General features: G+C 70.2%; 103 protein-coding genes and 3 pseudogenes (2 of these 106 running past the window's edge). 58 read left to right on the forward strand and 48 right to left on the reverse strand.

What is annotated here, in order from left to right; genetic code table 11:
* The 3 genes from OG787_RS27350 to OG787_RS27360 form a co-directional block, all read right to left on the reverse strand.
* On the reverse strand, positions 1–39 hold the 5' end (the start) of the coding sequence (locus OG787_RS27350) for a transporter (protein WP_405536718.1). 1,560 nt of this gene lie to the left of the window's left edge; only the first 39 of its 1,599 coding nucleotides appear in the window; the start codon lies at positions 37–39; its stop codon lies off the left edge, out of view.
* Complete coding sequence (locus OG787_RS27355) at positions 36–812, reverse strand: ABC transporter ATP-binding protein (RefSeq protein ID WP_369033032.1); 777 nt, start codon at positions 810–812, stop codon at positions 36–38. The genes OG787_RS27350 and OG787_RS27355 overlap by 4 nt, the downstream gene beginning before the upstream one ends.
* A 189-nt stretch (positions 813–1,001) precedes the next feature.
* On the reverse strand, positions 1,002–1,655 hold the full coding sequence (locus OG787_RS27360; RefSeq protein WP_369033031.1) for a bifunctional DNA primase/polymerase: 654 nt from the start codon (positions 1,653–1,655) through the stop codon (positions 1,002–1,004).
* A 339-nt stretch (positions 1,656–1,994) separates the two neighbouring features.
* On the opposite strand from OG787_RS27360, the gene OG787_RS27365 reads away from it, so the two are divergent.
* Positions 1,995–3,380, forward strand: a complete 1,386-nt coding sequence (locus OG787_RS27365) for a transcriptional regulator (protein WP_369033030.1) — start codon at positions 1,995–1,997, stop codon at positions 3,378–3,380.
* Positions 3,381–3,521: 141 nt separating this feature from the next.
* Positions 3,522–5,540 (forward strand): hypothetical protein, encoded by a 2,019-nt coding sequence (locus OG787_RS27370; protein WP_405536719.1) that lies wholly within the window; start codon positions 3,522–3,524, stop codon positions 5,538–5,540.
* A gap of 22 nt (positions 5,541–5,562) precedes the next feature.
* Here the strand turns inward: OG787_RS27370 and OG787_RS27375 are convergent, their stop codons facing one another.
* On the reverse strand, positions 5,563–6,879 hold the full coding sequence (locus OG787_RS27375) for an ABC transporter substrate-binding protein (protein WP_405536720.1): 1,317 nt from the start codon (positions 6,877–6,879) through the stop codon (positions 5,563–5,565).
* Positions 6,880–6,996: 117 nt separating this feature from the next.
* On the opposite strand from OG787_RS27375, the gene OG787_RS27380 reads away from it, so the two are divergent.
* The 6 genes from OG787_RS27380 to OG787_RS27405 all read left to right on the forward strand — a co-directional run bounded on the left by OG787_RS27380 (position 6,997) and on the right by OG787_RS27405 (position 11,426).
* Positions 6,997–7,497, forward strand: coding sequence for an SCO4402 family protein (locus OG787_RS27380; RefSeq protein ID WP_369033027.1), 501 nt, complete (start codon positions 6,997–6,999; stop codon positions 7,495–7,497).
* Positions 7,498–7,589: 92 nt separating this feature from the next.
* Positions 7,590–8,495 carry a formyltetrahydrofolate deformylase gene (gene purU / locus OG787_RS27385; RefSeq protein ID WP_369033026.1) on the forward strand — a complete coding sequence of 302 codons (906 nt, stop codon included), beginning with the start codon at positions 7,590–7,592 and terminating at the stop codon, positions 8,493–8,495.
* Positions 8,496–8,595: 100 nt separating this feature from the next.
* Positions 8,596–9,498 (forward strand): endonuclease/exonuclease/phosphatase family protein, encoded by a 903-nt coding sequence (locus OG787_RS27390; protein ID WP_405536721.1) that lies wholly within the window; start codon positions 8,596–8,598, stop codon positions 9,496–9,498.
* A 73-nt stretch (positions 9,499–9,571) separates the two neighbouring features.
* Entirely contained in the window at positions 9,572–10,156 is a 585-nt protein-coding gene (locus OG787_RS27395; RefSeq protein ID WP_405536723.1) for a dihydrofolate reductase family protein, read from the forward strand.
* A gap of 58 nt (positions 10,157–10,214) precedes the next feature.
* The gene (locus OG787_RS27400; protein ID WP_369033024.1) at positions 10,215–10,778 is read left to right on the forward strand and encodes a dihydrofolate reductase family protein; all 564 of its coding nucleotides are present in this window, start codon (positions 10,215–10,217) and stop codon (positions 10,776–10,778) included.
* 294 nt (positions 10,779–11,072) lie between these two features.
* Positions 11,073–11,426, forward strand: coding sequence for a DUF2750 domain-containing protein (locus OG787_RS27405; RefSeq protein ID WP_405536724.1), 354 nt, complete (start codon positions 11,073–11,075; stop codon positions 11,424–11,426).
* On the opposite strand, the pseudogene OG787_RS27410 reads toward OG787_RS27405, so the two are convergent.
* The 3 genes and pseudogenes from OG787_RS27410 to OG787_RS27420 form a co-directional block, all read right to left on the reverse strand.
* Positions 11,392–12,219: pseudogene (locus tag OG787_RS27410) on the reverse strand (IS5 family transposase). The gene OG787_RS27405 and the pseudogene OG787_RS27410 sit on opposite strands and share 35 nt — an antisense overlap.
* 542 nt (positions 12,220–12,761) lie before the next feature.
* Positions 12,762–13,397 carry a hypothetical protein gene (locus OG787_RS27415; protein ID WP_405536725.1) on the reverse strand — a complete coding sequence of 212 codons (636 nt, stop codon included), beginning with the start codon at positions 13,395–13,397 and terminating at the stop codon, positions 12,762–12,764.
* Between the two features lie 702 nt (positions 13,398–14,099).
* The gene (locus OG787_RS27420; RefSeq protein ID WP_405536726.1) at positions 14,100–14,369 is read right to left on the reverse strand and encodes a GntR family transcriptional regulator; all 270 of its coding nucleotides are present in this window, start codon (positions 14,367–14,369) and stop codon (positions 14,100–14,102) included.
* A 981-nt stretch (positions 14,370–15,350) separates the two neighbouring features.
* Here OG787_RS27420 and OG787_RS27425 point away from each other — a divergent pair.
* On the forward strand, positions 15,351–15,488 hold the full coding sequence (locus OG787_RS27425) for a hypothetical protein (RefSeq protein ID WP_405536727.1): 138 nt from the start codon (positions 15,351–15,353) through the stop codon (positions 15,486–15,488).
* 65 nt (positions 15,489–15,553) lie between these two features.
* On the opposite strand, the gene OG787_RS27430 is transcribed toward OG787_RS27425, so the two are convergent.
* Positions 15,554–16,405 carry a helix-turn-helix domain-containing protein gene (locus tag OG787_RS27430; protein ID WP_405536728.1) on the reverse strand — a complete coding sequence of 284 codons (852 nt, stop codon included), beginning with the start codon at positions 16,403–16,405 and terminating at the stop codon, positions 15,554–15,556.
* Positions 16,406–16,417: 12 nt separating this feature from the next.
* Entirely contained in the window at positions 16,418–17,170 is a 753-nt protein-coding gene (locus tag OG787_RS27435; protein WP_405540596.1) for a DUF6879 family protein, read from the reverse strand.
* A 172-nt stretch (positions 17,171–17,342) separates the two neighbouring features.
* Here OG787_RS27435 and OG787_RS27440 point away from each other — a divergent pair, with 172 nt between their 5' ends.
* The 4 genes from OG787_RS27440 to OG787_RS27455 all read left to right on the forward strand — a co-directional run bounded on the left by OG787_RS27440 (position 17,343) and on the right by OG787_RS27455 (position 18,903).
* Positions 17,343–17,552 carry a hypothetical protein gene (locus tag OG787_RS27440; protein WP_405536729.1) on the forward strand — a complete coding sequence of 70 codons (210 nt, stop codon included), beginning with the start codon at positions 17,343–17,345 and terminating at the stop codon, positions 17,550–17,552.
* Positions 17,549–17,947 (forward strand): DUF6415 family natural product biosynthesis protein, encoded by a 399-nt coding sequence (locus OG787_RS27445; protein ID WP_405536730.1) that lies wholly within the window; start codon positions 17,549–17,551, stop codon positions 17,945–17,947. Before OG787_RS27440 ends, OG787_RS27445 begins: the two co-directional genes overlap by 4 nt.
* 258 nt (positions 17,948–18,205) lie before the next feature.
* Entirely contained in the window at positions 18,206–18,589 is a 384-nt protein-coding gene (locus OG787_RS27450; RefSeq protein ID WP_369033020.1) for a type II toxin-antitoxin system RelE/ParE family toxin, read from the forward strand.
* A complete protein-coding gene (locus OG787_RS27455; protein ID WP_369033019.1) occupies positions 18,589–18,903 on the forward strand; it encodes a helix-turn-helix domain-containing protein in 315 nt (104 codons plus the stop codon). Before OG787_RS27450 ends, OG787_RS27455 begins: the two co-directional genes overlap by 1 nt.
* An 84-nt stretch (positions 18,904–18,987) precedes the next feature.
* Here OG787_RS27455 and OG787_RS27460 read toward each other — a convergent pair whose 3' ends face one another.
* Both OG787_RS27460 and OG787_RS27465 read right to left on the reverse strand, forming a co-directional pair.
* Positions 18,988–20,292, reverse strand: coding sequence for an MDMPI N domain containing protein (locus OG787_RS27460; protein ID WP_405536731.1), 1,305 nt, complete (start codon positions 20,290–20,292; stop codon positions 18,988–18,990).
* A complete protein-coding gene (locus OG787_RS27465; RefSeq protein WP_405536732.1) occupies positions 20,289–20,900 on the reverse strand; it encodes a sigma-70 family RNA polymerase sigma factor in 612 nt (203 codons plus the stop codon). The genes OG787_RS27460 and OG787_RS27465 overlap by 4 nt, the downstream gene beginning before the upstream one ends.
* Positions 20,901–21,275: 375 nt before the next feature.
* On the opposite strand from OG787_RS27465, the gene OG787_RS27470 reads away from it, so the two are divergent.
* Positions 21,276–21,677: an STAS domain-containing protein gene (locus OG787_RS27470; RefSeq protein WP_369033017.1), complete on the forward strand. Its 402-nt coding sequence runs from the start codon at positions 21,276–21,278 to the stop codon at positions 21,675–21,677.
* A 210-nt stretch (positions 21,678–21,887) separates the two neighbouring features.
* Positions 21,888–22,430, forward strand: coding sequence for an EF-hand domain-containing protein (locus OG787_RS27475; protein WP_405536733.1), 543 nt, complete (start codon positions 21,888–21,890; stop codon positions 22,428–22,430).
* Here OG787_RS27475 and OG787_RS27480 read toward each other — a convergent pair.
* Positions 22,379–23,929: a class I adenylate-forming enzyme family protein gene (locus tag OG787_RS27480; protein ID WP_405536734.1), complete on the reverse strand. Its 1,551-nt coding sequence runs from the start codon at positions 23,927–23,929 to the stop codon at positions 22,379–22,381. The genes OG787_RS27475 and OG787_RS27480 overlap by 52 nt on opposite strands.
* Before the next feature lie 172 nt (positions 23,930–24,101).
* Between OG787_RS27480 and OG787_RS27485 the strand changes: the two genes are divergently transcribed.
* The 4 genes from OG787_RS27485 (at position 24,102) to OG787_RS27500 (ending at position 28,439) form a co-directional block, all read left to right on the forward strand.
* Positions 24,102–25,295 (forward strand): amidohydrolase family protein, encoded by a 1,194-nt coding sequence (locus OG787_RS27485; protein WP_369033014.1) that lies wholly within the window; start codon positions 24,102–24,104, stop codon positions 25,293–25,295.
* Positions 25,295–26,425 (forward strand): acyl-CoA dehydrogenase, encoded by a 1,131-nt coding sequence (locus tag OG787_RS27490; protein ID WP_405536736.1) that lies wholly within the window; start codon positions 25,295–25,297, stop codon positions 26,423–26,425. Before OG787_RS27485 ends, OG787_RS27490 begins: the two co-directional genes overlap by 1 nt.
* Before the next feature lie 8 nt (positions 26,426–26,433).
* Positions 26,434–27,324, forward strand: coding sequence for an acyl-CoA dehydrogenase family protein (locus tag OG787_RS27495; protein ID WP_369033012.1), 891 nt, complete (start codon positions 26,434–26,436; stop codon positions 27,322–27,324).
* Between the two features lie 536 nt (positions 27,325–27,860).
* Positions 27,861–28,439 carry an ATP-binding protein gene (locus OG787_RS27500; protein WP_369033011.1) on the forward strand — a complete coding sequence of 193 codons (579 nt, stop codon included), beginning with the start codon at positions 27,861–27,863 and terminating at the stop codon, positions 28,437–28,439.
* Positions 28,440–28,814: 375 nt separating this feature from the next.
* On the opposite strand, the gene OG787_RS27505 is transcribed toward OG787_RS27500, so the two are convergent.
* Positions 28,815–29,750: a cyclase family protein gene (locus OG787_RS27505; protein ID WP_405536739.1), complete on the reverse strand. Its 936-nt coding sequence runs from the start codon at positions 29,748–29,750 to the stop codon at positions 28,815–28,817.
* Positions 29,751–29,838: 88 nt separating this feature from the next.
* On the opposite strand from OG787_RS27505, the gene OG787_RS27510 reads away from it, so the two are divergent.
* From OG787_RS27510 to OG787_RS27525, 4 genes and pseudogenes are all read left to right on the forward strand, one after another.
* The gene (locus OG787_RS27510; RefSeq protein WP_405536740.1) at positions 29,839–30,759 is read left to right on the forward strand and encodes an SDR family NAD(P)-dependent oxidoreductase; all 921 of its coding nucleotides are present in this window, start codon (positions 29,839–29,841) and stop codon (positions 30,757–30,759) included.
* Between the two features lie 106 nt (positions 30,760–30,865).
* On the forward strand, positions 30,866–32,038 hold the full coding sequence (locus tag OG787_RS27515) for an acyl-CoA dehydrogenase family protein (protein ID WP_405536742.1): 1,173 nt from the start codon (positions 30,866–30,868) through the stop codon (positions 32,036–32,038).
* Complete coding sequence (locus OG787_RS27520) at positions 32,038–33,087, forward strand: Zn-dependent alcohol dehydrogenase (RefSeq protein WP_405536744.1); 1,050 nt, start codon at positions 32,038–32,040, stop codon at positions 33,085–33,087. Before OG787_RS27515 ends, OG787_RS27520 begins: the two co-directional genes overlap by 1 nt.
* Positions 33,088–33,244: 157 nt before the next feature.
* Positions 33,245–34,412: pseudogene (locus OG787_RS27525) on the forward strand (MFS transporter); the annotation flags it as partial.
* Between the two features lie 23 nt (positions 34,413–34,435).
* Here the strand turns inward: OG787_RS27525 and OG787_RS27530 are convergent.
* On the reverse strand, positions 34,436–35,533 hold the full coding sequence (locus tag OG787_RS27530; protein ID WP_405536746.1) for a GlxA family transcriptional regulator: 1,098 nt from the start codon (positions 35,531–35,533) through the stop codon (positions 34,436–34,438).
* Between the two features lie 71 nt (positions 35,534–35,604).
* Between OG787_RS27530 and OG787_RS27535 the strand changes: the two genes are divergently transcribed.
* Positions 35,605–36,957 carry an MFS transporter gene (locus OG787_RS27535; RefSeq protein ID WP_405536747.1) on the forward strand — a complete coding sequence of 451 codons (1,353 nt, stop codon included), beginning with the start codon at positions 35,605–35,607 and terminating at the stop codon, positions 36,955–36,957.
* Between the two features lie 30 nt (positions 36,958–36,987).
* Here OG787_RS27535 and OG787_RS27540 read toward each other — a convergent pair whose 3' ends face one another.
* Complete coding sequence (locus OG787_RS27540) at positions 36,988–37,734, reverse strand: nucleotidyltransferase domain-containing protein (protein WP_405536748.1); 747 nt, start codon at positions 37,732–37,734, stop codon at positions 36,988–36,990.
* Between the two features lie 421 nt (positions 37,735–38,155).
* Between OG787_RS27540 and OG787_RS27545 the strand changes: the two genes are divergently transcribed.
* Positions 38,156–39,220, forward strand: a complete 1,065-nt coding sequence (locus OG787_RS27545) for a methyltransferase (RefSeq protein ID WP_369033003.1) — start codon at positions 38,156–38,158, stop codon at positions 39,218–39,220.
* Here OG787_RS27545 and OG787_RS27550 read toward each other — a convergent pair.
* The 4 genes from OG787_RS27550 to OG787_RS27565 form a co-directional block, all read right to left on the reverse strand.
* A complete protein-coding gene (locus OG787_RS27550; RefSeq protein WP_405536749.1) occupies positions 39,189–39,854 on the reverse strand; it encodes a flavin reductase family protein in 666 nt (221 codons plus the stop codon). The genes OG787_RS27545 and OG787_RS27550 overlap by 32 nt on opposite strands.
* A gap of 50 nt (positions 39,855–39,904) precedes the next feature.
* Complete coding sequence (locus OG787_RS27555; protein ID WP_405536750.1) at positions 39,905–40,720, reverse strand: enoyl-CoA hydratase/isomerase family protein; 816 nt, start codon at positions 40,718–40,720, stop codon at positions 39,905–39,907.
* Between the two features lie 28 nt (positions 40,721–40,748).
* Entirely contained in the window at positions 40,749–43,010 is a 2,262-nt protein-coding gene (locus tag OG787_RS27560) for an acetate--CoA ligase family protein (RefSeq protein ID WP_405536751.1), read from the reverse strand.
* Positions 43,011–43,187: 177 nt separating this feature from the next.
* Positions 43,188–44,366 carry a flavin-containing monooxygenase gene (locus OG787_RS27565; protein WP_369032999.1) on the reverse strand — a complete coding sequence of 393 codons (1,179 nt, stop codon included), beginning with the start codon at positions 44,364–44,366 and terminating at the stop codon, positions 43,188–43,190.
* A 163-nt stretch (positions 44,367–44,529) separates the two neighbouring features.
* Between OG787_RS27565 and OG787_RS27570 the strand changes: the two genes are divergently transcribed.
* Both OG787_RS27570 and OG787_RS27575 read left to right on the forward strand, forming a co-directional pair.
* Positions 44,530–45,000 (forward strand): Zn-ribbon domain-containing OB-fold protein, encoded by a 471-nt coding sequence (locus OG787_RS27570; protein WP_405536753.1) that lies wholly within the window; start codon positions 44,530–44,532, stop codon positions 44,998–45,000.
* 4 nt (positions 45,001–45,004) lie between these two features.
* On the forward strand, positions 45,005–45,634 hold the full coding sequence (locus OG787_RS27575; protein ID WP_405536754.1) for a GNAT family N-acetyltransferase: 630 nt from the start codon (positions 45,005–45,007) through the stop codon (positions 45,632–45,634).
* Here OG787_RS27575 and OG787_RS27580 read toward each other — a convergent pair.
* Together OG787_RS27580 and katG are read right to left on the reverse strand one after the other, a co-directional pair.
* Entirely contained in the window at positions 45,612–46,283 is a 672-nt protein-coding gene (locus tag OG787_RS27580) for a pyridoxal 5'-phosphate synthase (RefSeq protein WP_405536755.1), read from the reverse strand. The genes OG787_RS27575 and OG787_RS27580 overlap by 23 nt on opposite strands.
* 78 nt (positions 46,284–46,361) lie before the next feature.
* A complete protein-coding gene (gene katG, locus OG787_RS27585; protein WP_369032996.1) occupies positions 46,362–48,584 on the reverse strand; it encodes a catalase/peroxidase HPI in 2,223 nt (740 codons plus the stop codon).
* 285 nt (positions 48,585–48,869) lie between these two features.
* On the opposite strand from katG, the gene OG787_RS27590 reads away from it, so the two are divergent.
* Entirely contained in the window at positions 48,870–49,280 is a 411-nt protein-coding gene (locus OG787_RS27590; RefSeq protein ID WP_369033075.1) for a Fur family transcriptional regulator, read from the forward strand.
* Between the two features lie 111 nt (positions 49,281–49,391).
* Here the strand turns inward: OG787_RS27590 and OG787_RS27595 are convergent, their stop codons facing one another.
* Positions 49,392–49,964, reverse strand: a complete 573-nt coding sequence (locus OG787_RS27595) for a TetR/AcrR family transcriptional regulator (protein ID WP_405536756.1) — start codon at positions 49,962–49,964, stop codon at positions 49,392–49,394.
* A 130-nt stretch (positions 49,965–50,094) separates the two neighbouring features.
* Here OG787_RS27595 and OG787_RS27600 point away from each other — a divergent pair, with 130 nt between their 5' ends.
* Together OG787_RS27600 and OG787_RS27605 are read left to right on the forward strand one after the other, a co-directional pair.
* Positions 50,095–50,607, forward strand: a complete 513-nt coding sequence (locus OG787_RS27600; RefSeq protein WP_369032994.1) for an isochorismatase family cysteine hydrolase — start codon at positions 50,095–50,097, stop codon at positions 50,605–50,607.
* 283 nt (positions 50,608–50,890) lie between these two features.
* Positions 50,891–52,061 (forward strand): annotated as a pseudogene (locus OG787_RS27605) (RNA-guided endonuclease InsQ/TnpB family protein); the annotation flags it as partial.
* Between the two features lie 211 nt (positions 52,062–52,272).
* Here the strand turns inward: OG787_RS27605 and OG787_RS27610 are convergent.
* Positions 52,273–53,448 carry a thiolase C-terminal domain-containing protein gene (locus OG787_RS27610; RefSeq protein WP_405536757.1) on the reverse strand — a complete coding sequence of 392 codons (1,176 nt, stop codon included), beginning with the start codon at positions 53,446–53,448 and terminating at the stop codon, positions 52,273–52,275.
* Between the two features lie 123 nt (positions 53,449–53,571).
* Here OG787_RS27610 and OG787_RS27615 point away from each other — a divergent pair, with 123 nt between their 5' ends.
* Positions 53,572–54,867, forward strand: a complete 1,296-nt coding sequence (locus tag OG787_RS27615) for an acyl-CoA dehydrogenase family protein (RefSeq protein WP_405536758.1) — start codon at positions 53,572–53,574, stop codon at positions 54,865–54,867.
* Entirely contained in the window at positions 54,867–55,355 is a 489-nt protein-coding gene (locus OG787_RS27620; protein WP_369032991.1) for a nitroreductase family deazaflavin-dependent oxidoreductase, read from the forward strand. The genes OG787_RS27615 and OG787_RS27620 overlap by 1 nt, the downstream gene beginning before the upstream one ends.
* 132 nt (positions 55,356–55,487) lie before the next feature.
* On the opposite strand, the gene OG787_RS27625 is transcribed toward OG787_RS27620, so the two are convergent.
* Positions 55,488–56,135, reverse strand: coding sequence for a TetR family transcriptional regulator (locus tag OG787_RS27625; RefSeq protein ID WP_105972865.1), 648 nt, complete (start codon positions 56,133–56,135; stop codon positions 55,488–55,490).
* Positions 56,136–56,315: 180 nt separating this feature from the next.
* Between OG787_RS27625 and OG787_RS27630 the strand changes: the two genes are divergently transcribed.
* The 4 genes from OG787_RS27630 to OG787_RS27645 all read left to right on the forward strand — a co-directional run bounded on the left by OG787_RS27630 (position 56,316) and on the right by OG787_RS27645 (position 61,736).
* Positions 56,316–57,035, forward strand: a complete 720-nt coding sequence (locus OG787_RS27630) for a VOC family protein (protein WP_405536759.1) — start codon at positions 56,316–56,318, stop codon at positions 57,033–57,035.
* A 232-nt stretch (positions 57,036–57,267) separates the two neighbouring features.
* A complete protein-coding gene (locus tag OG787_RS27635) occupies positions 57,268–59,649 on the forward strand; it encodes a PQQ-binding-like beta-propeller repeat protein (RefSeq protein WP_369032989.1) in 2,382 nt (793 codons plus the stop codon).
* 330 nt (positions 59,650–59,979) lie between these two features.
* Positions 59,980–60,945 (forward strand): ATP-binding cassette domain-containing protein, encoded by a 966-nt coding sequence (locus OG787_RS27640; RefSeq protein ID WP_405536760.1) that lies wholly within the window; start codon positions 59,980–59,982, stop codon positions 60,943–60,945.
* On the forward strand, positions 60,942–61,736 hold the full coding sequence (locus OG787_RS27645; protein ID WP_369032987.1) for an ABC transporter permease: 795 nt from the start codon (positions 60,942–60,944) through the stop codon (positions 61,734–61,736). The genes OG787_RS27640 and OG787_RS27645 overlap by 4 nt, the downstream gene beginning before the upstream one ends.
* Here OG787_RS27645 and OG787_RS27650 read toward each other — a convergent pair.
* Positions 61,717–64,845 carry an ATP-binding protein gene (locus OG787_RS27650; RefSeq protein WP_405536761.1) on the reverse strand — a complete coding sequence of 1,043 codons (3,129 nt, stop codon included), beginning with the start codon at positions 64,843–64,845 and terminating at the stop codon, positions 61,717–61,719. The genes OG787_RS27645 and OG787_RS27650 overlap by 20 nt on opposite strands.
* A 395-nt stretch (positions 64,846–65,240) precedes the next feature.
* Between OG787_RS27650 and OG787_RS27655 the strand changes: the two genes are divergently transcribed.
* On the forward strand, positions 65,241–66,089 hold the full coding sequence (locus OG787_RS27655; RefSeq protein WP_405536763.1) for a PIG-L family deacetylase: 849 nt from the start codon (positions 65,241–65,243) through the stop codon (positions 66,087–66,089).
* A gap of 37 nt (positions 66,090–66,126) precedes the next feature.
* Here the strand turns inward: OG787_RS27655 and OG787_RS27660 are convergent, their stop codons facing one another.
* Positions 66,127–67,272 (reverse strand): FAD-dependent oxidoreductase, encoded by a 1,146-nt coding sequence (locus tag OG787_RS27660; protein ID WP_405536764.1) that lies wholly within the window; start codon positions 67,270–67,272, stop codon positions 66,127–66,129.
* A 129-nt stretch (positions 67,273–67,401) separates the two neighbouring features.
* On the opposite strand from OG787_RS27660, the gene OG787_RS27665 reads away from it, so the two are divergent.
* Positions 67,402–68,082, forward strand: a complete 681-nt coding sequence (locus OG787_RS27665; protein WP_405536765.1) for a TetR/AcrR family transcriptional regulator — start codon at positions 67,402–67,404, stop codon at positions 68,080–68,082.
* A gap of 165 nt (positions 68,083–68,247) precedes the next feature.
* Here OG787_RS27665 and OG787_RS27670 read toward each other — a convergent pair whose 3' ends face one another.
* The 6 genes from OG787_RS27670 to OG787_RS27695 form a co-directional block, all read right to left on the reverse strand.
* Positions 68,248–68,817: a hypothetical protein gene (locus OG787_RS27670; protein WP_369032981.1), complete on the reverse strand. Its 570-nt coding sequence runs from the start codon at positions 68,815–68,817 to the stop codon at positions 68,248–68,250.
* Positions 68,814–69,818, reverse strand: coding sequence for a helix-turn-helix domain-containing protein (locus OG787_RS27675; protein WP_405536766.1), 1,005 nt, complete (start codon positions 69,816–69,818; stop codon positions 68,814–68,816). Before OG787_RS27675 ends, OG787_RS27670 begins: the two co-directional genes overlap by 4 nt.
* An 85-nt stretch (positions 69,819–69,903) precedes the next feature.
* A complete protein-coding gene (locus tag OG787_RS27680; RefSeq protein WP_405536767.1) occupies positions 69,904–70,470 on the reverse strand; it encodes a hypothetical protein in 567 nt (188 codons plus the stop codon).
* The gene (locus tag OG787_RS27685) at positions 70,454–70,945 is read right to left on the reverse strand and encodes an RNA polymerase sigma factor (protein ID WP_369032978.1); all 492 of its coding nucleotides are present in this window, start codon (positions 70,943–70,945) and stop codon (positions 70,454–70,456) included. Before OG787_RS27685 ends, OG787_RS27680 begins: the two co-directional genes overlap by 17 nt.
* A 143-nt stretch (positions 70,946–71,088) precedes the next feature.
* The gene (locus tag OG787_RS27690; protein ID WP_405536768.1) at positions 71,089–71,733 is read right to left on the reverse strand and encodes a class F sortase; all 645 of its coding nucleotides are present in this window, start codon (positions 71,731–71,733) and stop codon (positions 71,089–71,091) included.
* On the reverse strand, positions 71,730–72,113 hold the full coding sequence (locus OG787_RS27695; protein WP_405540598.1) for a sortase-dependent protein: 384 nt from the start codon (positions 72,111–72,113) through the stop codon (positions 71,730–71,732). Before OG787_RS27695 ends, OG787_RS27690 begins: the two co-directional genes overlap by 4 nt.
* Before the next feature lie 285 nt (positions 72,114–72,398).
* Here OG787_RS27695 and OG787_RS27700 point away from each other — a divergent pair, with 285 nt between their 5' ends.
* Entirely contained in the window at positions 72,399–72,827 is a 429-nt protein-coding gene (locus OG787_RS27700) for a hypothetical protein (protein ID WP_405536770.1), read from the forward strand.
* Here the strand turns inward: OG787_RS27700 and OG787_RS27705 are convergent.
* Together OG787_RS27705 and OG787_RS27710 are read right to left on the reverse strand one after the other, a co-directional pair.
* The gene (locus OG787_RS27705) at positions 72,821–73,510 is read right to left on the reverse strand and encodes a response regulator (protein WP_405536771.1); all 690 of its coding nucleotides are present in this window, start codon (positions 73,508–73,510) and stop codon (positions 72,821–72,823) included. The two genes, OG787_RS27700 and OG787_RS27705, sit on opposite strands and share 7 nt — an antisense overlap.
* A gap of 10 nt (positions 73,511–73,520) precedes the next feature.
* Positions 73,521–74,672, reverse strand: a complete 1,152-nt coding sequence (locus tag OG787_RS27710; protein ID WP_405536773.1) for a sensor histidine kinase — start codon at positions 74,670–74,672, stop codon at positions 73,521–73,523.
* A 235-nt stretch (positions 74,673–74,907) separates the two neighbouring features.
* On the opposite strand from OG787_RS27710, the gene OG787_RS27715 reads away from it, so the two are divergent.
* Positions 74,908–75,375, forward strand: a complete 468-nt coding sequence (locus OG787_RS27715) for a hypothetical protein (protein ID WP_369032973.1) — start codon at positions 74,908–74,910, stop codon at positions 75,373–75,375.
* A 46-nt stretch (positions 75,376–75,421) separates the two neighbouring features.
* Here the strand turns inward: OG787_RS27715 and OG787_RS27720 are convergent, their stop codons facing one another.
* From OG787_RS27720 to OG787_RS27735, 4 genes are read right to left on the reverse strand one after another with little or no spacing between them, the layout of a single operon-like run.
* Complete coding sequence (locus OG787_RS27720) at positions 75,422–76,192, reverse strand: alpha/beta fold hydrolase (protein ID WP_405536774.1); 771 nt, start codon at positions 76,190–76,192, stop codon at positions 75,422–75,424.
* A 45-nt stretch (positions 76,193–76,237) separates the two neighbouring features.
* The gene (locus OG787_RS27725; protein WP_405536776.1) at positions 76,238–77,011 is read right to left on the reverse strand and encodes an enoyl-CoA hydratase/isomerase family protein; all 774 of its coding nucleotides are present in this window, start codon (positions 77,009–77,011) and stop codon (positions 76,238–76,240) included.
* Positions 77,008–77,424 carry a Zn-ribbon domain-containing OB-fold protein gene (locus tag OG787_RS27730; RefSeq protein ID WP_405536777.1) on the reverse strand — a complete coding sequence of 139 codons (417 nt, stop codon included), beginning with the start codon at positions 77,422–77,424 and terminating at the stop codon, positions 77,008–77,010. Before OG787_RS27730 ends, OG787_RS27725 begins: the two co-directional genes overlap by 4 nt.
* Before the next feature lie 18 nt (positions 77,425–77,442).
* Positions 77,443–78,600 carry a lipid-transfer protein gene (locus tag OG787_RS27735; protein WP_405536779.1) on the reverse strand — a complete coding sequence of 386 codons (1,158 nt, stop codon included), beginning with the start codon at positions 78,598–78,600 and terminating at the stop codon, positions 77,443–77,445.
* Between the two features lie 115 nt (positions 78,601–78,715).
* Between OG787_RS27735 and OG787_RS27740 the strand changes: the two genes are divergently transcribed.
* Entirely contained in the window at positions 78,716–80,299 is a 1,584-nt protein-coding gene (locus tag OG787_RS27740) for a FadD3 family acyl-CoA ligase (protein ID WP_405536781.1), read from the forward strand.
* 20 nt (positions 80,300–80,319) lie between these two features.
* On the opposite strand, the gene OG787_RS27745 is transcribed toward OG787_RS27740, so the two are convergent.
* Positions 80,320–81,210, reverse strand: coding sequence for a hypothetical protein (locus OG787_RS27745; protein WP_405536782.1), 891 nt, complete (start codon positions 81,208–81,210; stop codon positions 80,320–80,322).
* Between the two features lie 342 nt (positions 81,211–81,552).
* On the opposite strand from OG787_RS27745, the gene OG787_RS27750 reads away from it, so the two are divergent.
* On the forward strand, positions 81,553–82,227 hold the full coding sequence (locus OG787_RS27750; RefSeq protein WP_405536783.1) for a 2-phosphosulfolactate phosphatase: 675 nt from the start codon (positions 81,553–81,555) through the stop codon (positions 82,225–82,227).
* Positions 82,228–82,393: 166 nt separating this feature from the next.
* Here OG787_RS27750 and OG787_RS27755 read toward each other — a convergent pair whose 3' ends face one another.
* The 4 genes from OG787_RS27755 to OG787_RS27770 all read right to left on the reverse strand — a co-directional run bounded on the left by OG787_RS27755 (position 82,394) and on the right by OG787_RS27770 (position 85,722).
* Positions 82,394–83,137: a hypothetical protein gene (locus OG787_RS27755; RefSeq protein ID WP_405536784.1), complete on the reverse strand. Its 744-nt coding sequence runs from the start codon at positions 83,135–83,137 to the stop codon at positions 82,394–82,396.
* A 1,005-nt stretch (positions 83,138–84,142) separates the two neighbouring features.
* On the reverse strand, positions 84,143–84,649 hold the full coding sequence (locus OG787_RS27760; protein ID WP_405536785.1) for a DUF6584 family protein: 507 nt from the start codon (positions 84,647–84,649) through the stop codon (positions 84,143–84,145).
* A 37-nt stretch (positions 84,650–84,686) separates the two neighbouring features.
* Positions 84,687–84,890, reverse strand: a complete 204-nt coding sequence (locus OG787_RS27765; RefSeq protein ID WP_369037743.1) for a DUF397 domain-containing protein — start codon at positions 84,888–84,890, stop codon at positions 84,687–84,689.
* The gene (locus OG787_RS27770; protein WP_405536787.1) at positions 84,871–85,722 is read right to left on the reverse strand and encodes a helix-turn-helix domain-containing protein; all 852 of its coding nucleotides are present in this window, start codon (positions 85,720–85,722) and stop codon (positions 84,871–84,873) included. The genes OG787_RS27765 and OG787_RS27770 overlap by 20 nt, the downstream gene beginning before the upstream one ends.
* A 133-nt stretch (positions 85,723–85,855) precedes the next feature.
* Between OG787_RS27770 and OG787_RS27775 the strand changes: the two genes are divergently transcribed.
* The 3 genes from OG787_RS27775 to OG787_RS27785 all read left to right on the forward strand — a co-directional run bounded on the left by OG787_RS27775 (position 85,856) and on the right by OG787_RS27785 (position 86,852).
* The gene (locus OG787_RS27775; RefSeq protein ID WP_369037745.1) at positions 85,856–86,083 is read left to right on the forward strand and encodes a hypothetical protein; all 228 of its coding nucleotides are present in this window, start codon (positions 85,856–85,858) and stop codon (positions 86,081–86,083) included.
* Between the two features lie 95 nt (positions 86,084–86,178).
* Positions 86,179–86,457: a hypothetical protein gene (locus tag OG787_RS27780; RefSeq protein ID WP_405536789.1), complete on the forward strand. Its 279-nt coding sequence runs from the start codon at positions 86,179–86,181 to the stop codon at positions 86,455–86,457.
* Positions 86,458–86,459: 2 nt separating this feature from the next.
* The gene (locus OG787_RS27785; protein ID WP_369037747.1) at positions 86,460–86,852 is read left to right on the forward strand and encodes a type II toxin-antitoxin system VapC family toxin; all 393 of its coding nucleotides are present in this window, start codon (positions 86,460–86,462) and stop codon (positions 86,850–86,852) included.
* Positions 86,853–86,946: 94 nt separating this feature from the next.
* On the opposite strand, the gene OG787_RS27790 is transcribed toward OG787_RS27785, so the two are convergent.
* Positions 86,947–87,144, reverse strand: coding sequence for a hypothetical protein (locus OG787_RS27790; RefSeq protein WP_369037748.1), 198 nt, complete (start codon positions 87,142–87,144; stop codon positions 86,947–86,949).
* Positions 87,145–87,364: 220 nt separating this feature from the next.
* On the reverse strand, positions 87,365–90,376 hold the full coding sequence (locus OG787_RS27795) for an AfsR/SARP family transcriptional regulator (protein WP_405536791.1): 3,012 nt from the start codon (positions 90,374–90,376) through the stop codon (positions 87,365–87,367).
* 200 nt (positions 90,377–90,576) lie between these two features.
* Here OG787_RS27795 and OG787_RS27800 point away from each other — a divergent pair, with 200 nt between their 5' ends.
* The 6 genes from OG787_RS27800 (at position 90,577) to OG787_RS27825 (ending at position 98,025) form a co-directional block, all read left to right on the forward strand.
* Complete coding sequence (locus OG787_RS27800; RefSeq protein ID WP_369037750.1) at positions 90,577–91,818, forward strand: amidohydrolase family protein; 1,242 nt, start codon at positions 90,577–90,579, stop codon at positions 91,816–91,818.
* A 181-nt stretch (positions 91,819–91,999) separates the two neighbouring features.
* Positions 92,000–92,842 carry a vWA domain-containing protein gene (locus tag OG787_RS27805; RefSeq protein ID WP_369037751.1) on the forward strand — a complete coding sequence of 281 codons (843 nt, stop codon included), beginning with the start codon at positions 92,000–92,002 and terminating at the stop codon, positions 92,840–92,842.
* A gap of 2 nt (positions 92,843–92,844) precedes the next feature.
* Complete coding sequence (locus tag OG787_RS27810) at positions 92,845–93,687, forward strand: hypothetical protein (protein ID WP_369037752.1); 843 nt, start codon at positions 92,845–92,847, stop codon at positions 93,685–93,687.
* Complete coding sequence (locus OG787_RS27815; RefSeq protein WP_405536794.1) at positions 93,688–95,964, forward strand: hypothetical protein; 2,277 nt, start codon at positions 93,688–93,690, stop codon at positions 95,962–95,964.
* Between the two features lie 310 nt (positions 95,965–96,274).
* On the forward strand, positions 96,275–97,186 hold the full coding sequence (locus tag OG787_RS27820) for an LLM class F420-dependent oxidoreductase (protein WP_405540599.1): 912 nt from the start codon (positions 96,275–96,277) through the stop codon (positions 97,184–97,186).
* A 125-nt stretch (positions 97,187–97,311) separates the two neighbouring features.
* A complete protein-coding gene (locus OG787_RS27825) occupies positions 97,312–98,025 on the forward strand; it encodes a response regulator transcription factor (protein WP_405536795.1) in 714 nt (237 codons plus the stop codon).
* Positions 98,026–98,074: 49 nt separating this feature from the next.
* Here OG787_RS27825 and OG787_RS27830 read toward each other — a convergent pair whose 3' ends face one another.
* Complete coding sequence (locus tag OG787_RS27830) at positions 98,075–98,866, reverse strand: hypothetical protein (protein ID WP_369032267.1); 792 nt, start codon at positions 98,864–98,866, stop codon at positions 98,075–98,077.
* A 113-nt stretch (positions 98,867–98,979) separates the two neighbouring features.
* Positions 98,980–99,714, reverse strand: a complete 735-nt coding sequence (locus OG787_RS27835) for a hypothetical protein (RefSeq protein ID WP_369032268.1) — start codon at positions 99,712–99,714, stop codon at positions 98,980–98,982.
* Positions 99,715–99,953: 239 nt separating this feature from the next.
* Between OG787_RS27835 and OG787_RS27840 the strand changes: the two genes are divergently transcribed.
* The 5 genes from OG787_RS27840 (at position 99,954) to OG787_RS27860 (ending at position 106,439) form a co-directional block, all read left to right on the forward strand.
* On the forward strand, positions 99,954–100,730 hold the full coding sequence (locus tag OG787_RS27840; protein WP_405536797.1) for an SDR family NAD(P)-dependent oxidoreductase: 777 nt from the start codon (positions 99,954–99,956) through the stop codon (positions 100,728–100,730).
* 108 nt (positions 100,731–100,838) lie between these two features.
* The gene (locus OG787_RS27845; protein ID WP_389351963.1) at positions 100,839–101,957 is read left to right on the forward strand and encodes an LLM class flavin-dependent oxidoreductase; all 1,119 of its coding nucleotides are present in this window, start codon (positions 100,839–100,841) and stop codon (positions 101,955–101,957) included.
* A gap of 79 nt (positions 101,958–102,036) precedes the next feature.
* The gene (locus tag OG787_RS27850; RefSeq protein ID WP_369032271.1) at positions 102,037–103,767 is read left to right on the forward strand and encodes an amidohydrolase family protein; all 1,731 of its coding nucleotides are present in this window, start codon (positions 102,037–102,039) and stop codon (positions 103,765–103,767) included.
* On the forward strand, positions 103,764–105,215 hold the full coding sequence (locus tag OG787_RS27855; protein ID WP_405536799.1) for an aldehyde dehydrogenase family protein: 1,452 nt from the start codon (positions 103,764–103,766) through the stop codon (positions 105,213–105,215). Before OG787_RS27850 ends, OG787_RS27855 begins: the two co-directional genes overlap by 4 nt.
* 126 nt (positions 105,216–105,341) lie before the next feature.
* Entirely contained in the window at positions 105,342–106,439 is a 1,098-nt protein-coding gene (locus tag OG787_RS27860) for a hypothetical protein (RefSeq protein ID WP_405536801.1), read from the forward strand.
* Between the two features lie 65 nt (positions 106,440–106,504).
* Here the strand turns inward: OG787_RS27860 and OG787_RS27865 are convergent, their stop codons facing one another.
* A complete protein-coding gene (locus OG787_RS27865) occupies positions 106,505–106,939 on the reverse strand; it encodes a hypothetical protein (RefSeq protein WP_405536803.1) in 435 nt (144 codons plus the stop codon).
* 166 nt (positions 106,940–107,105) lie between these two features.
* Between OG787_RS27865 and OG787_RS27870 the strand changes: the two genes are divergently transcribed.
* Both OG787_RS27870 and OG787_RS27875 read left to right on the forward strand, forming a co-directional pair.
* Complete coding sequence (locus OG787_RS27870; protein ID WP_405536805.1) at positions 107,106–110,972, forward strand: helix-turn-helix domain-containing protein; 3,867 nt, start codon at positions 107,106–107,108, stop codon at positions 110,970–110,972.
* A gap of 436 nt (positions 110,973–111,408) precedes the next feature.
* Positions 111,409–113,392: the 5' portion of a choice-of-anchor D domain-containing protein gene (locus OG787_RS27875; protein WP_405540600.1), read on the forward strand. The gene runs 113 nt beyond the window's last position; 1,984 of the gene's 2,097 nt are visible here — the first part of the coding sequence; the start codon lies at positions 111,409–111,411; its stop codon lies off the right edge, out of view.

Here is a 113,392-nt window from a genome sequence, read left to right on the forward strand (position 1 = left end):
CCGTACGACGACAGGGGTGATGGACCCCGCCGTACTCATCGGGCGCCGCCGCCCAGCCAGTCGAGGTGGGACCCGTGGTCGCGCCCGCCCGCGCCGACGAGTTCGAGGAACGCGTGCTGGAGGGAGGGCGAGTCACCCCGTACGTCGGCCAGCGGCCCGTGCGCCCGGATGCGCCCCGCCGCCATCACCGCGACCCAGTCGCACAGCGACTCGACCAGCTCCATCACATGGGAGGAGAAGACGACGGTGGCGCCGGAGGCGGTGTACCGCTCCAGCACACCCCTGATGATCTGCGCCGACACCGGGTCCACGCCCTCGAACGGCTCGTCGAGGAACAGGACTTCGGGATTGTGGAGGAGAGCGGCGGCGAGGCCGATCTTCTTGCGCATACCGGTCGAGTAGTCGACGACGAGCTTGTGCTGCGCGCCGGCCAGGTCGAGGACGTCGAGCAGTTGGGCGGCCCGCTTGTCGACCTCGGCACCGGGCAGCCCGCGCAACCGCCCCGAGTAGGCGAGGAGTTCACGCCCCGACAGCCGCTCGAAGAGCCGAAGCCCCTCGGGCAGCACCCCGATCCGCGCCTTCACCTCGACGGGGTCCCGCCACACGTCGTGCCCCACGACCTCCACGGTGCCCTGATCGGGCCGCAGCAGCCCGGTCACCATGGAGAGAGTCGTGGTCTTCCCGGCCCCATTGGGCCCGACAAGCCCCACGAACTTCCCCGCAGGCAACTCCAGATCGATCCCAGCAACAGCAACCTGCTGCCCGAACCGCTTCCAGAGCCCCTGCACGCGCACGGCAGCACCATCGACCATGCGAGAGACCCTAGGCGAGTCTCCCTGTTTTTTGGCTTCCGGAGACGCGGGTGGCTGTGATCGGGGGCCGCGGGAGGTGCCTTCAGGGGCGCGGGGCTGTGTCTGATCTGCGGCTCCGCCGCGGGGCGCGACCAGCCCCCACCGGCCCGCAGCCGCCACACAACAGATCCAGGCACCCCAGAAGGCGACTTACCGATCCCGCCCGCAAGCGTAAGCAAGCGGCGAGATCAACTCCTCCGCATCCGGCAGCCACCGATTCGCAGGCGTAGGCCGGCAGGCCCACTGCACAGCCCCCCGAGACCCGTACCGAGTAGGCGGAGCGGCCACATACGCCCCCTCCCCCAGCGCGACCAGGTCGAGAGAAGCCGGCGCCCACCCCAACTTGCGCACCAGATCAGGCACCTTCACAGACGCCCCCGGAAGAACGAAGAACCGCATCCGCCGATCCGGCGTCAACGTCACCGGCCCCAGCGTCAGTTCCATCCGCTCCATGCGCGCGAGCGCGAGGAACCCCGCGGTCTCGGGCACATCGATCGCGTCGAACGTGTGGCCGGTAGGCAGCAGGATCGACGCCGTCGGCTGCTCGGTCCACAGCCGGCGCGCGACGGTCGCACTGCCCGTGGCCTGTGTGATCCAGTCGGGCCGTGTCGGGTGTGCGCCGGGCAGCGCGCACGCGGCGTCGCCGCAGGAGCAGCACTGCACCCCGTCGACTGCTTCCAGCCACGTACCGGGAAACACGTCCCAGTGGCGCTCTTCGGCGTACCGGACGGCGGTTTCCAAGAGGGATTCGCCGCGTTGCTTGGGGATTTGGGCAGCATCAGGGCCCGCGATGGTCTCTTCCACGATGAACTCAACTCTAGTGGGAATCATGAGTTACGCATGTCACATGCGCGGGGGAGGAGCATCGATTCCGCATCTGGGGCGCATGGATGCATGTGCGGGGGCGCGCGGGAGGATCCGCGGCGGGGCTGGGTAGGCAGGTGAGGGGCTGGGCATCCGCCTTTACCCCGGCAATCCTCACAAGCCTCGCATTTTCGGCATGCGTGCGGGGCACTGATCTTCAAGGCCGGATCTTTTCGCCGTGCTCGTCCGCTTCCAGGACGCGCACGGCAGGAGTTCCGGGCACGGAAGACACGTCAACTCGGTGCGTGGGCAGGGCACCGCAGCCACAGGGGGTACGCCATGGCCGCAAGGCCTCTCGTCGCGCGGCAGCCGAACGAACGGTTGCAGGCGCTCATCCAGGAAGCGGGCTGCTCGAACGCCGGGCTGGCCCGCCGGGTCAACATGTGCGGTGCCGAGCACGGCCACGATCTGCGGTACGACAAGACGTCCGTGGCCCGTTGGCTGCGCGGGCAGCAGCCCCGGGGCCGGGCGCCCGCGATCATCGCCGAGGCCCTCGGCCGCAAACTGGGCCGTACGGTCACGATCGACGAGATCGGCATGGCCAACGGCAAGAACCTCGCCTCGGGCGTCGGGCTCCAGTTCTCCCCGACCGTCCTCGGCGCCATCGAGCAGGTGTGTGAGCTGTGGCGCAGTGACGTGGGCCGGCGGGACTTCCTCTCCGGTTCGTCCGTCGCCGCGTCCGCGCTCGTGGAGCCCAGCCGCGACTGGCTGATCTCGTCCCCGGACTCCCAGGTGGCGCGCCAGGCGGGGCCGCGCGTGGGGCCGTCGGACGTGGCGGCGGTGCGCGCGATGACCCAGGCGCTCACGGACCTCGACCACCAGTACGGCAGCGGGCATGTGCGTCCGGTCGTCGTGCACTACCTCAACAGCGTCGTCTCCGGGCTGCTGGCGGGCTCGTACCGGGAGGCGGTGGGGCGTGATCTCTTCGCCGCCGTCGCACGGCTGACCGAACTCGCCGGGTACATGGCCGTCGACACCGGTCAGCCCGGTCTCGCCCAGCGCTACTACATCCAGGCGCTCCGCCTCGCCCAGGCGGCCGGGGACAGAGGGTACGGCGGGTACGTACTCGCCGCGTCCATGAGCCATCTCGCCGCGCAGCTCGGAAACCCGCGGGAGATCGCGCAGTTGGCGCGGGCGGCGCAGGAGGGGGCGCGTGGGAGGGTCACCCCGCGCGCGGAGGCCATGTTCTACGCGGCGGAGGCCCGCGGGCACGCGTTGATGGGCGACGCACGGGCGGCCCAGCTGGCGTCCGGGCGCGCGGTGAACGCCCTGGAGGCGGCCGATCCGGAGTCCGGGGACGACCCGGCGTGGATCGCGCACTTCGACCAGGCCTACCTGGCCGACGAGTTGGCGCACTGCCACCGGGACCTCGGCCAGGCCGAGGCGGCTGCGCGGTGCGCGCAGGAGTCGCTGGACGGGCACCCCGAGACGCGGGCGCGGCGCCGGGCCATCGGCCTGGTGCTGCTGGCCTCGGCACAGGTCCAGCAGCGCGAGGTCGAGGAGGCCTGCCACACGGGCCTGCGCGCGGTGGAACTCCTGGGCACCCTGCGCTCCAACCGGGGCGCCGAGTACCTGGAGGACCTACAGCTGCGCCTGGAGCCGTACCGCGACGAACCGGTGGTCCGGGAGTTCGGGGCACGGATGGATCTGCGGGCGGCGGCGTGACGGGAGCGTGATGGGAGACACAGCGAACAGCTGAGGTGCTGGTGGGGCAGTGGTCTGGTCCAGTGCTGCGTGAAAGGGGATTCCGGGGACCCGGTAGCGTTAACCGACGATTCCGAAGGTCCCCCATCAGTAGGAGTCCCGGTGACGCAGAGTGGACAGGGCGAGGAGCCCTCGCCGCGCGTGGCGCGCGAAGGCATCGTGCTGCCCTCCGACGGCGGCGAACCGCTGCTGCCGGGCATGACAGGGGGAAGCGCCGGCCGTCCGGTCCCCGCCCAGGCGCCGCCCCCGCCACCGCCGACCCCGACCGGCGGCCAGGCCTGGGGCCAGCCGTGGGGCCCGGACATGAACCAGCCCCAGGGGCAGTCCCAGGGCCCGTACGAGGGTCAGCCTCAGGGGCAGTCCCAGGGCCGGCCTCAGGGTCCGTACGACGGTCAATCCCAGGGCCAGAACCAGGGCCCGTACGAGGGGCAGAGCCAGGGTCACCCTCAGGGTGGGTACCAAGGGCAGCCCGCGCAGGGCCAGGGTCAGTCTCCGGCGGCCGGGGGCTGGCCGGCGGCGCCCGACGCCCAGCAGCACCAACAGTGGGGCACCCAGGGGCAGTTCCAGCCTCAGAGCCAGCCCCAGCCTCAGTCGCAACCGCAGCAGCCGCAGCAACAGCCCGAGCAGCAGGCCCCGTCGGCACCGGCGTGGAACAACGACCCGAGGGCGACCGGGGATTGGCCCCAGCAGCCCGGATACGGCGCCCAGCCGACCCCGGGCGCCCCCCTCCCCGTACCGCACGCCCCGCAGGGCGCCGGGTCCGCGCCGCTGCCGCCCGCGACCGGGGGCACCCCCATGCCGCAGCACCAGGAGCAGCAGCACCAGCAGCAGCCGTACGGCCAGAACCAGAACCAGCACGCCGGTGCGTACGGGCCGTACGGCGGCGCCCCGTCCGCCCCATTGCCCCCCGAGGGCGGTGCGGCCGTCCCGTACGCCGCCGCGCCCGGTGCCCCGCTGCCACCCGCCGACGAGGGCGCGACGCAGTACATACCGCCCGTTCCCGGCACCCCCGGCCCGGTCGTAGACCAAGCCACTCAGTACCTCCCGCCGATCGCGGCGCACACCCCCGCTCCCTCACCCGCTCCCGCGCACGTCAACGAGGCGGCGACGCAGTTCCTGCCGCCCGTGGGACCCGGCGCGCTGCCGCCCGAGACGAACGCCGAGGCGACCACGTTCCTGGGCCGGGTGCCGCAGGCGGCCCCCGCCCATCCGGACGCCCAGGCCACGCAGTACATCCCGCCGGTGCCCGGAGGGCCGTACGGCGCCCCTGACGACCGTCAGCCGCCCTCCGCATTCGACAACCTCTTCCGTGGCGGCCCGGGCGGCCAGGCCGCCGACGCACCGGCCGGCGCCACCCAGCAGCTGCCCCGCGTCCAGCCCCAGCAGCCCGGCCCCCCGGCCTACGCCCAGCAGCCCTCGTACGGCTTCCCGAACGCCGCGCCGCACGCGCCCCACGACCTGGACGACGGGCATGGTGGGCGGGGTGAGGGCAGGCGTTCGCGGGTGCCTGTCATCGCGGCCCTGGGGATCGGGATCGCCGTGCTCGGCGTCGGGGCCGGTGCCCTGCTGAGCAGCGGGGGCGGGGACAGCGACGACGACGCGGGCAACAAGACCGTCGCGGCGACCTCGGCCGCACCGGAGGAGTCCGGGTCACCGGCCGCCGACCCGGCCCAGGCGCAGGCCGTCGAGCTGGACAAGCTGCTCGCCACCAGCAACAACAGCCGCGACGCGGTGATCAAGGCCGTGGCGGACGTCAAGTCCTGCGACAACCTCGGCCAGGCGGCCACGGACCTGCGCGACGCCGCCCAGCAGCGCGGCGAGCTGGTCACCCGGCTGTCGTCCCTCCCCGTGGACAAGCTCCCGAACAACGCGGAGCTGACCGCCGCCCTCACCAAGGCGTGGCAGGCATCGCAGTCGGCCGACAACCACTACGCGGCCTGGGCCGACCAGGTGGCCCGCAAGAACGGCTGCAAGAAGGGCCAGGCCCGTACGACGAGCCAGACCCAGAACGGCAACAAGCAGAGCGGGATCGCCACCACGCAGAAGGCCAGGGCGGCCGAGCTGTGGAACGCGATCGCGAAGTCGTACGGCCTGACGGAACGCCAGTCCACCCAGCTCTAGCCGCCCTGCCGGGGCCGGCTGGTCAGTCGTCCGCCGCGCTCTCCAGGAGCTTCGTCGTGTTGATGAAGCCCTTGCGGGCGGCGACGAGCCGGCCGTCGCGGACGACCTGGAGGGTCACCTGCGCGTTGACCAGGCGCGGGAAGCCGACCACCGACAGCAGGTCCTCGAAGCGCCAGCGCAGGGTCGGGGTGAGGCCGCCGGTGCTGACCTGGAGGCCGTCGTCGAGGGCCCGCCGGACGGTGGTCGAGGAGACCTCGCCGTCCAGTGACTCGACGACCGCCTTCAGGACGGTGTACGCGATCCAGGTGGTCTGCACACCCGCGTCCTGCGGGTCGATGCGGTTGTCGTCGAACGCCTCTTCGCTGATGACCTTCTTCATGTCGTCCCAGCGGGCGTCACTGGCGACCGGGTACCAGCCGGTGATGTACGAGTCCTCGTACGGGCCGGACTTGCCGCCGTTCGCGTTGATCACGGTCTGGTCGACGCTGCCGAGCACGGTGGCGGTGCGCACGTCCGGGTAGTCCTCGCGGTCGCGCCGGAAGGAGTCCATGAAGGTGTTGGTCCGGTCCCCGAGCGCCGGCACCACACACCCCTCCTTCTCGTCCTCGCCCTCGCCCGCTGAGGCCGTGCCCGTGTCCGTCGTACGTTCGAGGGCGAGCTTCGTCTGAGACCCGTACTCGGTGGCGTCCTCGGCGGCCAGCTGGTCCAGCGACCGGGCGTGCCCGCCGGCCTTCAGACCGGAGTCGAGGAGCTGCGGCAGCTGGTCGCCGGCGATGGTGTCGGGGCGGATCAGCGCGACGGGACCGCAGACGGCGGCGAGTTCCTTGCCGAGGCCGGCGAGGAGGGCGGGCGAGCCGCCGTTGACCGGGTAGGACATCGGGTTGGTGAACTCGTCGTTGGTGACGCCGTAGCCGCCGATGTACGGGATTCCGGCGGAGGCCAGCGGGCCCAGGAAGGCGTCGCCGAACTGGCTGTAGGAGCCGACGACCGCGACGACGTCCTCGTCGGCGGCCCGCCGGGCGCACTTCGCGGCGGCCACCCGGTCGTTGTGGTCGTTGCAGGTCAGGACCTTGAGCTTGCGCCCGTTCAGGCCGCCGTTGGAGTTGACCCAGCGGGCGTACGCCTGCGCCATGGCCGGCATGCCGGGCTTGTTGGTCGCGTTGGTGTCCTCCGGCGCCCAGGTCATGACGGTGATGTCGCCGCCCCCCGAACCCTCCGAGGTGCCGGGGACCACCCCGCAGCCGACGGCGAGCGCGGCGCACACGGCCAGCGTGCTCAGTCTGAAAGGGGTGCGGACGGTGGTACGGAAGGTGGTGCGGGTGCGTCGCCTGCCGGTCATGGGCATGCACGATTCCGTCACACAGCCAACCCGGGTGTGACCCTTGGTCAATATCCGGTGACGCCGAGGTGAATTACGGGGGCCGTTGTTCTCATTTTCACAGGGACCGTACGATCGATGACCGTGCAAGGTTCGGAAGACTCTTCCCGTCGCGGCCGTCGCTCCTCCACCATGGGCGGCATGCCACTCAACGACATGCCGTGGTGGCGCTGGCGCAGCAATGTGCGCTCCGCGCTGCACATGCTCTCCGACCCGGTGTTCCAGCGAGACGTCTGGCTCGCCGGCGTCGACGGATACGGGGACGTCACCGACGCCGTGTACCGCCTGGTCGAGGACACCTGGCTGGACAGCTGGTCCGCCGAGAAATACGTCGGCACGATCTTCCGGGACTCCCAGGAGGCCGCCCTCGTCGACACCGCCGTGCTCCGCGTCCTGCGGATCATGCACCAGGTCGGCCCGGACGCCCCCGTCTCGGCCTACCTCGACCACGCCGGCTGGCCGGAGGCGGTCCGGGCGGCCCGGGACGCCCACGTACGCCTGGCGGCGAGCGACGGCGAGGAACCGGACACCCCGCCGCGCACGCTGGAGGTACTGCGGATACTGACGCGTTCGGCGTAGAGGGCGTTGGTTCCGACGGACGGTTCCGTCGGGCTGTTCCGGGTGGCGGACGGGAGTCGGCCGGCCGGGGCGGATATGGGACCCTGTCGGGCATGAACGAGCAGTCCAGCCAGGCAGCCGCCCCCGCCGAGAAGCCCGCAACGAAGCCCGCGGAGCAGTACGTCCTCACCCTCTCCTGCCCCGACAAGCAGGGCATCGTGCACGCCGTGTCGAGCTATCTCTTCATGACCGGCTGCAACATCGAGGACAGCCAGCAGTTCGGCGACCGGGACACGGGACTGTTCTTCATGCGCGTCCACTTCTCGGGTGAGGCGCCGGTGACGGTGGAGAAGCTGCGGGCGAGCTTCGCGGCGATCGGTGACGCCTTCCACATGGAGTGGCAGATCCACCGGGCCGAGGACCGGATGCGGGTCGTCCTGATGGTCAGCAAGTTCGGCCACTGCCTGAACGACCTGCTCTTCCGCGCCCGCATCGGCGCGCTGCCGGTGGACATCGCGGCGGTCGTCTCCAACCACACGGACTTCGCCGAACTGGTCGCCTCGTACGACGTCCCCTTCGTCCACATCCCGGTGACGAAGGACACGAAGGCGGAGGCGGAGGCACAGCTGCTGGAGCTGGTCCGCGCGGAGGACGTGGAGCTGGTGGTCCTGGCCCGCTACATGCAGGTCCTGTCGGACGACCTGTGCAAGGCCCTGAACGGCCGGATCATCAACATCCACCACTCCTTCCTCCCGAGCTTCAAGGGCGCGAAGCCGTACCACCAGGCACACGCGCGAGGCGTGAAGCTGATCGGCGCCACGGCCCACTACGTCACGGCCGACCTGGACGAGGGCCCGATCATCGAGCAGGAGGTCGAGCGGGTCGCCCACGACGTCACGCCCGACCAGCTGGTGGCCATCGGCCGCGATGTGGAGTGCCAGGCGCTGGCACGGGCGGTGAAGTGGCATGCGGAGCGGCGAATCCTGCTCAACGGGCGGCGGACGGTGGTGTTCGCGTAAGCGGGTGCGACGGTTGGGGTGGCCGCGGTGGCCGCGGTGGTCGCAGTGGTTGCGGTGGGGCAAGGATGCCAAGGGCCGGTCGTCCTGGACACGCGGACGGGTGCTCGCGTCGCTGGCCGTACTGACCGCCGCCCTGCTGACGTTCCACGCGGCCGTACCCAACACCCCCGGCAACCTGGGCAGCCTGCTGGAGGCGTTCCTGCCTTGGCTGGGCCTGGCCGTTCCCCTGCTCCTCCTCCTGGCCCTGCTGCGCCGCTCGACCACGGCGCTGGTGGCGCTGCTGCTCCCGGCGGCAGTCTGGACGTACCTCTTCGGCGGGCTCCTCTCCCCACGGGACGGTGGGGAGGCTGACATCACGGCGGTCCAGCACAACGTCAGCGACGAGAACCCCGATCCGGCGGGCACGGCGGAGGCCCTGATGGAGGCCGCCCCGGAGCTGATCGCGCTGGAGGAACTGACCCCCTCAGCGCTGCCGCTCTACGAGAGAACCCTGGCGTCGGCGTACCCCCACCACGCGGTCGAGGGCACGGTCGGTCTGTGGTCGAAGTACCCGCTGACGGACGTACGGCTGCTGGACATCAGGCCGAAGGGGATCGGGGAGGGCTGGGACCGCGGACTGCGGGCCGCCGCACGCACGCCTTGGGGCGAGGTCGCCGTGTACGTGGCTCACCTGCCCTCGGTCCGCATAGGGCCGACGGGCTTCGCGTCCGACTACCGGGACGAGAGCGCGGGCCTGCTGGGCGAGGCGGTAGCCGCGGAGACGCTGGACGAGGTGATCCTGCTGGGTGACCTCAACGGAACGCTGGACGACCGCGGACTGGACCCGGTCACGTCACGGATGAAGTCGTCGGAGCGACGCTTCGCGTTCAGCTGGCCCGAGGTGTTCCCCGTCTCCCGGATCGACCACGTGCTGGCGCGTGCGGCGACGGTCACCGACGTACGCACCCTGCCGGCCACGGGAAGCGACCACCTGCCGATTGCCGCAGGCATCAGACTCGCCTGACGGCAGGCGATGAGTTTCAGGGTGGGCGCCAGTCTGTATCTCCGACACGCGATGCGCGCTTGAGGAGAGCACCATGACCGCGACCTACACCTTCGACGTCTTCTCCAGCCTCGACGGCTTCGGCGCCGCCGGTGGCGACTGGACCGGCTACTGGGGCAAGCAGGGCCCCGAGCTGCTCGACCACCGTCTCGCCCTGTACGGCGAGGAGCAGCGGATGGTCTTCGGGGCCAACACGTACCGGGCGTTCGCGGGGATGCTGGCCGCGAGTACCGAGGATTCCGAAGTACGTGACCCATGGGTCACCCGGATGGTGAACCTCCCGGCAACGGTGGTGTCGACCACGCTGCGGGAACCCCTCGACTGGCCGGACGCGACTGTCGCGAGCGGCGATGCCGTGGACGTCGTCGCCCGGCTCAAGAAGGAGTCCGAGGTGCCGTTGCGCTCGCACGGCAGCCTGTCGATGAACCGGGCGCTGATGGCCGCGGGTCTGGTCGACCGCGTCCAGGTGACGCTGTTCCCGGTGATCACCGGTCGGACCGGCCTGGACCCGATCTTCGCGGGCGCTGCCGACTTCGACCTGGAACTGATCGAGAGCAGGACGCTCGACGGTCGCATCCAGGAGCTGGTCTACCGGCCTGCCCTGCATCCGGCGCACTGAGGTTGTGCCGACGGCCACCGGCCGTACTGTCGAACCCAGCTACCGAGGAGGACTCCTGATGCGCAGCGTGACCTATTCGATGAGCATTTCCCTTGACGGCTACATCGTCGACCCGGATGGCGGCATCGACTGGACGGTGCCCGCCCCGGAGGTCTTCCGCTTCTGGATCGACGAGATCCGAGACGTCGACGTCCACCTGATGGGACGACGGCTGTACGAGACGATGCTGTACTGGGAGACCGCCGACCAGGATCCCTCGCTCGGCGACGCGGAACGCGAGTGGGCCGCGCTCTGGAACCCGCTCCCGAAGGTGGTGTTCTCGACCACGCTGTCGGAGGTACAGGGAAACGCCCGCCTGCTCTCGGGCGGCCTCGCGGAGGAGATCGAGCGGTTGCGTGCCGAGCCGGGGGAGGGCGAGATCGCGATCGGCGGCGCGACCCTCGCCGCCGAGGCATCCGCGGCGGGCCTGATCGACGAGTACCGGACCATGGTCTACCCGGTCCTGATCGGCGGCGGGATTCCGTACTTCCCTCGGAACGAGCGCAGGGTGGACCTCGAACTGGTCGAGACCCGCACCTACAACTCGAAGGTCGTCTATCTCCGCCATCGGGTGGTGCGTTAGCCGGCTTACCTGCCGGGCCGTGGGAAGAACGGGCCAGTTGGTGACGTCTTCTGAGCGAGGATCACGTCCCGTGTCTGTTGAGGGCGTGGGCGGTGCGGGTGATGGCGCCGGTGCGCGTCGGGCTGAGGGTGACGTGGTGCAGGGGGCGCCAGGGGTGTTCGAGTTCGGTGGTGGTGCGTTCGCCCGGGGCGCGGACGGTTCTGATCAGGGAGTTCGTTGCGCGGGTGTCGGTGTGCAGGGTTGGCTTGGAACTCCTAACGAAATGAGTGTGGGAGAACGGTAGGCTCGGTGGCCATGAGTCAGAGCGGTTCGCAAGCGGCGGCATTCTTCCGAGGCGTCCGCCAAAGCAGCGTGGTCTGGCTTGTCCGGGATGACGACGGAAGCCCGACTCACCTCTCCGCGGACGGCACGCGAAGTCTTCCCTTCTGGTCGACCTCGCCGCGCGCCCAGAGGGCAGCAAAGATCTGGGGGCATGGGCTCCGCGTTGAGTCCATGCCCTTGGACACCTGGTGCGATCGCGTACTACCCGATGCCGCCCGGGATGGACTCGTGATCGGCATCAACTGGAGCGGGCCGCGCCTGGTCGGCTGGAGCTTCACCCCCAACGAAGTTCTCAACCGGCTATCGGCAGCCCACACAGTGACCTGAGTTGTCGGTGGATGATGAGGCAGCAGGCGAGTTTGAGGAATGCTTCGTGGATGTCAGCCCTGCGTTCCCAGCGGATGCGCAGACGTCGGAATCCGTGCAGCCACGCGAAACTCCTCTCCACGACCCAGCGGTAGGTGCCCAGTCGGGTGCCGTGCAGGGTGCCGCGGCGGGCAATCGCGGGCACGATGCCCCGGGCGCGGACCTGGTCGCGATAGATGTCGTGGTCGTAGCCTCGGTCGGCGAACAGCGAGTCCGGCTTGCGGCGGGGCCGGCCTACGCGGCCGCGGACCGGTGGGATCGCGTCGAGCAACGGCAGGAGTTGGGTGACGTCGTTGCGGTTGTCGCCGGTCAGCAGGACCGCGAGCGGGGTGCCGTGCCCGTCGGTGATCAGATGGTGCTTTGAGCCGGCCCGGCCCCGGTCGACCGGTGACGGGCCCGTGTGCTGCCCCCTTTTAGGGCCCTGACGTGGGAGGAGTCGACCACGCAGCGGGACCAGTCCAGACGTGAGGCCGCATTCAACTCAGCGAGCAGGACCTCATGCAGACGCTGCCACACTCCGGCCTCGTTCCAGTCCCGCCCGGCGCCAGCACGTCATGCTCGAACCGAAGCCCAGCTCCTTCGGCAGGTACTCCCACTGAATCCCGGTGTGCAGTACGTACAGGATCCCGCATAACACCTCCCGGTCCGGTAACGCCTTGCGGCCCGGGTATCGGAAGCGCCGTTCGCGCTGCGGCAGCAGCGGCTCCAGGCGGTCCCACAGTTCATCCGACACGATCCACGGCGATGTCCCCACACTGGGCCGAACGCTCAACTCCAACCACGGACACGGCCATCAGTGCCGATCCGCCTCTTTGTGTTAGCTGCTGTTGGACTGGCTCTTGGAGCGGTGGGCGGGATCCGGATACCGATGCCCGTACCGGTACAGCCCTTGTCCGCCCGAGTTGGCATTCTTTCGGCGGCTGTTTTTTTGCTGCGCGGGTAGCGCCTGGCGGCGGGCGGCGATGATATCTGGGGTGGAGCGGGGCTCGATGTGGGAGAGCCACAACGGGGTGTCGTTCGGGGCGGGTAGGAACTGCACGTTGCCGGAACGCTCAAGCCACACCGGATGCTTGATCCCGAAAGCCTGCACCGTGGAGTGTGCGCTATCGGTTGCCCGGGCAGTCCCGTTTAGGCACAACCGCGAGATTTACAGTCCCCCAAGATCGCACATCAGAAGTTTCCCTGACCTGCGGAAACAGAAGTATCCACGAACCAGCCTGGACCACACCAGCGTTCCATGGGCTCCGGCGTACCTGCCTGTTGATGTCAGCCGCCGATGTCGGACAGCCAACCCGACTACCGCTCCCCCCTCTCATCCATCTGCTTCCACCTTTCGAAGATCGGCATGAAGGGCCCCAACACTCCCAACTCATCGTCAGAGCCCGTAATAGTCTCCTCAAAAATGATCTCTCCCGACTTCGTTCTACTGAAGGGGGTGAGTAGCGACAGGCGTTCGCCGTCTCTCGTGGCCGACGCGACATGAAGGACTTCCTTCCTGTCCTTTCTGTCGCGAGGCGGAATGAGCTGACCCTGCGCATCTAGTTCTTCACCTAATGCCCACCACGCTTCGATGACCAAAACGATGCCGTCCGATCGCAAGGACTCCACGCGATCTGCAAGTCGATGAAACATCAGGTACTTGCCGTTCTGATCGGCGAAGTTAGGAGAGATCATGTCAACGATCTTCCCATCCCTATAGGCCCACATCATGGGCATGTGGCACTTGTCTTTCCGTAGCACCATGCATGCTGACTTCATCAACTGCGGCGCTGCTTCGATGGGGCTCAAAGCGGTCACAGAAAACGAGCCGTATCGCTCCCTTGCCTTCTGCACTCGCCGTTCATCACGCATCAAGTATTGCTCTACTTCGCGAACGCCAAAGCCGTCTTCCAGGTCGAGGTGCTCCTGCCTGACGCCCGAGTTGATGTCCATGCAAGCCAGCGGCTGTGTATCGATAACCGAAGTTGCACACGAAAGCTCTCGCTCATCCAGGGCGCACAGGGTAACGTCAGCGGCTGCGTGCGCGACATGGAGCAATCTGCTCAACTCAATAAAGATCTCCCTAGTCGCATGAAGCAACTCATAGTCTGGGAGAGCCTTGTCTACCCATCTACGAGAAACAGTGACGACACCGATTCGGGGATTCCCTGGGTCCGAGAAGATCGCCCCAAGCATGTCGCGAGATGACATCCTTGGGGGAACGTAAACTTCCTCTCCTCTTTAGCCACCCAGTTTGCTACCCAACGAATTTTTGCCTCGCTGAGCAATTCGAGATCGGATTCCTTAACAACCCTGTTTCTTGATTTTACAGCCCAGCGCATAAGGGGCTTAGGGCAGACCTCTTTGACGAACCGGTAATATTCTGAGCTGTCATGTCCCCCTCTGTCACCTTGCACGGCTGAGCTACGCGGTGCGCTGGAGGCGCCTTGAATCCCGGGCCGGAGGCAAACGCCCTCACCACATCAAACAGCCGGAGTTCATTTGCCACTTGACCGTTACGCACCACCTCACGATGGAGAGTGCCCTGCAAATGGGACCGAAGACAGCGAAGGTCTACGAAGGGAGTGACGTCGTCGACTCCAGGTCTAGGTCCGATTCCCTGCTTTGTAGAGTGCTCAAGTCGCGCTGCTGCCTCTACTCCCCGTTCCCTTCGATCTCGCTGCTCTTCGAGTCGGCGGGCAGCACGTACGACCCCTTGCCGGGAACCGTGTAGATCAGTCCCCGCTCCCGAAGCTCCCGCATCGTGCGGCGTGCGGTCATCTGTGCGATGCCGTACTCCTCGGCCAGCCGTGCCGGCGTGGGGATCATGCGGTCGGGTGCGTACTCACCGCTCGTGATCCTCGCTTGGAGTACGTCTGCGAGCTGTGCGTAGAGAGGGCGTCCAGACTCCGGATCAAGACTCATGACTCGACATTAGGCAGTCGTACATGTGTCCACATTATTAGCTCTAGCTACATCGTGATGCATCTAGGTACGTCACGCACTACTGTGGGAGCGCAACGAAACAGAGACCCCGGCGGTGCGCGAACACCCCGGGGCACGGCCACCAACCCTCTGGAGGTTGACGACGTGCGCAACCGTATCGCGGCCGCACTGCACCGGGCCTTGTGCCCAGTAGCGCTGCTGGTTCTGTGTTTGGCCCTGCCTGCCACCGGTAGGCGCCGCAAGGCGGCGCTTGAACCACGCCGAACCGTCATGAGCAGCGGGAACGTGAAGGAACAAGGACGCCTTGTCGCGCGTCTGGTTACCCCGCGTTCTCCGTACAGCACCGACCGCGCGCCCCTTGACGGAGCATCGTCGGCACTGTCGCGGCCGTACCTGCCCGAGCACATCTACGTGCGGTCCTCCGCAGTGCACCGTACAGCGAGCGTGCGGCCCCATTGGACGGCGCGCGAACGAGCCGTGCGGTTGCGGCGTCGTGCCGTCGCGGTGTTGGCCGCCGACTTCCGCATCAGCTTCGACACCCGCGACATTCACTCCGTGCTGGACGGGGTGAGCTCCCGGTGACCGGACGTACGGCCGGCGTCAGGTGCGGGAGGGTCCGAGCCTTGATGTTCTACCGGGCCACGACATTCGGCGAAGTCAGGGCATGCGTACGGGACGAGGGGCACAAGGCGCATCACCGGGATGCACGGGGCGGCATGTGGGACGCCCGCCCTCTCCGGTTCGAGTCGAACGCCGAGAACGGAGTGCCCGAATGAGCACTGCCCGTGGGTCTGCCCTGACGCCGGAGTCTCCGTACGTGTCCGGGCGTTGCACCATCGGCACCCACGATCAGTGCCGGGACGCCGAACCTCGTGACAGTGGTGTTCCCGGGCTGCGTTATCTGGTGTGCACCTGCCTGTGCCACCGTCCGATGCCGGTTCTGGCGGCGGGAGGGCGCGCATGAACGCCAATACCCCTGCGCGACAAGGCAGTCGGTGCGAGATGCGGCTGAAGTCCTACGGGCGGACACTCGCCCTCATGGCCATGTCCGGGTCTGCGGTCCTGCTCGTCCTCGACGTCCTGGAGATCCTCCGATAGCGCACAGCAGCTCCCTCTGCGCGACACGCGCCGCAGAAGGAGCTGTCACGTACCTGTAGCCGCGGCTAATGCGGGTTCAGCGCGCGCCGGGCGCTGTTGATGACGTTGTGTGCCTCCGCCCCGTACACCGCGGACTCCCGCAGTGTCCGCCAGACCTTGGTGTAGAGGGCGATGTTGTCGGCGTCGTCGAGCCATATCTCGGCGTGCCAGTCCTCGGCGACGACGAGGCGGTCGTCGAGGACCCAGAAGCCGTTGGCCGGGACGATCTTCACCGAGGCGGTGAACGGGATGATCCCCAGGTCGACCGTGTCCATCCCGATCAGACCGGTCAACCGGTCGAGCTGGGCGGCGAGCACCGAGGGAGGGCAGATCAGGGAGCGCAGTGCGGCCTCCCACATGAGTACGTGAAGTTTGCGGCCGGAGCGGTACAGCCACTCCTGGCGCTGCATCCGCGCCCGGACCGAGTCGTCGATGTCGCCGGTCGCCGAGAGGAGTTGGGAGTACCTCGTGATCACGTGGCGTGCGTACTCGGGTGTCTGGACCATGCCGGCGATGACCGACTCTTCCCACACCCAGAGGTCCTTGGTGCGTTCGATTTCGCTGCTCAGGTTTTCGTGCATGGGCTTGAAGCCACTCGCCAGGGCTCGACGCCACGACCTGATGTGGGACTCGAAGCCCGTGAGCCGGGCGGTGAGTTCGGGATACACCTCAGGTTGGCCCGTGGCGTCGGCCCAGGCGCGGAGGTCCTCCGGGGTGGCGGTCTGTTTGCCGTTCTCCAGCTTGCTGACCTTGGAGTTCGGCCAGCCCAGCCGATGCGACAGTTGCTGGCCGGTGAGTCGGCCCTCAGGGCACGAGAAGCGCAGTTCTCGCAGCCGCCCGCCCAGGGCTTCCCGCGCTTGCTGATAGTCCGTACTCACCGGCCACGCACGCTAGTTGGCTCCGCTCACCTGTGCGGTGAAGTGCTGATACGGGACAGCATGATGCATCGCCGCATCGCGAATCATGGAGTACCGCACGACCTCTGCGGGCTCCGTGATCAGCTCGATGTTCAGCAAGTTGTCGTCATCGTCGAAGATCAGACGGGCGACGATCCGGGAATCGAAGAGCCAGAAGTCCTCTGCGGGCAGGTCGGCTCGCTCGGCTTCGTCGCGCCAGAGGTAGCTGACGTCCTCCCCGACGGCCGCATTGTGCCTGGAGTAGTCGAGCAGGAACAACTGCTCCTCTGTGGGCGGGCTGTCGGCGACGCGAACTCGGCCGACCCGCTTGCCTGCGTCCGTCTGCTCACGGATGTTCCTGAACCACGGTTCGCTGAAGTCACACGGCGCGCTGCCCGTCTCCAGAAAGGCCAGGTATTCGGGGTCCTCGCGGTCTGATGCATACCCGCGCCGTGTTTCCAGACGCCACGCGGTGTGTTCGAACGTCTCGAAGAGGCGCCGGAACTCGTCCCGGCTGACGATGTCCGGCACGCGCGTCATCTCCTTCGGGGCCCAGTTCACGAGTAGTTCGCGTGGTACGACGATTGCGGCTTCGGCCTCGCTGAAATGGTGCAGCTGCGCGATGTCCTCGGGGTCGGTCAGAGGTGTGCCCTGAACGACGACCTCTCCCGTTGCGACGTCCTCGTGCAGAGCGGGGCAGGCGTCGATCTTGCTGTCGGTGCCGGTGAAGCGTAGTTGTCGAGCCATGGTTGCGGTCCTTCCGGGGGCCGTTGACCCGATCAGCATGGCCGGGCCTTGAGGTCCTCTCCACAGCGCGACATGCGGCACAGAAGAAAAGGGAAGCAAATCAAGAGTACCCACGAGAAAACTCAAGAAAACTGATGGAGTCAGGAAACTCCGTGCTTCTACCGTCCTGTTCATGGTGAAAGCACTCGGCTCGCAAGACATCGATCCCCTCACAGCCGTGGAGTCCCTGAGAGCGGCGCTCGACCAGGTCGGCATCGTGCTCCCGTCTCTCGGTGTCGACGCGGCCTCGCCCGCCCTCGGCCTCGTGGAACTCGGGCGCGTACGCGCTGACGTGGCCCTGCGGTTGGCGCACACGCTTCTGGGCGGGGGTCCGGCGGTATGACGATGAAGCGGTCGGTCGAAATCCTGGACGTCGAACAGACCACGGCGATGCGCGATACGGCGGTCCGGTTTCTCGGTGAACCGGCGTTGCCGCGGTACGAGACCGTGCAGCACTTCGGGCACGCCTTCCACCGTGACCTGTGGCGGCTGATCCCTCGCATCGAGCAGCTGGCCGGGTGCCTGCCGGGCGATGACGCGCCGGTGAACGTGGCGCTGGCCGGTGTCGGTGAGGCCCGTCGGCGACTCGACGAGATCGAACGTGCGGGCCTGGCCGGTGAGTTCGAGCGCGTCAAGCGGCTCGCCCGTTCCGTCGTGGCCCTGTGCGACCACCACGACAACCTCACCGGCGTGCCTACATCCGGCTCAGTGACGCCGCCGCGAACAGCACATCCCTGATTGTCCCTGCCGCCGTCCTGCCCCGCGGCCGCCTCCAGGGCTATGTGGGCGGCTGAGGGGAGGGCAGCCGGTGAGTCCAGGAGGATCGGCCGTTCGCCGCCGTCCGAAGCTTCGATCTCCAGGCGCAGGTAGCGGCCGGGTTCACCGGCCGGGACCAGGAACGCCGGTGCGGAGGGTGGGGGCCAGGCCGAGGGGCTGCGGGCGCTGGAGCAGCTCGGTGGCTGGCGTATAGCATCCGAGCCATATAGCATTGCTGCTATGCCTGGTGAGCGGTACACCATCGAGATCGAGCCCGAGGTGCGCCTCTGGCTGGAGGATCTTCCCGCCCACCACTACGTGATAGCAGAGCAGAAGGTCGATCGGCTCGCGGAGAACGCCACCACCCTGGGCGAGCCCTACAGCCGTCACCTCGGCGGCAAGCTTCGCGAACTGCGCTTCGATCTCGGCGACAACGCCCAGCGCATCACCTACTGGCTCGCCCCGGACCGTCGCATCGTGCTGCTGACGGTCTTCCGGAAGACCAAGATGCGTGAGACGGCCGAGGTGGACCGTGCCAGAGTCGTTCAAGTCGCGTGCGAGGCGGGCCATCAGCCGGCCACCGAACACGACGTGTACAGCCGCAACATCAAGGAGGAACTGTGATGAACCACGCCGAGTGGAAAACCCGCCGCCATCGCGCCCTCCTCGGCGAAGCGGCCGAGGGCAACGCCGAGTACGACCGACTGTACGAGGAGGCCGAACTGGCCCACGACCTTGGCCAACTGGTCTACGACCGGCGTACCGCCCTCGGGCTGTCCCAGGCCGAACTCGCCGAACGCTGCGGTATGCAGCAGCCGCAGATCTCTCGGATCGAAGGCGGCGGCACCATGCCCACCATCCCGCTCCTGCGGCGCCTGGCCCGCGCCCTCGATGCCGACCTGACCATCGAACTCACCCCGCACCACGAAGCTGCCTGAACCCGGATTCACCGGCGCGCTGCCTGCGGCGGCTCGGGGCGCAAGCGCCGCCCCCTCTGTCCTCCGTCGGCCCGCTGGGCGCACCTACATCCGGCTCAGCGAAGCCGCCGCGAACAGCACATCCCTGATCGCCTCCCTGTCGCCGTCCTGGCCCGCCGCCGCTTCCTCCGGGGACACGTGGCCCGCCGCCAACTGGCAGAACTCCACGCCGTCCAGGGCCACATGGGCGACCTCGTGGGCCGCCGAGGGGAGGGCGGCCGGGGAGTCCAGGGGGATCAGCCATTCGCCGCCGCCCGAGCCCTCGATCTCCAGGCGGAGGCTTCGGCCGGGTTCGCCCGCCGGTACCAGGTGGCGGGTGGTTCGGTTCGGGGTTGCCAGGCCTGCCTGGCGGCGGGCCGCCAAGGCCTCCGGGAGCATGCGGGCCGCCAGGTCGATCATGCCGTGGAGGTGGCGGGGGGCCGGAGGGGCGTAGGGGTAGTCCACCGCTTCCGCGATGTCGCCCGCGTGCACCCAGCACTCGAAGGCGCGGTCCAGCATCGCGTCGTGCAACGGCAGTTCGAAGTCGCCGTACGGCACCGGCAGCTTTCCCGCGCCGCCGCCCGCGAAGGAGACCGTCCGGATGATTCCGTGGCTCTGCTCCCGCCATGGCATCCGGACCGAACGGGTCGGCGGGAAGTACGACGCCCGCCAGTACGCCTCCGTGCGGCCCGCCGGAGTCGGGGTGACCGGCCCGTCCTCCTTGCCGGTCACCGGGTCGTCCAGGCCCAGTGCCACCGCCACCAGGCCGTCCACGCTCAGCAGATGCGCGATGACCCCGGCGACCGTCGTCCGGCGCGTCGTCTGCTCGTCGCCCTCGAACCAGCGCAGCCGTACGGGCGCGTGCCACTCCGCGTCGCCGAAGTCCTGGAGCAGGGCGTCCAGGCGGGCGGTCTCCGCGTCGTACGGAGTCGCCCACTCCGGGACCGGGATGCGCGGCGGGCGCCGGTCCAGGCAGCCCTCCAGGACTCGGGTGCGCAGGGTCGGGTCCAGGTCGAGGGGTTCCGGGCGTTGGAGCAGTTCGACCGCCTCGCGCAGGCGCCTTGCCTCGTCCGCGCAGGCTCCGCACTCCCCGAGGTGGTCCTCCACCGCCAGCGTCTCCTCCGGCGCGCACGCCGCCAGCGCCCACGCCCCCAGCAGCGACCTCAGTACGTCGTGTCCCAGGATCAGGGGTACGGGGGGTCCTGGGGGGACGGCAGGCAGGGGGTGGCCCGTGTCCTCCACCGAGGAGCGTGGTGTCGGTATGTGGGGCGGGCCGGCGCTCGCGTCCCGTTCCTTGCCGTTGTCGGGGCCCTGGGGGCCCTGCCCCTCGTACCCCTCCCGGTCCCCGTCCTCGTGGCCCGCGCCGCTCACACCGCACCCCCGTATTCGGGGGGTGCCCCCGGTGTGCCGGTGTCGTGGGCCGTGGAAAGGAGTTGGAGGCCCAGGCGGAGGCGGCGGCGGGCCTCGGCCTCCGTGACGCCCAGGTCGACGGCGGTCTGGCGGTAGTCGCGGCGGTCGAAGTACGCCAGCTCCAGGGCGGCGCGCAGCGGGGCCGGCATGGACGTGACGATGTAGTCGGCGCGGGCGGCGACGGAGGCCCGGCGGACCCGGCGTTCCAGTTCCTCCAGGGAACTCGTCGAGCCGGTGGTGGCTGCCCCCTCCGGGGCCTCCGGGTCGGTCAGCGCGGCCGTCTCCGTCTGGCGCAGGCGCTGTACCGCGAGGCGGTGGGTCAGGGTGGCCACCCAGGAACGCAGGGGGCCCTGCTTGGGGTCGTACGCGTCGGGGTGCTGCCAGACGTGGGCGAAGACCTCGCGGGTGATGCAGTCGGCGGCCTGCTCGTCGGCCAGGACACGATGGGCGAGGCCGTGCACGAGCGAGGCGAACCGGTCGTACAGCTCACCGAGTGCGGCGGCCTCCCCGCGCGCGAGCCGCTGCTGCATCTTGCGGTCCCAGCGGGGCGGTGTGTCCCTCTTCGCCATGCGGTCCCCTCACCCCCCAAACACTGTCCAGGTCCGGCGGTTGCCCACCCTCTCCTCGAATGTAGTCGGCCCCTCCGACAGCCCACTCCGCTTTGCGGCATTGTGCGCCCTCCGAGGAGCTCTGGATGGTAGAGAACCGACGGAGATCGACCGACGCTGACGTAATAAGCGTCTCTTTCGATCGAACAGGATCGTGCGTGACCGAAACAAGCCCCTTGCAAACCGCTTGCAAGTCTCTTGCGATCTTGGCCGAGTAGATGTGCGGTGTTTGGTGGCACGGCTGCTGGGCAGCCGCGTCGACAGGAAGCGTAGGAAAAGCTTCCGTTTCTGTCGCACAAATCTGTCGCACGACGTCGGACGAGTTGAACGAGAGGCGTGATGGTGGCGTTCAAAGTGACCGACGGCGAGCGCGGCGGCTGGACCGTGCTTCAGGTGTCCGGAGAGATGGACCTGGTCACCTCGCCGGAGCTGCGCCAGCGGGTGCACGCGGCGGTGGCCGACGGCCGGCGCCGTATCGTGCTCGACCTCTCCGAGGTCGTCTTCTGCGACTCCAGCGGGGTCGGTGTTCTCATCGCCACCCGTCGGCTGCTGCGGTCCTGCCAGGGGCGGCTGCGTCTGATCCTGCCCGCGCAGGGCATCGCGGACAGCGCCCACGCCCACCACGTCAACCGGGTCCTCGGCGCCCTGGGCGTCCGCCGTCTCTTCGACGTCTACGCGGACCTCACCACGGCCGTCGACGAGACGGCGGCCCCGCTCACCGCGCCCACCCACGTGTGACCCTCCTCATGCGCCCCGCGCGCGTGGCCTGCCTCCATGCGCCCCACGCGCGCGTGACGCCGTTGTCGCGGAATTCCCCCAGTCTTGGCACAGGCGTCGTTTTCGTGTCCCGGATGTCACCTGCGCGTCGTACGCTCCGTGCGGGAAAGACTCTCGACGCGGGTGCAGGACGCAGCCGCAGAACGCAGACGTAAGGCAGGCCCGACAGACATGGTCAGCTCCGAGTACGGGCGGAAGATCGCAGCCCGGTTCGCCACCTTCGACCAGGACGGCAACGGCTACATCGACCGCGAGGACTTCAGCGTGGCGGCCAAGGCGCTGCTCGCCGAGTTCGGCACCCCCGCCCGGTCCGACAAGGGCCAGGCTCTCTACGGCGGTGCCGAGGCCTTCTGGCAGGGCATGGCGGGGATAGCGGACCGGGACGGCGACCAGCGGATCACCCGCGACGAGTTCGTGAACGGCGCCGTGAAGCGGCTGCGCGACAGCCCCGGCCGGTTCGCCGAGATCGCCCGCCCCTTCCTGCACGCGGCCCTGGCCGTCGCGGACCTGGACGGCGACGGCGCGGCCACCGTCGGGGACACCGTGCGCGTCCTCAGGGCGCTCGGCGTGCCCGAGGACATCGCCGCCACGGCCGCCGCGACCCTCGACACCGACGCGGACGGCCGGATCGCCGAGACGGAGATCGTCGACGCGTTCGCCCGCTACTTCACCGTCCCCGACTCGGACACGGGCGCCGACGAGGGCTCCGCGTAGCGTTCACGCAGCTTGTACTTGAGCACCTTCCGCAGGGTCTCGTTGCGCGGAAGGGCGTCCACCACCTCCAGCCGCTCCGGCAGCTTGTGCACGGACAGCCCTTCCGACCGCAGGTACGAGGTCAGCGCGGCGAGCGTCAACTCCCCATCCTCCGCCGCTGGTTCCACCACCGCGCAGACCAACTCCCCGCGCTCCGCGTCCGGCAGCCCGATCACCGCCACGTCGCCCACCCCCGGATGCGTGTGCAGCAGATCCTCGATCTCCTTCGCCGAGATGTTCTCGCCCTTGCGGATGATGACGTCCTTGAGCCGCCCGGTGAGCACCAAGTGCCCGCTCCCGGTGAGGAATCCGAGGTCGCCGGTGCGCAGAAAGCCGTCCGCGTCGAACGCCTCGGCGGTCTGTACGGGGTCCAGGTACCCCTGGCACACGGCCTCCCCGCGCAGCCGCACCTCGCCGTCCACCACCCGGATCTCCATGCCCTCCGGCGGACGCCCCTCCGTCGTCGCCAGGTTCTCGACCGAGTCGTCCGGCGCCCCCATGGTGATCATCGGCACCTCGGTCATCCCGTACCCGTGCGTGAGCTGCACCCCCATCTCGCGTACGACGGAGTGGTAGACCTCCGGCGGCTTCGGCGCCCCGCCGCCCGCGAGCAGCCGCAGGGACGGGATCACCGGAACCCCGGGCTGCTTGCGCTGCTCGGCGAGGAACATGGAGTAGAACGCCGTGGACCCGCCGGCCACCGTCACCCCGTGCCTGCGGTACCCCTCCAGCGCGTCCGGCAGCGCGAACTGCTCGAACATCACCGCCGGGAACCCGTACAGCAGCAGCATCACCGTGTAGTCGGGGCCCGCGATATGGGCGTACGGGAAGGCCATCGAGCCGACGTCGGACTCGCTGAGCCGCAGTGCGTGCGCGAGGCAGGAGCCGCCCGCGATGAGTGAACGGTCCGTGTGGAGCACGCCCTTGGGGTCGGAGGTCGTTCCCGAGGTCCAGTAGATCCAGCGGACGGAGGTGCCGTCGGCGGGCGGGGGCGGCAGCAACGCCGGGTCACTGTCCGGCAGTTCGTCACTCCCGTACGCCTGGAAGACGCCCTTCGCGCCGAGCCGCCGCGCCATCTCCGTGTGGTCGAAGCCGCGCCACACGCCCGGTACCGCGAAGAACTCCGCCTTCGACTCCCGTAGCGCGAAGCCGACTTCGCGGTCCCGGTAGAAGGGGATGACCGGCGACTGGACGGCGCCGAGGCGGGCGAGCGCGAAGGAGAGCAGGGCGGTCTCGATACGGGTGGGCAGCTGCCAGGCGACGACCGTGCCGGGGCGTACGCCCATGTCGTACAGGCCCGCCGCCACCCGCTCGGAGCGGGCGCGGAGTTCGCCGAAGGTGAGGGAGCGGTCGTCCTGGAGCAGGACGGGCCGGTCGGGGGTGAGTTCGGTGCGGCGGGCCACCAGTTCCCAGAGGGTGCGGGCCGAACCCAGGGCGTGTGCGGTGTCGACGACGTTCACGTGGCCCCCAGTAGCTGACGAGCAGTCAGATCGTGCCGGGAGCGTAGGGCTTCACGCCTTGTCGGTCCATAGGTGCGGGACTAACCTTCTAGGGGTGCCTAGAACTGACGGTCCGTCAGATAATCAAGACGGTATCCGAGGCAGCCACCCAACGGCCAGGCGGAGGGGACCCATGACCGAACTGCCCCGCATCATCAGCGTCGACGACCACGTGATCGAACCCGCGCACCTCTTCGAGACCTGGCTGCCGGCCAAGTACCGCGACAAGGGACCGAAGCCCTTCACCGCCGGAATCGGTGAACTCGCCTACGTGGGAGGCAAGTACAGGTTCACGACCGACCCCGAGGGCCAGATCACCGACTGGTGGGAGTACGAGGGGCTGCTCTTCCCGTACAAGCGGATCATCGCGGCCGTCGGATTCTCCCGGGACGAGATGACCCTCGACGGCATCACGCGCGAGCAGATGCGACGCGGCTGCTGGGACCCGAAGGCCCGCCTCGCCGACATGGACCTCAACCACGTCGAAGGATCCCTCTGCTTCCCCACCTTCCCCCGCTTCTGCGGGCAGACCTTCGCCGAGGCCGAGGACAAGGAGGTCGCGCTGGCGTGCGTACGCGCCTACAACGACTGGATGGTGGAGGAGTGGTGCGGCGACAGCGGCGGCCGGCTCATCCCGCTGTGCCTGATCCCGCTGTGGGACGTCGAGTTGGCGGTCGCGGAGATCCGGCGCAACGCCGAACGCGGGGTGCGCGCGGTGACGTTCTCCGAGATCCCGACCTACCTCGGACTGCCGTCGATCCACTCCGGCTACTGGGACCCCTTCTTCGCGGTGTGCGAGGAGACGGGGACGGTCGTCAACATGCACATCGGCAGCAGCAGCCAGATGCCCGCCGCCTCCCCGGACGCCCCGCCCGCCGTACAGGCCTCGCTGAGCTTCAACAACGCGATGGCGTCGATGATGGACTTCCTGTTCAGCGGCGTGCTGGTGAAGTTCCCGGCGCTCAAACTCGCGTACAGCGAAGGGCAGATGGGCTGGATCCCGTACGCCCTGGAGCGCGCCGACGACGTGTGGGAGGAGCACCGCGCGTGGGGCGGGGTCAGGGACCTGATCCCGGAGCCGCCATCGACGTACTACTACCGGCAGATCTTCTGCTGCTTCTTCCGCGACAAGCACGGCGTCGCCTCGATCGACGTCGTCGGCCGGGACAACGCCACCTTCGAGACCGACTACCCGCACGTCGACTCGACCTTCCCGCACACCAAGGAAGTCGCCCTCGACCATGTGAAGGGCCTCGACGACGAGACCGTCTACAAGCTGATGCGCGGCAACGCGATCCGGATGCTCGGCCTCGACCTGGACAAGTAGTGGACCTCTCCGACACCCCCCAAGAGGCGGAATTCCGGGCGAGGTTGAGGGAGTGGCTGGCGAAGACGCTCCCCTCCCTCCCCGCGAAGCCCTCGCCCGACGACTGGCCCGGGCGGCGCGCGTACGACCTCGGCTGGCAGCGCACGCTGTACGACGCCGGGTACGGCGAGGTCCACTGGGGCGCCGACCCCGCCGTACGGATGATCTTCCTGGAGGAGACCGAGAAGGCCGGAGCGCCCTACGTGGGCGCCAACTTCGTCGGGCTGCTGCACGCCGGGCCGACCGTCGCCGCCGAGGGGACCGAGGAGCAGAAGGCGCGTTGGCTGCCGCCCGTGCTGCGCGGCGAGGAGGTCTGGTGCCAGGGCTTCAGCGAGCCGGACGCCGGTTCGGACCTCGCGGCGCTTCGCACGCGCGCTTGGCGCGACGGCGACGAGTACGTGGTGAGCGGATCCAAGATCTGGACCTCGCACGCCGAAGTCGCCGACTGGTGCGAGCTGTTGGTGCGCACCGACCCCGACGCGCCCAAGCACCGCGGGATCACCTGGCTCGCCATGCCCATGGACGCGCCGGGCATCACCGTACGGCCGCTGCGCACGCTCGCCGGGTCCAACGAGTTCGCCGAGGTCTTCCTCGACGAGGTCCGGGTGCCCGTCGCCAACCGGGTCGGCGAGGAGAACGACGGCTGGCGCGTGACCATGGTGACGCTGTCCTTCGAGCGCGGTACGGCGTTCGTGGGGGAAGTGGTCGCCTGCCGCCGCGTGCTCGGCGAACTCGCCCTGGCCGCACGGGAGAACGGGCGCTGGGACGACCCCGTACTCCGGCGGCGACTCGGTCGGCTGAACGCCGAGTTCCGGGCGCTGTGGCGGCTGACGCAGTGGAACGTCAGCGAGGCGAGCGAGGGAGTGCCCGGAGTCGGCGGGTCGGTGTTCAAGCTGCGGTACTCGCACGCCAGACAGGAGTTGTACGAGGCGGCGGCGGAGGTCCTGGGGGACTGGGCGGCGCTCGATCTCGAACGGCCCTGGGTGCTCGACCGGTTGTCCTCCCTCTCGTACACCATCGCCGCCGGCACCTCCCAGATCCAGCACAACATCCTTGCCGAACGTGTTCTCGGGCTGCCGAAAGGACGGTGACCTCGCACATGCGGTTCCAACTCACCGAAGACCAGCGGGCGTTGCGGGAGGGCGTACGAGGGCTGCTGGCGGGGCGCTTCGGGCGCGAGCGGCTCCGGGCGGCCATGGAGGGCGCACCCGACCTCGACCGGGAGCTGTGGCGGGAGTTGGGGGAGGCCGGGTTCTTCTCGTTGCGGTTGCCTGAGGCGGCGGGCGGGGTCGGACTCGGGCTGCCCGAGGCGGTGTTGGCGTTCGAGGAGGCGGGGCGCGTCCTGCTGCCCGGGCCGCTCATCGCCACCCATCTCGCGGCGGGCGTCGTGCCGGGCGCGGCGACGGGGGAGACGGTGGTGACCGTCGTCGACGGGGGCGGGGTGGTGGAGTGGCTGGCGGCGGCCGACGTCGTACAAGGGGACGCCGGAGGGGCGGTACCCGTGCGGTCGGTGGATCCGCTCACGCCGCTGCACCGGGTCGCCGATGAGCACTGCGGCGGCTGTACGGACGTACTCCTGACCTCTCTCCTCACCGCCGCCGAGCAGCTCGGTACCGCCGCCCGGGTGTGCGAGCTGGCCGTGCAACATGCTCGGACCCGTGAGCAGTTCGGGCGGCCGATCGGGGCCTTCCAGGCCGTGCAGCATCTGTGCGCCGGGATGCTGGTGCGGGCCGAGGTGGCGCGGGCGGCGGTGTACGCGGCGGCCGTCACCGTCGACCCGGCGGACATCGCGGCGGCGCGGCTGCTCGCCGACGAGGCCGCCGTACGCGGGGCCCGCGACTGCCTCCAGGTACACGGAGGGATGGGCTTCACCTGGGAATCGGACGTCCATCTGTATCTGAAACGGGCCTGGGTGCGGGCCCGGCGACCCGGTTCGGTGACGGAGTGTGAAGAGCTGCTCGCCGCTGAGTTACTGGCCGAGGCGTCATGACGGGATCAGGAACCCGGGCCGGAGCTGGGATCGGCCGACGGTGGCCGGATTCGTGTCACGGATCGTGGCGTGATGGAAGTGTGATGAAAGTGTGCGGTAGTTACTGAGCGTCGATACCGGGTTGTGTCCTTCGCGGGACTCGTCACGGCCCGGAGTCATGCGTTCGCTCCGGTACCTTCTGTGGGATGCGAGTGGTTCCGAGGTCGAGCCATCACGGTGTTGCCCCTGAGGCGGCCCCGGATCCGGCAGTGCGCGCCGCTCGCGGGGCGGGTCGGAGTTCCGCGCCCGCTTGTTCGACTTCCCGTGACGAGCGTCGCACAGTATGCCGCAGGCGTACTCCTTCGCGTTGGAATATGCCCGAAGCGCTTGTTGGGGTGACTGTACGTCAACCATGCTTTCTCGTAAGGGACTCACGTTCCGTGATCCCTGATCTGGCCGTTGGCCCAACCGTTGTTCTGGGCATGCAGAAAATGGCTACGATCGTGGCCCTCGTGCGGCGCGGGGCGATGTGTCCGCCGGTTCGGATGGTGTGAGCGGTGCAGGTGCTTCAAGTGCAGCTGGAGATCCGGCCCGACCCCACGGAGGTGGGGCGGGCCCGGAGATGGGCGCGGTCACGGCTTGCCGGGTCCGGGGTCGCGGACGACGAGCCGCTGGCCGAGACGCTCATCCTCCTTGTCTCCGAGCTGGTCACCAACGCGGTGGTGCACACCGGGTGTCCGGCGGTGCTGCGGCTGTCCTTCCAGGGCGCGCCACAGGGGGCACAGGGGGCGGTGGCCGGCGGGTTCGTCCGGCTGGAGGTCGCCGACCTGAGCCCCTGTCCGCCCGCGCCCCGGCACGCCGACGGCGACGAGACCAACGGGCGCGGCCTGGAACTGGTCGACGGGCTCGCGGACCGCTGGGGGTGGAGCCCCGAGGGCGTCGGCAAGCGCATCTGGTGCGAGCTGGACCGATGTCCGGCCCCTCCGGTGCCGTACGGAGGCGGGAGCGGAAGCGCGGTGGCGGCGACGGCTTCGGCGACGGCTTCCGCCACGGCCGCGACCAGGGCTTCGGCTTCGGCCTCGACTTCGGTCACCGCATCCGCGTACGGGGGCATGGCGGCGTACGAAGCCGTGTGACGTCTGTGTCCGTGGCCTGTTGATGCGGCGCTCGGCGGGGCACCCGTGCAGAAATGCCCGGTTTTCCGGCTGGGCGTGGTGCGGTGCGCCGGGGTGTGCCCCTGTGCGCGGTTGTCGCAAAAAGGGCGTAAGCGATAAATCCCCGAACGGGTGTTGACGTGACGTGACCACTTGAACACGCTTGTGTTCAGCGCGATTCGCCGTGAGGGGACGGCGAGGGTTTCGGTGACGGGGGCCCTCGGCGAGTGCGGATCGCGATTCGGCGTCGGCCTCCTCAGGGGCAAGGGGGCGGGGTGGGAACGCCGAAGGCGGGTGGCGGCGCGCGATGCCGTACTTGGGGTGGGCAGTGGCGCGCCGCCGGCCGGCCGGCGGGGGCTAGAGGATCGCCACGGGTGCGACGGGGCTGCCCGTGGCGCCCGTGAACGGTTCCGGGGTCGCCGACAGCAGGAACTCATAGCGGTTCTCTTGTCCACAGGCTGTGGACAACTTTTCGAGATTCCAGTTCTGGCCCTGTGGCATCCCCATCTCCACCAGGTCGAGCGCGTGTACGGGCATCCAGAGATCCTCCGACTCCGGCGGAAATATCTCAAAGGTGAGTGTGTCGTTCGCGACCGCCGCGACGTCCCGCGCGTGGAACCACTCCGGCGTACGGATCGACAGCCCGGGCGAGGGATACGTGTACCCGTGCTTGTCCCCGGCCAGGTACACCTGCATCTGCCCGGTCCTTACGAGCACGATGTCACCGGCTCGTACGCGTGTTCCGGCGAGTTCCTCCGCCGCGTCCAGGTCCTCCGGGGTGACCGCGTGCCCCCCGTCGAGCCGGTCGACGCCCCGCGCGCGGGCCACGTCCAGCAGCACCCCGCGCGAGACGACGTGCCGCGCCTTGTCGGCGCCGGCGAACTCGGCGCCGGAATGGGCGGTGATGCTGCTCGCCGGGCGGCCGTTGTAGAGCTTCCCGGAGTGGGAGGCGTGGGCGAGGGCGTCCCAGTGGGTGCCCGCCTGGAGCCCCATGGTCACGATGTCGTCGCTGGTCGCGACGGTCCCGGAGCCCGGCGGCCCGAACAGCTCCTGGTTGATCTGGATCATCGCGTGTACGGGGTTCAGTCGGCCCGGAATCGCCCCGGTCTGGACGCCGTCCTGCTGGAGAGGGAGGGCGAGGGGGATGCGATGTCCGGTACGGACGGTCGCGGCGGCCTCGCGGACGACCTGGTCGGTGATGAGGTTGAGGGTGCCGAGTTCGTCGGCCTCCCCCCAACGCCCCCAGTTGTTCACGCGTTTGGCGATGGCGTGGAACTCGGCAGGCAATGACATGAGTCCGGTCCCTCCCGGGGCTTGCCTCCGGATATCTGACGGGCCATAAAATCTAACGGTCCGTCAGAAACCGCGGGAAGGGGCCGGCATGGGGAACTTCTTGGCAGGCAAGGTGATCGCCGTGACCGGCGCGGGGCGGGGGATCGGCCGGGCGGTGGCGTTGGGTGCGGCGGCGGAGGGGGCGCGGGTCGTCGTCAACGACTACGGCGTCTCGATGGACGGCGCGTCCCCGACCAGCGAGGTCGCCGAGGGCGTCGTCAAGGAGATCGAGGCCGCGGGCGGGGACGCGGTCGCGGTGGCCGACGATGTCTCGACGATGGCTGGGGGTCAGCGAGTTGTCGACGTGGCGGTCTCTTCGTACGGGCGACTGGACGGTGTGGTCTGCGTCGCCGGGATCCTGCGCGAGCGGATGCTGTTCAACATGTCCGAGGAGGAGTGGGATCCGGTCGTCGCCACGCATCTGAAGGGCACGTTCACGGTGTTCCGGGCCGCGTCGGCGGTGATGCGGCAGCAGCGGGCGGGGACGCTGATCGGGTTCACCAGCGGCAACCATCAGGGGTCGGTGTCGCAGGCCAACTACAGCGCGGCCAAGGGCGGGATCATCTCGCTGGTGCGGAGCGCTGCGCTTGGCTTGCACAAGTACGGGGTGAGTGCGAACGCGGTTGCGCCTGTTGCTCGTACGCGGATGTCGGCCAACGTTCCTGTGGAGTTGGCGGAGATCGGGGAGCCGGAGGATGTGGCGGCGTTGGTGGTGTATTTGCTGTCCGATCGTGCGGCGGAGCAGGGGATCACCGGGCAGGTGTACACGGTTGCCGGGCCGAAGATCGCGGTGTGGGCGCAGCCGAAGGAGTTGCGGGCGGCGTATGCGTCTGACTCCGGGGGGTGGACGCCGGAGCGGATCGCGGAGTTTCTGCCGGGGTCTGTGGGAGTGGATCCGATGCCGATGCTCTTGCAGTTGGAGCGGATGGAGAAGGCGGCGCGGGAAGGGGCTCGGCCCAACGCCCAGTAGCTCGGGGGTGTGTGTGGTCTGGCGGGTGCGGGTGCGTTGTGGCTGATCGCGCAGTTCCCCGCGCCCCTGGGTGGGTGTCGGCGTCCGGCGTTTGGAGGGGAGCCTCGTGGAGTTTGGATTCAGTGCCGTTGATGAGGAGTTCCGTCGGGAAGCTCGGGGGTGGCTCTGCGCGCATGTCGATGGGGCCGGTGATCGGCGGTCCTGGGAACGGGTGTTGGGGAAGGCCGGGTGGATCGGGCTCTCCTGGGGGGAGGAGGGGTACGGGAATCGCAGGCTCTGTCTGACTCAGCAGGTTGTCTGGGCCGAGGAGTACGCGCGGTCTGGGGCGCCTGTGCGGTCCGGGCATATTGGGGAGAATCTGCTTGCGCCCACGTTGCTCGCGCATGGGAGCGAGGAGCAGCGGGCGCGGTTTCTGCCGCCGGTTGCCGCCGGTGAGGAGTTGTGGTGTCAGGGGTACAGCGAGCCCGGGGCGGGGTCCGACCTTGCCGGGGTGAGTACGAAGGCCGAGCGTGCGTCCGACGGGACGTATCGGATCACCGGGCAGAAGATCTGGACCTCCCTTGCCCATGAGGCCGATTGGTGCTTTGTGCTCGCTCGTACGGAGGCGGGGTCGAGTCGGCATCACGGGCTTTCGTTTCTGCTCGTACCCATGGATCAGCCCGGGCGGATCGAGGTCCGGCCCATTCGGCAGATGACCGGGACCAGTGAGTTCAACGAGGTCTTCTTCGACGGGGCGCATGCGCGGGCGGAGCATGTCGTCGGGGGTGAGGGGGGCGGCTGGGGCGTCGCGATGAGTCTGCTCGGGTTCGAACGTGGGGTGTCGACGCTGGCCCAACAGATCGGGTTCGCCGGGGAGTTGGGGCGCGTGGTGCGGGCGGCCGTCGACAGCGGCGCGGTGGCGGATCCCGTCGTACGGGAGCGACTCGTGCGGCAGTGGGCCGAGTTGCGGGTCATGCGGTGGAACGCCCTGCGGACGTTGGGGGGTTCGGCGGACGTCGGCGGCGCGGCGAGCGTGGCCAAGCTGCTGTGGGGCGGATGGCATCAGCGGCTGGGGGAGCTGGCGATGCTGGTACGGGGGGCGACTGCGGGGGTGGGGCCGGTGGACTGGTCGGCCGAGGCGCCGTACCAACTCGACGCCGCGCAGCACCTGTTCATGTTCTCCCGGGCCGACACCATCTACGGCGGCTCCGATCAGATCCAGCGCACGATCATCGCCGAGCGCGTGCTCGGTCTGCCCAGGGAATCCAGGGAATCCAAGGGAATCAAGGGGGCTGGCTGATGCGCGGGGTGCTGTTCGACGGGAAGCAGGTCCAGGTCGTCGACGATCTGGAGGTGCGGGAGCCGGGGGCCGGGGAGGTGCTGGTCGCGATTGCGGCTGCGGGGTTGTGTCACAGCGATCTGTCGGTCGTCGACGGGACCATTCCCTTTCCCGTTCCTGTCGTGCTCGGGCACGAGGGGGCGGGGGTGGTGGAGGCCGTCGGGGACGGTGTCACGCATGTCGTACCCGGGGATCACGTCGCCCTGTCGACGCTCGCCAACTGCGGTGCGTGCGCGGAGTGCGACCGGGGGCGGCCGACCATGTGCCGGCAGGCGATCGGGCGGCCCGGGCGGCCGTTCACCCGGGGCGGGCGGCCGGTGTTCCAGTTCGCGTCCAACTCCGCCTTCGCGGAACGGACGGTGGTGAAGGCCGTGCAGGCGGTGCGCATCCCGAAGGACATCCCCATGACCTCCGCCGCGCTCATCGGGTGCGGGGTGCTGACCGGGGTGGGTGCCGTGCTCAACCGGGCCAAGGTGGACCGCGGGGACAGCGTGGTGGTGATCGGTACGGGCGGGGTCGGGCTGAACGTCCTCCAGGGGGCGCGGATCGCGGGCGCCCTGCGGATCGTCGCCGTGGACGCGAACCCGGCCAAGGAGGAGGTGGCTCGGCGGTTCGGCGCGACCCACTTCCTGACGTCCACGGAGGGGGTACGGGAGGTGCTGCCGCCGGGTGCCGACCATGTGTTCGAGTGCGTGGGGCGCGTGGAACTCGTACGGCAGGCCATCGATCTGCTCGACCGGCACGGGCAGGCGGTGCTGCTCGGCGTACCGCCCGCCACCGCCGAGGCGTCCTTCCTCGTCTCGTCGATGTACCTGGACAAGTCGATCCTGGGCTGCCGTTACGGGTCCTCGCGGCCCCAGCGGGACATCGCGCTGTATGCCGAGCTGTACCGCGAAGGGCGGCTGCTGCTCGACGAGTTGGTGACCGAGACGTATCCGGTCGAGGACTTCGAGAAGGCGGTGGGGGACGCGGAGGCGGGGCGGGTGGCTCGGGGGGTGCTGACGTTCTGAGGCGCGCGGGATCACCTGCTGCCTCGGTGGCTGACTTTCCGACTCGGGGATGGTTCCGAGTCGGGGGATCGCTTTCTGAATGGGGCATGCCAGGAGTTGTCCACAGGCGCCGGAAAATCCCTGGGGTGTTGTCGGTCCCGGCCTCTACCTTCGGCCCATGAGCTATCGCGACGTCGCCTCGAAGCAGATCCTGATCTGGGCCTGCACCTCCGTCGGCGCGCGCGTGCCGGTGGCCATGGCCCCGCTGGCCCTGGTGTTCCTGGTGCGCGAACGCCCGGGCGGCTATGCCCTGGGCGCGGCACTCGCCGCCGCGTTCGTGATCGGGGAGATGATCGGCGCTCCGGTCGTCGGTCTGCGGCTGCGTCCCGACCGGGCCCGTCCGCAGCTGGCGGCGGCGCTCGCGGCTGGGACCGCCGGATTCCTGGGGCTCGGAATCTTGCCGGGGGCGCATCCCGTGGCCCTCGCCGCGTTCGCGTTCCTGGCCGGTGGTGCTCCGGCCGCGGTCGCCGGCGGGCTGCGCGCGATGCTGACGACGCTGGTCCCGGCGCGTGCCGTGACGCAGGCACTGTCCACCGAGTCCATGCTGAACTCGGGCATATGGGCCGTCTCCCCGGCCGCCGTCACCGGCCTCGCGCTGGGCGTCGCACCGCGCGTCCCGCTGCTCCTCGCCGCCGCGCTGATGGCGTCGTCGATCGTGGGCCTGTGGCTGCTTCCGGCGGGCTGGGCGGCGCCGGACGACGGGCACCGGGCGGAGGGGAAGGGACGGGGGCTTTCGCTGCTGGGGCTGCTGGTCGCCGCCTGGCCGGTGTACGTCACGGGTGCGGCCGGACTCACCCTGCTCGGCCTGGCCGAACTCGTCCTGCCCGCGCTTCTCGAACAGCGCGGCATCGGGGTGGGCTGGTCCGGCCCGATACTGACGGGACTGGCGGTCGGCGCGGGACTCGGTGCCTTCCTCTACGGCGTCCGGGCCTGGCCGGGGCGGCTGCGCACCCGCAGCGTGGTGCTGATCGGCGGTATGTCGGTCTGTGTGACCGCCGCCGCGCTGATACCGCACACGGCCGGGATCGCCGCCGCGCTGGCCCTGGGCGGCATGCTCCAGTCGGGCGCGCTGGTCACCCGCAATCTGTCCCTGCGCGAGACGCTTCCGGCGGATGCCCTCGCCGCGGGCTACTCGGTCATGTACGCGGCTGCCAGCGCGGGTTACGCGGCGGCGGGCTCGCTCGCGGGCGCCCTGCTCCAGGTGACGGCACCGTCCACGGCGGTCCTGGCGGGCGTGGCCCTGACGCTGGTGCTGACGGCCGTCGGGTGGTGGGGCGAGACGCGCTCCGGTGAGAGTTCGGCGCGGGTCTCAGCGCAGGGCGTCGACAGCGTCGGGGCTGCCGACACCGCTGGACCGGCCGGCGATCCGGTCGCTGCCACCCGTCCCCACGCCCCCGGACCGGAAGGTACGGCGATACGCGGTCGGCGTGACGCCGAGGATCGTCTGTAGATGCTGCCGCATCGACTGGGCCGTGCCGAAGCCCGCGTCCCGGGCCACCTGGTCGACGGACAGGTCGGTGGACTCCAGGAGATGCCGGGCCCGTTCCACCCGCTGCTGGGTGAGCCACTGGCCGGGGCTGACGCCCACCTCCTCACGGAACCGGCGTGTGAACGTCCGTACCGACATCGACTCCTGCTCGGCCATGTCGCGCAGTTGGAGGGGTTCGTGGAGGCGGGCCAGGGCCCAGGCGCGGGCGGCGGTCGTGGTGGCCAACTGGGGTGCCGGTACCGGGCGTTGGATGTACTGGGCCTGCCCGCCGTCGCGGTGCGGCGGTACGACCGTACGGCGGGCCACCTCGTTGGCGACGGCGGCGCCGTGGTCGCGGCGCACCATGTGCAGGCACAGGTCGAGCCCGGCCGCGACGCCGGCCGAGGTCAGCACGTCGCCGTCGTCGATGAACAGGACGTCCGCGTCGACCTCGATCTGCGGGAAGGTCCGCTGGAAGTGCTCGGCGTCGGCCCAGTGCGTGGTGGCCGGGCGGCCGTCGAGGTGTCCGGCGGCGGCGAGGACGTACACGCCGGTGCAGATGGAGGCGAGCCGGGTGCCGGGCCGGATGTGGGCGAGGGCGGCGGCCAGTTCGTCGGTCAGCACGCCCTCCTCGAAGACCGGGCCGAGTTCGTACGACGCCGGGACGATCACCGTGTCGGCGGTGGCCAGGGCCTCCGGGCCGTTGGCGACCTGGATGGCGAAGTCGGCGTCGGTCTCGACGGGGCCCGGCGGCCGGATCGAGCAGGTCACGACCTCGTACAGATGCCGGCCGCGGGCGTCCTTGGGGCGGCCGAAGATGCGGTGCGGGATGCCCAGCTCGAAGGGGAGCAGACCGTCGAGGGCGAGGACGACGACGCGGTGGGGCCGGAAGTCCGCGTCCTCTTGCGGACGGAGGGAGGCGATGGGGATGCTGGTCATGGCCCGATCCTAGCGAATGCTGTCTCTTGGGCCACTCGTTCGGGGAGTTCGCAGGTCGGAAGCTTGACGGCGTGACGACAACAGAGACATCCGACGCCGCCGGTACCGCTGATGCCTCCGGTGCCTCTGGTGCCGCCAGTGATCTCCGGAAGTCCGGCCGGGCGCCCCGCATCCGCATCCACCGGGCGTGGTTCGTCGCCGCCGTCGCCTTCGTGACGATCATCGGCGCCGCCGCCTTCCGCTCCCTGCCCGGCCTGCTCATCGACCCGCTGCACCAGGAGTTCGACTGGTCGCGCGGCACGATCGGCGCCGCCGTCTCCATCAACCTGGCGCTGTACGGGCTGACGGCGCCGTTCGCCGCCGCGCTGATGGACAGGTTCGGCATCCGGCGGGTCGTCGCGGTGGCCCTCGCGGTCATCGCGCTGGGCTCGGGCCTGACCGTGTGGATGACGGCGGCCTGGCAACTGATGCTGTGCTGGGGCCTGTTGGTCGGCCTGGGCAGCGGTTCGATGGCGCTGGCCTTCGCGGCGACGGTCACCAACCGCTGGTTCACGGAGCGCCGGGGCCTGGTGACGGGCATCCTCACGGCCGCCTCGGCCTCCGGCCAGCTGATCTTCCTGCCGCTGCTGTCGTGGATCATCGAGACGTACGACTGGCGCCCGGCGGCGGTCACGGTGTCCCTGGCGGCCCTGACGGTCGTCCCCTTCGTCTGGCTCCTGCTGCGCGACCACCCGGCGGACGTGGGCCTGAAGCCGTACGGGGCGCGGGAGTTCGTACCGAAGCCGGCCCCCGTACAGGGCGCGGCGCGCCGCACGGTGAAGGTCCTGCTCTCGGCGATGCGCACGGGCCCGTTCTGGCTCCTGGCGGGCACCTTCGCGATCTGCGGGGCCTCGACGAACGGCCTGATCCAGACCCACTTCGTACCGGCGGCCCACGACCACGGCATGCCCATCACGGCCGCCGCCTCCCTGCTGGCGGTGATCGGGGTCTTCGACGTGGCCGGCACGATAGCCTCCGGCTGGTTCACCGACCGCTACGAACCGCGCCGCCTCCTGGCGGTGTACTACGCGCTGCGCGGCGTCTCGCTCCTCTTCCTCCCGATGCTGCTGGCACCCTCGATCCACCCTCCGATGATCTTCTTCATCGTCTTCTACGGCCTCGACTGGGTCGCCACGGTCCCGCCCACGATCGCCCTGTGCCGCGAGCACTACGGCGACGACAGCGCGATCGTCTTCGGCTGGGTCCTGGCTTCGCATCAGGTGGGGGCGGCGCTGGTGGCCTTCCTCGGGGGGATGGCGCGGGATGTCTTCGGGTCGTACGACGTGGTCTGGTATGCGTCGGGGGCGTTGTGTGCGGCGGCGGCGTTGATGGCGTTGGTGATACGGCGGCGGCCGGTGGGCCGGGTGGTGGGAGCCCTGGCCTGAGGGGTTTCCGGCGGGGACCGCGACACCCCGTCAACGTCCGGGGGCAGCGGCAACCGGATCAACGACGCCGTGCCAGGTCCGGCGGTAGCCCTCGCGGAGAGGTCCGCCGACCAGGTCGAGGATCTCCATGGCTGCGTCGATCAGGCGCTCGGGGTCTCCCGACTCGCACAGGTGCAGGTGCCCTTCCAGCAGGGCGGCCCCACGCTCCGCGTCCGCCTCCAGAAGGCGTCGCGGCAACCACTTCCCGCGACCGATCCAGGCGTGGTGGTGGTCGCAGAGCAGATCGGCCGCTGTGTCGAGAACGAACCCGGCCACTGCCAGCCGCTCCATGCGGTCGCCCGCGTCAGCGAGATCGTCCAGCGCGTCCGTCAGCCCGTACCTCTTCGTCTCGACCGTCTCCGGTTCCAGTGCCGGCGGCCCCTTTCGGAGTTCCGCTTCGGCCAGGGCACGCGCCCGCCCGGCCTCGCCGTTCGTGTCGACCAGGACGATCCCGGCGACATACATGCTGATCAGGACCGCACGACGCGCAGCGACGTCCGCCGCGAAGAGCTCTGCGAGACCGGCACGGGTGTGGACGAAGAGCTCCACGACACGTCCCTCGAACCGAATCGTCTCCCGGCACGTCTCGTCACCGTCCTCGACGAGGACCGCAATGTCCAAGTCACTACGGGGAGTGGCCCGCCCGGCAGCCGTCGACCCGGCAAGGATCACGGCGAGCGCATCGGGGAAGCGGCCCTGGGCGAGACGTCGCGCTTGGTCGACGGGATCCGTGTTCATGACGAAAGGGTTCCAGGATCCCTGACCGACAGCGACCGGGTTTTCCCTGCCCACGGCCTGACCATGACGAACGGTGACGGGACCGGGAGTGCAGGGCGGGTCGGCTCGTCATGTCCGACCTGGCCGAGCACCTGAGCCTACGAGATCTGTGGTCGTGAGCCCGGGCCCGCGCGTCCAAGTAGTCTGAATCCGAACTCACCCGCTCGGAAAGGCTCCCCGTGACTCTCGGTGCGATCGGCGTGCTCGGTGCGGTTCTTGGTGACGTCTCCTCTCGCGCTTCGACGCGGGAGCGGTAACCGGCCGTACCGGCCTGTCCCTGGCTACCTCTGCTCGGACGCCCGCGCGACCCTGCTGTTCGCTCTCCTCCTCGTCGAAGCGCTCTTCGTGCCCCCGCACGTTCGATCACGAGGAGTACTACGTCGTGTCCACGAATCGATGGACCGAGAACACCGTCGTCATTGACGACCGCACGCGTGCCGACACCGCCTACCGACTGGCCTGCGAAGGCAACGCCCTGCTGTGGCGGGGCGACTTCCACAACGGACGTCAGCTGCTGGCGGCGATGGGACGCCGCATCGACCGGAAGCCGCTTCGGGCGGGAACCACCCCGGCGGATACGTTCTGGGCGTACCGCCGGTCCCGGGCCCACCGCGCCCGGGTGCTCGGACGGATCCTGGTCCGGCTGGAGGAGGACTACTCGCTGGGTTTGCGCCGAGCCCCCGACGTACGCAGGGCCTGTGTGGACGCCTATGGTCCGCCGGGAGGCCCTTCAATGGTTCCCCTCCGGGAGCTGCTGGGCGTCATCGGGGCGCGGCAGTGGCGGGAGAAGGGGGTGGAGGTGCCGGCCCTCGGCGCCCGTATCCACCCCCACTACGGCGTGTTTTCCCCGGTGCGGGGCGAGTACGTCGATCTGGTCGCGCGGGCGCCCCTGCCCACGTTCCGTACGGCCTGCGACGCCTTCGACCTGGGGACCGGGACCGGGGTGCTCGCCGCGCTCCTGGCCCGACGGGGTGTCGAGCGGGTCGTCGCGACCGACATCGGGGCGCGTGCTCTGGCGTGCGCGCGGGACAACGTCGCCCGGCTGGGCCTCGGCAACCGCGTTCGGGTCGTGGGTCCCACGCTCTATCCGGACGGCCGTGCCGGGCTCGTCGTCTGCAATCCGCCCTGGATTCCCGCGCGGCCCGTCTCCGACCTGGAGCTGGGCGTCTATGACGCGGACGGCGGCATGCTGAACGGCTTCCTGGCGGGGCTGGCCGACCGTCTGGAACCGGGCGGCGAGGGTTGGCTCGTCCTGTCCGACCTGGCCGAACACCTGGGACTACGGACCAGGGACGAGCTGCTGGACGCCATGGGGGCGGCGGGACTGAGGGTGGTCGACCGGATCGGCACCCGGCCGTGTCACCCCCGGGCGCGGAACCGCACCGACCCCCTGCACGCGGCCCGCGCCGCGGAAGTCACGTCGCTGTGGAGGCTGGCGGCTGTCTGAGCGGGGCCGGGTCGTCCTCGAGTCGGGTGAACCGTCCGCGATGGAACAGCAGCGGGGGGTCCCCATCGTCGTCGCCCGTCCCCAGTGCCTCCACCCGCCCCACGACGATCAAGTGATCGCCCCCCGTGTGCACCGCCTGGATCGTGCAGTCGATCCAGGCGGCGGCGCCCGCGAGGCGGGGGGAGCCTGAGACGGGCGTCGGCTCGTGGTCGACGCCCGCGAACTTGTCCGTGCCGCTCCTCGCGAAACCGCGGCACAACTCGCCCTGGGCGGCGCCCAGTACGTTGACGCAGAAGACGCCCGCGCGGGCGATCAGCGGCCAAGTCCTCGACGTACGGCCGACCATGAAGACGACCAGGGGCGGGTCGAGAGAGAGGGCGGCGAAGGACTGGCAGGCGAAGCCGGCGGGGGCGGTCTCGCCTTCGGCGGGCGGGGCGGTGACGACGGTGACGCCGGTCGCGAAGTTGCCCAGTACGCGCCGGAATTCGGCCGGGGGGACCGGCGCCCGCTCGTCGTCGCCGACCGCCCGTAAGTCCGGCCTGGGCAGCGCTTCGACGGGGGCCGCGACCATGGGCGCGCCGGCCGATCTGAGATAACGGACGGCAGCCGCCGCCATTCCCGCTTGTCCCAACATACGTTCCATTGGAACTGACGGATCGTCAGAAGTGAAGCCCTGTAGGGGAGTCAGCTGCCGTTGTAGCGAGGGGTTCGGCGTTCCACGAAGCTTGCGACGCCTTCCGTCGCGTCCGCCGTCCACATGTTGATCTCCTGGGCCGTGGCCTCGGCGGCGAAGGCCGACGCGCGGTCGCTGTCCAGGGAGGCGTTGATCAGCTGCTTCGTGAGGGCGAGGGTTCGGGTCGGGCCGGTGGCCAGGCGTTCCGCCCATTCCCGGGCCGTCTTGTGGAGGTCCTCGGCCGGTACGACCCTGTTGACCAGGCCCAGGCGTTCCGCGTCCGGGGCGGTCAGCGCGTCGCCGAAGAACATCAGCTCCTTCGCGCGCTGCGGGCCGATCAGGCGGGGGAGGAGGTACGCGCCGCCGCCGTCGGGGACCAGGGCCCGGCGTACGAACACCTCTATGAAACGGGCCTGTTCGGCCGCCAGGACCAGGTCGCAGGCGAGTGCCAGGTGGGCGCCCAGGCCGGCCGCCGTGCCGTTCACCGCCGCTATCACCGGCTTCTCGCAGTCCAGGACCGCCGAGATCAGGCGCTGGGCGCCCTGGCGGATGACCCGTGCCACGTCACCTGCGATCCGTTCGCCGGTGGACTGACCCCCGCCTCGTAGGTCCGCGCCCGTGCAGAAGCCCCTCCCCGTGCCGGTGAGGACGACCGCCCGTACGGCGGGGTCGGCGGAGGCGTCCGAGAAAAGTTGGATCAGGCGTTCTCGCTGGTCAGGGGTGATGGCGTTGAGGGTTTCGGGGCGGTTGAGGGTGATCCACGAGACCTGGTTGTCAGTGGCGTGCAGTACCAATGACTCAATGGATTCTTCGGGGGAGGAAGTCATGGGTGTGCTGCTCCATTTCCTACGATGGCTAGGGCAGTGGCTGGTCGGCGTCCGGGTCCGGTCCCGGCCCGCACACCGCCAGTGCGTCCAGCGCCACCGCGCCCTGCCCCCTGGGCAGCACCATCAGCGGGTTGATGTCCAGCTCCGCCAGCTCGTCCCCGAGTTCCAGCGCCATGCGCTGCACCCGCATGACGACCTCGACGAGCGCGTCCAGGTCGGCCGGGGGGCGCCCCCGGACCCCGTCCAGCAGGGCCCGCCCGCGCAGCTCGGTCAGCATGTCCCGCGCCTGCTCCTCGCCGAAGGGCGGCACGCGTACGGCGGTGTCCCGCAGGACCTCGACGAGCACGCCGCCGAGGCCCACCGTCACCGTCGGCCCGAACAGGTCGTCGTGCGTGACGCCGACGACCATCTCGACGCCCCGCTCGACCATCTGGCACACGAGTACGCCGTCCAGGTCCACGCCCTCGTAGCGGGCGATGTCGGTCAGCTCGCGGTAGGCGTCGCGGACCTGGCTGGCCGAGGTCAGCCCGATCTTCACCAGCCCGAGCTCCGTCTTGTGGGCGATCTGGCCGCCCGACGCCTTCATCACCACCGGGTAGCCCACCAGTCCCGCCGCCCGGACGGCCGCCGCCGCGCTGGTCACCAACTGCTCGCGCGGCACCCGGATTCCGTATGCGCGCAGCAGCAGCTTGGCCGCGTGCTCGCTCAGTGCCTGACCGGGTCGCATCAGCGCCCGCGCCTTGCGGAAACTGGGCGAAGGGGTGCGCGGAGCCTCGTCGAAGGGGGAGCGGTAGGAGGCGGTGAAGCGGGCGTGGTCGAGGTGGGCCCGGACCGCCGTCACGCAGTTCGCGAAGGTGCGGAAGGTGGCCACGCGGGAGGAGCCGAGCAGGGTCTCGCGGTACGCCGCCTCCGTGCCGACCGGCGACCCCCAGATCACGCACACCAGCTTGTCCGTCTGCTCGGCCGCCTCCACGAGGTCACGCGCGAGCTTGTCGCTCATAGGGGGGAAGGGGCCGGTGATGGGACAGACCAGGACGCCCACCTCGGGGTCGGCGAGGATCGCGTCGATGATCTTCCGGCCGCGCCAGTCGCCGACCGGATGCCCGCCGCTGTCGACGGGGTTGGCCACGTTCAGGTAGTCGGGTATCCACTCGTGCAGCTCGGTCTGCTTGGCGGCGGAGAGCGTCGGCAGGTGCAGGCCGGCTTCCGTCGCCAGGTCCGCGAAGTGCGCGCCCGTGCCGCCCGAGATCGAATAGACGGCGACCCCGTCGGCGAGCGGGGGGCGGGCGCGGGCCAACAGGGCTGAGGTGTCCTGGAGTTGGTCGAGTCCGTCGACGCGGATCACGCCGTACTGCCGCATCGCCGCGTCCACCACCGTGTCGGCGCCGGTCAGTTTGCCGGTGTGGGAGGCGGCGGTGCGGGCGCCGGTCTCGGTGCGGCCCACCTTGACGGCGACGACCGGGACTCCGCGCCGGGCGGCCCGGTCGGCGGCCAGGAGAAAGGAGCGGCCGTCCTTCAGGCCCTCGACGTAGCAGGCGATGGCGCCCACCTCGGGCTGTTCGGAGAAGTACGAGATGAAGTCGGCGGTCTCCAGATCGGCCTCGTTGCCGGTGGGGGCCCAGTGGGAGAGGCGGATGCCGAGTTCCTGGAGGGCGAAGACGGGCCGGCCCTGGTGGCCGGACTGGGTGATCAGGGCGATCGCCGGGCCGTCGAGGTCGTCGCGGAAGTGCTCGAAGGCGTTGAGGTTGGTGTTCGGACCGAGGAGGCGGAGACCGGAGCGGCGGACGGCGGCGGCGAGACGGGCCTGTGCCTCGGCACCCGCCTCACCTGTCTCCGCGAACCCCGACGCGAAGGCGACGGCGAACTTCACCTTGGCCTCGGCGAGTTGCTCGACCACGGGAAGGGGGTCGGCGACCAGGAGTACGGCGAGATCGACCTGCTCGGGCAGGTCCGCGACGGAAGGGAAGCAGGGTATGCCGAAGACGGCCTCGCGGGTCGGGTGCACCGGGTGCAGCCGGGCACCGACCCGCTCGGCCCACGCCAGCAACTGGCGGGTGATACCGGTGTTCGGCCGCCCCTCGGCGTCCGAGGCACCGACCACCGCCAGGGACTCGGGCCGGAAGAAGCGGTCGAGATCGGGCACGCCGGCGTACAGCGGCCGGCCGCCGACGTCGAGATCGTCGACGTCGGCCGGCCTGCCGTGCACGACCGGCGAGGGCTGCTCGCCGCAGGCGATGACCCGGGCCCGGCGGGAGTCGGTGGTGAGGGTGCCGTGGGTTGATCCAAGCATCGGTCCGCCCGCTCCTGTGTGACAGCCAATTAACTGACGCAGTGTCAGGTTACTGAACTGACACTGCGTCAGGAACCGCTGTGCACACAGAAGCTGAGGAAGGGCCCCGGCGGCGCGCCGGCCGGCCGTCCTCCGTCAGCCGTCTTCCGTCGGCCGCACCCGGTCGACCGGGCTCGGTCAGTGGCGTACGGCGGTCTGCCGTGCCACCGCCTTCGCGATGCGTGCCGCGTCGATCGCCATCTCCCGGAACATGCCGCTGATGGGGTTGGTGAAGCCGGTGAAGTAGAGGCCGGGCGCGTTCTTCGGGGCGCGCGGCCCGTGCACGACCGGCTTGCCTCGCGCGTCGAGTACGTCGAGGTGGCCGACGAGGCCCTCCAGGCCGCGGAGGTAGCCCGTGGCCGCGATGATCGCGTCCGGTTCGAGGTGTTCGCCGTCGGCGAGGACGACCTTGCCGTCCTCGAAGCGCTCCACCGCGGCGACGATCTGGACCCGCCCCTTGCGCACGGCGTCGATGAGGCCGACGTCCTGGACCGGGATCGAGCCCGCGTTGACGCGCGAGTACAGGCCGGTGTCCGGGCGGGGCAGCCCGTGGGCGGACAGGTCGGGCACGCTCACCTTGGCCATCGGGCCGGCGAGCTTGTCGACGAGGCGCACCGGCAGCCGTCGTACGAGGATGCCCGTGAACTGGGCCGCCCAGCCGGCCGTGGACCGCCGCACGATGTGCGGAGCCGTACGGACCGACAGCCGTACGCGCGAGGCCCCGCCCTCCATCAGGTCGACGGCGATCTCGGCGCCGGTGTTGCCGATGCCGACGACGAGGACGTCGCGGCCGGCGTAGGGGGCGGCGTTGCGGTACTGGGCGGCGTGCAGCAGCTCGCCGCGGTAGGCGTCGCGCCCGGGCCAGTCGGGAATCCGGGGGGTGTGGTTGGTGCCGGTGGCGATCACGACCGCGCTGCCGGTCAGCTCGCGGCCACCGGTGGCGTGCAGCAGCCAGCCGGTGCCGTCGGCGGTCCGCTCGACCCGGGACACCTCGACGCCGGTGACGACCTCCAGCTCGTGGTACTCGGCGTACTTGTCGAGGTAGCGCACGACGTCGTCCCGTGACACCCACCGGCCGAAGGAGCGCGGCATCGGCAGCCCGGGCAGCGAGGACAGGCGCCGGGTGGTGTGGAGATGCAGCCGGTCGTAGTGCCGCCGCCAGGACGTCCCGACCCGCTCCCCCCGCTCCAGCACCACGGCCCGCACTCCCTGGGCCCGCAGCGCGTACGCGACGGCGAGGCCTCCGGGCCCGCCGCCGATGACGTACACGGGAGCCGCAGAAGTCGAGGTCGAAGGTGCTGTCGAGGCGTCGGTCATGTGCCTGAGCGTATTCACCTGATCACTTGTTGGGTCTCGGTCAAGCTCGGAATTGGTTGCGGATTGATCACGACTGCGGGAGGAGTGGGTGGGTCGAGTGGCGTAGGGGGCCTGGTTGTGTCCGCTCGGTGAGGTCATACTCGACTGACACACCGTCAGATTCATGATTCGGGTAGTCGTCAGGGGGGCCGCAGTGGGCATGGGCACAGGCATGGGCGCGGATCGGTACGACATCCCTGACGTCGACGCCTTCACGCGCGTCTACTGGGATGCCGCCGCCGACGGGCGGTTGCTCGTGCGGCGGTGTGGTGGCTGTGGGCGGGCGCATCACTATCCCCGGGAGTTCTGCCCGTCCTGCTGGAGCGAGGACGTGGCGTGGGAGGGTGCGAGCGGGCTGGCCACGCTCTACACCTGGTCCGTCGTCCATCGCAATGACCTGCCGCCCTTCGGGGAGCGGACGCCGTACGTCGCCGCTGTCGTCGATCTCGACGAGGGGCCGCGGATGATGACCGAGGTGGTGGACGCCACCGAGGGTGAGCTGTGGGTCGGGATGGGGCTGGAGGTCGCTTTTCGGGACGGTGTGCCCGTGTTCCGTCCACGGGGTGGGAGTCGTACAGCCGTACGGCTTCAATAGGGTGATGGCCCATATCCATGAGCGGTCCCTCACCCGCCCGATCCCCGAGTTTCCCGAGCTGCTCGGTCACGGACTGCGGCTGCGGCAGTGGCGCGCGGACTCCGACACCGACGTCGACGCGTGGCTGCGCGGACTGACCGACCCGGACTTCAGGCGCTGGAACACCCCCATGAAGCCGGTCACCGACCTCGACAGCGCCCGGGACTCCCTCGGCACCCGTTCCGGGACCGCGGTCGACGGCACCCGGGTGTCCTTCTGCGTCACGGACGCCGTCAGCGGCGCGATACTCGGCCACCTGGGCGTCAACGACATCGACCCCTTCATCCGCCTCGCCCGCGTCGGCTACTGGGTCCTCCCCGAGGCCCGCGGCAAGCGCGTCGCCACCCGCGCCCTCGCCCTCGGCGCCCGCTGGGCCTTCGACACCCTCGGCCTCAACCGCCTGGAACTCGGCCACGCCCTCGGCCACGACGCCTCCTGCCGCGTCGCCGAACACTGCGGATTCCGCTACGAGGGGACACTGCGGGGCGCGATGTTCGAGGAGGGGCGGCAGGACGTCTTCCGGGATGTGCATCTGCACGGGCGCATCGCCCAGGACCCGGAAGCCGCCCCGCCTACGGCCACAGCAGCTCCCTGACCCAACCCGTCTTCGAATTCGCCTCCGTACGGCGGTACTTGAGCCGTACGTGCCGTCGCTGGGCCTCGCCCTGGAAGAACTCGGCCTCGTCCGGGCGCAGTCGGTACAGGGTCCAGGTCGGGGAGGGGGCGTCCGGCTCGCGCTGCGCCCGTTCCCAGGCCGCCTGCGACACGCTCGCCAACTCGTCCAGGGAGCCCAGTACTTCGCTCTGGCGGCCGGTCAGCGCGGCGGCCAGAGCTCCCGTCGAGCGGGCGTGCAGGTCGGCCTGGGCTTCGGAGGAGGGGGCGGACTCCACGGGCCCCCGCAGCCGGATCTGGCGGCCCAGCGCCGGCCAGTAGAAGTGGAGCGCCGCGTACGGGCGTGCCGCCAGCTGTCGGCCCTTGGCGCTCCCGGAGTGCGAGGCGAAGGACCAGCCGTCGGTGTCCGCGCCGTGCAGCATCACGGTCCGTACGTCGGGCAGGCCGTCCGCGTCCGACGTCGCCAGGGACATGGTGTGCGGCTCGGGCTGACCGGCGGCCACCGCCTCCGCGAACCAGGTGGTGAAGAGGGGGAGCGGTTCGGTGGGGGCTGCGTCTGGGTCGAAGGCCGGCAGCGTGGTGACCTCGGGGGACCACACCCGTAGGGTCTTGAGCAGCTCGTGCAGTGACATGGGGACGAGTATCGACGAAAACGTCCGGGCCGACCCGTGAGGGCCGACCCGGACGTCATCGTTCAATAAACCAGCGGATCAGACGAGGTCGAAGCGGTCCGCGTTCGACACCTTGACCCACGCCTTGACGAAGTCCTTGACGAACTTCTCCTTGGCGTCGTCGCTCGCGTAGACCTCCGCGACCGCGCGCAGCTCCGAGTTGGAGCCGAAGACCAGGTCGGCACGGGTGCCGGTCCACTTGACCTGACCGGACTCGTCGCGGCCCTCGAAGGTGTTCTGGTCCTCGGACGTGGCCGTCCACTCCGTGCCCAGCTCCAGCAGGTTGACGAAGAAGTCGTTCGTCAGCTGGCCCGGGGTGGCGGTGAAGACGCCGTGCGAGGAGCCCTGGTAGTTCGCGCCGAGGACGCGCAGGCCGCCGACGAGGACGGTCAGCTCGGGGGCGCTCAGGTTGAGCAGGTTCGCCTTGTCCAGCAGCAGGTACTCGGCGGGAAGGCGGTTGCCCTTGCCGAGGTAGTTGCGGAACCCGTCGGCGGTCGGCTCGAGAGCGGCGAAGGACTCGACGTCCGTCTGCTCCTGCGTCGCGTCCGCGCGGCCCGGCGTGAACGGGACCTCGATGTCGTAGCCGGCGTCCTTGGCCGCCTTCTCGACGCCCGCGGCGCCCGCGAGGACGATCACGTCGGCGATCGAGATCTGCTTGCCGCCGGACTGGCCGGCGTTGAAGGCCTCCTGGACGCCTTCCAGGGTGCGCAGCACCGTGGCCAGCTCGTCCGGGTTGTTGACCTCCCAGCTCGCCTGCGGCTGGAGGCGGATGCGGGCACCGTTGGCGCCGCCGCGCTTGTCGCTGCCGCGGAAGGAGGACGCCGCGGCCCAGGTGGTGGAGACCAGCTGGGAGACCGTGAGGCCGGTGGCGAGGATCTGCGCCTTGAGGGCGGAGACGTCGGCGGCGTCGACCAGCTCGTGCGTGACCGCGGGGAGCGGGTCCTGCCAGAGCAGCGTCTCGGACGGGACCTCGGGGCCGAGGTAGCGGACGACCGGGCCCAGGTCACGGTGGGTCAGCTTGAACCAGGCGCGGGCGAAGGCGTCCGCGAACTGGTCCGGGTTCTCGTAGAAGCGACGGGAGATCTCCGCGTACGCCGGGTCGAAGCGCAGCGACAGGTCGGTCGTGAGCATCGTCGGGAGCTTCGACTTCGACGGGTCGTGCGCGTCGGGGATGATCGCCTCGGCGTTCTTCGCCACCCACTGGTTGGCGCCGGCCGGGCTCTGCGTCAGCTCGTACTCGTACTCGAAGAGGTTCTTGAAGAACCCGTTGCTCCACTGGGCCGGCGTGGCGGTCCAGGTGACCTCCAGGCCACTGGTGATCGCGTCGCCGCCCTTGCCGGAGCCGTACGTGCTCTTCCAGCCGAAGCCCTGCTGCTCGATCGGCGCGGCCTCGGGGTCGGGGCCGACGGCGTCCGCCGGGCCCGCGCCGTGGGTCTTGCCGAAGGTGTGGCCACCGGCGATGAGGGCGACGGTCTCCTCGTCGTTCATCGCCATACGGCGGAACGTCTCACGGATGTCGCGGGCCGCGGCGAGCGGGTCCGGGTTGCCGTTGGGGCCCTCGGGGTTGACGTAGATCAGGCCCATCTGGACGGCGCCGAGGGGCTCCTCCAGCTCACGGTCGCCGGTGTAGCGCTCGTCGTCGAGCCAGACCTTCTCGGGACCCCAGTACACGTCCTCGTCGGGCTCCCAGACGTCCGCGCGGCCGCCGCCGAAGCCGAAGGTCTCGAAGCCCATCGACTCCAGGGCCACGTTGCCCGCGAGGATCATGAGGTCGGCCCAGGAGAGGTTCTGGCCGTACTTCTTCTTGACCGGCCACAGCAGACGGCGGGCCTTGTCGAGGTTGCCGTTGTCCGGCCAGCTGTTCAGGGGGGCGAAGCGCTGCTGACCGGCGCCGCCGCCGCCACGGCCGTCGCTGATGCGGTAGGTGCCCGCGCTGTGCCAGGCCATCCGGATCATGAACGGGCCGTAGTGCCCGAAGTCGGCCGGCCACCAGTCCTTGGAGTCCGTCAGCACCGCCGCGATGTCCTGCTTCACGGCGGGGAGGTCGAGGGTCTGGAACGCGGCCGCGTAGTCGAACTCCTCGCCCAGCGGGTTGGAGACCGCGGGGTTCTTCGCGAGGATCTTCAGGTTCAGCTGCTCGGGCCACCACTGGCGGTTGCCGCCGCCCTGGGTCGGATGCGGGGCACGCGTGTGCGCGACCGGGCAGCCACCCGTGCCCTCGGTTTTCGCGTCGGTGACGATCGCGTCATGGTTCTCAGACATGGGAATCCTTCCGGACGGGGCAGATCTCGGTGGTGCTGACGAACTGCGTGCTCAGGAACTGGGGGTGGGGGGACGCGGAGCGCGTGGAGGAGGTCACACACGCCGTCACGTCGCTGCTGTCTCCTGCCGTACTGGAGGCTCTTCCTGTCCCTTGGCCATCGCCGTAAGCGATCCTACAATGGACAAGGTCCAAGTCAAGAAGTGTGACAAATCCATATCCTATCGGAACCCGGACGTCCACTGGTAAAATCCGTGTATTCCACCGAACCTGAATAGGTGAACGATATGAGTGACCTGCTGGAGCGACTGCGTGGACGCGGCTGGCGGATGACTTCCCAGCGGCGTGTCGTTGCGGAGGTCCTCGACGGCGAGCACGTCCATCTGACGGCTGACGAGGTGCACGCGCGTGCGGCTCAGCGGTTGCCCGAGATTTCTCGGGCGACCGTCTACAACACCCTGGGTGAGCTGGTGTCCCTGGGGGAGGTCATAGAGGTGGCCACGGATGGGCGGGCGAAGCGGTACGACCCGAACGCGCACCATCCCCACCAGCACCTGATCTGCTCCAAGTGCGGGACGATCCGGGACGTCCACCCGACCGGTAACCCCCTGGCGGATCTTCCGGCGGAGGAACGCTTCGGCTTCACCGTGTCCCAGGTCGAGGTGACGTACCGGGGGCTGTGCGGGGCCTGTTCGTAGGTCTTCTTGTTTGAGGCCGGCTGCGGCGCCGTTGTGGCTGGTCGCGCAGTTCCCCGCGCCCCGATGGGGCCTGCGGCCCCATCGGGCGCTGGTGAACGTCGCCAGAGCCGTTTACGCTCCGGCCCGTAGCCCATCGCACAGGACCGCCAGTGCCAACCGCGGATCCGCGCCCGCGTTCGCCCTGTGGCGCAGGGCCAACAGGATGCCCGATACGAGGGCCATCAGGTCTGTGATGGTGATGTCGGTGCGGATCGTGCCGGCGGACTGGGCTCGGGTCAGTAGGTGGCCGAGTGTGCGGTGGAGGTCGGCGGAGGTCGCGTCGACCGTTGCCTGGACCTCGGCGCCCGCGTGGGCGATGGCGTCGATCAGATCCGCCTTCGTCACCGCGTCCGTCACCAGTCGGTCCAGGACCGTGAACAGTGCCGCGCCCGGGTCGTCCGCGTCGCGCAGGGCGTGGGCCTCGGTGAGGAGCGGGTCGAGCCGCTCGTGGACCACCGCCTCGAACAGGCCCTCCTTGGTCGGGAAGTGGCGGTACAGCGTGCCCGGCCCCACGCCCGCCCGGCGTGCGATCTCGTCCAGCGAGACCGAGAGCCCCTCCGCCGCGAACGCCTCCCGTGCCACCTCCAGCAGCCGGTCCCGGTTGCGGCGGGCGTCGGCACGCAGGGGCCGGTTCTCTGGCGGCATCTAAGGGTCTCCCTCGTCGTGAGTTCTCGTACGCGCTTTAAGCGGGGCGAGGTCTCCGGTACGGTGTGGGCAGCTAACCGGGGCGTGCTCTCCGATTTTAGCCCCGCTTTCCTCCACGAAGGAGAATCCCATGACCACCCCCGCCCCCGGCACCGCGTTCCTCGCCCTCGACTACGTCACGTACATCGTCGACAACTTCAGTCACGACCCCTCCGTCGCCGAGCGCGCCGCACACGCCCTCGCCGCCGCCCGTACGGCCGGACTGCCCGTCTTCTACGTCGTCCCGCAGGGCATGCAGGAGCAGATCCACCCGCTCCTGGCCCCCGCCGAGGGCGACACCGTGCTGACCAAGACCAGCTTCAGCGCCTTCGCCACCACCGATCTCCGGGAGCGGCTGGAGGCCGCCGGGATCGGCCGGATCGTCGTCGCGGGGGTGGCTACGTCCGGGACCGTCCTGTCCACCACCAGGTGGGCCGTCGACATCGGCCTCAAGGTCACCGTCGTCGCCGACGCCTGCGACGACCCCGACCCGCAGGTCAACGCCCTGCTGCTCGACGAGTCGGTCGCCCCGAAGAGCTGGGTCGGGCTGTGGCGCGTCGCCGACGTCCTGCCGGCTGCCGAGATCCCCGAACTGCGTCCCTGACCCGGGAGACTTTCACCTGCTTCTTGCGAGGAGGCCCCGGTGTTCGCGCCGGGGAGGAACTGTATCCCTGGTGTCGCGACGCGGAGGGTCGCCGGGTCCGGTTCAGGGCGAGGAGCGCCCATCGCTGTCGGCATCCCGAAGTGATGCGAACGCGTGTGCCGGTGATCGCTGGTCGGGGTGATGGCTGTGGGATCAGGGTCCGTGTGTGCGACTGTCGTACGTATGGCGCCTTGGAGGGTTCGGGGCGGCGCGGTGTCCCGGCCGGGGATCGTGAGGGGGCGAGATGGCGCAGGTGGGGGTGGTTGCGGAGGCGGGGCATGCCCGCTACACCTACCGGCTGCGTGTGTCGTCCAGTGCCCGTACCGCTCTGGCGGCGGAGTGGGGCCGCTGTCGCTGGCTGTGGAACGAGTGCGTCGCCAAGTCCAAGGCCGTACACCTGCACAACAAGGCGACCGGTCAGCAGGCCACGTGCGGTCCGGCGCAGCTCGACAGGATGCTGACCGAGGCCCGCGCCCGTACGCCCTGGCTGCGTGAGGGGCTCATCGGTCGTCCAGCAGCAGGTCATCCGTGACTTCGGCCGCTCCCGCGCCAAGGCGCACAAGGACATTGAAGAGCGCCTGCCCATGGCGCGCCGGGCCGGGATGCCCCTGTACAAGAAGAAGTGCGAGGCGCTGGCGACCCTCAACTACACCAAGCGCGGGTTCCGGTTGAAGGACGGCCGCCTGCACCTGGCGGGCGGCATCGTCGTGGCGGTGGTGTGGTCGCGGGAACTGCCGGCCGAGCCGTCGTCGGTGCGCGTCTACCAGGACAGTCTTGGGCACTGGTACGGCTCGTTCGTCGTCCCCGCCCAGGTCCAGCCCCTGCCTCGGACCGGCCGGGTCCTCGGCGTCGACTGGGGCGTGAAGGAGACCGCCACCACCACGTCCGACGCGCACGACCTCCCGCACGCCGAGCACGGCAAGAAGGCCAGGACCGAGCTGACCCGGTACGACCGGATGATGGCCCGCCGAAAGCCGAAGAAGGGCCACCCCGGATCGAAGGGCTACCACGAGGCGATGAAACTGCGGGCGAAGGCGTACAAGAAGGTCGCGAGACAGCGTCAGGACACGGGCCGCAAGTGGGCCAAGAAGGTAGTCCGTGACCACGATGCCATCGCCGTCGAGGACTTCCGCCCCAAGTCCCTGGCCAGGACGACGATGGCCGGCAAGGCCGCTGACGCCGCCATCGGCGCCACCAAGGCAGCCCTGATCGAGATGGGCCGCAAACACGGGCGGGACATCCGCCTCGTCCACCCCGCGCACACCACGATGGACTGCGCGCACTGCGATGCGAGAGCCAAGCATCGCCTGCCGCTGGGTGAGCGCACCCACACCTGCACCGCATGCGGAAACATGTCCCCACGGGACAAGAACTCCGCACACGTCATGCTCGTCCGGGCTGGTCTCAACCCGGCTGAGGGTTCAACTTCCCGTTCCAGACGATCGAGGACGTCGTCCTGCTCGACGACCGCACCCTCGCCGTCCTCAACGACAACAACTTCCCCTTCTCGTCCGGCCGTACGGCGGGCAAGGCGGACAACAACGAGTTCATCACCATCCGCCTCTCGGACCGACTCCACGCGGACTGGCGCGCGTTCGTCTGACCGACGGCCGCTGATCAGTCGGTCTAATCGGTTCCCAGCACGATCGTCCCCGACGAGCAGAACCATCCGCCCGTCCCGGACGCCACCGCGAGGCGCGGCAACTGCCCGTCCCCGGCACGTACTTGCCGCGCCTCGCCCACGTCGCCCCGCAACTGCCGTACGGCTTCCACCAGCAGGAACAGCCCCCGCATTCCCGGGTGTTGGGCCGACAGTCCGCCCCCGTCCGTGTTGACCGGCAGTTCACCGCCCGCCACCTTCAGCCGCCCCTTCGCGGCCTCCACGAACGGGCCGCCCTCGCCCTTCCCGCAGAACCCGAGATCCTCCAGCGTCACCAGCGTCATATAGGTGAACGCGTCATAGATCTCCGCGAAGTCCATCTCCTCGGGACCGACTCCCGCCCGCTCGAAGGCGATCCGCCCGCTCACCGCGGCCGGGGACACCGTGAAGTCGGCCCACTCAGACATGCTGACGTGCGAGACGTGCTCGCCCGTCCCGAGGATCCACACGGGCCGCGTACGGCAGTCCCGCACATACTCCTCGGCCACCAGCAGCACCGCCGCGCCCCCGTCGGAGCGCAGACAGCAGTGCAGCTTGGTGAAGGGGTCCGCGATCATCGGGCCGTCGAGCACCTCGTCGACGGTGATCGGCGTCCGGAACATCGCCTCCGGGTTCAGCGCCGCGTTGGCCCTCGCCTGGACCGCGACCGACGCCAACTGCTCGATGGTCGTGCCGTATTGGTGCATATGGCGGCGGGCGGCCATCGCGTACTTGGCGATCAGCGTGTGGCCGTACGGGACCTCGAACTGGAGGGGCCCGCGCGCACCGAAGGAGAGGTTGCCCGTCCGCCGGCCGGCTTTCACATCCGCGCGGGCCGTCGACCCGTACACCAGCAGCACGGCGTTGGCGTGACCGGCAGCGATCGCGTCCGCCGCGTGCGCCGCCATGACCTCCCAGGTCGAACCGCCGACGGAGGTGGAATCGACCCAAGTGGGGCGCAGGCCAAGGTATTCGGCGACCTCGGCGGGCGCCAGCGTGCCGAGTCCGGCGGACGCGAAACCGTCCACCACCTCCCGGCCGAGTCCCGAGTCCGCCAGCGCCCGCCGGGCCGCCTGGGCGTGCAGTGCGTAAGGGGTTACGTCGTCCACCCGGCCGCAGTCCGACAGGGCCACCCCGACGATCGCGACCTTCCGGCTCACCATCGAGTCACCATGAATCTGACGGTATATCAGCTCTGGCTCTGTGCGGCAGAGGGCGTCCGTCCTAATATGACGGACCGTCAGACATCAGTAGGCATGCGGGAGAACGAACCAGGGGGACTGGTCATGGACGCCCGTTTCACCCCCGAGCAGGACCACATCCGCCGCACCCTCCGCGAGCTGCTCCGCAAGCGCTGTGCACCCGGTGACGTACGGGCCGCCGTCGACACCCCGGCCGGGTACGACCCCGCCCTGTGGACCGCGCTGGCCGAGCACCTGGGCCTGCCCGGCCTGGCCCTGCCCGAGACCCACGGGGGCGTCGACGGGACCACGACGACGGAACTGGCCTTGGCGGCGGAGGAGTTGGGTCGTGCCCTGGCCCCTTCTCCCCTCCTCGCGACCGCCGTACTGTCAGCTCCCCTGATCACCGCCCTGGGCACCGAAGCCCAACGCGCCGACCTCCTCCCACGCATAGCCTCCGGCACCCTGACCGCGGCCCTCGCGATCCCCGGCACCACCCTGTCCACGGTCCTCTCGCTCACCGGCGAGCCCCGCCGGGACTGGGCCGGCGGAGGCCGTGCGGGCGGAGTCCAGGCAACCCAACGGCCGGACGGCTGGCGCCTCTACGGCCAGGTGACCCAGGTCCTGGACGCCCACAGCGCCGACCTCCTCCTGATCCCGGCCCACACAGGCGGCTACGCCCGCTCCCGAACCCTCCTCTTCCTGGTCCAGGGCAACACCCCTGGCCTGGTCCGCACCCGCCAGACCTCCCTGGACCCCACCAGGCCACGAGGGCGCCTTGAACTACGGGACGTAGCAGCAGAGTTGCTGGGGGAGGAGGCCGACGTCCCCGGCTCTCCGAGCGCCCACGCAGACGCGCCCCTTCAGGGGCGCGGGGAACTGCGCGACCAGCCCCCACCGGCCCGCGGGAAAAGAACTGCCCACCCGGCGGAGCCATTCGCCCGAGTCGGAGACATCGCCGCCGCGGTCCTGGCCGCCGAGGCCGTTGGCGCAGCCGCCCGGATTCTGGAGCTGACCGTCGAACACGCCATGGCGCGCGAACAGTTCGGGCGGCCGATCGGCTCCTTCCAAGCCGTGAAGCACCGCCTCGCCGACGTGTACGTCCAGGTCCAGGCAGCCCGCTCAGCCGCCTACTACGCCGCCTGGGCAACCGCCCGCGAGGGAGAGCGAGTAGGCACCCTCGCCCTCGCCCAGGCAATCGAATCCCTCCGCACCGCCGCCGCCGAAGGCATCCAACTCCACGGCGGAATCGGCTTCACCTGGGAACACGAAGCCCAGCTGTACTTCAAGCGCGCCGCAGGCGACGAGCTGCTGTTCGGCCCGGTGCACCGGCTCCGCGCACACGCGGCCGAGGCGGCTCGGCTCTTCGACGAGTCCGACGCGGGAGAGGTGGCGGTCTGATGCCAGTGACAGCGGCAAGAGTCGTGAAGGCGGTCCAGAGGGTCTCCTCGGCCCCCGCCTTCGCCCGGATCGCCCCACACGTCGTCCCCGCCCTGGACCGAGCCGTCCACCGCCTGACCCGGGGCAAGGTGCTGCTCAGCGCCCAGCTGCTGCCCGGCGTCGTGCTCACCGTGCGCGGGGCGAAGAGCGGGCAGCTGAGGCACACCCCGCTCGCCTGTATGCCGGAAGGGGACGGAGGCGACAGCTGGCTGCTCATCGGCTCCAACTTCGGCCGCACAGGCCACCCCGCCTGGACCGCCAACCTCCTCGCCCACCCCGACGCCGAGGTCAGCTGGAAAGGGGCGGACATCCCGGTCAGGGCCCAACTGCTGGCCGGAGAGGAACGGGCCGCCGCCTGGAAGGCACTGCTCGCGTTCTGGCCGCCGTACGCGACCTATCAGGCGCGGGTCGAGCGGGAGATCCGGATCTTCAGAATTATCCGGCGCTGAACACCCGTAACCCGTAAGGCGGATGCGCGACAGGCGGTGGCCCACCGGTCGGAACCGGAGTGAACCACCGCCTGCGTGACAGGACTTGGGCCCGGCAGGGCCTGCGGAACCTGGAGTAAGGGGACGCGTCGGCTATTTCGTCGGCTTCTTGCCGGTCACGCCCAGGTGGACCAACAGGGCCAGGTTCGGCTTCAGTTCGGCCTGTTTCACACCCCAGGTCTGGAAGCCTCTCTGGTGCGAGGCCACCGCCGCGAGCATCGCGACGAGAGAGCCGGCCATCGCGGCGGGGTTGACGTCCTTGTCGACCTTGCCCTTGGCCTGTAGCTCGGTGACCGTGTCCGTAAGGGAGTTGTTCACGGAGTTGAGGATCTTCATGCGGATCTTGTAGAACCGCTTGTCGCCCTCGGCGGCGCCCAGATCGACGACCCGGAGGATCGCGTCGTTCCTGCGCCAGAACTCCAGGAACCCGTCGACGAGTTCCTGGGCGGTCTGCCAGCCGGCCTTGCCGACCCATGACCGCCCGGCGAGCAGCTCGGTCAACCCGGCGCCCTCCGTGGCCATTTGCTCGGCGATCTCCAGGACGGCGCCTTCGACGTCCGGGAAGTACTGGTAGAAGGTCGCGGGTGAAGTCCCCGCCTTCCGGGCGACATCGATGACTTTGACGTCCCGGTAAGGGGAGGAGCTGAGCATCTCGCTGAGGCAGTCGAGCAGCTTCTGCCGGGTCGCCTGCCCACGCCGACCCGCCACACGGCCGTCGACGGTACGCACTTGTCCTGTCATGCCGTCAGCTTACCGAGGGGTGATCGGAGCGCGATTCGGCCGACTGCAAATGGGGTGCAATGGTGATCTGTGAGCGGTGGGAGGGCGCTGGAGAGGCTGCTGTGCCTGGTCCGGTGCCTGATCCTTTGCTGCCCCTGTCGCTGCCCTGCGGGATGCGTGAAGGACCGTTAACTTGACGGTATGGCCGAAAACAGGGCATCCGCCCGCACAGAGGGCGTCCCCTGCTGGGTGGACGCCCAGCTGCCCGACGTCGAGGCGGGCAAGCGTTTCTACAGTGAGCTTTTCGGGTGGACCTTCGAGGAGAAGGACGGTCTGGTGCAGGCCCTGTGCGACGGCGAGCCCGTCGCCGCCCTCGCCCACAAGACCGACGGGCGGATGCCCACCGTCTGGACGGTGTACTTCGCCACCCCGGACGCCCATGCCCTCGTCGCCCGGATCCGCGCGGCCGGCGGACAGGTGATCACCGCGCCGGTTCCCGTGGGGGACCTGGGCACGACGGCGCTGGCCACCGACCCCGACGGCGCCGTCTTCGGCCTCTGGCAGGCCGGTACGCACCCCGGATTCGGCCGTAGCCACGAGCCCCGCACCTTCGCCTGGGCCGAGCTGTACGCCCGGGACACGGACGTCGTGAACACCTTCTACGGCAACCTCTTCCACGAGGCGCTCTTCGGCCCGGACGCGGCACCCGACTTCGGCCGGGCCGCCGTGTCCGAGGTGTTCCCGGCCGAGATGCCGCCGCATTTCCTGGTCCACTTCGCCGTCGAGGACATGGAAGAGGCGCTCGGGACGGTGAACCGGCTCGGCGGTCGCGTCCAGTCGACGCCCTTCGACACTTCGTACGGGAATGTGGCGGTCGTCACGGACAATCAGGGAGCGTCGTTCGCACTGCTCCGGAAATGAGCCGCTGGGAGCGGGTACGGGAGGGCGTGAGCCGGTTCGGGAGCGCCCCCGTGAGGACCTGTTTTGCACCAGGTTGCGTGGAGACACCCCGTTTCGGACCCGAGTTCGCAACCTGTGCCCCGGCCAGGAAGAATCGGGGTGCGTGCCGCCAAGGCGGTGGCGGTGGTGAGACGCTGCACGAGGTCGCGTACATATGTAGGTGACGCGGCTCGTACGGGGAGGTGGCAGGCAAGTGGTGGATCAGCTGACGCAGCACGATCCGCGGCGGATCGGGCCGTTCGAGGTGCTGGGACGGCTGGGTGCCGGCGGCATGGGGCTGGTCTATCTCGCGCGCTCGGCCTCCGGGCGGCGCGTGGCGATCAAGACGGTCCGTACGGAACTGGCCGAGGACCAGCTGTTCCGGGTCCGCTTCACGCGTGAGGTGGAGGCGGCGCGGGCCGTCTCCGGCTTCTACACGGCCGCCGTCGTCGACGCCGATCCGCGGGCCGCCGTGCCCTGGCTGGCCACCGCGTACGTCCCCGCGCCCTCGCTCGAAGAGATAGTGAACGAGTGCGGGCCGATGCCGGCCCAGGCGGTGCGCTGGCTCGCGGCGGGGGTCGCGGAGGCGTTGCAGTCCATCCACGGCGCCGGGCTCGTCCACCGGGACCTCAAGCCGTCCAACGTGCTGGTGGTGGAGGACGGTCCCCGGGTCATCGACTTCGGTATCGCCTCCGGTGTATCGAACACACGTCTGACGATGACGAACGTCGCCGTGGGCACCCCCGCTTACATGTCCCCCGAGCAGGCGAAGGACTCGCGGAGCGTGACCGGCGCGAGCGACGTGTTCTCGCTCGGCTCGATGCTGGTCTTCGCGGCCACCGGACACGCCCCCTTCCACGGCGCCAACCCGGTCGAGACGGTCTTCATGCTGCTGAGGGAAGGCCCGGACCTCGAAGGCCTCCCGGACGAACTCCGCCCGCTCATCGAGTCCTGTATGCAGATGGAGGCGACGGGCCGCCCCAACCCGGCCGACCTCCAGGCCCAGCTGGCCCCCCACCTCTTCGGTTCCGGCTCCGACGACAGCGGTACGGCGTCCGCCTGGCTGCCCGAGCGGGCGGTCACCCTCATCGAGACGCGGCGCGGCGGACGCCCGGCCGCGAAGCCGCAGGCGTCCGGTGGCCGCAGCGGCGGCAGGCTGGCGATCCCGCCGCCGCCGTCCCACGACCCGCCGCCCTTCGACCCCCGCCCGGGCCCGGGCCTCGTACCCGGCCCGATGCCGGCCCCCGTACCCACCGGAGCGCCGGACACCGGCCCCGTACGCCTCGCAGGCGCCCCCGTGCCCATCGGCCCCGGTCCGCGCGTCTCCGACGTGCGCGCCGCCGCCGTACAGGCGCCGCCGCCGGAGGCCGGTCTGGTCGCCTCCTGGTCGCGCCCGCGGCCCGGGGTCAACGGCGCCGACCCGAACCCCGTGCCGGCCGCGCCGCCGCTGCCCCCGGAGTCTCCGGCGGGCTGGCGCCCCTGGCGGTTCCGTATGTCGAACGACGTCTGGGGCACCCCGGCCGTCGCGGGCGACCTCGTCTACGTCACCTCCTTCGAGGTGCACGCCCTGGACGTGATGACGGGCCGCCGGCGCTTCAAGACGAGGGACGTGGCGTGGTCGATGGCGGTCGCGGACGGCCGTATCCACGCCTCGGACGGTCCGACGCTCTTCGCTCTCGACGCGAGGGAGGGCATGGACCTGTGGAGGCTCTCGACAGACGCCTGGGTGTACTCCCTGAAGGCCGACCGGGGCACGGTCGTCACCGGTACGCGCGGTGGCGGCGTCCAGGGCTGGGACGCGGCGACCGGCCAGAAGCTGTGGGAGCACACCGGCGCCCAGACGGACTTCGAGTCCCCGGAGGCCGGACCCCAGGTCCACGAGGGCACGGTGTTCGTGTGGAAGGAAGGCCGGCTGCGTGCCCTGGAGGCCCGTACGGGTGACGAGCGCTGGTCCTACCCGATCGGCGACGCCACCTCCTGCGGCGGAGTCCCGGTACGGCTGACCCCGGGCCCCGACGGCCAGGTGTACGTCTCCGCGGGCACCCGGGTCCTGGCGATCGACGTCTCCGGCGGCCATGTCCGCTGGCACTTCGAGGCCCCGGCGGTGTTCCTCTCCCCGCCGACCTTCGCCCCGGGCCCGGCGGTGACCGGCGGCGGTGTCTACCTCGCCGACTACCTCGGCACGGTGTACGCCCTCGACGCGGCGGACGGGCGGGACAGGTGGCGGATCGCGACGGAGTCGCGGGCGTCGATCGAGCCGGTGCTGGTGGCTGCGGGCCACGTCCACGTGGGCAGCGGCAAGGGCCTGTACACGCTGGACGCGGTCACCGGCACCCCCAAGTGGCGCTTCCAGGCGGGCGGCGACATCGTGGGCGCCCCGGCGGTGGCGGAAGGCCGGATCCACTTCGGCTCGACGGACCATCTTCTGTACACCCTGAAGGCGGACGACGGCCGGTTGAGGTGGAAGCTGGCGACGGGCGGCGAGATCACCGGCGCCCCGGTCGTCAAGGACGGCGTGGTGTACGCGTGCAGCAAGGACCGCTGCGTGTACGCACTGGACGCGGAGAAGGGCACGGGCACGGCCCGCACGGGCTGACTACCGAGCCCGCCCTGTTCCTCGCCCCCGCCGGCCCTACCCGTCCCATCCCTGGGGGCTGCGCCCCCAGACCCCCCTTTCGGCCTGAACGGCCTCGTCCTCAATCGCCGGACGGGCTGGATGTGGTGCCGGCCGGTGCTTGATCTTTTAGCCTGTCCGGCGTTTGAGGACAAGGCCCGTTCAGGGCCGTAGGGGGGTCTGGGGGCGCAGCCCCCAGGGATGGGACGGGTAGGGGCGGCGGGGGCGAGAAACCTGACCCGCACCCGGGTTCCAGGGCACTGAAACCACGGTGAAACCGAGCTGAATGCGCCCTGCCGCAATCTCCTCGGCATGACCTCGACGACACCGCACTCACCCGCCATCGCAGCCCAGGGCCTGCGCAAGGCCTACGGCGACAAGACCGTCCTCGACGGCATCGACCTCTCGGTGCCCGCCGGCACCGTCTTCTCCCTGCTCGGCCCGAACGGCGCAGGCAAGACCACCGCCGTGAAGATCCTCTCCACCCTCATCACCGCCGACGCCGGCGCCCTGCACGTCGGCGGCCACGACCTCGCCACCCACCCCCACGCGGTCCGCGCCGCGATCGGCGTCACCGGACAGTTCTCCGCCGTCGACGGCCTGATCACCGGCGAGGAGAACATGCTCCTCATGGCCGACCTCCACCACCTGCCCAAGCAGGAGGGGCGGAAGGCCGCCGCCGAGCTGCTGGAGCGGTTCGACCTGACGGAGGCCGCGAGCAAACCCGCCTCCACCTACTCCGGCGGCATGAAACGCCGCCTCGACCTCGCCATGACCCTCGTCGGCAACCCCCGGATCATCTTCCTCGACGAACCCACCACCGGCCTCGACCCCCGCTCCCGCCACAACATGTGGAACATCATCCGCGGGCTCGTCGCCGACGGCGTCACCGTCTTCCTCACCACCCAGTACCTGGAAGAGGCCGACGAACTCGCCGACCGCATCGCCGTGTTGAACGACGGGAAGATCGTCGCCGAGGGCACCGCCGAAGAGCTGAAGCGGCTCATCCCGGGCGGACACGTCCGCCTCCGCTTCACCGACCCCGACGCCTACCGATCGGCCGCAGCCGCCCTGCGCGAGGTCACCCGCGACGACGAGGCACTCGCCCTCCAGATCCCCAGCGACGGCAGCCAGCGCGAACTGCGCTCCATCCTCGACTGGCTCGACACCGCCGGGGTCGAGGCGGACGAACTGACCGTGCACACCCCCGACTTGGACGACGTGTTCTTCGCCCTGACCGGTCCCACCGCCCACTCCACCAAGGAGAACGTCCGATGAGCAGTGCCTTCGCCCTCGCCGTACGCGACTCGAACACGATGCTGCGCCGCAACCTGCTGCACGCTCTCCGCTATCCGTCGATGACCCTGAACCTGCTGCTCACGCCGATCATGCTGCTCCTGCTCTTCGTCTACATCTTCGGCGACGTGATGAGCGCGGGCATCGGCGGCGGCGGCGCGGACCGCTCCGACTACATCGCCTACATCGTCCCGGGCCTGCTGATGATGACCATCGGCTCCACCGTGATCGGCGCCGCGATCGCCGTCTCCATGGACATGACCCAGGGCCTCATCGCCCGCTTCCGCACGATGGCCATCTACCGGGGCTCCCTGCTCGTCGGGCACGTCGTGGGCAGCGTGCTGCAGATCATGGCCAGCCTGGTCCTGGTCAGTGCCGTCGCCGTGGCCATGGGGTTCCGCTCCACGGACGCCACGCTCCTGGAATGGATCGCGGCGGTGGGACTGCTCGCCCTGTTCTCCCTCGCCCTCACCTGGATCGCCGTCGGCATGGGCATGGCCAGCCCGAACCCCGAGGCGGCCAGCAACATGGCGATGCCGCTGATCCTCCTCCCGTTGATCTCCAGCGCCTTCATCCCGGCCGACACCATGCCGGGCTGGTTCCAGCCGATCGCCGAGTACCAGCCCTTCACGCCGGCCATCGAGACACTGCGCGGTCTGCTCCTCGGCACCGAGATCGGCAACAACGGCTGGCTCGCGATCGCCTGGTGCGTCGGCCTGTCCGTCCTCGGCTACCGTTGGTCGACGGCCCAGTTCAACCGCGACCCGAAGTAACCGTCATGACAGCGCGGGCAGCCTCCCGCAACTCGTCCCGCCCCAGGGCGGCGTACTCCGACACCGCGTCGGCGTACGCCGCCCCGTCGGCGTTCTCGGCCGCCCGCCGGGCCCGGTCCGAGGACATCGTCGGCTGGTAGTCGCGCAGCACCCCCAGCCGTTCGGCCAGCGCGATCATCCGTACGGCGGAGGGGGCGCCGTACGCGAGATCCGCCATGCCGAGGGCGTGCAACACCGTTCCGTACAGGGGCAGTTCCATGGGTGCGGGGGACGGGCCGGAGAGCAGTGTCCGCAGTCCCTGTCGCAGGCCGAGGACCAGTTCCGCGACGGGTTCGAGGCGGCCGACGTGCGCGTGGGCCGTCACCGCCGCCGACTGGATCTGTAGCACCCACCGGTCGAGGAAGGGATCGCCGTCGTACAGCGGACCTGCCTCGGCCATGCCCTCCACGGCGCTGCGCCACAGGCCGAGCCCGACCTCCGTCAGCCCGCGGGCGAGCGCGATCTCGGCGCGCCCGCCGAGGCCCGGACTGTGGAAGTCGTCCTGCTGCGGGGGCTGGTGACCCTCCGTCAGCCGCAGCCAGTACTCGGCCTCGTCGGGGTCGCCGCGCTGGAGACAGGCGAGGACGAGACCACTGCGTACGCCGATGGAGTCCTGCTCGTCGCCGAGCCGCGGCAGCGCGTCGAGCGCCGCCCTGAGATGCTCGTACGCGGCCTCGCCCTGCTCCGTCTTCAGGCACAGCTCGCCCAGCCGGGCATGGCCCAGGACCTGGAGGAACGGATTGTCGGCCGGTGCCAGTGCGGCGATGATCCGGCGGGCCGAGGCGAGCGCGCGGTCGATGTCGTGCTCCGACTCCCAGACGTAGGTGGCGACGCACTCGGCGATGCCCGCCAGCAGCGGCTGTTCGCTTGCGCAGAGCCTCCGCAGTACGTCGTAGTCCGGAGGCCGCATCTCGGGGACCGCGCCCAGCACGATCGCGATGGCGCGCACCAGGGTGTCCGGCGGGGCCGGGGGCAGCCGCCGGAGGGTGACGAGGTGGCGTTCGGCGCGCGGGCCGTAGCCCATGAACAGGCTCGCCGTGCACAACACGGCGGCGGCGCGGGCGACTTCGACGTACTCGGGCTCGGGGCGGTAGTGCGACAGCGGCGGGCCGGTGTCCGCGGCGAGGGCGGTGAGGCGGGGGTAGTTGGAACCCGTGGACCACAGGGCGGCGAGGACCGCGGTGAGGGCGGCGATGGCGGGGCCGTCCGTACGGGCCAGGGCGTGCCGCAGGGCCGCCACGAGGTTGTCCTGCTCGGCTCTGACCTGCTCCCATGCGGTCAGGGGCCCCGAGCCGAAGAACCAGTCGTGGTACGTGACCCCGAAGTCCCGTGCCCAGGCGAGGAACTGGCCGACGGCGGGCTCGTCCTCGTCCGCCTCCGCGCGCCGGGCCGCGCTGAACTCCCGTACGGTCTCCAGCATGCGGAAGCGCACACCGGCCGGGGTCTCGGCGACGGTGAGCAGCGACTGACCGGCCAGCTGCTCCAGCAGCGGCAGCGCGTCCTCGCCGAGGACGTGCTCGGCCGCCTCGCCGGAGAAACCGCCGGGAAAGACGGACAGGGTGCGTAGAGCCGCCCTGGCCTCCTCGTCGAGGAGGTTCCAGCTCCAGTCCACGACCGCGTGCAGCGTGCGGTGGCGCTCCGGCGCGTCCCTGGCCCCGCCGCGCAGCAGCGCGAACCGGTCGCCGAGGCGGCGGGCTATCTCCGGCACCGACAGCACCCGTACGCGCGCGGCGGCCAGCTCCACGGCGAGCGGCAGCCCGTCGAGGTGACGGCAGAGCCCGGCCACCGCGTCCGGCGGCAGCTCCACACCGGGCCGGGCGGCCCGCGCGCGCTGGGTGAACAGCTCGACGGAGGTGGCGAGTCGGAGTTCGGGCAGCGCGTACACGGCCTCGGACGTCAGCCCGAGGGGCGCGCGGCTGGTGACGAGCACCCGCAGCTCCCGGGAGGACGAGACGAGGGCGTGTACGAGGCTCGCGGCACCGGCGACGACCTGCTCACAGTTGTCGAGGACCAGCAGGGCGGGCCCGGCGCCGAGCACGCCGAGGATGCCGGGCACCGGGTCGTGGCCGCCCATGGCCCCGGGCCGCTTCTCACCCGCGCCGAGCGCGGAGGCCACCTCCGCGCCCACCTCCTCGTCGGTGGTGACACCGGCGAGCGCCACGAAGTGGACGACCCGGTGCTCGGCCCGGCGGCTGACGGCGTGCGCGAGCCGGGTCTTGCCGAGGCCACCTGGCCCGGCGACGGTGACGGCACGCGAGTCACGCAGCAGCCGCTCCACCTCGGCGATGTCGTCGTCCCGCCCGAGGAGCGGATTGGGCTCGTGCGGTACGCCGTGCCGGACCACGGGCGCCTCACCGCGCAACAACTCCCGCTGTACGGCCTTGAGTCGGTCCCCCGGATCCGTGCCGAGCGTGTCGCGCAGCTCGCGCCGGTACGCCTCGTACCGGGTCAGCGCGGCGGACGGCCCGGCCGTCTTGGCCTCGACGCGCAGCAGCTCGGCGAGCACCTCCTCGTCGTGCGGATGCCCGGCGGCTACGGCGGCCAGCGGCCCGGCGGCCTCCGAGTGCCGCCCGAGCCGGCCGAGCGCGAGGGCGCGGGCGCGGACGAGGGCGCGGTGGACGGGGGCGCGCTCGGCGCGCAGGGCGGCCACGGGGTCGTCGTCCCCGCCGTCGGGATCGGGGGTGCCCTCCCAGAGCGCGAGCCCGGCCTCGGCGGCGGCCAGCGACCCGGCGTGGTCCCCGGCCCGGGCCCGGTCCGCACTGGCGGCGGCGTGCAGGAGCAGGGCCGAGCTGTCGACCTGGTCCTCGGGGAGGGCGAGCCGGTATCCGGTCGGCGTGCTGGCGAGGAGGTCGGCGCCGAGCTGGGCCCGCGCCCGGGACACGAGCACCTGGAGCGCCTTGCCGGGCCGCTCCGGCAGCTCGTCCGGCCACAGCCCCGCGACCAGCCGCTCGGTGCTACAGCCGGTGCGCGGGTCGCCCGCGAGGAGGGCGAGCAGGGCGCGCAGCCGGGGCGCGGTGACTTCCTGCCCGCGACAGGCGACGCGCGGGAGGAGGGTCAGGGCGATGGTCATCCGTGCAGATTAGCCAAGGGGTGGGGGTGGGGACTCCTGCTGAGGGCCGAACTCCCGTTGCGGGGGCGGCAGTCGCGTTCCGTCGGCCCGGTTCGTCGGCCCGCGTTCCGTGCGGCCCGGCCCGGTTCGTCGGCCCGCGTTCCGTGCGGCCCGGCCCGGTTCGTCGTCGCCTCCTTCCCCTGCTGGGCGCCGCCCCCGCCCGAGTCCGTGGCCGCGCCGGGAACAGGCGGTCCGGTCGACGCGGTTGCACCGACCGAGGGACCGGCGCCGTAGGGGGCGGGGGCGCGGAGACCGTAAGGTCGTCCGCCCCACCCGGATCCGGCCCCGGGATCGCGGTACGCCCGCCGCGCTCCTTGCACCGGGACGGACGTACTTCTTGCAGGAGGACTGTTTTCATGACTGACCGGCCCTTGACGCTCATGGCAGTGCACGCCCACCCCGACGACGAGGCCACCGGAACCGGAGGGGTCCTCGCGCGGTACGCGGCGGAAGGCATCCGCACGGTTCTCGTGACGTGTACCGACGGCGGTTGCGGTGACGGACCGGGCGGCGTCAAGCCGGGTGACCCCGGGCATGATCCGGCGGCGATCGCCTTGTTGCGCCGCCAGGAACTCGAGGCGAGCCGTGACGTCCTGAAGATCAGCGATCTGGAGCTGCTGGGCTATGCCGACTCCGGGATGATGGGCTGGTCGAGCAACGACGCCCCCGGATCCTTCTGGCAGACGCCGGTGGCGGAAGGCGCGGCCCGGCTCGCGGAACTCATGCGGCACTACCGGCCCGATGTGGTCGTCACCTACGACGAGAACGGCTTCTACGGCCACCCCGACCACATCCAGGCCCACCGCATCACGATGGCGGCGCTGGAGATGACCGCACTGGAGAAGACCCCGCTGACGCCGAAGGTGTACTGGACGACGATGCCCCGCTCGCTGATGCAGCGGTTCGGCGAGGTCATGCGCGAGTTCGACGAGGACATGCCGGAGCCGGACCCCGCCGAGGCCGCCGCGATGGCCGAGATCGGCCTCCCCGACGACGAGATCACCACCTGGGTGGACACCATCGCGTTCAGCGGTCAGAAGTTCGACGCGCTGGCCGCGCACGCCAGCCAGGGCGAGAACATCTTCTTCCTCAAGATGGGCAAGGAGAGGTTCGGCGAGTTGATGGGCGTGGAGACCTTCGTCCGTGTCCAGGACACCACCGGCACGGCGATACCCGAGAACGATCTCTTCGCCGGACTGCGCTGATCGGCCCGAGGCGAGCCGATGTGCGTCTGCTGTCCGGCTACGCGTGTCCGCTGAACATGCCGACCAGGCTGTGGGGGGCGTTGTCGCCGTAGAGCACCTCGTGGATCCGGACGCCCTCGGTGGCGGCTTCGGCGCTACGGGGGAACATGGCCTGCTCGTACTCGGCGAGGGCGGTCTCGATGTCGTCGGGGTGGGCGGCGATGGTCCTGGCGAGTTCGGCGCCGTCGTACATGGCCAGGTTGGCGCCCTCGCCGGCCGGGATCGAGACGTGGGCGGCGTCGCCGAGCAGGGTCACACCCGGCACCCGGTCCCAGCGGTGTCCGACGGGCAGGACGTTGAGGGGGCGCCAGACCGGGGTGGTCTCGCCGTCGGTGATCAGCGCGGTGAGCTCCGGCGCCCAGCCATCGAACTCCTGTGCTATCCGGGCCCGCGCGGCGGCGGGGTCGGTGAAGTCGATCCCGGCGAACCACTCCTGCGGCCTGGAGAGCATCACGTACGCGTGGATGGTCCCGCCGCGCTCGCGGTGGGCCCCGATGCCCTGCCCCGGCACGGGCGCGAACAGCGATCCGCCGCCGACCGCCTTCGCGCCGGCGGGGTGCCGGGTGTCGGCGTCGAACAGGTAGGTCTCGACGTACGACATCCCGAGGTACGAGGGTGCCGCGTCGGAGAGCAGCGGCCGGACCCGGGACCAGGCGCCGTCCGCGCCGACGAGCAGGGCGGTGTCGAGGGTGGTCCCGTCGGCGAAGGTCACCTGGTGGCGGCCGTCGGGCAGGGTCTGGGCGCCGCTGACCTTGTGCCCCCAGTGGACGGTGCCGGCCGGGAGCGAGTCGAGCAGCAGCTGCCGCAGCTCGCCGCGCTGCACCTCGGGACGGCCACCCGTACCGTCGTCGGCGTCCTCGAACAGGATGGTCCCGTCCCGGCCGAGGATCCGTGAGGCCTGGCGGCCCTCCAGGATGAGCCCGCGGAACCCGTCGAACAGCCCGGCGGCCTTGAGGGCGAGCTGCCCGTTGTGGTCGTGGATGTCGAGCAGCCCGCCCTGGGCACGGGCGGTCGGGGACGCCTCGGCCTCGTAGACGGTGGCCGGTATGCCGTTGACGTGGAGGACCCGGGCGAGGGTCAGGCCGCCGAGTCCGGCGCCGATGATCGTGACGTGGGGGGTTGTGGTTGTGGTTGTGGTGGTCATGGTGGCTCCTGGTGGCGGGGTGGGCACGGAATCCATGGAACGGCGTTCCATGGATTGACATCAGCCTGGAACGCCGTTCCATGGATGTCAAGCTGGAACGCCGTTCCAGGGGTATGTCAGGATGAACGCATGGCTGAAAGCGGAGCACGTCGTTCGGAGCGACGAAGGGAGCCGCTCTCCCGGGAGCGCATCGTCGAGGCGGCGATCGAGCTTCTCGACGCGGAGGGCGAGGCCGGACTCACGTTCCGCGCACTGGCGCGGCGGCTCTCGACGGGGCCGGGTGCGTTGTACTGGCACGTCACGGGCAAGGACGAGCTGCTCGGCGCCGCCACCGACGCAGTCGTCGCAGACACCATGGCCGCCGCCGTTGTCACCGCCGGCGCGACCCCGCAGGAGGCGGTACGTGCCCTCGCGCTCGGCGTGTTCGACGCGATCGACGCCCACCCGTGGATCGGCACGCAACTCGCCCGCGCCCCCGCGCAGACACCGCTGCTGCGGGTCTTCGAGCACCTCGGGCGCCAGGTCCGGGCGCTCGGGGTGCCCCACGCGGCCCAGTTCACGGCCGCGAGCACGCTGCTGAACTACGTCCTCGGCGTGGGCGGCCAGAACGCGGCCAACGCCCGCGACCACCAGCCGGGCGCGACCCGCGAGGAGTTCCTGACCGGGGTCTCGACGGCCTGGGCGAACCTGGACCCCGAGGAGTACGCGTTCACCCGGAACGTCGCGGAGCAGCTACGCGATCACGACGACCGGGAGGAGTTCGTGGCGGGGATCGATCTGATCCTGGCGGGGATCACTGCGCGGTCGTGAACTTGGTCCAGGCGGTGGGGGAGAGGTGGAGTATGGGGGCACCCGGGGCTGGCCGGTGATGTCGCCCTGGTCGTCAGCGAGTTGATGACCAACGCCCTGCTCCACGGCAGCCTCCGGGGACGCCTCATCCGCCCCGGACAGCGCGCCCCGCGCACCCGACCGGCCTCAGGCCGAGCAGTCGGTCGCGGAACCGTCCGCCGTAGAAGTGATGGCCACGCGATAGCCCGCCCCGGAGTCGAATTCGGGCCCCGTCTCGCGCTCCTCCGCGTCGAGGATCTCCTCGGTCAGGAAGTAGACGTCCAGAATCGTCGCGTCGTCCGCCGTGCCCCGGGTGAAGCACAGGCTCGTGGGTCCGTTCTCCTTCGCGGACTGCTGAGTCGTCCGGGACGGCTTCCAGCCCTCGCGTTCCGCTGCCGCCCGGTAGTGGCGGGTCACGTCGGCCCTGTCGTCGTCGCCGGGGAAGACGTACGTCCGCTCGGCGTACAGCCAGGCCTCGCCGCTGTCCTCCCAGCAGCCGGAGTCGAGATCCTCGAAGCCCCGGGGGACGGCTGCCCCTTGGGGGAGCGAGTCGAGAATGCCGTACGACCTCAGGTCGTCGACCCTGCTCTCGGTGCCCTCGCAGGCCGAGGCGGACACGGCGTCCGACAGGGGCCGGCAGCCGGTGAGTGCTCCGGTCGCCAACGCGGCCGTCAGCAGGGGAGTGGCGAACCAGCTGGCTGCCTTGCGCGGTGTCAAGCCGACTCCTCTGGTTGAGATTGTGAGAGCGCCCGGAGTCGGTACTCCTTCGGTGAGACGCCGTACGCCGTGCGGAACGCTCGGGTGAAGTCGGCCGGGCGGGGGAAGTTCCAGCGGGCGGCGATGGTGTGGATCGGGGTGGTGCGGAGGGCCGGGTCGGACAGGTCCCGGCGTACGCCCTCCAAGCGCTGGCCGCGTATCCACGCCGCCACCGTTTCGCCCTGTGTCTGCTGTTGCCGGAAGACGCGGTGCAGATAGCTCAGCGAGATGTTGTGGGCCGCCGCTATCACCGTCGGCGTCAACTCCGGCTCGTGCAGGTTCTGTTGGACGAACGCTCGGATACGTTCCGTCAGGGCCTGTTGGCGGGTCTCCGGGGGCAAGGCGGCCTCTGCGTGCAGGAGTTGGGCGAGCCAGGCTGTCAGGAGGTCCTGCACGACTCTGCCCAGGCGGGGTGCGTCGGCGGGCTGGAGGGTGTCGGCCTGGCGGTGCAGGGCGGTGAGGTGGTCGGCGAGCAGGGCGCCGATCCCCTCGTGGGCCGGCAGGCGCCGGTTCAGCAACTCCCGTACCCGGTGCGGGGGAAGAGGCAGCAGGGCTTTCGGGATGTCCAGGCCTATGCCTCTGACGACCCTGCGTTCGCGGTCGTCCGCCGGGCGGAAGTCGTACGGGCGTGAGCTGTCGACGATGTGCAGGTCGCCGGCGGCGAACCCGGTGGTCCGGTCCGCGTGGTCGAGGGCCATTCCTTCGTCCAGCATCAGCGTCAGGTGGTACAGCTCCTGGTCGCTCTGGCGGACCATGCGTGTGCTTCGCCGGAACCTTGTCGGCAGGAACGACACCTTCATCACCGTCGCCGGGCCCAGCTCCAACAGCCGTAACTCTCCCCAGAATTCGGCGGAGTGGGCGCTGATGAAATCGTTCGAGCGCGTACGGGCGATCAGTTCCCGCCAGCAGTCGAACCTGTCCGCCGCAGGCACGTCCTCACTGCGGAACACCGTCCCGATCATTCCGTCCCCCCAACCCAAGCCCCCCGCCGGGTACTTCCGCCGTCATCCTCACCCCTTGACGGCCGAACTGGCGACTCCCTGGGGGTTACGGCTCCACCGTGGCGCTCGGTACGGGGACGGCCCCGGCCTCGCTCGACGTCGTCGCGTCGTCCGCCGGGCTCGCCTCTGTCGCGGCGTCCGGAGTCGTCGTCGGCGCCTGCTCGGGCGGGGCGAGGGATGCCTCGGAGGGGTCGTCGGTGGGCTCGCCGGAGGGGACGGGCGTGGCGGATTCGGGGGTATTCGGGGTGGAGGGCGCCGGCGTCGGCGTCGGGGCGGTGGTGAAGTCGGTGGTGGGGGGTGGTGCCGGGGTGGTCGAGATGGGTGGGGCCATGGGGACCGTGGGGGAGCGGGGGGACTCCCCCGTCGTCAGGTTGAGGGGGAGCGCGATCAGCGCGGCGATCGCGCAGGCCGCGCCCACCGCGGCCGCCGTACGGGTCCTGCGACGCCGGGTCGCGGTGCGGCGGATCTCCTCGAAGCGGCCCGGCGGTGCGCCCAGGTAGGCGGGGGCGGGGCCGAGGAGGACCAGGAGGGGGTCGTCCGGGGCGTGCTCGGGGCTGGTCGGGTCGAACGGTCCGAATTCCGGGTCTTCTTCGTCGTCAAAGCGTGTGGTCAAGGCTTTTCCTCAGGTGGGCGCGGAGCAGTTCACGGGCCGCGTGGAGGTCGGCCTTGATGGTTCCTTCCTTGCGTCCGGTCAGCGCGGACACGTCCCGGATCGGCATGTCAGCGTAGTAGTGCAGGAGGATCGGGACGCGGAGTCGTTCCGGCAGCGACTGGACCAGCATGCGGATGGACGGGTCCGCCGGGTCGGTGTGCGTGAGCAGGGCGGCTTCCGTGGTCACGTGGCGCATCGCCTTGCGCTCGCGTTCCGTCTTGCGCCAGTGGTCCCGGACGATGTTGGCCGCCGTCACATAGAGGAAGCCGCGCGGCTCCTCCACCGACGTCCAGCGCGCCCACAGGCGCGTGAACGCCTCCGAGGCGATCTCGTGGGCCGTCTCGTCGTCGTCGACGAGCCGGCGGACCCAGCCGGCCAGGCGCGGGTAGAGGGCGGCGAACAGCTCGGACGCTGCCTTGTCGCGTGACCGTTTCAACGCTCTCCATGGTGCTGTCAGACCTGTTGCCACCGGCGTCGCACTCGGCGTGCTCGTCACACTCGTGGCGCTCGTGGGGGAGGACGGCGGTTCGGCGGCGTACGTTCCGCCGGCCCGCCGTCCTGTTTTCTGCGCGGGTACGGTCACGGGCTCGTCGACGACGTCAGCGCGGCGAAGACGATCACGTTGTCGAGGTAGCCCTTCTCGTCCCGCGGGCCGCCGCACGTGATGAGCCGGAGCTCGGGGCGGTCCACGTTCCCGTAGACGTCGTCCGCCGGGAACTCGGCCTTGGCGACCGTCCGCAGGGAGGTCACCGTGAACTCCGTCTCCGTGCCGTTCTCCAGGCGCGCCACGATCTTCTCGCCCCGGCGCAGCCGCCCGAGGTCGTGGAAGACACCGTCCCCGTACGAGCCGACCGTGACATGCCCGAGGAGCACCGACGGGCCGGTCTGACCCGGCGTCGGCGACTGCTCGTACCAGCCCGCCTGGTCGTGCTCGGTGACCGGCGGCACCTGCACGGTGCGGTCCGCGGCCAGCCCCAGCCGCATGACCGGGGTGTCGACCCCGATGGCGGGGATCCGCAGCCGGACCGGGGCCGAACGGCCCACGGCCCGCGCCGACTTGGCGGAGGTGTTCGTGGAGGGCGAGGCCGACGGCGGCGGGGTGGTACCGGGCTGCGCGGTCCCGGTGGTCCGTACGCCCTCGCCGTCGGAGGAACAGCCCACGACCAGGGTGGCCGCGGCCGCTGTGGCCGCCGTGCCGAAGGCGCGCCTGGAGAGCACGGTCACGCTCCGGTCGCCCGCCGACGGACTACGAGGAACACGGCCGCGCCCCCGACGGCGAACGCGGCGGCGGCGCCCCCGCCGATCAGCGTCCCCGGCACGCCGGAGTCCGACGAGGCCGGCGTCACACCGGTGTTCGGGGCGCCCTTCGGCACCTCGGCGACCTGGGCCGGCTCCTGGTTGGGGTCGGTGGTGGGCGCCTCGCTGGGCACCGGGCTGGCTTCGTCGGCCGGTGCCTGGGTCGGCTCGGCGCTCGGGACCGGCGTGGCCTCGGTCGGCGCGGTGCTGGGCACCGGGGTCGCGGTGTCGTCGGCGAACGCGGGCGCGGTGCTCGCGAGTACGGCGGAGGCCGCGAGTGCCACGGCGCTGAGGACGGTACGGCGCACGGTACGGCGCATGAAGTCGCTCTCTTTCGTCGGTCCGCCCGGAAGTGACGGATCGTGCGAAGAGACGAGGCAGCCGGGGAGCGGGTTGTAAAGAGATGGCAAAGTCGCCGGGGTCTCGGTGGGGCCGTGTCTCGCGTACCCCCGTACCCCACAGGTTTACCCGTGGGTACGCCACAGGTTTACCCGCGCTCCAACTGGTGCTGGATGGCATCGAGTTCGTGGAGTGCCAGGCTCTCTCCGTCGAGCCGGATCCTTCATGAGGCCGGCAACCGAAAAGGGGGACCAATGAGGTCGCAACGCAGAAATCGCCGTCTTCTCGCCGCGTCCGTCACCGCCGGCGTGATGACCATCGCCACCCTGGGAACGGCCGGCCCCGCCTCCGCCAGCGCGAGAGTCTGTGGAAACGGCGGGAACAGCACCCTGGGGTACTGGGAGGTCTGCTACGAGATCATCGGTGATGGTCTGTACATCGAGCAGGTCACCGGAATCGCCACGCGAACCGACAGCAGCAACGCGAAGTCGATCCACCTCGAATACATCAAGGCCGGCGGTGTGCACTGGAAGAACGGCTCCCAGGTCACCACCAACCAAATGGCGGAAGTCAGTGTCCTCAACGGCTCCGTCTCGAGGGCGGGCAACTACTGCGTCAAGCTCTGGGTCAAGAGCAACGGCAGCCATTACTCCGCCGGTGAGGCCTGCGTCTACGTCTACTGATCGGTACCGGACAGGTCGCCCGGCCGCTGTCCGCCCGGGGTCACGAGCCCCGATTCGTACGCCACCACCACGGCCTGTGCCCTGCTGTCCAGGTCGAGTTTGGTCATCGTGCGGTTGAGGTGGGTCTTGACGGTGGCCTCGCTGATGTAGAGGCGCTCGGCGATCTCCAGGTTGGACAGGCCGCGTGCGATCAGTTTCAGGACCTCCAGTTCGCGGGCGGTCAACGCCTGGAGATCGGGGGGCTGTTCGCAGGCGGTCTGCCGGGCGTACGCCTCCACCAGCCGGCGGGTGACGCTGGGTGCGAAGAGCGCGTCGCCGCCGGCGATCGCGGCCACGGCGGCCAGCAGCCGTTCCGGGCCGGAGTCCTTGAGCAGAAACCCGCAGGCTCCGGCGCGCAGCGCTCCGTACACGTACTCGTCGAGGTCGAAGGTGGTCAGCATCAGGATCCGGGGCGGCGGGTCGCCGGCCTCGGCGAGGATGCGTTCGGTGGCCTCGATGCCGTTCATGCCGGGCATCCGCACATCCATGAGGATCACCTCGGGGGCGGTCCGGGCGGCCAGGAACACGCCCTCCGCGCCGTCGCTCGCCTCGCCGACCACCTCGATGCCGGGTGCGGCACGCAGCAGCCCCACCAGGCCGGCCCGGATGAGGAACTGATCGTCCACGACGAGCACGGTGGTCATGCAGTGGTGGTCATGTAGTGGTGTCGTCCCCCTGCTGTGCGGCCCGCGCCGAGGTCGGCAGGATCAGCCGTACGGCGAAGCCACCTTGGTCCTGCGGGCCGATGTCGATCTCCCCGCCGTAGAGCTTGGCCCGCTCCCGCATGCCGAGCAAGCCGTGTCCGCCACCCGTTCGTACTCTGGCCGGAATCACCCCCTCTCCGTCGTCCGTGACCGAAACCGTCACCTGGTGCGGCTCATACCTCAGCCGTACCTGCGCACTCGCGGCGGGCGCGTGCTTGAGGACGTTGGTGAGTGCCTCCTGCACCACCCGGTAGGCGCACAGTTCGACGCCGGGTGCCAGGGGACGCTCGGTGCCCTCGACGGTCAGGGCGACCCGGGTCCCGCCGGCGCGGACGCGTTCGGTCATCTCGCCGAGGCGGGCCAGGCCCGGCATCGGGCCCGCGGGGGCACCGTCGTCGGCGGCGCGCAGCACCATGAGCATGCGGCGCAGCTCTTCGAGGGCCTCCTTGCCGGTGGCTTCTATCGTGTCGAGGGCGGCACGCGTGGTCTGGCGGTCGGTGTCGAAGACGAACCGGGCGAGACCGGTCTGTACGGAGATCACGGAGATGTGGTGGGCGACCACGTCGTGCAGTTCCCGGGCGATCCGGCCGCGTTCCTCGGCCACCTCGCGCCGGGCCCGTTCGGCCTGTTCCCGGCGGAGCTGCCGGGACAGTTCGGCCGCGCGGCGGGCGAGGGCGCCGAACCGCCACAGCATCGTGGGGTAGACCACGGCCTGCGCGACAACGGCCGGCCAGCCGTCGGTGTAGCTCACCGCGCCCGCGTAGATCCAGGTCGCGCCCATCAGCGCGGCACACGCGACGGAGACGCGCGGCCCTCGCACGGAGGCGACGGTGTAGACGGCGAGCATGGGGCCGAAGCTGCACACCACGGGCCAGTAGCCGACGGTGATGTACACCAGCCAGGTCGCGTGTACGAGGCAGCAGACCACGACAGGGGCCCGGCCACGGAGGACGAGCGGCAGGTGGACCAGGACGACCAGCGCGTAGGCGGTCGCGTCGAGCGGATTCTGGCCCTGCCGCGCGGCCTCCGGCCCCAGCAGCAGGGCCACACCGGTCAGCGCCGCCACGATCAGCGCGTCGACGGCAAGAGGGCGGATCCGCATCGCAGCAGCGTAGGGCCAGACCCGGCAGACGGGCGTCAACCTTCGGCGGTACCGCGGAAGTTGCAGGAACCGGGCGGCTACCACGCCGGGTCGGCCCGGAGTGCCAACCAGCGTGGGACGACCCGCACGCGGCCCGCCCATAGCGTCTTGGACCAGCACCACGACGAGTCGCAGCCGTTCGTCGCAGTTGTGCGTCACATCCGTTCGTCGCATCCGTTCAATGAGGGGAAATCACATGTCGGGAACACACAGGTCCGTACGCAGAGCCCTCGCAGTCGCCGCCACGACGGCCGCTCTGCTCGGCGGCGGTCTGGTCGCCGCCGCACCCGCCGGTGCCGCCACGGCCGCGATATGCGACAGCTGGGGAGCCACCGGCACCCCGGGTGACATCGTCGGGGCGTACGCGCACGGGACGGCGTGCCTGATCACATCCGGCGACGCCGCCGGCCGGGTGGATGTTCGGACGTACCTCAAGGACACCGCCGTGGACGGCATGTCGGCCTGCGTGCAGATCCACGCCACCTACGCGGACGGCGGGACCCGCGACGAGTGGTTCTACAACTACGGCGGGGGTGGCGCCGAGTGGGACGTGTTCCACACCTTCGCATCGAGCGTGCGGCAGATCTGGGTCCGCGAAGGCAGGGGCACGGGGGGCGTCTGCACGGTCATGGCCGGCGGTGTGCACGTCATCTACGCCAACTGAAACCGGCGTACGCATCCGAGGCGCCCTTCCGTCCGCCGCGCCGCACTCAGCTGGTGCCGTCCCTCAACTCCGTGAGGAACGGGACCAGTTCCGCGTTGACCTCCTCCGGCCGTTCCTGCTGCGTCCAGTGGCCGCAGCCCTCGAGGACCACCGGCGGGCGCCGCAGGTTCGGCATCAACTCCGGGAGCTGCTCGATGAGTTGGGGTGTGCCCGGGAACGCCGGTACCAGGTCCTTGTCGCCGTACACGTACAGCGCGGGCGTACTGACCACCGCCTCGTGCCAGGCCGCCGTCAGCTCCCAGTTGCGGTCGATGTTGCGGTACCAGTTGAGGGCGCCCGTGAAGGTGCCCGCGAAGCTGTCGGTGAGGTGGTCGAGGTCCTTCTCCGTGAGCCAGGCCGGGAGTTGCTCCGGGTCGGGCATCGTGTCCAGCCAGCCCTGGCCGGGCTCGATCAGCGGCTGCTTGCCGGTGCCCGAGTCGGGGCTGTCGCCGGAGAAGGCGTACAGGGTCTTGCGGAGGGTGGTGCGCGGGTCGCGGGCCAGTTCGGCGTCGGCGACCCCGGGGCGGTTGATGTAGTTCCAGTAGAAACGGCCGCCGAACATCGCCTCCATCACGCCAAGGGGCCGCCGGTCGCCCCGGAACGGCGGCGGCACGCTCAGACCCGCCACCCCGCGCACGACGTCCGGCCGCAGCAGCGCGGTGTGCCAGGCGACGGGCGCGCCCCAGTCGTGCCCGACGACGTACGCCGTCTCCTCGCCGAGCGCGTGGATCAGCCCGACCACGTCTCCGACCAGGTGCAGGATGCTGTACGAGGACACGGTTCACTACGCGGTTCTCAGCCATGATGCAAAGGGTAGACGTTGCTATCGCAACCGGAAATCCGGGGCCCTGGCGGCGAAGAGTTCCGCCTGCCGGTCCCCCGGGAGATTGCCCAGTCGCACCAGGTGCGGGGCGTAGGCGAGAGCGTGCGTACGGGCCGCCTCCTTCGCCGCCCACACCGCGCGAACCGTGCCCTGCACCCCCTCCGGCGGATACGACGCGATGACCCGGGCGCACTCCACGGCTGCGGCCAACACCCCGCCGGGCGCGGTCACTTCACTGACCAGGCCGATCTCGTACGCCCGCGTCGCCGACACCCGCTCCGCCGTCCCCATCAGCGCCATCCGCGCGATCTCCCCGTACGGCATCCGCTGCGCCATGCCCATCGTCTCGTACGCGCTGACCATGCCGTACGTGGTGTGCGGGTCGAAGAAGGTCGCGGCCGGGTCGGCGACGACGAACTCCGACTCCGCTAGCAGATAGAAGGCGCCGCCGCACGCCATACCGTTCACCGCCGCGATCACCGGCTTCCAGAGGTCGTTGGCCTTCGGCCCGATCCTCTCCAGCGGATCGTCCACCATGTAGGGGGAGTTGGGCTGCGGGACGGTCGCGGTGCGGTCGAGCCCGGTGCAGAAGGCGCGCGGGCCTGCGCCCGTCAGGACCACCGCCCGTACGGTGTCGTCGAAGCGCAACTCCCGCCAGGTGACGGCCAGTTCGGTGGCGGTGGCGAGGTCGATGGCGTTGAGCTTGCGCGGCCGGTCGAGGGTGAGGACGGCGACCCCGGTGTCCTTGTCGGCCGACAGGCTCAGGCCGCTCACGGGCGCTCCAGGACCCACTGCGGAAGACCGGCTCCCGTGAATACCACCTGCACCCGCGCCCCGATGCGAATCCGGTCGGGGGGAAGGGAGTTGAGGGGTGCGTCGGGGCCCGTGACCAGATTGCCGACCAGCCGGATCCGCGGCGCGTCCGCCAGCTCGACCACGATCACGTTGTACGGGGCCAGCTCGGCGTAGTCCGGGAGGAGCGGCGGATGCGGGACGACGTACGACCAGATCCGTCCGCGTCCGCTGACCTGGCGCCACTCGCTCGCGAAGGACTGGCAGTGGGGGCAGCAGGGGCGGGGCGGGAAGCGGGGTTCGGCGCAGTCGGCGCAGGTCTGGACGCGGAGTTCGCCCTGGGCGGCGTACTCCCAGAAGGGGGCGCCGTCTTCGTCGACGACCGGTGTCAGCATCTCAACTCCTCGGGGCTCTCAACTTCTCAACAGAAGGGCGGAGGTGGGGACGCCCTCACCTGCCGTGACCAGGCAGGTGGTGGCCCCGGGGACCTGGGCGGTGCTCGTGCCGCGCAGTTGCCGTACGCCCTCGGTGATGAGGTTGAAGCCATGGACGTAGGCCTCGCTGAGGCCGCCCCCGCCGGTGTTCATCGGCAGCCGGCCGCCGATCTCCAGGGCGCCGCCCTCGGTGAAGGCGCCGCCCTCGCCGCGTCCGCAGAAGCCGTAGCCCTCCAGGGAGAGCGGGATGAGGGCGGTGAACGCGTCGTAGATCTGGGCGACTTGGACGTCGTCCGGGGTGAAGTCGGCGTGTTTCCAGAGGTGTCGGGCGGCTGTCCAGGCCGGGCCGGTCAGCGGGTCGTCGTTCCAGTAGTTGACCATCCCGTGGTGCTGGGCGGGCAGACCCTGGGCGGCGGAGTGGATGTAGACGGGGGCGCGTCGGCAGTCGCGGGCCCGCTCGGCGGAGACGATCACGACGGCCAACGCCCCGTCGGTCTCAAGGCAGTTGTCGAAGAGGCAGAGGGGTTCGCTGATCCAGCGGGAGGTCATGTACATCTCGCGGGTGAGCGGACGGTCGTACATGATCGCGGCCGGGTTCTGGTTGGCCCGGTTGCGGCAGGCGAGGGCGACGTTGAAGAGGTGGTCGCGGGTCGTGCCGTACTCGTGCATGTGGCGGCGGGTGAGCATGGCGATCTCGTCGGAGGGCCGGAGGAGTCCGAAGGGGCGGGTCCACTGGGCGGGTGTGGGGAGTTGGGCGGTCGTGTTCCGCCACGGACGCGGCCCTGACCCCCTCTTCCGTGACCGCCACGCCACACCGACCGTGGCCTGGCCGGAGGCGACGGCGGCGGCGAGATGGGCGACGGTGGCGCAGGAACCGCCGCCGCCGTAGCCCACCTTGGAGAAGAAGGTGAGGTCACCGAGGCCGAGCGCCTTGGCGACCTCGACCTCGTCGGTCTCCTCCATCGTGTAGGAGGCGAGGGCGTCGACCTCGGCGGGGGCGATGCCCGCGTCGTCGAGCGCGGCGAGGATCGCACGGCAGGCCAACGTCCGCTCGTTCTCGGGGAGTTGGCGGGCGAAGGGGGTCTGTCCGATCCCGGCGATGGCGGTGGCGTCTTTGATGCCGGCGGTAATGGCCATAGCTGTGAGTGCACCTCCGCGCGAGCGCCCGGCTGGCTGCTGACAGGGCGTCAGGTTACAGCTAATCTGACGGTCAGTCAGCTCTTGTGTGCGGGATGTTGTGGGGAGGCCGACGGTGCGCGGTGACTTGGAGTGGGGCAGCATTCCGGGGCTGGTCCGGGCGGCGGCGGAGCGGTACGGCGACGCCGAGGCGGTCGTGGACGGACGTACGCGGGTCTCGTACGCGGAGTTGGGCGCGCGGGTGGAGCACGCGGCGGCGGCTTGCATCGCGGGCGGGGTGGAGGCCGGCGACCGGGTGGCGATCTGGGCGCCCAACTCCCTCGACTGGATGGTGTCCGCGCTGGGCGCGGTCTCGGCGGGCGCGGTGCTCGTACCGCTGAACACCCGCTTCAAGGGGACGGAGGCGGCGTACGTACTGGCGCGCAGCCGGGCGAAGTTGCTGTTCGTGACGGGGACGTTCCTGGGCACGTCGTACGTGGCGTCGCTGCGGAGGGCGGCGGGGCAGGGTGACGGCCGGGGCCCGTTGCCGGGGCTTCCGGAGCTGACGGACGTGGTGGTGCTGGGGGAGGACGCGCCCGCTGAATTCCGTACGTGGAAGGACTTCTTGGCGGGCGGGGACGGGGTGGGGGCGGAGGCCGTCCGGGCGCGGGCGGAGGGTGTGCGGGGTTCGGATCCCTCGGACATCGTCTTCACGTCGGGGACGACGGGGCGGCCGAAGGGGGCGGTGATCACGCATGAGCAGTCGCTGCGGGCGTACGAGATCTGGAGCGAGTTGGCGGGGCTGCGGGAGGGGGACCGCTATCTCGTCGTGAACCCGTTCTTCCACACCTTCGGCTACAAGGCAGGGGTGTTGGCGTGTCTGATGCGGGGCGCGACGGTGATTCCGCAGCCGGTGTTCAACGTGGACACGGTCCTGGCGAACGTGGCGGCGGAGCGGGTGTCGGTCCTCCCCGGCCCACCCACTCTGCTCCAGTCGCTCCTGGACCACCCGTCGCGTGACTCCTACGACCTTTCTTCCCTGCGGCTGGTGGTGACGGGTGCGGCGGTGGTGCCGTTGCGGCTGGTGGAACGGTTGCGTACGGAGCTGGGAGTGGCCACCGTCCTGACGGCGTACGGGCTTTCGGAGGCGAGCGGGATCGTCACGATGTGCCGCCGGGGGGATGCGGCCGAGGTGATCGCGTCGACGTCCGGGCGGGCGGTGCCGGGGGCCGAGGTGAAGGTGGAGGCACCTGTCGGTGAGCCCGGGGAGGTGCTGGTGCGGGGCTTCAACGTCATGCGGGGGTACTTCGAGGACGCGGAGAGCACGGCCGAAGTGGTCACGGGGGAGGGCTGGTTGAGGACGGGCGACGTAGGCGTCCTGGATACCGACGGCAACCTGCGGATCACCGACCGCCTCAAGGACATGTTCATCGTCGGCGGCTTCAACGCGTACCCGGCGGAGATCGAGCAACTCCTCGGCCTGCACCCGGATGTGGCGGACGTCGCGGTGATCGGCGTACCGGACGGGCGGCTCGGGGAGGTCGGGAAGGCGTACGTGGTGCGGCGGCCGGGGGTGTCTCTGACGGGGGACGATCTGATCGCCTGGGCTCGGCGGGAGATGGCGAACTACAAGGTGCCGCGGGTGGTGGAGTTCGTGAGCGGGCTGCCTCGGAACGCTAGTGGGAAGGTGGTCAAGGGGGAGTTGAGAGGCGGGAGTTGAGGGGGGAGTTGAGTGGGGGGCTATCGGACGTCGACGTAGTCGGTGACCCGGGCGCTCTTCAAGTAGTGGTCCCAGGTCTGGCGGTCGAAGGCGACGGCCCAGGTGCCGTCCTGCTTGGCGAGCGCCATGCCGTCGAGGTGACCGTGTCTGTCCGCGCCGACGCTGGTGACGAAGTGGTACTTGGTGGAGCCGCGGGGCCGGAAGTAGAGGGTCGTGGAACCGCCGTTGAGCGGCTTCCAGGTGGTGCCGTCCTTGTACTGGAGGGTGCCTGTGAAATCGATCGGGTACGTCTTGCGGACCGGGTCGGGGGAGGCGTGGAAGCCGGTGATGCGGGTGGCGTAGCGGTAGCGGTGTACGGGCTTGCTGGTGTTGGTGGCCAGGTCGGGATTGCCGTTGAAGCGGGCGCGCCAGTAGGCGTTGTTGATCGGTGTGGTGAAGGTGCGGGCGAAGTCCTCCTCCGCGGTGGTCGCGGTCACCCGGCCACCGTGCCCGAACCCGATGCCGACGGGTACGCCGGCGGCGGCGGGGACGGAGTCCTCGGGGTGGCGGGGATCCGTGGCGAGCACGGTGCCGCTGACGGAGACCCGCTGGTGGAGGTAGTCCGGCACGGTGGGGGTGGCGGTCAGGTCGGGGATCGTGAGGGTGGTCTCGTACCGCAGGGGGTACCGGGCAGGGGCGCCGGTCAGGGTGGCGCCGGATGCGTCCAGCAGATCGACGGTCACCCGGTAGTCGCCGAGATCGGCCAGGTGGACCGGCGCCCGCCAGACGCCGGAGCGTGCGTCCTGCCCGGAGTACTGGGTGAAGTCCTCGGTCTCCCCGGCCTCCGGGTCCCCGGCCGGTGCGTCGAGCGGAGAGAAGTGGGCCGTGATGCGGGTGAGGGGGCTGTCGGAGTGCGCGGTGACGAAGAGCATCCCCGGGGCGCTGAACCAGCCCTCGGCATAGGACAGGACGGGACCGCCGTCGGCGCTGTCGGCCTGGGCCGGGGGGGAGGCCGGTGAAGAGGGAGGCGGACAGGGCGGTGGCGGTGGCTGCCGTGGCTGCGGCCAGGAAGGTGCTGCGTCTCATGAGGGTTCCTCATCCGGCGATGCGTACGAGTGCGCCTGGAGCCCGGATTGCCGCGGCGACGATGTTCACTTCGGTACAGAAGCTACACACGAAATACCAAGCCGAATCGGGCATTTGCCATGGAAATGGCAAAGGGTATTCGTCGCTCGCGGGGTGCTGCGGATGGGGCATCCGCGATCATGGTCGGAATGGACGCTCACTTCCTCGGCATCGCCGAACTGACCGAAGTCCCCTCCGTGGCCGTCGTGGTCGACGTCATGCGTGCTTTCACCGTGGCTGCCTGGGCCTTTGCCCAAGGGGCGGAACAGATCGTTCTTGCCGAGTCGCTGGACGACGCCCTGGCGCTCAAGGCTCGTCACCCCGACTGGGTGGCGCTCAAGGACGGGCCGCCCGCGCCCGGGTTCGAGATGGTCAACTCGCCGGGCCTGCTGCGGTCTGCCGATCTGACCGGGCGGACCGTCGTGCAGAAGACCACGGCGGGGACGGTCGGTGCCCTCGCGGTCAAGGACGCGTCGCTGGTGCTGTGCGCGAGCTTCGTGGTGGCGGAGGCGACGGCTCGGCTCCTGCGGACGCGTGAGTGTGACCACGTCACGTTCGTGGTCACCGGAGAGGACGGGCAGGCCGAGGAAGATCTGGCGTGCGCTCAGTACATCGCCGGCAGAGCCGACGGGGTCGGGGCGGACGCTGCCGGGTTCCTCCGTCGCGCCGCCGACTCGCGCGCCGCAGCCGAGTTGACGGAGGGGGTGCGCCAAGGCGTCCATCCTGACGACGTCGCCCTCTGTCTCGAACTCGACCGGTTTCCCTTCGCCATGGTGGCGGCCTTGGAGGAGTCGCTCATGGTCCTGCGTCCGTGGACCGTCTGATCGCTGATGGGGTCGGGGTGGTGGGTATCAGATGGCAGGGAGAGCTGCACGGTCCGCAGTGTGGCCGAGTTGCTCAAGTCCTGGGCTGTGTGACGGCTTTCGGGAGCGGACGCCGCGCGATGCGACTGTCGTCAGGGGAACGCGCATCGGAATCGCCGGGTCGAGGTCAGCAGTGGCACAGCACGTTGACGACGACGGTCTCGGCGTCGAGGTCGTCGAGATGGCGGTTGGCCTCTTCCCAGTGGCCGTCGTCTGTCTCCGCGTCCGTCCACTCGCCGTCGAGAGTGACCAGGGCGAAGCCGGGCACGGCGCCCCGGACAGCCCACAGCCGGGCCTCCTCGTGACCCTGCGCGAAGTACTCGACCGGGTCGTTGAGCAGGAACGACGTGTCGAAGTGCGGGTCTCCCGCGACGGCTCGTTGCGCCACCTCCTGCACCAGCGGCTGTGCCAGGTGCTCCTTCTTGGCGTCTGCCAGGGAGTACTTTTCGGGATCGGCCTCGTGGCGGGCGAGGAACTCGGCGAACGGGCGGGCCGGCGGGTGTATCGCGGTCAGCTCGGTCCAGGCGGCGAGCAGGGCGTCGTACGCGTGCGCCGCCCTGCTCCGCATGGCGTCGAAGTCGAGCAGGCCCCGAGGTCCGCCGTGGCATTCGAGCGGCCCGAGGGCATCGAGCCTGGCCTTCCTGCGCGGCACGGTCCTCGCCGTGACGAGCCTGCGGTCGCCGTCGTACTCGGGCAGTACGAGGTACGCGCTGCCCGCGCCGGAGTGGATGGCCCACCAGTCCCAGTGGCCGTCCGGACTCCACTCGTCGCTCAGCTCGGAGTTGTAGGGCGCCATGGCCGCGGCCACTGCCTGCGGGACCTTCCGGGGAGCCGTCGGCGGCAGGCACACAGTGGCGAAGAACTTGGTCATGCCCGGGAGGGTAGAGCCTGGCGACTGGGCAGGTCTTGGCCTTTTACGTCGGTGGGGAGGGCTGCCAAGGTCCCGGCCTGGAAGAGGCGTTGGTGATGCTTTGAGTGGGGGGCACGCGATTGACAGCCGTATGGGTCGGGTTCTGTACGCAAGGATCACGCCATCGTATGCATCACAATCACGCCACGACTTGGAGTCCTTGGGGCGACGGCGGGTGAACGGCAGGTTTCTTCGGTCGGGGCGATTGGAATGCACTGTTCCGCTTTGCCTGACTTGGCGATGCGAATCCGTTGTCGGGCCTTTATGGAATGTATATCTGACGTCCCATTATGAACCTTTCACGATGAATCCTTCACCGAATCTCGATCGTACGATCACGCCCCTGGTGGTGAATTGTCGTGCTGCCGTGTGATCAAGGGGTGGGGCATTGCAACTCAAGGGGAGACGGGCACCTCGTGTCGGGGGCGGTCGAGGCGGCCGGGCTCCGGGCCCGGAGCAGGGCGGCAAGAGCCCACCACCGGTACGACCGCCGTTACGCTCGTTGCGCGGAGGGAGCCGACCGGTGGTACGGGGGAGCCTCGACGGCCTACGGGCTGTACGGCGATACCGCTCCTAGAAGAACGCGAACAACGTGTGGTTCCCGGCTTCGGACGTACTGGCCGCCAGGTCATGGCTGTGGTTCGTGATCGCAGCCCTGTTGGCGGTCGGAAGTCTCCTGTTGGGCCCGAGCCGTTCGGACGCGGAGTGGTACGTGCGGGTCGTGATGTCCCTGGTACCTGTCCTGCCCAGTGCGCTGTGCGTATCACGGCAGATCAGCCATGTGCTGACTCGGCGTGCTCTCGGAGCCGGGTCGGCTGGACGGAACACCATCGTCTGGATCGGCCGCTGGCTCGGCCCGGGCGCTGTTCTCGTTCTCTCGGTGGGAATGTGGGCGGTCTGGATGACGGTCTTCGTCCTCTAGGCCTGTCCGCTCCTCCACCCGGTGACATGCTCCGGTGGCCTGAGTCAGTCGAACAAGGCGACGAGGCCATTTACCCAGATCGCAAGGAACAGAAGGACTGCAACCAGGCATCCAGCCCCTGCCAGAAAGTCGGCGAGGGCGCTTCCCCCGGCGTCCTCCTTCTTGCCGGATGGCACCGTGTCCCAGTCGACGGGGCGCCCCATGGCATCGGAGCAAGCTGTTCGTACTGCTGCCAATTGCTCTCGGGCAAAGGCTGTTCGGGCAAGCGACTCACGGCCCTGCCAGGCAAGTGCCCGCATGCGCTGCGGAGCAGTGTGGTACCTCGCCTCGAAGGCGGAGGTCTCAGCTGCGTCCCTGTCCTGTTCGAGGTACATCCAGCGGCCCGCTTCTGCAGGCTCTCCATACAGGCGGTACGCCTCGGCCAGGCGTCGGCGAACCATCAGGTCGTTCGGAAAGGACGACACCAGCCCGCGCAGGCGTTGGCGCGCGACGGGAACCCGGCCGGCGGCCAGGTCTGCGTCGACTCGGGCAAGGGTGTCTCTCAGGGGCATGAACGCATGATCGCGTACCGAGAGGGCCGTCCCGACGTCAGCCCTTCACTTCAGTGAGGAAGGCTGCCCAGGCCCCGGCCCGGAAGAGGAGTACGGGGCCGTTGTGGGGGGCGGTCTTGGAGTCCCGTACGGGGACGATGCCGGGGGCGGAGGACACCTCGACGCAGTCTCCGCCGGTGCCGTTGCTGTACGTGCTCTTTCGCCAGAGCGCGGTGCTCAAGTCAAGCTCGGTGCTTGCCATTTCGGTAGTCCTCTGCCGCGGTCTCGATCATGGCCAGGGACGCTTCAGGCGGCAAAGCGGTGGCCCTGAGCAGATCGTACGACTCCCGGTACTGCTTCACGAGCGCCGGGTAGTCGATGAGTTGCCCGCTGTGCAGGCTCTCGGTGTAGACGACAGGTGGTGCGTCCGAGAAGGCCATCATCTTGGTCATGCCCATCATGAACGGGTGGGCGGCGGCGGTTTCCGGAACGATCTGTGCAATGGAGTGCGTCGTCCTGATCACCTCTGCGATGTGCTCCAGGAGTTCGGCCATTCCCTCGTCGGGGAGAACCCGGCGGCGCAGCAGCGACTCGTCGAGGATGGCCCAGAACGCGGGAGGCTGCTCGGAGTCGAAGATCGCCGCCCGCTCCATCCGGGCCCGGACCTTCTCCTCGACCTCCGCGTCAGAGGCCCGTGGCATTGCCGCGCGCGTGAGTGCGCGGGCGTAAGCGGGCGTCTGGAGCAGGCCTGGCACCAGCATCGGCGCCCACTCCTCGATCGACTCTGCGTGCTCCTCCATCTCCAGCACATCTACGAAGTACTCCGCATGCCCCGACCTCTTCGCCCTGCTCACGTCTTCACAGCGCCGCATGAAAAAGCCGTCCGTGTCGAGCTTGGCGTCGACATGGCGGGCCAGATCCTCCGGCATCCTGCGTTCGCCGCGCTCGATCTGGCTCAGGAGGGAGATGCCCCGCCAACTCCCCTCGGCCAGTTGCTCCAGCGTCAGGCCCGCCTGCTCCCTCAGGTAGCGCAACTCGGCGCCGTAGAAGGACGGGACGTTCGCGGACGCGTCGGGGTCCTTACGGGAAGGCACAACTCACCACCGCCTCTTTCCAGTTGCGCTGCGCAATCCGAAGCCCTTCCACGGTACGCACCGTCACGTCACTCTGTGAGGGAATCGTCACAGAGCGCGCATGAGTGCGTGCTGAGCAGGGAGGTCCCGCCCCATGGAGCCCATGCAATCCGAACCCACCGTCTTCGACGTCACCCTTTGCGTCGAGGAACTCCGCGACGCCCTTCGCGAGCACGGCATCACCCTGCCGTCCCTGCGGATCGATCTGCCGAGTTTCGCGGGGAGTTACCGGACGCCGAGGGGCCTGGTCGCGCTCGGCGGCTGCAACGCGGCCACCGCGCGGAAGCTGGCCGCCGTATTGCGGAACGCGGCCGGGCGGTGAACGTCACGACGTATTTCGGCGCCGAACCGCTCGCGGCCCTCGAAAGCGTGGCCGACGACAGGCCGAGCCCGGAAAGGGGCGGTATGGTGATTGGTATGGCAACGAAGAAGTACACCGTGACTCTGCCGGAGGAGCTCGCCGAGGAGATCCGGAGCGAGGTCGGGCCCGGCGGGTTCAGTGCCTATGTCACGCGGGCCATAGAGCGTCAGCGGGAGCAGGACCGGCTGGGGGAGCTGGTGGCGTGGCTGGAGGAGGAACACGGGCCGGTCACCGAGGCCGAACTGGCGGCGGCCGAGGCCGAGCGCCGGGAGGTCGAGCGTATTTTCGCTGAGCGCGAGGCGGCGGCCGAGGCGCAGTACCCGAAGGCGAGTTGAGGATGTCCAGTTGCTATGTGCTGGACTGCGAGGCGCTGTCGCGGGCGGTGCTCGGTGAGCGGGTGATGCTGTCCAGGCTCAAGGACGCCCGCCGTTCGGGCATTCGTCTGGTCACCAGCTCCATGACGCTCATCGAGGCGTACCACGGTCAGGTGAAACGGGGGGCCTGGGCGTGGGCCATGTCCCGGATTGTGGTGGAGCCCGTGACCAAGGAGGTCGCCGACGCTGCGATCGGGTTGCTTGAGGGCACCGGCCTGCACGGCCACAAGTACGCGATCGACGCGGCACTGGCGGTGATCGCGGAGCGGCAGGCGGGAGGTGTGGTGCTGTACACGTCCGACGAGGACGACATGGGGAAGCTGTGCGGCCCCAAGGTGGTCGTCAGGGGCCTCTGACTCCGCCCCCCAAACACCACGACCGCGGCGGCTCCCCCTCCGCGCCGCCGCGGTCGTTCCCCGTGCAGGTGTACGTCTGTCGGAGCCCCGTGGGTCAGGCCGTCTCGTCCGTCGCGTGGATGTCGTCCGTCGTGGCCGTCGGTTCCGTCGTGGCGTGGATGTCGCCCAGGAGCGTCGCCGTGGTCTTGGACTCCTTGACCGGCTCGCTCGTGGCGTGGATGTCGCCCAGTGCGGTGGCGGTGGCCGGCTCGGACGTCGCGTGGATGTCGTCCGTTGTGGTCTCGTCGCTCATGTTGCTGTCTCCCCTGAATGGTGACCGTTGGACTGAGGGGCCCGCCCCCTCGATTCCCCCGTGGATCGTGGGACGGGCCCTGAGCCGGTTCACCCTAAGAGGTCCGGCCCCGTGTCGTTCCGCCTGCCCCCCGACGCGACGGCCCGACAGGAAGGAGACTGCCGGACGGCGATAAACGAACGATGAACGCCGCTCACCTTCGGATCTGTCCAGGCAACCCTCAGCAGTTCGTGCGCGTCTGGCGCCCGAGCAGCGTACGCACCGCGTCCCCCTCCGGCGCCCCCAGCGCGTCGAAGATGCCGAGCGCGTCCGTCCAGCACACCTGCGCGCGGTCCAACTGGCCTATGTCGTGCAGGGCACGGCCCAGGACCGTGAGGACATTGCCCCTGCGCCATTCGCCACCGATGCCGCGCAGCAGGGTCAGGGCCTGCTCGGCGTTGGCCGCCGCGCGTGCCGAACGGGCGGCGGCGAGGTCGACCTCGGCGAGGCGGAACAGGGTCATGCCCTCCCACAGGCGCTGGCGACTGTCCCGGAACACGCGCAGGGCCTCCTCCAAGTGCGAGGCCGCGTCCGCCAGGTGGCCGCTCTGGGTCAGCGCCAGGCCCAGTGCGTAACGTCCGTTGGCCCCTCGTACGGTATGGCCCATCGCGTCGTACATCGCCGTGCCCTGTTTGGCCAGGGCGACCGCGCTGTCGGTGCGGCCGGTGGCCAGGTGGATACGGGACAGGTTGCACAGGACGCTGGCCTCGCCCGGACGGTCTCCGAAGGCACGGTAGTTCTCGATCGCGCGGGTGAAGTGGGCCTCGCCCGCGTCGTGCCGGCCCTGGTAGATCGCGATGATGCCGCTGAGGTTGGACGACCAGCACGCGGTGTACTGGTCGTCCGCCGCGAGGGCCAACTCCGTTGCCCGCTCCGCCTCCTGGAGGGCCGCGTCGAAGTCGCTCCCGGAGATGTGGTGCACGAAGCCCAGAGTGATGCGGGCGCGCGCCTCCGTGCGCTGGTCGCTCGCCGCCCGCGCCGCGTCCCGCACGATCGCCGCCACCGCCTCGTACTCCCGGGAGTTGGTGCCCGACTCGGCCAACTCCACCGCCGCCCACAGGACATCGGCGGCCCGGCGCAGCGCGTGCGGTCGGCTCGTGGACTGTCGTACGCAGGCCAGCACGCACACCGCCTCCGCGTGCACCCAGTCCTGCGCCGCGTGCCGGTCGGCGAAGGTCAGGCCCGGGTACTCCGCGTGCTCCAGATGGTCGACCAACTTGTCCTCGGGGCGCTGGATGCGGTACGTCGCCGCCACCGTCGCCAAGTAGAAGTCCAGCAGCCTCGACATCGCCACATCCCGCTCGCCGGGCGGGTGTTCGTCCCGTTCGGCGCAGGCACGCGCGTAGAGGCGTACGAGGTCGTGGTAGCGGTAGCGGCCCGGCGCCGCCGACTCCAGGAGCGAGGTGTCCACCAGGGACTCCAGGATCTCCTCGGCCTCCTCGACGGGCAGGCCCAGTACGGCCGCTGCCGCCGCGAGCGAGATGTCGGGGCCGTCGGCCAGGCCCAACAGGCGGAAGGCGCGGGCCTGTTGGCGGTCCAGGGCGCCGTAGCCCAGCTCGAACGTCGCCTTCACGGCGAGGTCGCCGGCCTGGAGTTCGTCCAGGCGGCGGCGTTCGTCCGCCAGCTTCTCCGCCAGGACCGACACCGTCCAGGTCCGGCGCGCCGCCAGCCGGGACGCCGCGATCCTGATCGCCAGCGGCAGGAATCCGCAGGCCGCGACGACGTCCAGGGCGGCCTTGCGTTCGGCCGCGACCCGCTCCTCGCCCACGATCCGCGTGAACAACTGGAGCGCTTCCTCGGGGGACATGACGTCCAGGTCGACGAGGTGCGCACCGGCCAGGTCCACCATCCGTACCCGGGAGGTGACCAGGGCCGCGCAGCCCTCCGTGCCCGGCAGCAGCGGACGTACCTGGGCGGCGTCGCGGGCGTTGTCCAGCAGGACCAGGACCCGGCGGCCGTCCAGCAGCGAGCGGTACAGGGCCGCGCGCTCCTCCAGGGAGTCCGGCATCGCCGAGTCGGCCGTGCCGAGGGCGCGCAGGAAGGCGCCCAGGACCGTTTCCGGTTCCGCCGCCTGGGGTCCCGCGCCCTGGAGGTCGATGTACAACTGCCCGTCGGGGAAGGCGGAACGGGCCTGGTGGGCCACATGCACCGCCAGGGTCGTCTTGCCCACGCCGCCGATACCGGCCAGCGCCGACACCGCCATCACCCGGCCCTGCGTCGGCGACGCGGAGGACGCGGACGACAGGACCTTGCTCAGCTCGGAGACGAACGCGGCACGGCCCGTGAAGTCCGAGACCGTCGCGGGGAGTTGGGCGGGGCGCACGGGGGCCGGGGCGGGCTCGGGCGCGAGCGGGGCGGAGGGTTCGGCGAGACTCGGGTCCGCATTGAGGATGCGCCGCTGCAACTCCTTGAGGCCGGGGCGGGGATCGACACCCAGCTCGTCCGCGAGGAGCCTGCGCGTGTCCGCGTACACCGCCAGCGCCTCGGCCTGCCGGCCGCTGCGGTACAGGGCCAGCATCAGCAGTTCGCGCAGCCGCTCACGGAGGGGATGGGCCGCCGTCAGGGCGGTCAACTCGCTGATGGACTCGGCGTGGCAGCCCTGCTCCAGGTCCATGTCGAGGCGGGATTCGAGGAGTTGGAGCCGCCACTCCTCCAACCGCACGCGTTGCGCGTCCGCGTAGGGGCCCGGTACGCCCGCCAGCGGCTCCCCGTCCCACAGGTCGAGGACCTTGTTCAGGACGCCCCGGGCAAGGCACAGGTCCCCGGAGTTCTTCGCCTTCTCCGCCTCCGTGGCCAGGTCCTGCGCCACCGCGAGATCGAGCGCGCCCTCGGGCAGCGAACGGATGGCGTATCCGGTGGACTCGCTCAGCAGGACGCCGGAGCCCAGGATCTTCCGCAGCCGCGAGGCGTACGTCCGTACCGCCGCCAGTGCCTGCGACGGCGACTCCTCGCCCCACAGGGCGTCGATCAGCTCGGCCGCCGTGGCCGTCCGGCCCTCGCGCAGCAGCAGCGCGGCCAGCAGCGCCCGTTGCTGCGGGGAACCGGTGGGCAGCTGTTCCTCGTCGCGCCAGGCCCGTACCGGCCCCAGCACGCTGAAGCGCAGTGCCGCTGGGGAACCCGCCGAGGGGTTCACCGGAGTGTCCCTGGGATCCCGCTGTGCCGGCACCCGCGGTACAGCCGGTACGTCACCCATCGCCGCTCCCTGCCGAACTTCATGACCAGGACAGCAGTTTGCCTTGTCCCTGGCGTATGCGTCAGCTGTCGAGACAGCGATCACAGCTCGGCGCACGAGGTACTACAGAGTTCTCACACTGTCTTCGCACAGGGTTCAACAGAAAGGGACGGGTGGCCAGTCAGCTGACGGTTCGTCAGATCGGCGCTACCGTGCCTGGTATGAAGACGACTGCGGAGACGACGAGCACCTTTCCGAAGATCATCTCGGTGGACGACCACACCGTGGAGCCCCCGGGCGTCTGGCAGGACCGGCTCCCGAAGAAGTACCTGGACATCGGCCCGCGCATAGTCCGCGCGCCCCTGAAGGAGATGTCCTTCCTGGGCGGCCGGTTCAAGCCCGTGATGGGGCAGCCCGGCGACGACGGGCCGATCGGCGACTGGTGGATCTACGAGAACCTGCACCGCCCCCTCACCCGCCTCGACACCGCCGTCGGCTACGACCGCGACGAGATCAAGCTCGAAGTCATCACGTACGAGCAGATGCGCCCCGGTTCGTACGACGTCCCGCAGCGACTGGCCGACATGGACATCAACCACGTCCAGTCCGCCGTCTGCTTCCCCACCTTCCCGCGCTTCTGCGGCCAGACCTTCACCGAGGCCAAGGACCACGAACTCGGACTGCTCGGGGTGCGGGCGTACAACGACTGGATGGTGGAGGAGTGGTGCGGCCCGCAGGCGCAGGGCAGGCTCATCCCCCTCACCCTGATCCCGCTCTGGGACGCCGAGTTGGCGGCTGCCGAGGTCCGGCGCAACGCGGCCCGGGGTGTGCGGGCGGTCGCCTTCTCCGAGATCCCGCCGCACCTCGGGCTGCCCTCGATCCACGGCGACGAGTGGGACCCGTTCCTCGCGGCCTGCGCCGAGACGGGCACGGTCATCGCGATGCACATCGGCTCGTCGAGCCGGATGCCGTCCACGTCCGCCGACGCCCCGCCCGCCGTCGGCTCCACCATCACCTTCGCCAACTGCTGCTTCTCGATGGTCGACTGGCTGATGAGCGGCAAGTTCGAACGCTTCCCGCAGCTGAAGATCATGTACGCGGAGGGCCAGATCGGCTGGATTCCGTACATCCTGGAGCGCGCGGACGTGGTCTGGGAGGAGAACCGGGGCTGGGGCGGAGTCGCCGACAAGGTCCACCGGCCGCCGTCCGAACTCTTCGCCGAGCATGTCTTCGGCTGCTTCTTCGACGACGCCTTCGGGCTGAAGAACCTCGACTCGATCGGCGTCGGGAATGTCCTCTACGAGACCGACTACCCCCACTCCGACTCGACTTGGCCCGGCTCCAGGGAGGTCGGCGAGCGGCAGATGGGGCATCTGGACCCCGAGGTCGTCGAACGGATCGTACGAGGCAACGCGATCGACCTGCTCGGGCTGACGCCGGACGGGCTGTGGAACCCCGCATAACCTTCCACGCCCACGCAATCTTCCCAAGCTTCCCACCTGGGACGGCTGGTCATCCGGTACCGTGAACTCCCTTGGGGGGCCAAGTGGTCATTGTGTAAAGACGCGTCGCCGATCGTGGTCGTCCCCCTGTTGTGTTGTCCGTCCGCAGAGGCATTCCGCACAGGGAAAACGGGGGCGTCCGTTGCCGTACACCGCAGAGATCAGCCGCACGAACCCGGGCTGTTTCATCTTCCTGGTGGACCAGTCCGCCTCCATGAGCGACCCGATGGAGAGCGGTGAGACGACACAGCCACGGGCCGAGGTGGTCGCCAATGCCATCAATCGGCTGCTGACGGAACTGTCGGTCAAGTGCGCCAAGGAGGAAGGCGTACGCGACTACTTCCACGTCGCCGTCATCGGCTACGGCCACAACCACGTCGGCTCCGCCTACCAGGGCGCCCTCGCCGGCCGCGACCTCGTTCCGCTGAGCGAGGTCGCCAACAACCCGGCGCGGGTGGAGAGCCGTACCAAGAAGGTGCCGGACGGGGCCGGCGGGCTGGTCGAGACGTCCGTGCAGTTCCCGGTGTGGATGGACCCGGTCACCAACGGCGGTACGCCCATGACGCGCGCCCTCGGTTACGCGGACACGCTCGTCGCGCACTGGGTCGACACCCACCCCAGCGGCTTCCCGCCCATCGTCCTCAACCTCACCGACGGCGAGTCCACCGACGGCGACCCGACCAGCGCGGCCATCGGCCTCGCCTCGCACGCCACCGCCGACGGCCCGGTCCTCCTCTTCAACCTGCATGTGTCGGGCAGCGGCGGCGCCCCCATCACCTTCCCGGACAGCGAGGAGCAACTGCCGGACACGTACGCGAAGTTGCTCTTCCAGATGTCCAGCGTCCTGCCCAGCCACATGCGTTCGTACGCCGCCTCGCAGGGCCACCGCGTCGGCGAGACCACCCGGGGCTTCGTCTACAACGCCGACATCGTCTCGATCGTGGAGTTCCTCGACATCGGCACCCGTGCGACGGAGCTGCGCTGACCATGGGGGACATCCCGGCGCTGCCGCGGGCGCAGTGGTGGTGGACGCAGAAGTCGGGCAGCAGCGCCCAGGAGTACGAGGACGCCGCGTACTGCTGGCAGTCCGGCGAACCGGGCGTCGACGGCGCCGGACGGGCCGTCGCCTCGCTGTACGCCTCGGTGTCCGACGGCGCCTCGGAGAGCCTGCTGGCCCGCGACTGGGCCGGGCTCCTGGTCCAGGACACCGTCGAGTCGATGCGGCTCGCCGGTGACTGGTGGCAGGAACTGCCCACGTTCGTACGGGACTTGATGGACCGCTCCGCACTGCACTGGGACGCCTTCCTCGCCCGCTACCAGGCCGAGCGCGCCGCGCAGGGCAGGCCCATCGCCTGGTACGAGCAACCCGGCCTGGAGAAGGGCGCGTTCGCCACGGTGCTGGGCGCCGAGATCCGGGCCACCGTCCTGGAGGACGGCACGACCCGCTGGTTCTGGTACGCGTTCGCGCTCGGCGACAGCTGTCTGTTCCAGCTGCGGGACGGACGCCTTCTGGAGTCCTTCCCGCTGAGTACGGTCGAGGAGTTCGGGATCACTCCTCAGTTGCTGGGCAGCCGCAACCATGACGTGGAGCTGGTCGCGGATCGGATGCGGGTGGCCTGGGGCGAGCTGCTGCCCGGCGACGAACTCCTGCTCGCCACCGACGCGTTGGCGGCCTGGCTGCTGGCGAGCGCGCCCATGGCCGCCCTTCCGGCCTTCGCACACTTCGACCAGCAGGACTTCGCCGAGTGGGTGGACGACCAGCGGGCGCGCGCCCGGATGCGCAACGACGACGTGACGCTCGTCCGCGCGAGGGTGGGAGCGGAGGCGTAGATGGCGGTGCCCCCCGGCGGCGGCCCCGGACCCGGACCGGGTACCGGCTCGGCCCGGAGGTTTCCGACGGGAGCGAACTACGCGGAGGCCCTGCAACACCCCGAACTCTGCTTCAGCGACCCCGACTTGAGGCACGGCACGGTCCAGCAGAGCCCGGTACTGGGCCCGAAGGCGATCTCCGGGAACTTCGCCAGCGTCTTCTCCGTCACGGCGAGGAACGGACAGCGGTACGCGCTGAAGTGCTTCACCCGGGACAGCCCGACGCTCGGCAAGCGCTACGCCGCGATCAGCGCGGCGCTCGGCGGACTCGGCGCGAGCGGTCTGTCCCAGCCGTGGCCGGTCGGCTTCGACTTCCTCGAACAGGGCGTCCTCGTCGGGCGGGAGTGGTACCCGGCGGTCAAGATGACCTGGATACAGGGCACCGGACTCATCAGCTGGATCGAACGCAACCTCGACGACCCGGCCGCCCTGCACGCCCTCGCCGAGCGCTTCCTGGCCATGACCGCCGACCTGGAGAAGCACGGCATCGCCCACGGCGACCTCCAGCACGGCAACCTCCTCGTGGCCGCCGACGGCACCTTCCGCCTCGTCGACTACGACGGCATGTACGTCCCCGCGCTGCGCGGCGAACAGGCCACCGAGAACGGCCACCGCAACTACCAGTCACCCACCCGTACGGCCGCCGACTTCGGCCCCGCCATGGACCGCTTCTCCGCCTGGACCATCGAACTGGCCCTGCTCGCCGTGGCCACCGACCCCGGCCTGTGGACCCAACTCCACGACAGACACGGCGAGTTCCTGATCCTCTCCGAGGCGGACTTCAAGGAACCGGCGACGTCGCTCGCCTGGCCGGTCCTGCTGACCCACCCGGACAAGCGGGTACGGGACATGGCGAGCCGGGTCAAGAGCTTCCTGGGCAGGTCGGCGTCGGCCCTGCCCCCGCTGACGCAGGACGCGGTACGGATACCGGGCCAACGGACGGGGCCGGGGGCGGCCTCGGGTACGGGTACGAATGGTTACGGGAGCGGCCTGAGCGGCAGCCGCCCCACGGTCACGTCCTGGACGCCGGCCGCGTCCGCGACGCCGACGCCCGCTTCCGGGGTCCCGGCGTGGATGGTGGGCCGTGTGGCCGCCTCGACACCGGCCCAGCAGCCCGCCGCCGGAGCCGGGGTACGGGCCGGCTTCGCCAGGCGCGGCGCCGGTGACCTGGTCGCGGCCGTCGGCGCGCTGCTCAGCACCTCCACCCCCGGTGCGCTGGTCCTCGCCGCCGCCCAGCCTGTGGACGTCCTGCCCGCGGCACAGGGCGTGGCCCTGCTCACCTCGGCCGCGATGGTGGGACTCGGCCGACGCCGGCGCCCCGAGTGCCGGGCGGCGCGGAAGCGCGTGCGCGAACTGAAACGCCGTTCCCGTGAACTGGCGGACCCGGCGAGCGCGTACGAGCGTCTGGAGAAGGAGATCCGGGCCCTCGACGAGGCCCTTGCCAAGGACAACACGGCCTCCGACCAGCGCATCCAGGCCCTACAGATCGAGCTGCGCGACGGCCAGTCCCGTATCACCATGGACCTGAACCGGCGTACGGACCAGGCGCAGCAGCAGCTGGCCGGGCTGGCGGCGAAGGAGCGGCGGCTGCTCGACAAGGCGCTGGAGCCCGCGATCAGGGCGCACATCCAGGACAGGCTGCGCCGGACGCCGATCCAGGAGGCGCTGTCGCTCAGCAACATGGGCGCCAAGATGGTCCGGGCGCTCCAGGACGCGGGTATCCGGTCCGCCGCCGACTTCATCGGCGTGGACTTCTCGCACAACCCGTCCGTGGTGTTCCTGGTGCGTCCCGGTGGCCAGCGGGTACGGGTGCCCGGCATCGGCGAGGCCCGTGCCACGGCGCTGAGCGACTGGCGTCAGGGCCTGGAACGCCGGGCACGGGCGACCGCGCCGACGACGGTCCCCGCGACGACGAAGGCCCAGATCAAGTCGGACATCGCCACACTCCGACGGACCCACAAGGCGGAGATCAAACAGGCCGAGGCGGAGTCCCAGCAGAAGAAGTCCGCGTTGCAACGCCGCATCACCGACGAACGAGCCCGCCTCACCGCCCAACGCCAGCAGCGAGCCATGGACACGCAGCGCAAGCGGGCGGAACTCCTCCAACGCCAGAAGCAGTTGGCGGGGGCGGAGGTGGAACGGGCACGGGTGGTGGGCGAGTTGGCGGTGGCGCGGAAGGAGGCTCGGGGGGTGTTGGGGGCGGGGCGGTATGTGCGGTTCCTGGTGACGGGGCGGTGAGGGGTTCGGCGTTGGTTGTTTTCGCCCCCGCCGCCCCTACCCATTCCCGTCCCCTGGGGGCTGCCGCCCCCAGACCCCCGCTGTCGGCCTGAACGGCCTCGTCCTCAAACGCCGGACGGGCTGGGTAGTCAGCCCGTCCGGCGTTTGAGGACAAAGGGGGTTCGGGGGCGGAGCCCCCGAGGATGGGACGGGTAGGGGCGGCGGGGGCGAAGACTCTTGCCTGGGGGTGGGGCAGGGGTGACCATGGTCGCAGCAGGGTGATGTGACGATCCGTCAGATTCAGTGAAGGAGTCCGCCCGTGATCTACGGCATGCAACTCCCCATCCAGTCCCAGTCCACCCTCTACACCGAACCCTGGGAGGCCTCGGCCGGCCCCGCCGAGCTGCTCGACATCGCTCGCACTGCCGACCGCGCCGGTTTCAGCTACCTCGCCAGCTGCGACCACGTCGCGATCCCCCGCCGGCTCGCCCCCGCGATGAGCACCGTCTGGTACGACCCCGTCGCCACCCTCGCCCACCTCGCCGCCGTCACCGAGCGCGTCCGGCTGCTGAGTCATGTGGCCGTCGTGGGGCTGCGGCATCCCCTCCTCACCGCCAAGCAGTACGCCACCCTCGACCACCTCTCCGGCGGGCGCCTGATCCTCGGGGTCGGGGCCGGTCACGTACAGGAGGAGTTCGAGGTGCTGGGGGTCGACTTCGATCGGCGGGGTGCCGTGCTCGACGAGACGATCGACGCCTTGCGGGCCGCGCTGGGGCCGGATGAATTCCCTGAGCATCATGGGAAGTTGTTCGACTTCGAGGGGCTCGGGCAGCGGCCGCGGCCGGCGCAGGAACGCGTGCCCCTGTGGGTCGGCGGGTCGTCGCCCGCCGCCGTACGGCGTGCCGCGCTCAAGGGTGACGGCTGGCTGCCGCAGGGCGATCCGCGTGACCGGCTCCGGGAGCAGATCGGCCGGATCCGGAGGATGCGCGAACAGGCCGATGTGCGGGGGGCGTTCAGCATCGGGGCCATCACCGAGCCGCTGTACGTCGGTGAGCCCGGGTGGGACGTCGGGCGGCGGACGATCAGCGGGACGCCCGAGGCGCTCGCCGAGTCGCTGCGGGCGTACGGAGCGATGGGCGTCCATCAGATCCAGGTGCGTTTTCGGAGTCGGCGTCTCGCCGAACTCACCGACCAGATGGGCGAGTTCGGGGCCGAGGTCGCTCCGCTGCTGGTGGGTGGCTGAAAGGGACCACCTGTCTGACAGCCTGACCGGTTTTCTTTGAATCTTTGAACATGCCCACGCTGGGCCGCGTACGTATGAACGCACGCACGTACGTACGTCATGGTTCCGGCGGAAGGACATGCACGGTGCGCACTTCCCGGTTCGTCGACCGCTCGTCACCCTCGTCACCCTCGTCCCCGTCCAGCCTGTCCGTGGCCCTCGCCTGCGCCGAGGGGGAGTGGCCGCACCAGGGCTGGCCGGACCCCGATGACCCGTACGTGGGCCGGGCGTTGCACGTGACGCCGCCCTACCGCGAGCTGCGGGAGGCGGGCGCCGTGGACGTCGTCGTCCTGCGCTGCGAGGAGCCGGCGAGCGCGTTCCCGATGCTGCTCGGTGCCATGGGGGCCGTGAGCGTTCCGGTGATCGTCGTCAGTCCCCGGCGGGACACCGAGACCGTGATCGAGGTGTTCCGGGGCGGGGCCGGCTATCTGGTCGAGGGCGACTACTGCACCTGCATGCTCGCCTCGGCGGTCATGGCGGCCACGGTCGGGCACACCTATCTCTCGCCGGTCGCGTGCGCGGCCCTGCGGGAGGGGGTCCAGAAGACCTCCGGGGCCGGTGTCGCGGCTGTCGCCGGGGACGCGATGGAACGGCTGCGGAACCTGCTCTCGCCGCGCGAGCGGCAGATCATGGAGTTGCTGTCGACGGGCCTGGGCGCCCAGGAGATCGGGCTGCGGTTACGGCTGAGCGAGAAGACCGTCCGCAACAACCTCAGCAACATCTACGCCAAGCTGGACGCCCGGGGGAGTACGGACGCGGTGCTGCGCTGGCTGGGGGCGACCCCGGCTGTTCGCACCTGAGAACAACCGGGGTCGCCCCGCTGACTGACCGATTCCCTCGCGAATTCCGCTACGGCGCCGGAATCTCCGCCAGCGGGATTTCGACGTCCGTGACGTTCTCGCCGCCCTCGCCGAATCCGGGTTCCGTCCGGATACTGTTGTCCGAGTTCTGGAGTCCGTTCGCCTGGGGAGTTCCGCACTCGACGTTGCGCAGCCAGAGGCGGCCGTCCGGGGTGCCGTTCTTCAGGAGTTGCGGATAGAAGACGTGCACGCTCGTGCCGCCCTCGCTAGGCGAGAAGAACACCTTCTGGCCGTCCTGCTCCTCCTTGTACGTGGCCTTGAGGAATCCGCTCACGTCGGTTCGTTTCTCCGACCACATGAAGAAACCGATGTGGTTGGGTTTCACGGTGTCGGTTCGGGAGAAGTCGAATCCGGTTCCGGTGTCGTCCCGCTTGAGGGTGAGTTCCGTCGTGTTGAACTTGGCACCGATCTCGAAGAAGGAGTTCCCCAGCTTCGAATCGGCGGAAGCGGTGAAACCGTCCTCCAGCGTGATGGACCTCGTCACCGACGCGGACACACTGAAGCTCTTCGAGAGGGCACTCGTGGAACCGCAGTTGTCGGTGGGCGTGGAAACGCGCAGGTTCGGGCCCAGGCTGTTGTTCTTGAACTGGACGTCGACGAACTCACAGTTGTCCAGCTTGTTCGAGTTCTCCGCGCAGTCCTTGGTCACTTCGGAGGGGGTGGCGGCACCCGCCTGGTTCATCAGCGGAACGGCCACCGCGACGGCCACCAGCGGGGCCATGGCCATGACGATGCGCTTCTTCTTGCTCCGGTGATGTCCCTTGCGGCCGGTGCGTGTCATCGTGTGTCTCCTTGCGGGGAAGGGGGGTTTGAGGGTGTCGGTGCAGGTGGGAGGAGGGGTCGGGTGAGGTGGGGGGAGCTGTGGGGGGAGGCGCGGGACATGGGAAGGCGTCGTCAGCAGTCGGTCAGGACCGGCTTGATCACGCCGTCCGCGATGCCCGCCGCCCCGGCGGCGCCCGGCAGGATCACGGGCCCTTCGACGAGTTCCGACGCGACGAAGTTCTGCTCCGGGGAGGGGTTCACGGCGAAGCTTCCGGGGTCGGCGTCGATCCGTACCCGCCATTCGCCGGTCATGCGCTGCATTTTCGGCGTGAACTCCAGGTGCATGACCTTGCCGACCGGAACCTCCCGGTTCTCCGTGTCGCCGGCGGTCACCGACTTCACGGTCATGTCGGTCGTCCCCTTGTGCTTGAGCCAGGCGCCGCTCAGAAATCCGAAGAGCCCGCCGCCGGCGCCCTGTTGGGTCGCGGTGTACTTGCCCGATCCCTGGGCCACGGTGGCTTTCCACGTGATGGAGACCTTGGCCGGTTCGGTGGCGTTCGGTTCGCAGTTCGGGAAGTCGATCGAGGCCTTCTCCGTGGGGCCGTCGAACGACTCGAAGTTCGTCTCGACGTAATTGCAGTTGTCGGCCTGGAAACCGTCCGCGAAGGCCCCTCCGAAATCCTCCACCGACCGCTGTTCGCCGTTGAGCACCGCGGACCGTTCACACATCGTGATGATCTGCTCGGGAGTCTTCTCCTCGGCCGCGTTCGCCGACGGAAGGAGGGTGATGATCACGCCACCGGTCGCGAGTGCCGACCCGATCGCCACGAGCCGTACCTTCTTGTTCTTCAGTCGCCTCTTGGCCATGCCGCTCCGTCCTGGGGTTACTTGAGGTACTTGGTGATCGCTTTACCTGGTCGTGAAGGATTATTGGCGTGACCTGTGAGCCCGCGACAGGGTCAAATATCCCTACTCCCCAGTTACTTGGTGTGTGCTCTCGCACACAAGGCACACACGGCCCATGCGTTCATCGGGTCTGACGCATCGTCAGATCCGGCGGTACGATGCTGACCTCCACCGATGTGAACGCTGCGAAGGGGTTCCGCATGGGCAAGCTCGACGGACGGGTCGTACTCGTCACCGGCGCGGCACGCGGTCAGGGGGAGCAGGAGGCGCGGCTCTTCGTCGCGGAGGGTGCGCGGGTGGTCGTGGCGGACGTGCTCGACGATCAAGGGGAGGCGCTGGCCAAGGAGTTGGGCGCGCTGTACGTCCATCTCGACGTGCGCGAGGAGGCGGGCTGGCAGGCCGCGGTCGCCGCCGCCGAGAAGGCGTACGGCCGGATCGACGGGCTGGTCAACAACGCCGGCATCCTCCGCTTCAACACCCTTCTCGACACCCCCCTCGACGAGTTCATGCAGGTCGTGCAGGTCAACCAGGTCGGCTGCTTCCTCGGCGTGAAGACGGTCGCGCCGCACATCGCCGACGCCGGCGGCGGCACGATCGTCAACACCGCCTCGTACACCGGAGTGACCGGGATGGCGGCGGTCGGGGCGTACGCGGCGAGCAAGCACGCCATCGTCGGGCTCACCCGGGTCGCCGCGCTGGAGCTGGCGCGCCGGAAGATACGCGTCAACGCCATGTGTCCGGGCGCGATCGACACCGCGATGTCCAACCCGGCGGTCCTGGACCCGGCCGCGGACGTCGAGGGTGCCTCGCGGGGCCTGGACAGGCTGTACCGCAAGCTCGTGCCGCTGGGGCGGATCGGGCGACCCGAGGAGGTGGCGCGGCTCGCGCTGTTCCTCACCTCGGAGGACTCCTCGTACATCACCGGGCAGCCGTTCGTGATCGACGGTGGGTGGCTCGCGGGCGTCGCCGTTATCTGACTGACTGTCAGCTATTGACGCTCACGGGGGCCGGTGGAACAGTCGTCTCATCAAATCTGACGCTACGTCAGAAACAGTGGACTGGGTGACTGGGGACGGTGAACCTCCTTGGAATTCGGGCTCTTTGTACAGGGATACGTGGGCAAGCGGGCCGAGACCGATCCGCTCGCGGAGCACAAGGCGCTGCTGGAGGAGACCGAGTACGTCATCGAGGCCGACAAGTCGGGCTTCAAGTACGCCTGGGTGACCGAACACCACTTCCTGGAGGAGTACTCGCACCTCTCCGCCAGCGACGTCTACCTCGGCTACCTCGCCCACGCCACCGAGCGCATCCACCTCGGCTCCGGCATCTTCAACCCGCTCGCCCCGGTCAACCACCCGGTGAAGGTGGCCGAGAAGGTCGCCATGCTCGACCATCTCACCGGCAACCGCTTCGAGTTCGGCACCGGCCGGGGCGCCGGCTCCCACGAGATCCTCGGCTTCATGCCCGGCATCACGGACATGAACCACACGAAGGAACTCTGGGAGGAGACGATCGCCGAGTTCCCCAAGATGTGGATGCAGGACGAGTACGTCGGCTTCCAGGGCAAGCACTGGGCGCTGCCGCCGCGCAAGATCCTCCCCAAGCCGTACGGGCCCTCGCACCCCGCGATGTGGTACGCCGCCGGCTCGCCGCCCTCGTACGGCATGGCCGCGCGCAAGGGGCTGGGCGTGCTCGGCTTCAGCGTGCAGAAGGTCTCCGACATGGAGTGGGTGCTGGAGCAGTACAAGACGGCGATCGTGGACGCCGAGCCGGTCGGGGACTTCGTCAACGACAACGTGATGGTGACGTCGACGGCGGTGTGTGCGCCTACGCACGCGGAGGCGGTGCGGATCGCGGCCGGCGGTGGGCTGCACTATCTACAGTCGCTGCTGTTCCGGTACCACGACACGTTTCCTCGTCCCGAGGGGTTCCCGGTGTGGCCGGAGACCTTGCCGGAGTTCAACGAGGAGATCATCGAACTGCTCATCGCCGAGGAGTTGTTGATCTGTGGGGATCCGGATGAGGTGCTGACGCAGTGCAAGCGGTGGGAGCAGGCGGGGGCGGATCAGTTGAGCTTCGGGATGCCTATCGGGATCTCGAAGGAGGACACGTTGCAGACGATTCGGTTGGTCGGGGAGCACGTGATTCCGAAGATCGACACCGATCCTGTGCATCGGACTTCGCGGTTCCGAGGGGTGGCTTGAGGGTTCGTCGGCGGGTGCGGCGTGGTGGGGGCTGGTCGCGCAGTTCCCCGCGCCCCTTAGGTAGGAGTGAGGTGCTGTCTTGCTTGATCATCTGGTCAGAGGGGTTACCGTCGTCGACGGGACCGGTCGCCCTGCTTACGTCGCCGATGTCGGGCTGCGGGATGGGCGGATCGCCGTCATCGGGACCGTGACCGAGGACGCCCGGACTGTTGAAGATGCCGCTGGGTTGGTGTTGGCGCCTGGGTTTGTCGATCCGCACACGCACTACGACGCTCAGCTCTTCTGGGATCCGTATGCGACGCCCTCCCTGAACCACGGGGTCACGACCGTTGCCGCCGGTAACTGTGGGTTCACCCTTGCGCCCTTGAACCCTTCCCGCCCCGACGACGCCGACTACACGCGGCGGATGTTGTCCAAGGTCGAGGGGATGTCGTTGGTGGCGTTGGAGGAGGGGGCGCCCTGGAGTTGGAGCGGGTTCGGGGAGTATCTGGATGCTCTCGAAGGGCGGATCGCGGTCAACGCCGGGTTCATGGTGGGGCATTGTGCGCTGCGGCGGTATGTGATGGGTCCGGATGCCGTGGGTGGGCAGCCGACCGAGGCTCAACTCGCCGATATGGTGCGGCTGTTCCATGAGGCCATGGATGCCGGGGCCTGGGGGTTCTCCACCACGCAGTCGTCCACGCACTCCGACGGGGACGGCAAGCCGGTCGCGTCCCGGCATGCGCTGCCCGCCGAACTCATCGCGCTGTCCAGGGCGGTTGGCGAGCACGAGGGTACGCAGATCGAGGCGATCGTCGCCGGGTGCCTCGACCAGTTCAGTGACGACGAGATCGATCTGTTCGTCGAGATGAGCGCGGTCGCGGGGCGTCCGCTGAACTGGAACGTGCTCACGATCGACTCGGCCGTACCGGCTCGCGTCCCCCGCCAGCTGGAGGCAAGTGAGCGTGCCCGTAAGGCGGGTGGCCGGGTCGTCGCCCTCACGATGCCCATCCTCACGCCGATGAACATGTCCCTCGGCACCTTCTGTGCGCTGAACCTGATCCCCGGGTGGGGACCGGTGCTGGGGCTGCCGGTTCCCGAGCGGATCACCCGGCTCGGCGATCCCGCCGTACGGGCGGAGATGGTCCGGCGGGCGCAGAGCGAGGAGGCCGGGGTCTTCCGGCGGCTGACGGACTTCGGGCGGTATGTCATCGGGGACACCTACAGCGCGGCGAACGAGGGCCTGACCGGCCGGGTCGTGCAGGACATCGCCGCCGAACGCGGCCTGGACCCCTTCTCCTGCCTCGTCGAGATCTGTGTGGCCGACGAACTCCGTACGGTCCTGTGGCCCATGCCGACCGACAACGACCCGGCGTCCTGGGCGCTGCGCGCCGAGACCTGGCGGCACGAGGACGTGCTCCTCGGCGGCTCCGACGCCGGCGCCCATCTGGACCGCATGTGCGGGGCCCCGTACACGACCCGGTTCCTCGGCGACTGTCTTCGGGGGCGCCAACTGGTCTCGCTGGAGCGGGCGGTGCAGATGCTGACCGACGATCCGGCGCGGCTGTTCGGCCTGCGGGAGCGGGGGCGTATCGAGGAGGGCTTCCATGCGGACCTGGTCCTCTTCGACCCGGAGCGCGTCGACGCCGGCAAGGCCACCCTGGTGCACGACCTGCCGGGCGACAGTCCGCGTCTCGACTCGAAGGCGATCGGGATAACCGCGGTGTGGGTCAACGGAGTTGAGGCGATCCGCGGGGACGCGGTCACGGGTGCGGTGCCGGGCAAGGTGCTCCGCTCCGGGCGGGACACGGCCACGGTGAGTACCAAGTGACCGACGGACAGCGGCTGTTCGTCGGCGGCTCGTGGGTGGAACCGGCCGACGGGCACTACGAGGTGATCGACCCGGCGACGGAGGAAGTCGTCGGGTTGGCGCCGGAGGCCTCGCGGGATCAGGCGCACGCCGCCGCCGCGGCGGCTCGCGAGGCCTTCGAGCCGTGGTCACGCATGCCGGCGGAGGAGCGTGCCGCTGTCCTGGCGCGCGCCGCGGACATCATCCAGAGCCACCTGGCGCCGTACGCCGCCCTCGCCCAGGCGGAGACCGGCGCCACGACCGCGACGGCGCGCGGGATGCAGGTGGGCGTGGGCGCGGCCCGGTTCCGCCGGTACGCGAAGGTGGAACCGGCCGAGTGGGCGATCCCGCCGCAGGTCAACGAGGGGGGACCGTTCGGCAAGGCGGCGGTGATGGGCGCGGTGGCCGTACGCCAGCCGGTGGGCGTGGTCGCCTGCATCACCTCGTACAACAACCCCTGGGCCAACCCGGCCGGCAAGATCGCGCCCGCGCTGGCGATGGGCAACACGGTGGTCGTGAAGCCCGCGCCGCAGGACCCGCTGTCGGTGTACCGGATGGCGGAGGCGCTGGAGGCGGCGGGCGCGCCGCCGGGCGTCGTGAACGTCGTCAGCGGGCGGGGTATCGGGGTCGGCGAGGCGGTCGTGGACTCGCCGGACGTCGACATGGTCAGCTTCACCGGGTCGACGGCCGTCGGGCAGCGGATCGCCGAGGTGTGCGGCCGGGGCATGAAACGCCAGTTGATGGAACTGGGCGGGAAGGGCGCGGCACTCGTCTTCGACGACGCGGATCTGCGCTCGGCGGTCTCGGGCATCGGCACGACGTTCTCGTTCTACAGCGGCCAGATCTGCACGGCGCCGACACGGGTGCTCGCGCAGCGGGGCGTGTACGGGCAGGTGGTGGAACAACTGGCGGCGTACGCCGGTCAGTTGAAGGTGGGTGACCCGCGTGCGGCGGGCACGGTGGTCGGGCCGGTGATCTCGGCGGCACACCGGGACCGGGTCGAGGCGCACGTCGAACTGGGGCGGAAAGAGGGCGCGGTGGTCGTCGCGGGCGGCGAACGGCCGCCGTACGACCGGGGGTTCTATGTCGCCCCGACGCTGCTGGCCGACTGCACGAACGACATGCGGGTGGCCCGGGAGGAGATCTTCGGGCCGGTGGTGACCGTCATCCCCTTCGACGACGAGGAGGAGGGCGTCGCGCTCGCCAACGACAGCGACTACGGGCTCATCGACTACGTCTGGTCGGGGGATGTGGCACGTGCGTTCCGCGTCGCGCGGCGGCTGCGGGCCGGGGGCGTGGGCGTGAACACCGTCGGGCGGAACATGGAGGCGCCGTTCGGGGGGTTCAAGCGGAGCGGGGTGGGGCGCGATGTGGGGTCGTACGCGCTGCACGCGTACGGGGAGGTGCAGGCGGTGGTGTGGGCGGGGTGAGCGCGGAAGGGAGTGCCGGGGGCGCGTCCGCGTGAGGTGAGCCGTGCGGGTACTTCGGGGCGCCGGGTGACGCACGCCGTGTCTGCCCGCCGGGCACGGCGGTGATGGACCACCGTCGACGGGGTGATGCGTACCCTTCGTAACCTTCTCGCTGCCGTACTGGTGTTGGCGGCCCTGCCCGCGACGGCCTCTCCCAGTCGGGGCAGCAGCCGGGCCGAGGCCGAACTGCCCGGCGGCAGAGCGAACTTCGTCGTCGCCACCGCCCACCTCGAACCCGGGATCCGGGACAGCTGGATGCGGCTGGGAACGTACAGATTCAATGCCGCGGACTCGACCGTACGGGCCGAGATGCGCCTGTGGCGGCAGAGCCGCCCGAGCGAGCGGGTGAACGCCGGGGTCACCCCGGACCTCAAGTGCGCTCCCGGAGGCGTGTGGGACACGGCCGCACGCCGGAACTGCCCGGTCAAGACGGTGGCGGGGTTCCGGGACGGGGCCACGGACAAGCGGTCCGGTGTCTACGAGCTGCGGGACCAGACCGTGCACGGCAGGGCCGCCCGGGTTCTGTGGATCAAGTGGAGCGTCGGGGCGAGTGCGTGGACCGAGCAGTGGGAGGTGCTGAGCAGGCCCACGCTGACGCGGCTCGACCAGCTGTACTCGACCCGGGCGAACGCGGGTTACGGCTACGGCAGCAAGGCCGAACTCAGCAGCAGGCGGGCGATGGACAGTGTGCGGCGGCACGACGGGGAGATCCGTCTGGAAGGGATGTCGTGGCGCAACAAGGGGGCGGCGGCGCATCATTCGCCCCGGGCGTCGGGATCGGTGTTCTCGCACTCCAAGTTCACCCGCTGCGACAACCCGAGCTACTGCATGACCCTGCGGGAGGCGGCCGGTTCGCGGAACGTCTGCGGTGGGACGGGCTGTCCGCACCACGGCTGGGACGGTGACCGCAAGATCGACATCACCATCCAGTACTACCTCGCCCGGATCGGTGCCCACGACCGACGGGACACCCTCTGGCACTGGTGCTCCTGCCTGGCGATGGAACACGGACAGACCTGTCACTCGGGCAACTCCCATGTGAAGCCGATGCTGCAAGTGCTGGACGACAACGGGAAGTTCCGTGGCTGGGTCGGTGTGGAGACGTCGTTCTACCCGGGCAGGAACACAAAGGCCCACCGTGAGCAGGACATGTTGGGCGTGTTCCGGATGACCGACTGGGTGTAGGCGGTGCGGGGACGGCCCGGCCGTACGTGCCTGGAAGGCACGTACGGCCGGGCCTGTCGGCCGGGTCAGCGGGTGCAGATGCGGTGGCCGCTGGTGCCGTACGTCGACTCGGTCCAGTACTCGATGGCGGACGCTCCGCCGGGAGAGTCCGCGGCCAGGTTCATCGAGACCTTGCGGTCGTCGTCGTTGACCCAGACGCTGGTCTGGTAGTCGGTGACGTTGCTGCCCTGGATGGCCTTCACATGCAGCCGTGTCGAGCCGGTCTGGTGGTCGCTCACGGTGGCCTTCACGGTCACCGAGCGGTTGTGGAAGGTGGCCGTGACGGCCCTGGCTCCGCTCTTCTCGCCGCCCACGTTCGCGCAGGCCTTGCGTGCCGCGGCCGGTGCCGCCGGGGCCTCGGTCATCGCCGGCGCCGGGGTGGTCGCCGCCGTGAGCGCCGCCAGCGTCGCCGCCGCGAACAGGGCCGCCGCCGTGAACCTTCCGGGGGTTGTCGTACGCATGCTGAAGTCTCCGTTTCTGTCGGATGGATTGGTCGCCTGCTCGCGGGCCGCAGAAGACCGTCACTCAAAGTGCTGATCCGGCCCGCTGACACCACACTGCCCAGCCGCCGCGGTGCACGCTAGGAGCGGCCCGTATCCCACTTTCCGGGGTACCGGAATACATGTGATGACCTGGGGGAACGCGGTGGAGGAGAAGACGGGGGACGAGGCCTTCGGCAAGGCCCTGCGGCGGATTCGGAACGAGCGCGGAGTGTCACTGGCGGAGTTGGCGCGGCTGACGAAGTACAGCAAGGGTCATCTCTCGAACGTCGAGCACGGCCGCAAGCGCGCCCATCTCGCCATGGCGGTCGCCCTCGACGTCGCTCTCGACGCCGGTGGCGAACTGCGGACGCTGTGCGAGACCCCCGCCGCGCTGCCCGGCCAGCGCGCGACACCCTGCCCGTACCGTGGGCTCGCCCACTTCGGGGTCGGAGACACGCGCTGGTTCTTCGGCCGTACGGCGGCCACCACCGACCTGGTGGACCGGGTGGCGTCGGCCGTGCGTGGCGGCGGGCCCGTCGTCGTGTTCGGTGCGTCGGGTTCGGGCAAGTCGTCGCTGCTGCGGGCGGGGCTGCTGCCGGCGGTGGCGCGGGGCGAACTGCCCGCGCCGCCGGGCAATCCCCGGGTGTCCCCCGGTGCGTCGGACGGGCGGTGGCGGTGTGTCGTCGTGACGCCCACCGCCCGTCCGGTGGACGCCCTCGTCCGCGCGCTGACCGAGCCGCTCGGGACGACGGACGTACGAGCACTCGCCGAACGCGTCCGGGCCGGGTCCGTACCGCCCGGGACAGAGCATGTCCTGCTGGTCGTCGACCAGTTGGAAGAGGTGTTCACCCTGTGCGAGGACGAGACCGAGCGCGCCGCGTACCTCGATGTGCTGTGTGCGCTGCCGCTGGCCGTCCTGGCCGTGCGCGCGGACTTCTTCGACCGCTGCCTCACCCACCCCGGGCTGGTCCGGGCCCTGCAACGGAGGCCCCTGGCGCTCGGCGCGATGAGCCGCGGCGAACTCGCGGAGACGGTCGAGCGCCCGGCCGCACTGGCGGGCACCGAGTTGGAGCCCGGCCTGCTCGCCGTACTGCTGCACGACCTCGACCCGGGCGGACACGGCTACGACCCGGGCGCCCTGCCCCTGCTCTCGCACGCCCTGCTCGCGACCTGGCAGCAGCGCACCGGCCGTCGGCTCACCGTCGAGGGCTATCGACGCACGGGCGGAATCCGGGGCGCGGTCGCGACCACCGCCGAGCGCACGTATCTCGATCTGCGTCCCGAAGACCGGGCCGCCGCCCGGGAGTTGATTCTGCGCATGGTGCAGGTGGGGGAGGAGGGCGGGGACAGCCGGCGGTGCGTCGAGCGCTCCGCGCTGGGGCAGGAGGCCGGGCCGGCGCTGGAGGCATTCACCCGGGCCCGGCTGCTCACCGTGGACAGCGCACGGGTGGAGATCACCCACGAGGCTCTGCTGCGGGCCTGGCCACGGCTGGCCGGCTGGATCGACGCCGACCGGGCGGGGCTGCGCACCCGGCAACGGCTCACGGAGGCCGCCGAGGACTGGGAACGGCATGGACGGCGGTCCGAACTCCTGTGGCAGGGAGCCGTGTTGAGCGTCGCCGCCCAGTGGGCCGCCGATCACCCGGGACGGGCGGACGAGCGGGAGCAGGCCTTCCTCGCGGCGAGCGACCGGGAGGCGAGACGCGGACTGCGGCGCCTGCGGCGGGCCCTGGCTGCCCTGATCGGGCTCGTGGTGGTGGTCGTACTCGTCGCCGTGGTCGCCGTCGACCAGCGCGCGGTGGCGGTCCGGGAGGGGAAGGCAGCCGACCGTGGGCAACAGGCCGCACGGGCCGTCGCGTTGGCGGAGGGCGCGGGCGCGCTCCGCTCCGCCGACCCGGCGCTGGCCGCCACGCTCGCCGTCGCCGCGTACCGAGAGGATCCCGGGGCGCCGCAGGCGCGGGACGCCGTGAGTGGCAACTCCGGGCTGCCGTATCCCGTCCCGTTGCGGGGCAACGGCGACAAGGTGTCGGCGATCGCGTTCGGCGCCGGCGGGACGGTGGCACTGGGCACCCGCGAAGGTCTCGTACGCGTCTGGCGGCAGCCCCTGACCCGGACGCGGGCGCGTGTCGAGGCTCAGCTGAGGTTCCGGCCACCGCGCGTGGTGTACGGGATGGCGTTCGCCGGTGCGGGTGAGGCCGATGGCGGGCGGGCCCTGGTGATCGCGGACAGCCGGGAGATCCGGGTCTGGCGTACGCACGGCTCCCTGCGGCCGACCCCCGGCCCGCTGCTGTGGGCGGTGGGCGGCGGGCGTGACGTACGGGTCTCCCGCGACGGCCGGACCGTGGCGGTGGCCTGTGCCGACGGCGTGCTGCGGCGATGGGATCTGAGCGACCCGGTCCGGCCGGTCCCGCTGCCTGGGCTCGACGCGGGACGGAAGAACCTGGTCTCCGTGTCGGTCAGCCGCGAAGGGTCCCTGATCGCCACCGGGGACGGGGCGGACGAGGCGGGCGCGGCGGTGGTGTGGGCGCGGCGGGCGGACGGCCGGTACGCCCACGCGGACACGGTGTTGTTCCCCGGGCGTCGGGTGACCGAGGCCGCGCTGGCGCCGGACGGCCGCCGGCTCGCCATCGGTCTCGACGACGGCTCCCTGTGGATGTGCGCGCTGGACCGGCGCGGTGTCTGCCGGACCCGGGCCGAGGGGGAGCATGCCGGTAACTTCGCCGCCGGGATGGCCTACAGCCCGGACGGCTCCCTCCTCGCCGAGGCTGCGAGCGGCGGAGCGCTGCTGCTGCGGGACCCGCTGACAGGAACCGTACTGCTCACGCTGGAGCATCCGACGCCGTTGCAGTCGCTGGCCTGGGCGCCGGACGGTGCCACGTTGTTCACCGGAGCCGACGCGGGCGGCACGGCCCACGCATGGCGGTTTCCGTTGCCCGTTCTTCTGGGGCACACCGGTGCTGTCACCGACGTCGCCACGCACGACGGACGGGGCTTCGCCGCGACCGCGTCCACCGACGGCACGGCCCGGCTGTGGGATGTCTCCGTTCCCGAACGCCCGAAGCAGGTAGGGAGACTGGAGCACGCGGGTGGGGTGTCGGCGGTGGTCTTCGACCCGGCCGGACGGCGGCTGGCCACGGGCACGGCCGACGGGCAGGTACGTCTGTGGGACGTGACCCGGCCGGCCCGTCCCCGGTTGCTGGACCGGGTCGAAGGCCATGACGAGGACGTCACCGCGCTCGCCTTCGCACCGCACGGCACCCGTCTGGCCAGTGCGAGCTACGACGACCACACCTTCCTGTGGGACGTCCGGCCCGACGCCACCCTGCTACGGCGGGCCGACCTGACCACGCCCTCCACGGCAGGCGTGAGCGATGTCGCCTTCGGCCTCGGCGGCCGGCTGGTCGCCACGGCGGAGAGCGACGGAAAGGTGCGGGTGTGGGACGGCGACGGACACCCCACGCGCCGCGATGGACACCCCACGCGCCGACTGCCGATGCGTGAGGTCCCCTTGCACGAACTGCCCGCTCACGAAGGGATCGCGACGACAGTGGCGTTCGCCGGGCCGCGGAGCGGGCTGCTCGCGTCCGGCGGGCAGGACGGGGCGGTCCAGCTGTGGCGTGTCGACCCGCGCCGAGCGCTGCGCGAGCCGCGGAAACTGCCGGAGCCACCGCGTCGGCACACCCGCTATGTCACCCGCGTGACCTTCGCCGCCGACGGACGCACGCTGCTCAGCGCCGCCGAGGACGGCACCGCCGCCCTGTGGAACGTGATCGATCCGTACCGTCCCGTCGTACGGGTGACCCTGCGCGCCCCTGGCGAGAGTTTCACCGGGGCCGCGCCGACGGAGGGCGGGCGGCGCGTCCTGACCGCGAGTGGCAGCGTGGTGCGTCTGTGGTCGGCGGACGCGACAGCCGCGGCGGCCCGGACCTGCGCGACATCCGGCGCACCGCTCACCCGCGAGGGCTGGCGACGCCGGCTCCCGGACTTCGACTACCGAAAGCCGTGCGACTGAGTTACTGAGCGATCTGAAATACCTTGACACGCGGCCCAATTGAATTCCACGATTTCCACGATGGCTCATCAAAAATCGGGGGATTTCGATGGCAGTTCTCTATTTAGGCGATTCCAGTGTCACTCTGGTGTCGGGTCGCGGCAACCGTATCGACCGTATCCAGTTTCGCGTGCATCCCTCGCACACCCTGCGCTCTGCCCAGCCACTCAGGCCCCCTGCCCCGGTGCCGGTAGGGCGGGAGGAGGACAATGCGCGGATCTGGGGCGGAATTCACTCCCGGCTTCCGGTCGAGGTTCATGCGCCCTGTGGATTCGGTAAGACGGAACTCCTGCGGAGTGTTGCGGAGGGTCTCCTGCCCGGCCCGCACGGGCGCGGGATCTCGGTTCCCCGGGTTCATTTCGAGGTCGGCGCGAAAAAGAGCGGGGACGTGCTACAGATGCTGGTGCATCGGCTCTACGTCACCGACACCCCGGTCCGGCTGTCCCGGGAGACGTGCGCGGGGCTGGTGAGCGGGTCCCGGGCGATCCTGCTGCTCGACGACATCCCGGCCGACCCCGCCTTCGCCCGCTCCCTCGCCGCCGAACTCCCCGGCTGCGACCTGGTGTTCGCCGGTCAGCGGCCGGTGCTGGGCGACCGGGGCAGCACTCATCCGCTGGCCGGGCTCTCGGCTGACGCCGCCCGGGACCTGCTCGCCAGGAAACTCGGCAGACCCGTCTTCGACCATGAACTGCCGGGCGTACGACGGCTGGTGGCCGCCGTGGCCGGCAGCCCGCTGCAACTCGGACAGGCCGCGGCCCTGGAACGTGAGGACCCGCGCCTGACCTTCGACCACCTGGCCGAGATCGCCGAACGCGACGCCGGTGCGCTCGACCGGCGAAGCCTCGGCCGGATGTCGGACGGGGAGCGGCGGGCGCTCGCCGTACTGACGGTCGCCGCGGGCGCCCAGCTGCCCTCGGTGGTGATCGGCGGCATGGGCGACATCGCGTACGCGGCCCAGTTCCTCACCACGCTGCACGGCCGGGGCCTCGTGGAAGGCTCCGACGACCGGTTCGGGCTGCCCGTCTGCCGGGCCGAGGGTTACCGGCAGACACTGCTGCGGTACATCCAACTCGCCTCCGCAGTGCGGGGGTTGTGCGACTGGCTGGGGTCCCTGGACCCCGCAGGACCGGAGGCCGGGTCCGGTGTCGAGAGCGCGGTGTCGCTCCTCGGTGTCCTGGCCGAACAGCGCGAGTGGGGCCTCGTGGTGAGACTCGTACGCGTGGCGGATCCGGTGCTGTTCGCGTGGGGGCGCTGGGAGGCGTGGCGCGATGTCCTGGACCAGGGCATCGAGGCCGCGGGCTGGGTCCGCGACACCGCCTCCGAGGCCTACTTCACCCACCAGAAGGGCACGCTGGAGTACGGCGAGGGGCGCCCCGAGGAGGCGTACCGGCTGTTGAACCGGGCGCTGGAACTGCGGCGGACGGCCGGTGACGCGGCGGGCGCCGAGCTCACCCGGCACAACCTCGGCATCATCACCCCGCCGCCCGGCGACGGCGGCCATGGCAACGGCCCCGTGCGGCGCGGTGTCCGCCGGATTCTGACGTACGCGGCCGCCGCGGTCGCGGTCGTCGCGCTGGTGGCGGGGGCACAACAGGCATTGGGCGGCCTGCTGTCCGGCAACGAACCCGATGACGTGCCTACGTCCACGCCGCCCATCGGGTCCGACGGCCCAGGCGGCGAAAGCACCTCAGCGACGACGTCCGGTACGACCTCGTCGGCGGGAGGCACGGAGAGCACCGGTACGGGCTCCAGCACCGGAACCAGCACCGGAACCAGCACCGGTACGAACACGGGCTCCAGTACCGGCACGAGCAACGGCACCGTGGGCCCGAACCTCAACCCGGCGGCCGGTATCTCCCCGACCGCGACGACCATCGCCGGCACACGCGTCGGGAGCCAGGGCAGATCCGGGCCGATCACCGTCACCAACACGGGCGGCGGAAGCCTGGTGATCGGAACCCCGGGCATCACCGGAACCGATGCCGCGGACTTCACGGTCTCCCGCACCTGCGACAACGTGAGCCTGGCGGCCGGGAACCAGTGCACCCTCACGGTGACCTTCGCCCCGGAGGCCGTCGGTGCCAAGTCGGCCACCTTGGAAATCCCGCACTCCGCCTCCGGGAAACCGGCCCGGCTGACCCTGAGGGCGACGGCGGTGGGCCTCCCCGACCTCACCGTCCTCACGGACCCCGATGTACGCCTCTCCGGGGAGATCCCCCAGTTGTTCATCAGGGTGGACAACATCGGAGACGGGGACGCCGTCGGGTCCGAGCTCGACGTCACCATGGGCGACGGCCCGCCGACGACGTTGCCGGTCGACCCGATCCCCGCCCTGGACTACAACGAGGTTCCGTACGACATCCCCGATGAGTGCTACGACA

The sequence above is a fragment of the Streptomyces sp. NBC_00075 genome (genome assembly GCF_045041225.1).
Lineage (GTDB): Bacteria > Actinomycetota > Actinomycetes > Streptomycetales > Streptomycetaceae > Streptomyces > Streptomyces adonidis.

Bases quoted from the DNA above. Each gene is read 5' to 3' on its own strand.
- OG787_RS27590 (WP_369033075.1), top strand. From the start codon at position 48,870: ATGAGTGACCTGCTGGAGCGACTGCGTGGACGCGGCTGGCGGATGACT.
- OG787_RS27595 (WP_405536756.1), bottom strand. From the start codon at position 49,964: ATGCCGCCAGAGAACCGGCCCCTGCGTGCCGACGCCCGCCGCAACCGG.
- OG787_RS27815 (WP_405536794.1), top strand. From the start codon at position 93,688: ATGGCGGTGCCCCCCGGCGGCGGCCCCGGACCCGGACCGGGTACCGGC.
- OG787_RS27355 (WP_369033032.1), bottom strand. From the start codon at position 812: ATGGTCGATGGTGCTGCCGTGCGCGTGCAGGGGCTCTGGAAGCGGTTC.
- OG787_RS27810 (WP_369037752.1), top strand. From the start codon at position 92,845: ATGGGGGACATCCCGGCGCTGCCGCGGGCGCAGTGGTGGTGGACGCAG.
- OG787_RS27435 (WP_405540596.1), bottom strand. From the start codon at position 17,170: ATGGCTCGACAACTACGCTTCACCGGCACCGACAGCAAGATCGACGCC.
- OG787_RS27675 (WP_405536766.1), bottom strand. From the start codon at position 69,818: ATGATCGGGACGGTGTTCCGCAGTGAGGACGTGCCTGCGGCGGACAGG.
- OG787_RS27380 (WP_369033027.1), top strand. From the start codon at position 6,997: ATGACCGTGCAAGGTTCGGAAGACTCTTCCCGTCGCGGCCGTCGCTCC.
- OG787_RS27555 (WP_405536750.1), bottom strand. From the start codon at position 40,720: ATGACTTCCTCCCCCGAAGAATCCATTGAGTCATTGGTACTGCACGCC.
- OG787_RS27660 (WP_405536764.1), bottom strand. From the start codon at position 67,272: ATGACCACCACAACCACAACCACAACCCCCCACGTCACGATCATCGGC.
- OG787_RS27700 (WP_405536770.1), top strand. From the start codon at position 72,399: ATGAGGTCGCAACGCAGAAATCGCCGTCTTCTCGCCGCGTCCGTCACC.
- OG787_RS27510 (WP_405536740.1), top strand. From the start codon at position 29,839: ATGGGGAACTTCTTGGCAGGCAAGGTGATCGCCGTGACCGGCGCGGGG.
- OG787_RS27730 (WP_405536777.1), bottom strand. From the start codon at position 77,424: ATGCTGACACCGGTCGTCGACGAAGACGGCGCCCCCTTCTGGGAGTAC.
- OG787_RS27790 (WP_369037748.1), bottom strand. From the start codon at position 87,144: ATGAGCGACGAGACCACAACGGACGACATCCACGCGACGTCCGAGCCG.
- OG787_RS27705 (WP_405536771.1), bottom strand. From the start codon at position 73,510: ATGACCACCGTGCTCGTCGTGGACGATCAGTTCCTCATCCGGGCCGGC.
- OG787_RS27565 (WP_369032999.1), bottom strand. From the start codon at position 44,366: ATGACCGACGCCTCGACAGCACCTTCGACCTCGACTTCTGCGGCTCCC.
- OG787_RS27710 (WP_405536773.1), bottom strand. From the start codon at position 74,672: ATGCGGATCCGCCCTCTTGCCGTCGACGCGCTGATCGTGGCGGCGCTG.
- OG787_RS27440 (WP_405536729.1), top strand. From the start codon at position 17,343: ATGGTGAAAGCACTCGGCTCGCAAGACATCGATCCCCTCACAGCCGTG.
- OG787_RS27755 (WP_405536784.1), bottom strand. From the start codon at position 83,137: ATGACCAAGTTCTTCGCCACTGTGTGCCTGCCGCCGACGGCTCCCCGG.
- OG787_RS27765 (WP_369037743.1), bottom strand. From the start codon at position 84,890: ATGGCAAGCACCGAGCTTGACTTGAGCACCGCGCTCTGGCGAAAGAGC.
- OG787_RS27445 (WP_405536730.1), top strand. From the start codon at position 17,549: ATGACGATGAAGCGGTCGGTCGAAATCCTGGACGTCGAACAGACCACG.
- OG787_RS27395 (WP_405536723.1), top strand. From the start codon at position 9,572: ATGACCGCGACCTACACCTTCGACGTCTTCTCCAGCCTCGACGGCTTC.
- OG787_RS27455 (WP_369033019.1), top strand. From the start codon at position 18,589: ATGAACCACGCCGAGTGGAAAACCCGCCGCCATCGCGCCCTCCTCGGC.
- OG787_RS27610 (WP_405536757.1), bottom strand. From the start codon at position 53,448: ATGGTGAGCCGGAAGGTCGCGATCGTCGGGGTGGCCCTGTCGGACTGC.
- OG787_RS27865 (WP_405536803.1), bottom strand. From the start codon at position 106,939: ATGCGTACGACAACCCCCGGAAGGTTCACGGCGGCGGCCCTGTTCGCG.
- OG787_RS27420 (WP_405536726.1), bottom strand. From the start codon at position 14,369: ATGAGTCTTGATCCGGAGTCTGGACGCCCTCTCTACGCACAGCTCGCA.
- OG787_RS27570 (WP_405536753.1), top strand. From the start codon at position 44,530: ATGATTCGGGTAGTCGTCAGGGGGGCCGCAGTGGGCATGGGCACAGGC.
- OG787_RS27365 (WP_369033030.1), top strand. From the start codon at position 1,995: ATGGCCGCAAGGCCTCTCGTCGCGCGGCAGCCGAACGAACGGTTGCAG.
- OG787_RS27795 (WP_405536791.1), bottom strand. From the start codon at position 90,376: ATGGGTGACGTACCGGCTGTACCGCGGGTGCCGGCACAGCGGGATCCC.
- OG787_RS27495 (WP_369033012.1), top strand. From the start codon at position 26,434: ATGCGGTTCCAACTCACCGAAGACCAGCGGGCGTTGCGGGAGGGCGTA.
- OG787_RS27530 (WP_405536746.1), bottom strand. From the start codon at position 35,533: ATGACCAGCATCCCCATCGCCTCCCTCCGTCCGCAAGAGGACGCGGAC.
- OG787_RS27835 (WP_369032268.1), bottom strand. From the start codon at position 99,714: ATGGCCAAGAGGCGACTGAAGAACAAGAAGGTACGGCTCGTGGCGATC.
- OG787_RS27520 (WP_405536744.1), top strand. From the start codon at position 32,038: ATGCGCGGGGTGCTGTTCGACGGGAAGCAGGTCCAGGTCGTCGACGAT.
- OG787_RS27540 (WP_405536748.1), bottom strand. From the start codon at position 37,734: ATGAACACGGATCCCGTCGACCAAGCGCGACGTCTCGCCCAGGGCCGC.
- OG787_RS27625 (WP_105972865.1), bottom strand. From the start codon at position 56,135: ATGACAGGACAAGTGCGTACCGTCGACGGCCGTGTGGCGGGTCGGCGT.
- OG787_RS27830 (WP_369032267.1), bottom strand. From the start codon at position 98,866: ATGACACGCACCGGCCGCAAGGGACATCACCGGAGCAAGAAGAAGCGC.
- OG787_RS27870 (WP_405536805.1), top strand. From the start codon at position 107,106: ATGACCTGGGGGAACGCGGTGGAGGAGAAGACGGGGGACGAGGCCTTC.
- OG787_RS27425 (WP_405536727.1), top strand. From the start codon at position 15,351: ATGAACGCCAATACCCCTGCGCGACAAGGCAGTCGGTGCGAGATGCGG.
- OG787_RS27715 (WP_369032973.1), top strand. From the start codon at position 74,908: ATGTCGGGAACACACAGGTCCGTACGCAGAGCCCTCGCAGTCGCCGCC.
- OG787_RS27640 (WP_405536760.1), top strand. From the start codon at position 59,980: ATGACCTCGACGACACCGCACTCACCCGCCATCGCAGCCCAGGGCCTG.
- OG787_RS27450 (WP_369033020.1), top strand. From the start codon at position 18,206: ATGCCTGGTGAGCGGTACACCATCGAGATCGAGCCCGAGGTGCGCCTC.
- OG787_RS27475 (WP_405536733.1), top strand. From the start codon at position 21,888: ATGGTCAGCTCCGAGTACGGGCGGAAGATCGCAGCCCGGTTCGCCACC.
- OG787_RS27620 (WP_369032991.1), top strand. From the start codon at position 54,867: ATGCCAGTGACAGCGGCAAGAGTCGTGAAGGCGGTCCAGAGGGTCTCC.
- OG787_RS27645 (WP_369032987.1), top strand. From the start codon at position 60,942: ATGAGCAGTGCCTTCGCCCTCGCCGTACGCGACTCGAACACGATGCTG.
- OG787_RS27775 (WP_369037745.1), top strand. From the start codon at position 85,856: ATGGAGCCCATGCAATCCGAACCCACCGTCTTCGACGTCACCCTTTGC.
- OG787_RS27630 (WP_405536759.1), top strand. From the start codon at position 56,316: ATGGCCGAAAACAGGGCATCCGCCCGCACAGAGGGCGTCCCCTGCTGG.
- OG787_RS27860 (WP_405536801.1), top strand. From the start codon at position 105,342: ATGCGTACCCTTCGTAACCTTCTCGCTGCCGTACTGGTGTTGGCGGCC.
- purU (WP_369033026.1), top strand. From the start codon at position 7,590: ATGAACGAGCAGTCCAGCCAGGCAGCCGCCCCCGCCGAGAAGCCCGCA.
- OG787_RS27745 (WP_405536782.1), bottom strand. From the start codon at position 81,210: ATGCTCTTCGTCACCGCGCACTCCGACAGCCCCCTCACCCGCATCACG.
- OG787_RS27560 (WP_405536751.1), bottom strand. From the start codon at position 43,010: ATGCTTGGATCAACCCACGGCACCCTCACCACCGACTCCCGCCGGGCC.
- OG787_RS27580 (WP_405536755.1), bottom strand. From the start codon at position 46,283: ATGTCACTGCACGAGCTGCTCAAGACCCTACGGGTGTGGTCCCCCGAG.
- OG787_RS27785 (WP_369037747.1), top strand. From the start codon at position 86,460: ATGTCCAGTTGCTATGTGCTGGACTGCGAGGCGCTGTCGCGGGCGGTG.
- OG787_RS27780 (WP_405536789.1), top strand. From the start codon at position 86,179: ATGGCAACGAAGAAGTACACCGTGACTCTGCCGGAGGAGCTCGCCGAG.
- OG787_RS27820 (WP_405540599.1), top strand. From the start codon at position 96,275: ATGCAACTCCCCATCCAGTCCCAGTCCACCCTCTACACCGAACCCTGG.
- OG787_RS27735 (WP_405536779.1), bottom strand. From the start codon at position 78,600: ATGGCCATTACCGCCGGCATCAAAGACGCCACCGCCATCGCCGGGATC.
- OG787_RS27650 (WP_405536761.1), bottom strand. From the start codon at position 64,845: ATGACCATCGCCCTGACCCTCCTCCCGCGCGTCGCCTGTCGCGGGCAG.
- OG787_RS27400 (WP_369033024.1), top strand. From the start codon at position 10,215: ATGCGCAGCGTGACCTATTCGATGAGCATTTCCCTTGACGGCTACATC.
- OG787_RS27465 (WP_405536732.1), bottom strand. From the start codon at position 20,900: ATGGCGAAGAGGGACACACCGCCCCGCTGGGACCGCAAGATGCAGCAG.
- OG787_RS27615 (WP_405536758.1), top strand. From the start codon at position 53,572: ATGGACGCCCGTTTCACCCCCGAGCAGGACCACATCCGCCGCACCCTC.
- OG787_RS27665 (WP_405536765.1), top strand. From the start codon at position 67,402: ATGGCTGAAAGCGGAGCACGTCGTTCGGAGCGACGAAGGGAGCCGCTC.
- OG787_RS27485 (WP_369033014.1), top strand. From the start codon at position 24,102: ATGACCGAACTGCCCCGCATCATCAGCGTCGACGACCACGTGATCGAA.
- OG787_RS27800 (WP_369037750.1), top strand. From the start codon at position 90,577: ATGAAGACGACTGCGGAGACGACGAGCACCTTTCCGAAGATCATCTCG.
- OG787_RS27575 (WP_405536754.1), top strand. From the start codon at position 45,005: ATGGCCCATATCCATGAGCGGTCCCTCACCCGCCCGATCCCCGAGTTT.
- OG787_RS27550 (WP_405536749.1), bottom strand. From the start codon at position 39,854: ATGTTGGGACAAGCGGGAATGGCGGCGGCTGCCGTCCGTTATCTCAGA.
- OG787_RS27760 (WP_405536785.1), bottom strand. From the start codon at position 84,649: ATGCCCCTGAGAGACACCCTTGCCCGAGTCGACGCAGACCTGGCCGCC.
- OG787_RS27840 (WP_405536797.1), top strand. From the start codon at position 99,954: ATGGGCAAGCTCGACGGACGGGTCGTACTCGTCACCGGCGCGGCACGC.
- OG787_RS27750 (WP_405536783.1), top strand. From the start codon at position 81,553: ATGGACGCTCACTTCCTCGGCATCGCCGAACTGACCGAAGTCCCCTCC.
- OG787_RS27405 (WP_405536724.1), top strand. From the start codon at position 11,073: ATGAGTCAGAGCGGTTCGCAAGCGGCGGCATTCTTCCGAGGCGTCCGC.
- OG787_RS27600 (WP_369032994.1), top strand. From the start codon at position 50,095: ATGACCACCCCCGCCCCCGGCACCGCGTTCCTCGCCCTCGACTACGTC.
- OG787_RS27505 (WP_405536739.1), bottom strand. From the start codon at position 29,750: ATGTCATTGCCTGCCGAGTTCCACGCCATCGCCAAACGCGTGAACAAC.
- OG787_RS27655 (WP_405536763.1), top strand. From the start codon at position 65,241: ATGACTGACCGGCCCTTGACGCTCATGGCAGTGCACGCCCACCCCGAC.
- katG (WP_369032996.1), bottom strand. From the start codon at position 48,584: ATGTCTGAGAACCATGACGCGATCGTCACCGACGCGAAAACCGAGGGC.
- OG787_RS27415 (WP_405536725.1), bottom strand. From the start codon at position 13,397: ATGGACATCAACTCGGGCGTCAGGCAGGAGCACCTCGACCTGGAAGAC.
- OG787_RS27375 (WP_405536720.1), bottom strand. From the start codon at position 6,879: ATGACCGGCAGGCGACGCACCCGCACCACCTTCCGTACCACCGTCCGC.